Raw genomic sequence first — 115343 nt, 5'->3', positions numbered from 1 at the left:
TTTTAGAACTTTTAGAACGTTATAATGTTGAAACAAAAGGAAAACATACAGTGGTTATAGGCCGTAGTCATATTGTGGGACGTCCTATGAGTATTTTAATGGGGCGTAAAGGGTTTCCGGGAAATTCAACAGTTACATTAACACACAGTCATACTAAAAATATCAACCAGATTACAACGCAGGCAGATATTATCATTACAGCATTAGGTGTTCCTAATTATTTAAAAGCAGAAATGGTGAAAGATGATGTAGTTATTATTGACGTAGGAATCACCCGCGTTCAGGATGAAACTTCTGAGAAAGGATATGTAATTACAGGTGATGTTGATTTTGAAAATGTTTCTAAAAAAGCATCATATATTACACCTGTTCCCGGAGGAGTAGGACCTATGACTATTGCAATGTTGTTAAAAAATACTTTATTGGCAAGAGAACAAAAAAGATGCAGATAGTTCAGTGTAATAAAGAACAGCTGGAAATTGTCCGTGATTTAGCTTATAAAATCTGGCCTGATACTTACGGAGAAATTTTGTCTAAGGAGCAGTTAAGTTACATGCTGGGTAATTTTTATGCAATACCTTCGCTTGAAAAACAATTCAATGACGGACACGTTTTCTTGTTGGTTGAAGAAGAAGGTGATTTTTTAGGATTTGCAGCTTATGAAGTAAATTGTAAAGAAAAAGGAAAAACAAAACTTCACAAAATATATGTTTTGCCTGATACACAAGGAAAAGGAATAGGTAAAATATTATTGAATGAGGTTAAATCCAGAGCTAAAGAAGCAAATAACGACTATTTATTCCTGAATGTCAATAAATATAATAAAGCGCTGTATTTCTACGAAAAGCAAGGCTTTGAGAAAATAGCTGATGAGGTTATAGATATAGGTAACGGATATGTAATGGACGATTACATAATGGGAATAGAAATTTAGATAGAAAACCGGGAATAAAGTTCTCGGTTTTTTTTATTATATGACAATTAATTGTCATATAATTGTAGCTTAAATCTTAATCATTCAAAATGAAAAAAGCATTATTTTTAATTTTATCCTCTCAGTTCTTTTAGGATGTTCGTCAGATTCTGATGATTCTAATTCAGGAACAATTACAATTAAATTCAATGGTGAACCAATAAGTACAAAAGTTACTTCAGTAACATTGAGTTAGATAGATGGTGGTGGCAAAAGATTGGATATTTCAGCAGAAAACAAGTCGAATACTTTTCAGCTGGCTTTTTCTAGTACTGACATGGATGAGGAGTTTAATACTAATGAATATAGCTTTGAAAACTCAGATTTTGACGATAATCAAGCGCTTCTCTTAACTGTATATAAAGTAGGAGGGGATACGTATGATGAGCATTTTCCATCAGCTGTATCTATCTATAAAACTTCTCAGGATGTGAATAATAATACTATTTCGGGTACTTTTACTGCTGTTTTAGATAAAGCAGGTTCTATGCAGGATGAGGTTGAAACTCCAGAACAAATTAATATTACCGAAGGGAAGTTTACAAAATTAAAGTATACTGAATACCACTATTAAAAATAAGAAAGCCCTTAAAATTAAGGGCTTTCTTATTTTTTTTGAACATAATATTACTTCACTGCAATCACCGAAATTTCAATATTTACATTTTTAGGTAAAGTAGCAACCTGAACTGTTTCTCTTGCGGGCGCAGTAGCTTCATTAAAGTATTTTCCGTATACTGCGTTAATCTTTGCAAAATCACCCATGTTCATAATGAAAATAGTAGTTTTAATTACATTTTCAAAAGTCATATCAGCAGCTTCAAGTACTGCTTTTAAATTCTGCATTACCTGTTCTGTTTCCACTTCAATAGTATCTAATACTAATTCTCCATTTGCTGGATTGATGGCTATCTGACCGGAAGTGTATAAAGTATTTCCGCTTAAAACTGCCTGACTGTAAGGTCCAATAGGCGCAGGAGCTTTTTCTGTAAAAATTATTTTTTTCATAATGTTTTTTTATTTCTAAGTATCAAAAGGATTAATCATTAAAAATTAACCATTAGTAATTGTTTTAAAGTCTTCTGTCAGGTAAATTACGTTTATCCCATTTAATATCGCTGAGTACTGAAGAATTAACTCCAATAAAGAAATACCATGAGGCTCTGTCTCCAAAAGGATTCCAGTTAAAATCCATACGCCAGCTTAATAAATCACGCTGGAAACGAAGCTGGGTATAAGTAACCCCTTTTTGTACGAAGTCATATCCGGTTGAAACTCCTGCTTTCCACTTAGGTGTGATGTCAATATTTCCTGAAAGCATTAATGAACTTTGTGATATTTTGTTTTCACGGTTATTATTGGAATAGGTTAATGAATAAGCTAATCGTAAGTCCCATGGAATTTTTAATTTGTAAAAACCTGCAAACGAGTCTTCTTTTTCATCATCATCAAATTGATTTTTACTTCTGTCAGAAAAATCAGTTGTAGTACCAAATAAGTCATCGGCACGTCCGCCATTTCGTAAACCGCGGTTATTTAAATTTTTTTGATCGGGTTTGCCTTCTAATTCCTGACTTGTTAATGAATAATTCAGTGTTAGATTGGCACTGGTCATTCTGAATAAACTACCGCCGTTATTGATGTTGAAAATATCCACCATTTGTCCTCTCGTATTAACCGCATAAGGATTTAAGGTCATACCAAAGTTGATATTTAGTTTTTCTTTAAATAGATTGGTTCCACCGCTTACCCGAACAGGCGACCATTTTAAAGAATCCGCATCAATATTATAACTGGTTGAGATATTTAAATTATTTAGGAGCATGATTTTTTTAGGCTCTGTTTTTGTGGAATCTTTATCCCTTACTTTAGCCTCAAAAACATTATTTACAGATAAATTTAAAATGTTGCTTCTTCTGTCTGCCGGTCCACCGAATATTCCTTTTTCAAATCGGGTATATGTAGCCATTTTACCGCTTCCATCCATGGCATAAGTGTCATAGTACTTTTCAAAGCTTGGTGTATAGGAATAGCCTATGTTAGGACGCATCGTGTGACGGATTGACTGGATTTTTCCGTCCTTTTTGAAATTAAAAGTACCGTAAAGTGTAGTTCCTATGCTGGATGAAAAATCATAGGTTCTATAAGCATCAAAACCTGACTCTTCTATATCTTCAACTTTGTTAAGTGCTGAATTGTACTGTTTTTTTATGGTTTTGAAATACCAGGTTTCCAGATAATTTGAAGATGCCGTAACACTGAAGTACTTTAATACCTTGAAATTTGTACTTAAAGGAATACTGTGCTGCAGTCCATTCTTCATGTCTTTAAACATTTCCGACTTGAAAAATAGTGAGTCAACCGTTTGTATTCTGTTTTCTCCCCTTAAGCTATAAGTAAGATTGAAATTTTTTATGAATCCTTTTTTGGTTCCGTTTTTAGGAGCAAATGGAAAAATCCTGTCAACGCCTACTTGAAGTGTCGGCAGTGTCATATTGATTGCTTCTGTATTTGAATTCTGTGAATGTGAGGCAGTAAGCGACATATTTACCTGCGGAACCGAATTGAAAGTTTTAGAATATGAAACTGACGAATTCAAAGTGTTATTAAGAAAGTTCGCATTGTTAACCTGATTAAACGAACTCTGATAATATTTACTGCTTCCTAAATTTACAGAGGCTGAAAATCTTGAATTAGGTGTTGCTTTGGAGTCAGGTGTATGACTCCATTGTATATTGTAAACATTTGTTTTTCCATATCCCGGCAGACCGCGTTCACCTGTGATTTGGTTTTCATATCTGAAATTTAGATTACCTCTGTATCTGTAACGTTTTGCGTAATTAGACTCTGCTCTCAGGGCATAACTTCCGTTTGTGTAATAATCACCTAATAATGCTAAATCCAGTTTTTCACTGATGGCAAAATAATAACCGCCGTTTTGGAGAAAATATCCTTGTTGGTTGGTTTGTCCAAAAGTAGGGATAATCAATCCGGATGTAGCTTCTTCTGTCATTGGGAAAAAAGCAAATGGTACGCCTATTGGAGTAGGGACTCCGGCAATGACCATATTGGTTAGACCGGCTACAACTTTTTTCTTAGGAACCAGTTTTATTTTTCGTGCTAAAAAATAATATTCAGGATCTTCCAGGTTTTTTGAAGTGGTGAAACGGGCATTTTTTATAAAATAGACCGAATCGTTTTCACGTTTGGTGATTTCTCCTTTAACTTTAAATTCTCCTTGATCTGTTCTTGAGTTCCAGATCAAGGCTTTTTTTGTTTTAAAATTAAATCGGATAGAATCAGGTTCCACCGTGTTATTGCCTTGTTTAAAAAGAGGATACTGCGTGTATTTACCTGTCGAATCTTTTAATCTGCCGGCATAAACTTCGTCTTTATTGTAGTCGATAACAATAACACCGGATTTTAACTCAATATCTTTATATTTAACTTCGGCTTCGTTTTTTAAGATGGTAAGTTTCTTTTTATTGTCAAGTTTTACATAATCTTTTGCCTTATAAAAGATTTTTCCATCCAGTAAGGACTTCTTTTTTTTAACAGTATCTTTTTTAATTGTGTCATTTTCTTTAATAACAGATGAAATGCCAGTTTTTAGGCTATCTTTCTGTTTTACAGACGAAATACGCGTAGTTTTATTGGGTAACTCCTGAGAATGAAGCTCTAAACAACCAAAGGTTAATAAAAAAGGTGCTAAAACGATGTGAAATAAGTTTGTACGCAAAGCTATAAATACTATTTTTGTAAAAATATGGCTTAATTTTTGAAGTCACAAACTTACAGCTATTTTTAAATATAAGTAAGTATTTAATAAAATTATAACCATTTAATTCATTAGAGAATTTTGAAGATGATTAAAAGATTGAATTTAAGACGAGTTTTTATAACTACTGCATTCGCGGTAGCCTCTATAGCATCAGCACAGGTAACTGATAAATTTAAAGTGTGTCTGGATGCCGGTCACGGTGCGCACGATTTTGGTGCGACCTATCACGGTTTTGTTGAAAAACAGATCAACCTTGAAATTGTGTTGAAGCTGGGTAAGATATTGGAACAGGATCCAACTATTGATGTTGTTTATACAAGAAAGACTGATACTTTTATTGAATTAGTGGAGCGGGCTAACATTGCAAACCGTGCTAATGCAAATATTTTTTTATCAGTTCACTGTAATGCAAATAAAAACACGGAGGCATACGGTTCAGAAACTTATGTGATGGGACTTTCGAAAAGTGCTTCAAGTTTGGAAGTGGCTAAAAAAGAGAATGCGGTAATTACTTTAGAAGATAATTATAAGAAAACGTATGCAGGTTATAATCCCAATGCGCCTGAGTCTTTAATCAGTGCGACTTTGGCACAGGAAGAATATTTGGATCAGAGTATTGAATTGGCCAGCCGTATTCAGGATAATTTTGAAGACAGGGTAAACCGTAAAAACAGAGGTGTGCATCAGGCTCCTTTTATGGTACTGCACAAAGCGTTTATGCCTAGAGTGCTTGTTGAAACAGGTTTTATATCAAATTATGCCGAAGGTTCTTATTTAAATTCGGAAGAAGGTCAGACCAATATGGCTAAAAGTATCGCTGATGCAATTTTCAGAATGAAAGCCGAGCATTTTGGTGGCGTTGTGCCGGTTTTGGATATTAAAAAATCTGAAAAACCGGCTCCTAAAGATTCAACAGTAAAACCAAAACAAAATGTAGTTCCTATCAAGGAAGTTCCAAAAGCTACTCCGGTTAAACAAGATACTAAAACAGTCAATAATTCAAGAATAATCTATAAGATTCAGTTAAAAGCAAGCAACTCAAAAATAGATTTACTGCCGTCAAATTTTAATGGTTTGGATAAATTGTCAACCACATTTGAAGGAGGTTACTATAAATACCTGTATGGTGAAACAAATGATTATGATTCATCAAGAGTGTTATTGTCACAGGCTAAAGCAAAAGGTTATGACTCTGCCTTCATCGTTCCGTTTAAGGACGGCGTTAAAATAAGCTTGAACGAAGCAGTAAAATCTAGCAAGTAATTAGTATTTTTGCCTAAAAATTCCATATTTTGAAACTAACACGCGAAATCAAAACAGCAATTTTAGTAATTGCATCTTTATTGTTATTTATCTGGGGATATAGTTTTTTAAAAGGAAGTAATATCCTTAACAATCATAAGAAATTATATGTAGAATATGAAAATGTCGAGGGTTTGGTGACTTCTGCTCCTGTTACAATAAGTGGTAAGATTGTAGGTAAAGTCAATTCTATAAACTTAAATGATAACGGGAAACTCTTGGTTGAAATGCAAATCAATGAAGAAGGATTTCCTATTTCAAAAAGCAGTGTGGCGCAAATTTATGAACCGGGATTTCTTGGTGGAAAACAAATTGCAATTATTCCCAACTATGCTGACAAACAAGTTGCCGTGTCAGGTGATAAGTTAATATCAGATATTAAACAGGGCTTAACGGCAAATCTGGGCAATAAGCTTGAGCCTACGCAGCAAAAGATCAATAGTTTGGTTACTGATGCTGATAAGCTTATGATAAATCTGAATGACGTTTTGGACCAAAAAACAAAAAGCGATTTAAAAACGAGTATAGAACAGCTTAGTAAGACACTTGCAGAATTTAATAAAGCGGGTAAACAAATCAATGGTATTTTAGATACTAATGATAAAAAAATTGAAGCAGTTTTAACTAATGCTGACAAAGCAGTGGCAAGTTTCTCAAAAGTAGCATCTGATTTGGAGAAAGCTAAATTTTCCGAGACTGTTAATAATCTTGAAAGCACTTTGTCCAATGTAAATAAGATGATGGCTGAAATTCAGTCAGGCAAAGGAACAATGGGACTTATAATGAAAGATCCGGCATTGTATAATAATCTGACTAAAACATCAAAAGAACTGGAACTTTTATTGCAGGATCTTCGTTTGCATCCTACCCGTTATGTTAATGTTTCCTTTTTTGGAAAAAAGGAAAAGCCATATAAAGCACCTGCTGAAGAACCTAAGAAATAATTTAAAACCAATCAACCTAGTATAACCATTATGAATTATTTAAGTAGTATAGTTTTTCTAATCGTATTGATAGCCGGCGTTGGTTTTTTTGCAAAAAATGTAAAAAAAATCATCCGCAACATCAAATTAGGAAAAGATGTAGACCGTTTTGACCGTTCTTCTGAACGCTGGAAAAACATGGCTTTGGTAGCTTTAGGGCAAAAGAAAATGTTTACGCGTCCTGTTCCTGCTATTTTGCATTTCGCTTTGTACACCGCTTTTGTGATTACACAAATTGAGTTGCTTGAGATTCTTATCGACGGAGTTTTTGGAACACATCGTTTTTTTAAACCTGCATTAGGAGGTTTTTACACTTTTTTAATCAGTTTTATAGAAATATTATCTGTTTTAGCTTTAGTGGCTACAGTTGCATTCTTATCAAGAAGGAATTTACTGAAACTTCCACGATTAAATAAATCGGAATTATTAGGTTGGCCAATGAAAGATGCTAACTTGATTCTGATTATGGAAATCGTATTGGTTACCTGTATTTTCACTATGAACGGAACTGACGAAGTACTTTACAATATGGGTAAATCCCATTTTGAAGGTCAGGGTTCATTTGGTTTCTCAGTTTCGCAGTATGTGGGTCCGGCTTTGTTTGGCAGTATGAGTGAAGGTACATTAATTATACTTGAAAGAGTAGGATGGTGGGGACATTTTATGATGGTTATGATATTTTTAAATTATTTATACTATTCTAAGCATTTACATATCATTTTAGCTTTCCCTAATACATTTTTTGCCGACTTAAACCCTCTTGGTAAGTTTGATAATTTAGAAAGTGTGACTAAAGAGGTGAAGTTAATGATGGATCCTAATGCAGACCCTTTTGCTGCGCCTGCTCCGGATGCTGATGCAGCTCCAACTAAGTTTGGTGCATCGGATGTCCAGGATTTAAACTGGGCACAGTTATTAAATGCCTACACTTGTACCGAATGTGGCCGTTGTACTTCTTCTTGTCCGGCAAATCAAACGGGTAAAAAGCTTTCTCCACGTAAAATTATGATGGATACCCGTGACCGTCTTGAGGAAGTAGGTAAAAATATTGATACCAATAATGGTGTGTTTGTTGAAGATAGCAAATCATTATTAAACGATTATATCACTCAGGAAGAATTATGGGCATGTACATCATGTAATGCTTGTGTGGAGGAATGTCCGGTAAATATCAGTCCGTTGTCAATTATTATGGATATGCGCCGTTATCTGGTTATGGAACAAAGTGCAGCGCCTCAATCCTTAAATGCGATGATGACGAATATTGAGAATAACAGCGCACCTTGGCAGTACAGCCAGATGGACCGTTTAAACTGGAAAGACGAAAAATAAAATTTGAAATAGACAAAATCAACATATAGAGTTATGTCAGAAAATTTAATAGTGCCTACAATGGCCGAAATGTTGGCTCAAGGAAAACAACCCGAAGTATTATTTTGGGTAGGTTGTTCAGGAAGTTTTGATGATAGAGCTAAAAAAATTACAAAAGCATTCGTTCGTATTTTAAATAAAGCCAATGTTGAATTTGCAGTTCTGGGAACCGAAGAAGGCTGTACCGGAGATCCTGCAAAAAGAGCCGGGAATGAATTTTTGTTTCAAATGCAGGCTTTCATGAACATAGAAGTCTTGAAAGCGTACGAAACAAAAAAAATCGTTACAGCATGTCCGCATTGTTTTAATACATTAAAAAACGAATACCCTGAATTGGGAGGTGCTTTTGAAGTGGTTCATCATACAGAATTTTTAAAGGAATTGTTGGATAAAGGCCGCTTAACTATTGAAGGAGGACAGTTTAAAGGTAAGAAAATTACTTTTCATGATCCTTGTTATTTAGGACGTGCTAATAAAGTGTATGAAGCTCCACGTGATTTGATTAAAAAACTGGATGCAGAATTAGTGGAAATGAAACGTTCCAAAGCAAACGGATTGTGTTGTGGTGCCGGTGGTGCCCAAATGTTTAAAGAACCGGAAAATGGTGATAAGGACATTAATGTGGAACGTACCGAAGATGCGTTGGAAACTAAACCGGATATCATCGCAGCGGGTTGTCCTTTCTGTAATACGATGTTGACAGATGGTACGAAAGCACTGCATCGTGAAGCAGATGTTAAAGTACTGGATATAGCCGAATTAATTGCTAATGCAGAAGATTTGTAATAAATGAAGTTTTATTTTTCTTTATTCTTTTGTTTCCTTTTTGGATTTTCTTATGCCCAGGATTATTTTGATTTGATGGCAAAGGAAACCTGTGAATGTGTACAGGCAAAAAAAATGGATTTTTCTAAAATTCCGTATCAGGAATTGCAGGCAAGCTTGGGAGCATGTATGATTCCAAGCTTTATAAAGTATAAAGACAAACTGGATAAATCTGATCAGGTTGAATTCAGCGATCAGGAAGGTATGCGCAAATTAGGAGAAAAAATAGGCGCAAAAATGCTTACACATTGTCCTGATTTGATGATTAAAATAGGTACTGAATACCTTAAAAACGAAAATGCAGATAGTAAAGAGGAGCCGGATGTTTACAGAGACCAGGATGATAAACCAGTTATTTCAGATGATTTATCATTGGAAGGAACTTTTCTAGAAACAAAAACAGGAGATTTCCTTTCTGTTGTTTTGAAAGAAAAATCGGGTAGAATCCACCAATTGTTATTGCTGAATTTTTTTGATAATGCAGAATTGATAACAAACGGAAAGTTAAAACCCAATCAAAAAATTACTGTAACTTATAATGAACATGAATTTTATGATCCAAAATTAAAGGATTATAAATACTACAAAGTTCTGTATAGCCTAAAAGTTTTATAAAATGTACATACCATTTGAAAATATGCCACTGGACTCCCGAATTTGGATTTACCAGTCCAATAGAAAGTTTAGTGATGACGAAGTAACAGAAATTACAGCATTAACAAAAGATTTTGTTGAGGAATGGTCAGCACACGGAGCTTCTTTGGAAGCTTCTTTTGATATCCGCTACAGCCGTTTTATTATTCTGGCTGTAAATCCGGATGTTCAGGCGGCTTCAGGCTGTTCTATAGATTCCTCCGTGCAGTTCATCCAGCAATTGGAAAAAAAATACGATGTCGATTTATTGGATAAGATGAATGTAACCTTTAAAAACGGAGAATTCATTGCACATAAATCATTGATAGACTTCAAAAAAATGGCCAAAGAAAAAGCTGTTTCCGGAGCTACAATCGTTTTTAATAATTTAGTTAATACAATAGAAGAGCTTAACGATTCTTGGGAAATCCCAGCAGAGGAAAGTTGGCACAGCCGCTTTTTTTAAATCAAATTATTTTTTGATTACAATTTAATTTTTAAAAAGCAATAAAAATAAACACATGAAGTATAATGTTTTAAGGTATTTGTCGGTTATTGTTCTTGCATTGTTTATGGTTGCCTGTGCTGTAAGCAAAAACCGTAAGAAGAAACATTCGACTGTTGCCGATGAAAAACAGAACCCGGAAATTGAAAAATTTGTAGACCCTGAAAAAGCAGGTTTCAATCTTTTAGAAGAAACTTCCACAGAAAAAAAATGGGTTGATAGTGTTTATAATGCATTGTCTTTTGATGAAAAATTAGGTCAGTTGTTCATGGTGGCAGCCTATTCTAACAGGGATACTGTACACGTAAATTCTTTAGATAAACTAATCAAAAATTATAAAATCGGCGGCTTGATATTTTTTCAGGGCGGACCGGTTCGTCAGGCTAAATTGACCAACCGTTTTCAGGCATCATCAAAAGTTCCTTTGTTTGTGGGTAATGATGCTGAATGGGGTTTAAGCATGCGCTTGGATTCTACCTATCGTTATCCTTGGAATATGACTCTTGGTGCTGTACAGGATATGAAACTTATTGAAGAATTGGGTTCACGTATGGGAAAAGAAACCAAACGGATGGGACTTCAGTTTAATTTCGCACCTGTTATCGACATTAATACAAACCCTAATAATCCTATCATTGGTAACCGTTCTTTTGGTGAAAACAAAGAAGAAGTTACTAAAAGAGCTGTTGCTTTAATGAAAGGAATGCAAAATCAGGGAGTTTTTGCAACCGGAAAGCATTTTCCGGGACACGGAGATACTGAAACAGATTCACATCACACCTTACCCATTGTAAATTTCACTAAAGAAAGAATAGACGAAGTTGAACTTTATCCGTATAAGAAAATGTTTAATTTAGGTTTGGCTTCTGTGATGGTGGCGCATTTGAATGTACCCAGCTTAGAAGAGCGTCCTAATTATCCGTCTTCAATTTCTTATAATGTGGTGACCAATGTTTTAAAAAATCAATTAGGGTTTAAAGGACTGATTTTTACGGATGCCTTAAATATGAAGGGAGCCAGCAGTTTTAAAAAACCCGGCGATATTGATTTGGAAGCATTTTTAGCTGGAAATGATATCATGCTTTTTGCTGAAGATGTACCTGCAGCTGTTGCTAAATTTACGCAGGCTTATAATGATACGTTAATTACCAATGAGCGTTTAGAGCATTCGGTAAAAAAAATATTGAGTTATAAATTCAAAGCGGGTTTAAACAAGTATCAGGCTGTTGAAACAACCAATTTGTATAAAGATTTAAATTCCCCGGAAGTTAATGTTTTGCAGTATAAATTGTATGAAAATGCAATAACAGTTTTAAAAAATGATCATAATCTGTTACCTATAAAAGACTTGACTAAGTCTAAAATTGCGTATGTGAAAATTGGTGATGATTCCGGAAGTACTTTTTTAAATTCATTAAAAAAATATACTGAAATTACTGAGCTTGAAGAAAAAAATCTGGATAGTTTATTAGTTGATCTGAAAGATTTCAACAAGGTTATTATTGGCTTTCATAAGTCGGATAGGGCCTGGAAAAAACATGAGTTTACTCAAACGGATCTGACGTGGTTGGAAAAAATATCGGAACAGAATAATGTTATCCTTGACGTTTTTGCTAAACCATATACATTATTGCCGATAAAATCTTTTGATAATATAGAAAGTATCATTGTAAGTTATCAAAACGGCGATATACCTCAGGAGGTATCTGCTGAACTTATTTTTGGTGCCATTGAATCAAAAGGTAAATTACCGGTTTCAATTAATGAGAGTTTTAAAGTAGGAGAAGGTATTCATACTGAAAAAGTCAACCGACTTGGATTTTCTGCTCCTGAAGGTGTGGGTATGAATTCTGAAAAACTGAAAGAGATAGATGCTCTTGTAAAAACAGCTATAGTTGGTAAAATGACACCCGGAGCGCAGGTTTTAGTGGCTAGAAAAGGGAAAATTGTTTATCAGAAATCGTTTGGATATCATACTTATGATCAGGATGTAAAGGTTAAAAACTCGGATATTTATGATGTTGCTTCTTTGTCAAAAATAATTGGTACACTGCCTAACGTGATGCTTGATTATGATCATGGCAAAATCAATCTGGAAACCCGTTTGAGTCAAATGGTACATAAAGCAAGAGGTTCCAATAAAGATTCGATAACTTTTAAAGATTTGCTTTCACATTATGCACGTTTAAAAGCATGGGAACCGTTTTATAAAGCTACAATTGATTCAGTTACTAAAAAACCTTTAAATAAATTTTACAAAAAGACTTATACAAAAGGTTTTACCACTCAAGTAGCTGAAAATTTATTTATAACAAACAGTTATAAAGACTCGATTATCGATAAAATCATCAAGAGTGATTTACTCCCTAAAAAAGAATATAAGTACAGTGATTTTACTTTTATCCTGTTAAAGGAGTATCTGGAAACACATCACCATAAAACATTGGATGTGTTAGCAAATGAAAATTTCTTTTCTAAACTGGGAATGAATAATACGATGTATAATCCTTTGTCTAAGGTGGAAGTTGACAGGATTGCGCCAACAGAGAAAGACAAATATTTCAGACATGATTTGATTCAGGGATATGTTCATGATATGGCTGCAGCTATGCAGGGTGGTGTTGCCGGTCATGCCGGTGTTTTTTCAAATGCAAATGATGTTGCAAAAATGATGCAGATGTATTTGAATAAAGGAAATTACGGAGGAATTCAATTCTTTTCAGAAAAAACGATGGACGATTTTAATACCTGTTATTTCTGTCCGGAAGGTAACCGCAGAGGAGTAGGTTTTGATAAACCGCAGCTTAATGGTGACGGTCCTACTTGTGGATGTGCATCTATTACCAGTTTTGGGCATACAGGTTTTACAGGTACTATGACTTGGGCTGATCCTGAAAAAGAGCTTATCTATGTTTTTTTATCCAATAGAACGTATCCTGACAGTAACGCTTCAAACAAACTTTCCAAAGAAGGAATACGTGAAAAAATCCAGCAGGTTATCTACGATGCAATTATTAATTAATAGTTAATATTTACCAAAATTTACTTACGAATCTTGATGAATTCATTAAATTCGTAATATGAAAATAGCTATCGTTTGTTACCCTACATTTGGTGGTAGTGGTGTTGTCGCAACCGAACTTGGTTTAGAATTAGCACGCCGTGGCCACGAAATTCATTTTATAACGTACCGTCAACCAGTAAGATTGGCTTTGTTAAATCAAAATGTACATTACCATGAGGTAAATGTCCCTGAATATCCATTATTTCACTATCAACCTTACGAATTGGCATTGTCCAGCAAGTTGGTGGATATGGTTAAATTGTACAAAATTGAACTGCTGCATGTACACTATGCCATTCCTCATGCGTATGCAGGTTACATGGCTAAACAGATGCTTAAGGATGAAGGAATTTATCTGCCTATGGTAACTACACTGCATGGTACAGATATTACTTTGGTTGGAAATCATCCTTTTTATAAACCGGCTGTAAACTTCAGTATCAATAAGTCTGATGTGGTTACGTCTGTTTCACAAAGTTTAAAAGAAGATACATTAAAGTATTTTGATGTAAAAAAAGATATTAAGGTAATTCCAAACTTTATTGAAATAAACGAATATACTCCTGAAAATATTCACTGTCAGCGTTCCGTAATGGCGAAACCGGAAGAACGGATTGTAACGCATATCAGTAATTTCAGAAAAGTTAAAAATATTCCGGATGTTATAAAGGTATTTTATAAGATACAGGAAAAAATGCCGGCCAAATTAATGATGGTAGGAGATGGACCTGAAAAGGAAGGCGCTGAAATTTTATGCAGAAAACTGGGAATAGAAGATAAAGTAATCTTTTTTGGGAACAGTAGTGAAATTCATCAGATTTTAAGTTATACCGATTTGTTTTTACTGCCGTCAGAAACAGAAAGTTTTGGTTTGGCCGCATTAGAAGCAATGGCAAATAAAGTTCCTGTTATTTCAAGTAATTCAGGAGGCTTGCCCGAAGTTAACATTCCTGAAGTTTCCGGTTATTTAAGTGATGTAGGCGATGTGGTTGATATGGCAGAAAACGCCTTAAAAATATTAAGTTCAGATTCTGAATTGAATAAATTTAAAAGAAATGCTTTTGAAGTAGCGAAACAATTTACTGTTGAAAAAATTGTGCCTATGTATGAAGCGGTTTACGAAGAAGCTCTTGAAGCAGTCATAAAAAAAACACCTCATTGAGGTGTTTTTTTATAAGTAGTTATTTTAGAAACGGTATCTTGCACTTAAACCAAAATCCGGTCCAAAATTTCCATCATTAATATCATCATAATCATCACTGAAGTAGATTTCAGGTCTGAAATCAAGTGATAACTGTAATGGGAAATCAAAGTTGTATTCAATACCTATATCACCTGCTAATACAAGAAATGATCCTGAGTCACTAACATCATTAACATTGTCGTTGTATCTCCATACGCCTACACCGGCACCAGGTCCTGCATACCATTTAAAACCATTGTCGATATCCCATACCCATTGATAAATACCTACTAATTTGGCTGCATTAAAATGATTGTTGTACCTTCCATTGTTAATATTTCTCCATCCTAAATCTGCCTCCAGGCGATTTGTTTTAGACAACCATCTTTGGTAAGAAACTTCAGCACCAAATCCATCGTTGTCTCCTAAACGAAGACCTATAGCATTTTTTTCCTGCGCCTGAGAATTAAAAGCTAATCCTAAAAGCATAAAAGCTGTTGCAAATAATTTTTTCATAAAATTTTTAATGTTTAGATATCATTAACGTGAATAAAAATAAGAATATTACTTATTCATAAAACTTTTTTCAATAATTTTTTTAACTTATTTATACACAAATGTATATTAATAAATATTTTTCTGATTTATATTATTCCGGTGTGTTGTTATATAATTTGAATGTTCTTTTACAAAACATTAGTTATATTTGCTTCAAACTACTTATATGGCAGGGAATACTTTTGGGAACATTTTTAAAATTACCACTTTTGGCGAGTCACATGGTGAGGCTTTAGGAGGAATAATAGATGGTTGCCCGCCTGGAATTGATTTGGATATTGAAGCTGTTCAAATTGAAATGCAAAGAAGAAAACCGGGACAATCTACTATAGTTACGCAACGTAAAGAAGAGGATGAAGTACAGTTTTTATCCGGTATATTTGAAGGTAAAACTACCGGTACATCGATTGGTTTTATTATTCCAAATACGAATCAAAAATCAGATGATTACTCTCATATAAAGGACACATATCGTCCCAGCCACGCTGATTACGTTTATGAAAAGAAATATGGTATACGTGATTATCGTGGCGGTGGAAGAAGTTCTGCCCGTGAAACTGCGAGCAGGGTTGTAGCCGGAGCTGTAGCAAAGCAGGTAATTCCGGATATTAAAATCAATGCTTTTGTTTCTGCAGTTGGAGAAATTTCTATTGATAAACCTTATCAGGATTTGGATTTTTCTAAAATTGAATCCAATCCTGTCCGTTGTCCTGATGAAGCTGTTGCCGCCAAAATGGAAAATCACATCAAGGAAATAAAAAAACAGGGAGATACAGTAGGCGGTATAGTTACGTGTGTCATTCAAAATGTGCCTGTTGGTCTTGGAGAACCTGTTTTTGATAAACTGCATGCCGAGTTAGGCAAAGCAATGCTTTCTATAAATGCAGTGCATGGTTTTGAGTACGGTAGTGGTTTTGACAGTGCAAAAATGAAAGGAAGTGATCATAATGATTCTTTTAATCCGGATGGTACTACCAAGACAAATTTATCCGGAGGTATACAAGGTGGAATAAGCAACGGTATGGATATTTATTTCAGAGTGGCTTTTAAACCGGTAGCTACTTTACTGCAAAAACAGGAAGTCCTGACAAATAAAGGCGAGATAATTGAACAGCAAGGGAAAGGACGCCATGATCCTTGTGTTGTTCCCCGTGCCGTACCAATCGTCGAGGCTATGGCGGCACTTGTAATGGCCGATTATTTTTTATTAAATAAAATTTATCAATCTAAATAATGGAAATCACAAATACACCAACAGAAAAGAAGTCATTTTTTTCAAATTTAACAGTCCAAATTTTAATTGCAATGATCCTGGGAGGTATTCTGGGGATTTTTGTGCATAATAATTACAGCACAGATACAGCTAAAGAATTCAGCGGGTATATAAAAATGCTTGCTACTATATTCATCCGTTTGGTACAGATGATTATTTCCCCTCTGGTTTTTACAACATTAGTAGTAGGTATTGCTAAACTTGGAGATATTAAGACAGTGGGAAGAATTGGAGGTAAAGCATTAGGTTGGTTTTTAACAGCTTCTTTAATCTCTCTTTTGATAGGGATGTTTTGGGTAAACATATTGCAGCCCGGAACCGGATTGAATTTAAGTGATGTAGATGTTTCTGCGGCATCAGAAGTTACTGAGAAAACTCAAAATTTCTCCGCTCAAAACTTTGTAGAACATATTATACCAAAAAGTATAGTGGAAGCTATGGCAGTAAATGAAATACTGCAGATTGTAGTTTTCTCTATTTTCTTCGGTTTGGCTGCCGCTTCATTGGGTGACTATACAAAGCCTGTAGTAAGTGCATTGGATAAAACATCTCATATTATACTTAAAATGGTTAATTATGTTATGAAATTTGCACCACTTGGTGTTTTTGGAGCGATTGCAGGTGTTTTTGCTATCAGAGACTTAGGTGATTTACTGTTAACATATGCAAAGTATTTTGGTTCATTCTTTATAGGTATATCTTCGCTTTGGATTGCTTTGTTGTTAATAGGTTATTTATTCCTTAAAGGAAGAATGACAACTTTATTGAAACACATAGTATCACCATTAGTTATTGCATTCGGTACAACAAGTAGTGAAGCAGTATTTCCAAAATTAACAGAAGAATTGGAAAGATTTGGTGTTAAAGATAAAATTGTATCATTTATGTTGCCTTTGGGTTATTCGTTTAACCTTGATGGTAGTATGATGTACATGACATTTGCAAGTATTTTTATTGCCCAGGCTTATGGAGTTCCTTTGGATTTAGGTACACAAATGACAATGTTGCTGGTATTGATGCTGACAAGTAAAGGTATCGCCGGAGTCCCAAGAGCCAGTTTAGTTGTAGTTGCCGCAACCTGTGGTATGTTTGATATACCAGTTGAAGGAATTGCGTTAATATTACCTATTGATCACTTTTGCGATATGTTCAGAAGTGCTACAAACGTATTAGGAAATGCATTGGCTACTTCAGTAGTAGGAAAATGGGAAAAAGAATAAAGAACAATGAGTATAAAACTAAAAGAGTCCTGAAATATTTCAGGACTCTTTTTATTTTTTATTAGGAATTACTTCGCTTGTACTGGCTACCATACCTTTAATTTTTAGAGAGGTAAAACCACCTTCAGCATTCACGGCATTGCTTTCTACCATTATGCTTTTTCGTATCGGGCCGGGATTCATGTTGTATTTTACTTCAATCTTGCCGGTCTTTCCAGGTAATACAGGATCTTTTGAAAATGATGGGATTGTACATCCACAGGTAGATTGTACATTCTTGATAATCAAAGGAGCATCACCAGTGTTGGTAAATTCAAAAAAACGGATACCATTGTCAGTTCCTTTGGTTACAGTTCCATAGTCAATCGTATTGTCCGGAGCCTTGAACTCAATTTTCGGGCCTGTCTGAGCACTCAGATTAAGTCCAAAAAGGATAACTGCTATTAGTGTTAATAAATTTCTCATTTGTTTAAATGTTTTTTAGTGAAATTACTTTCATATTGTAAACATACAAAAAAATATTCTCTTTTTATATTTATGCAGTTTACTTACTTTTGCAAATAAAATACAAAAAGTGTACCAAAATAAATTTTACATATTTCTTCAGGAGCGAGTCTGTCTTTAGATTCAGTTGTCCCTATTCCCGCTGTCGGTATATCTCGTTTTAAGAACGATACTGCCTCGGGACTATACAGCAATCCATAGCACTTTTGTAAACTTTTAGAATACAAACATTCTAAATTCTAAACTCTAAAATCTAATTTGAAATGATACCAGCACAGTTTGATCCAAAATCTGTAGAAAAGAAATGGTATGACTATTGGATGGAAAACAAATATTTCCGTTCAACGCCAGACCACCGTAAACCATATACAATTACTATTCCGCCACCCAACGTAACAGGAGTGCTGCACATGGGGCACATGTTAAACAATACCATTCAGGATGTATTAATCCGTCGTGCACGTTTAAAAGGATTCAACGCTTGTTGGGTTCCGGGAACAGATCATGCATCGATTGCTACTGAGGCAAAAGTTGTTGCTAAATTGAAACAAGAAGGCATCAATAAAAACGATTTATCCCGTGAAGAGTTCCTAAAACATGCTTGGGAATGGACTGATAAATATGGAGGAACAATCCTTGAGCAATTAAAGCAATTAGGATGTTCTTGCGATTGGGACAGAACCAAATTTACTATGGATCCTGACATGTCAGCATCTGTTATTAAATCGTTTGTTGATTTATACAACAAAGGGATGATTTACCGTGGTTACCGAATGGTAAACTGGGATCCTGAAGCAAAAACCACATTATCTGACGAAGAAGTTATTTACGAAGAGCGTCAAGGGAAATTATATCATTTAAAATATCAAATTGAAGGAACTAATGAGTTTGTAACAATTGCAACAACTCGCCCTGAAACTATTTTAGGTGATACTGCTATTTGTATTCATCCTGAAGATGAACGTTATTTTCACTTAAAAGGGAAAAAAGCTATTGTTCCTATTTGTAACCGTATAATTCCAATCATTTTTGATGAATATGTTGATATGGAATTTGGTACAGGATGTTTAAAAGTAACTCCGGCACACGATGTTAATGATAAAACATTAGGAGAAAAACACAATCTTGAAATCATAGATATTTTCAATGAAAATGCAACATTAAATTCTTTTGGATTACATTATGAAGGAAAAGACCGTTTTGTAGTTCGTGAGGAAATTTCAAAAGAATTAGAAACCATTGGTGCATTAGCCAAAGTTGAAAATCATATCAATAACGTTGGTACTTCAGAAAGAACAAAAGCGGTTATCGAACCCCGTTTGTCTGATCAATGGTTCCTTAAAATGGAAGATTTGGTTAAACCGGCAATCAAAGCAGTTTTAGAATCTGATGAGATTAAATTATATCCTTCTCGTTTTAATAATACTTACGCACATTGGTTAAATAACATCCGTGACTGGAATATCTCCCGTCAGTTGTGGTGGGGACAACAAATTCCGGCGTATTATTACGGTGACGGAAAAGAAGATTTTGTAGTTGCTGAAAACATAGAAGATGCTTTAATTTTAGCGAAAGAAAGAACTTCAAATCCTAATCTTCAAACTTCAGACTTAAAACAGGATGCTGATGCTTTAGATACTTGGTTTTCTTCATGGTTATGGCCAATTGCTGTTTTTGGTGGAATGATGGATCCGGAAAACGAAGATTTCAAATATTATTATCCTACTAACGATTTAGTTACCGGACCGGATATTTTATTCTTCTGGGTAGCGCGTATGATTATTGCGGGTTATGAATATACCGGGGAAAAACCATTTTCAAATGTATATTTAACCGGATTGGTACGTGACAAGCAAGGACGAAAAATGTCTAAATCATTAGGAAATTCTCCTGATCCTTTAGATTTGATTGAAAAATTTGGTGCCGATGGAGTTCGTTGCGGATTATTGTTAAGTGCTTCGGCAGGAAATGATATCTTGTTTGATGAGGAACTATGTAACCAAGGTAAGGCATTTGCCAACAAAATTTGGAACGCTTTCCGTTTAATTAAAGGATGGGAAGTTGCTGATATTGCACAACCGGAATCATCTAAAGTAGCGATAGAATGGTATGAAGCTAAATTGCAAAAAGCATTGGCAGAGATTGAAGATAATTTCGAAAAGTACCGTATTTCAGATGCTTTGATGGCTATCTATAAATTAGTTTGGACTGATTTCTGTTCTTGGTTCCTGGAAATGATCAAACCAGGTTACCAACAACCAATTGACAGAACAACTTTCAATAAAGCTATTGAAATGTTAGAAGCTAATTTGAAATTGTTACATCCGTTTATGCCATTCTTGACAGAGGAAATCTGGCAGTACATTGCTGACAGAACTCCGGAACAGGCTTTAATCGTTGCTGAATGGCCAAAAATTGCTACAGCTAATGAAAAATTAATTGCTGATTTCGATTTTGCTGCGGAAGTAATTTCAGGAATTAGAACTATCAGAAAAGATAAAAACATTTCGTTCAAAGATACTATCGAGCTTAAGATTGTAAATAATGAAAATGCTTCGACATATTTTGATAGTGTAATTACTAAATTAGGCAATGTATCTTCTTTAGAATATGTTTCAGAAAAAGTAAGTGGTGCTTTATCTTACCGTGTAAAATCTAATGAATATTTCATTCCTGTAGGAGGAAATATTGATATAGATGCAGAAATAACTAAGCTAACAGAAGAGTTAAACTATACAAAAGGGTTTTTGAAATCAGTTCAAGGGAAGCTTTCTAATGAAAAATTCGTTAGTGGTGCACCAGAACAGGTTATTGCTAACGAACGCAAAAAAGAAGCCGATGCTTTGGCTAAAATTGCTACTTTAGAGCAAAGTTTAGTAAGCTTACAATAATATTCTTTTAAAAGATAGAAATTATAAATCCCGTCTCGTTCTTGAAAACGAGATGGGATTTTTTTATTCAGCCGTTACAGGATCAATGATCATAGAAACCTTGCTGACAGAGTTAGCTGGAAAACCACCTCTTTTAGCGTGTTCACGAACCATTTCTTCATTAGGAGCATTGTATACGCAGTAAATTTTATTATCGGTTACGTAACTATGAACCCACTGGATTTGTGGTCCTAATTCACTTAATACACCGCATGAAGTTTGCGAGATAGCTTTAAGTTGTTCACTTGTTAAATTCCCGGCACCAGGAATTTCTCTTTCAATAACATATTTAGGCATGATAAAAAACTTTAGTTTCCTACTCGTATGGCTTTTCGGTTTTGCCCCGTTTTTTTACATGGTTTCTGGATTCCATAAAACTAAATATTGATATATGTTTTTAGGGAATATGTGTTTGAAAAGCAAAACATAAAATTACGAAAAATCATAATAAATAGTTGTGTTTTTTAACATATAAATCATATAAGAAACATAAGCTTAAATGTTCTCATATGTCTTATATGGTTATATAAAATCACTTTAACAAATTCAACATATAAGTCATAAGAAACATAAGCTTACATGTGTTTATATGTATCATATTGTTGTATAAAATCATTTAAATCAATTCAATACATAAGTCATGTGATTCAAACATAAATGTCCTTATATGTCTTATATGTTAAAAAACACAACTATTTAACCAATTTTTACACTGGTCATACTCAAAGACCCAGCTAACAAATGATTATTAAAAAGTGACAATTCTTCATTTTTGTTTTGTAATCCTAAAATATATAGTAATGGTAAATAATGATCGGGTGTAGGGATAGCTAACTGCAACACTTTACTTTGTTTTTCATAATTGATAAGCGGGTTGTAATCGCCATCTGACAAATGTTTATTAACCATTTCGAATGCTTCATGCGCCCAGTCATAGCCATAATCGACTTTATTCATATTATGAAAATCGACTAATCGTAAATTGTGAACAATATTTCCGCTTCCAATAATTAGGATACCACGCTCACGTAATTTTTGCAATTTTTGAGCCAATTCATAATGATATGGAGCCGGTTTTGTATAATCAATACTCAATTGAATCACTGGTATATCTGCATTTGGATATAAATGTTTAATAACACTCCAGGCACCGTGATCCAATCCCCAATTGTGGTCTAAATCTACAGTTGTTGGAGCAAGTAAACTTTGAGTCACTTCTGCTAGTTCAGGGCTTCCAGGTGCGTTGTACTGTACTTCGTATAAAGCTTTAGGGAATCCTCCAAAATCATGAATAGTTGGCGGAAAATTCATCGCTGTAGCTTTGGTACCATTAGTATACCAATGTGCTGAAATGCACAAAATAGCATTGGGCTTTTGAATCGTTTTGGCAATGTTTCGAAAGCCTTGCACAAACTGGTTTTCTTCAATAGCGTTCATCGGACTTCCATGACCAAGAAATAAAACAGGCATTTTTTCAGTACGTGGAAATAGGTCTGCGATGTTATCTAAATTATTTAAAGTCATACGTTTTATTACGGGAAGGTTTTGTATAAAGTTACCATTCCGGTTATTAAAATTAACAATAAAACGCTAGTTTGAAACTGTTTTTCCGTTAATAAATTCACAATTCTTTTACCAATAAAAGTACCGGTAAAACTTACAATCAGCAAAATAGGAATCAAATAAAGGTCATCTTTGTGAACAAAACCATTTAAAGAATACACCACACTTCGGCTGGCATCAATACCCAAATCGATTAGTGCAGATGTGGCAATAAATACATTGGTTTTTAATCCGTAAGAAGCCAAAACCACTCCTCGTATTGCACCGCCGGTGCCTAAAAGCCCTGCTACAAATCCTGAAAAACTTCCCCCTAAAACGGCATTTAATGTAGTGGGAGCTAATCGTTTGTTTCTAAAAATTAATAATAGAATACTTAAAACAATGAGAAAGATGGCCAGTAAAAACTCCAATAGTTTAGAGGAAATGCATTTGCTTAAAAAAGCACCAAGAATCACAAAAAGGATAGAGGCAATTCCCATGTTTATGACCAATTTTTTATCAAAACCTTCTCTAAAAAAATATATTTTAGATGCATTACTCGATAAATGATAAATTGCCGTAACTCCTAAAACCGAATGAAAATCCAGAAAATAGCCCGCAATAGGAACAAAAAGCATCGAAGAACCAAAACCTCCCACAGTACCCACAATTTCAGAAATTAAGGCTAGAAGAATAAAATAAATCAATAATTCTGTACTCATGTGGAAATGTGTTGATTTACTATAAAAATAATGAATTAACTGACAAATGTCACGTTATTTCATAAGTTATTCCGTAATTTTATGTCAGAATGTGAATTTCTTTTTCATGAAAAAAATACTTTTAGCATCGCTTTTACTACTATTTTCTTGTTCTAAAAACGAAACTGAGGAAATCCAACCTAAAAAAGGAATCGTTACCGAAAGTGTATATGCTTCTGGTGTCATAAAAGCTGATAATCAATACACTGTTTTTGCGACTGTGAGTGGTATTTTGCAGAAGATAAATGCTACTGTAGGGCAAACTATCTCAAAAGGACAAGTCTTATTTCAAATTGAAAGTGAAAAGGCCAATTTAGCTACCGAAAATGCCCGTTTGAATTATGAAATGAGTCAGCAAAGCGGTCGGTTTATTCAGGATAAAATAGCTGAAGCTGAATTGCGTGTGCAAAGCACCAAAGATAAACTGGCTCTTGATGAATCTGTCTATAAAAGAAGTAAAAACGTAAAAGAATATAATGCAATTTCGGAAGTTGACTTTGAAAAAGTAGAATTAGCCTATAAAAATTCCAAATCAAACTATACATCAGCTCTAAAACAATTGTCGCAGTTAAAAGCACAACTTCAAAATGAGCAAAGCAGAAGCAACATCAATTTAAAAATCAACCAAAAATCGCAAAGTGATTTTACGGTAAAGAGTGCTTTTTCGGGTGAATTGTATGATGTTTTGGTAAAAGAAGGTACTTTGATTTCACCTCAGACACCTTTGGCTATTATTGGTAAAAAGAATAATTATTTATTGGAACTTGATGTAGATGAAAACGATATGGCCCGTGTAACTGTTGGTCAAAAAATAATGGTCACAATGGACAGCTATAAAGGTCAGGTTTTTGAAGCTACTGTAGATAAAATTTATCCAATTATGGATGTTCGTTCACGTACCTTTAAAATAGAGGCACATTTTGTAAAAACGCCTCCTAAATTATATCCAAATTTAACTGCCGAAGCCAATATCATTATTAATGTTAGAAATAATGTATTGACTATTCCGCGTAATTATTTGATTGATGAGGAATATGTGTTGGTTAATGAAGATGAAAAACGAAAAATTAAAATAGGTTTGTGTGACTATCAAAACGTAGAAGTTTTAGAAGGTTTATCAGTAGAAGAGACCATTTATTTGCCCAAATAATGAATTTTAAATTAATCTTTTCCATCGCTTTGCATTTAATGCGCTCCCGATTAAAACAAACGGTAATCGCTGGAGTAGGAGTGACTTTTGGAATAGCCATGTTTATTACTTTGGTAAGTTTTATGTACGGAATGAACGATTTGCTGGACGGATTAATCATCAATCGAACGCCGCATGTCCGATTATATAATGAAATAAAACCTTCAGAAAATCAGCCTATAAATTTGGCAGAAGAACATAAAAACGATGTAAATTTCATCAACTCCATCAAACCTAAAGACAGAGGAAAATCGATTTATAATGCCAAAGCAATTATTCAGAGTTTAAAGCAAGATAATAGGGTTTTTGATGTTGCACCAAAGATAACCACACCTGTTTTTTTTAATTCCGGAACTATCGAAATTTCAGGGATAGCCAATGGTATTGATGTTTTAATCGAGGAAAAACTATTCAAACTAAATGACTACATGGTGGAAGGTAAAATAGAAGATCTTCGCCAAAATAATAGTATTGTGATAGGGAAGGGCCTATCTGATAAAATGCTTTTAAAATCGGGAGATATCATTAAAATTACAACGCCAAGAGGGAATCTGGCTTCTATGAAGATTGTTGGGATTATCCAAATTGGTATTGCGGAAATTGACGATATAACAAGTTATACCTCGTTAACCATGGCTCAAAAATTGTTGGGAGCTCCTAAAAATTATATCACTGATATACAGATAAAAATACATGATTTGAATTTAGCACCAGCTTTAACAAAAGAGTATAAAAATAAGTACAATGTTGATGCGATAGATTTTCAAACCACCAATTCACAATTTGAAACAGGAACTACCATCAGGGCTATAATTTCGTATGCGGTAGGGATTGTTTTGCTTATTGTAGCCGGATTTGGAATCTACAATATCCTTAATATGATGATTTTCGAAAAAATGGACAGTATTGCCATTTTGAAAGCCACAGGTTTTTCCGGCAGTGATGTGAAATGGATTTTTATGATATTATCAATGGTAATTGGTGTTTGCGGAGGTGTATTAGGACTCGTTTTCGGCTATTTTTTTTCGAATATTATAGATGTGATTCCGTTTAATACCGCGGCGCTTCCTACCGTAAAAACGTTTCCGGTAAATTATAATCCTGCGTTTTATGTGATAGGAATCACTTTTGCCATAATTACCACTTTTATTGCGGGTTTGTTTCCTGCTTTAAAAGCAAGTAAAGTTGACCCAGTTGAAATTATTAGAGGAAAGTAATGAGCAATATTGTTTTAGAAACCCAAAAACTAACCAAGTATTTTGATGATCCTGTCCGCATACAGGTACTCAAAGAAATTGACCTTAAAGTAGAACACGGAGAATTTGTCTCTATTGTAGGGAAATCGGGTTGTGGGAAATCAACTTTACTGTATTTGCTTTCCACTATGGATACCGATTATGAAGGGCAGATTTTCATGGATGAACAGCTTATCACCGGTAAAACCGATAAGGAATTGGCCCAAATACGTAATGAGAACATAGGTTTTGTGTTTCAGTTTCATTATTTGCTTAACGAGTTCAATGTATTGCGTAATGTGATGCTTCCCGGTCTTAAATTGGCGAAGCTTTCTGAAGAAGAAATAGAGTACAATGCCATGGAATACCTTCGCACATTGGATATGCAGGAACATGCTTTGAAAATGCCCAATCAGTTGAGCGGCGGACAAAAACAGCGGGTAGCCATCGCCCGGGCACTTATAAACAAACCATTGATTATAATGGGTGATGAACCAACTGGTAATCTTGATAAGAAAAACAGCGATATTGTTTTTGATATTTTTAACCAACTCACCAAGGAATACAACCAAACGCTGCTAATTGTAACTCATGATGCAGACTTTGCCAATAGAACCCACCGAATTGTTACTATGGAAGATGGTAGAATAGTGAGTTGATTTTTCATCCCCGACATTTTTTTTATAAACCTGTCAGGTATGAAAACGAAATCCAGCCTATAAAAACACACTCACTTCAATAACCTGATCTTTTTCCAGCTTGCATTTGGTTCTAATGGCAGCTTTTAAGGGTAGGAGATAGGTGTTTTGTTTCGTATCAAACCAAATGGCGGTTTTCCATTCCTGGTTTTGAATTTGAGCCGTAGCTTTTAACCGTCCCCAGCCTTCTTCCTGCCATTTTAGGTTTTCCCTTATTTCTTTTGAAATGTCTTGTGGTAACGATACAAAATACCAGCCATTAGGTCCATCGTATTGCCAAATTGTTGCGGAGAAGGAATATTTGATAAGGTTGGGCATTTTTTTACAAATTGTTAAAATTGATTTTATTCATACCCGCCGTTTAGTACAATTCCTACCTTTATGCTGTCATTCTCATGCCACTTTATCCAACCAATTTTTTTGGAATCTTCATTAAAACCTTCAATAAGTCTTGCCCAGTCACCTGTAACAGAATCTATCCGGGCATATTCTCTATCTGTACTTATTTTCCTTCCGTTGGGTGAATGATAAATTTTGGCAGTATCAATGCTGATTTCATAAGCACGTTTTAGAATTTGCGGCCAGGTTTCGTAATAAAACCAATTACTGATTTTTGAATCAACAAAATTAGGCTCAAAGAAGTTGGGATTACTATTGGTGTTTTTCCGGAGGTCATTTTTAAAATCGACTTTTATATAACTGGTTTCCAAAGTAGATTCATCTATTACGACAATAAAACCGTTCTTAGTTGCTTTAACAACTCTGAAAACCAACTCAGGAGCAAACCGGATTAATCCCATCCTCAAATTGTTTTCCGCTTCAGAATCAGAGTCACCTTGAAACAAAATATAAGGCTTGAGTTTACTGCCGAGCTGACCAGTTTTGAATTCACATGTTCCTTTGTATAATCCGAAAGCTGTTTCTGAAAATTTTAAAGTATCATAGGGTATCGAATCAGTTTCGGTTTTAAAAAACTTAATTGGTTCCGATAAATTAAAATGAATTAATCCTATTCCTGTTTTACTGCTGCTTTTGGGTAATGTTACATCAAATGTTTTTTCTTTTATGAAATTGCATGAAACAAATAGTCCATGAGAAATCAGATAGAATAGAAATTTTTTAAAATAAGAAAACATCTTTGACTAAAATTTAGTCAGCCAGATAAATAATAAAACTCCCCATTGAACACCTAAAGTAATCCAAATAATGGTCTTATCAGGTTCTGAAATGTCCTTTAGCGTTTCTATGGTTTTTAGTTTAAGGATATCATGAAAATTCTGTCCTTCTTTATTGAAGTCTACATCGTCCATTTTTACTTTTTTCATACCAAAAACGATAATTCTTTTCAGCCATTTGTTTTCGGTTTTGTCTTTTTTTATGTTTTCAATGAGCTTTAATTTGTTCATAGAATAATCAGCAGCACTTTTTATGGTATTGGACTGATTTGCTTTGAATTTATTAAATAACTTATCAAGTACAGGATTAAGTAAGGTGTCTGATTTGTCAACTATGATTCTGTTTGCCAGTTTTGTCAGGACATATTTGTTTCCCAATGCAAAAAAAAGAAACGGACTGCCTAATATAACGATATACCAAAGGATTGAACCTATTGGTCTGGCTCCAAATGTCATCACAAGAAATGGTATAGCACTTACATGACCTGAATTTCCTGCATTAATGTTTTTAGTAAGAATGATAAAACCTATAATTCCTATTGTAACTGTGGATGCAGTAGTCAGAATGTTTATTTTGAGGAAACTTATTATTCCGGATAGTGATAATTTCGAGAAGTACTTTATATTTTCAGTCATATTTTATAGTTTGCGATAAAACCAGTTTTTCCAAAACTACAAAAAGTAAGTGAAATCTTTCAAAAATTATTTAATAATTACTTCAAAATGTTCTAATAGGCCTTTTACATTTTCATTAGAAAAAATGGCTTTCTTGATTTTGTTTTTTACAGGATGGATGGAGAAATTGTGACTGCTGTAGAAATCGGCTTTGGTTAAATCAGTATCAGAGAAAACAGTTAAACGTAAGTTACAGTTGTCAAATAAAGCTTCGGTAAGATCACTTTCCATAAAATCGACCGAAACCATACTGCAATTGGTAAACTGCATTCTTTTGAGTTTCAGCTTATAAAACATAGCGTAATCCAGAAGGCAGTTGGTAAAGTGAAATTCGTAAATTTTTTGATCGGTCATCGCAAAATTCACGCTGGTAAAGTTGCTATCGTTAAATTGCACGCCCCTTAGTCCTACATGACCAATTTTTGCTTCTTTAAAGTTACAGTGGTTAAAAGTACAATCTACAAAAATAGCACCTGTAAAATTACATTGGGTAAAATCACAATGGTTGAAAACACAGTTTTCAAATTCTTTTTGTGTGATTTCGTATTGTGTATAGGTAATGTGATTGAATTCTTTATCGTAGATGAAATCGGCGGTCATGTTTACTGTTTTGTGAGCAAATATACTTATTCTTGATGGGCTATGGTTTTTAATTTTTCAAGATTTATAGGCTTACTTATAAAACCTTTAACACAAATGAATTCTTTTGCTTTTTCTTTGTCTTCATGAGCTATTGAAGAGGTGGCAATATATACTTTGCTGTCTTTATGGAGACTGCTTCTTAATCTGCAAAATTCAGCAAGAAATTCCCATCCATCCATTTCAGGCATTTCAAGATCTAAAAGGATTATTTCAGGGAAATCCTGTGTGGTTTCAAAATATTCAAAAGCTTCATTGCCATTTGAAAATTCTTTGGTTTGACAAAACAGATTGGTTTTGTTAATTAGTTTTTTGGTGACAAGCTTGTAAACAGGATCGTCATCAATTATATATATTTTCTTTTGCAGCATTGTTGAAATAAATTTTAAAAGTTGTTCCTTGTTGTAAAGTACTTTCTACTTCGATTTTCCCTTTCATCGCATCAATTTGGTTTTTGGAAATAAACAAACCTATTCCTCTGGATTCAGGATTAGTGGTAAATGTTTTATATAGTCCAAAAAGCTTTTTATGATTCTTTTTTAAATCAATTCCTATTCCGTTATCTTTAATTTCAAGGACTTGGTGGTTATTTTCTGTATAAAAGTTTAAAAAGATTTCAGGTTTTCTGTCAGGATGCCTGTAACGGATAGCGTTAGATAATAAATTAAGCAAAACACTTTCCAGGTAAGCCGGATTAAAATGTACTAAAGCACTTCCGGCAACATTATTATGGATTACTGCATCATTTTTTATGATCTGGTTACGAAGTACTTCCTGAGTTTTTTCAATGTATTTGTTGAGACTTAAATTTTCAATAACAGGATTTATATCAGTTTGTATGGAAACCACTTCGTTTAAGTTATCCATAGTTTGGTTCAGATTGTCTGAAACCGATTTTAATAGACTTATAAGCTCTTTTTGTTCTTCTTCATCTTCACTAATTTCAATCAGATTGATAAGCGATTCAATGTTACTCGTGTGTGAGCGAAGGTTGTGGGAAACAATATGTGAAAAATTAAGCAGACGCTTGTTTTGTTCTGTAACGAGTTTAAGAGAATTGTTTAAGTCGATTTCAAACTGTTTTGATTTTGTAATATCAATTAAAATTCCTCGGAATCTGACTTTATTATCTTCAGTATAGTAAATGCTGACAAGGTCCCTTACCCAGACTATATTTCCGTTTTTGCTGATTATCCTGTATTCCTGATCAAACGGGATTTGTTCTCTGGCCGATTTAATACTGAATTCGATAACCCATTCCCGGTCTTCCGGATGAATTATTTTTCTCCAAAAATAATCGTCGGCAATCCATTCTTCAGGTGTATAGCCCAAAATTGATTTAGATTTTCTACTTATGAATGTGATACCTGGTTCTTCTGAATTACCTTCCCAGACAATACCATCAATACTGTCTATTAAATCTTTTATATTCTGTTTTGACTCCAATAATTCTCTTTGGACTTCCTTACGGACAGAAATATCTTCAATAATGGCAATATGATGAGTAGGTTCTTCATTTTTATCCCACAAAGGAGAAACTGTTATTGAAACCCAAATGGTTTGTCCGTTTTTATGGAAATACCTTTTTTCCATAGAGAACTGTTTTATTTCGCCTTTGCGCAGTTTATTCATGTTGTTTAAATCCTCCTGAAGGTCATCAGGGTGAGTCAGCATCATGAAATTCATCTGTTTGAGTTCTTTGGTTGTATATCCTAATAACTGACAGATTTTTTCATTGGCATCAATACATTGTCCTGTAACAGTGTCGGTATGAATGATACCCAGACCGGCATTTTCAAATATTGATTTAAACAGGAATTCACTTTTAATAAGTTTTTGCTTTTGGATTTCTACCAGTTTGTGTAATTCAGAAGGTCTTTTGAGAAGTGTTAAAACAAATAAACCGCATAAAGCGCTTAGTAAACTCCCAATAATTGAAATAGGCAGTAATTCTGCAATGTAGCTGTTTTTTGTTGAAATTATATATAGTTTCCAGTCACCTTCAGGTATATCAACAGTTCTGTAGAATTTATCTGAAAAATCAGATTTGTTATTCAGAAAAAAATCGGTCTTATTGGTTATTGGATTTATTTTACTGAGCTGGAAATAATAATTGCCTTTTTTGAATTCATTAAGACCTATTGATTTAATGAAAGTGTTGAATTTGATAATAACTGCAGAAAATCCCCAGAATTTACCTTTTTTGAAAACAGGCAGTCTGCCTACAACACCTAAGCCTCCCTGTTTTAATTCTACAGGACCTGAAAAATAAATTGTTTTGGATTCAATTGCTTTTAAAGCCGCTTTCCGGTGTAACGGACTGTTGAGAATATCAAAACCTATAGCCGATTTGTTTTCTTCAATAGGATAAGTCATTTTAATTATACCATTGGGAACTAACTGGATTGCATCTATATTATCATAAGTCTTTATGAGTCTTTCGGCATTTTTCTCAAAATTTTTTGGCTGACCGGAATCATCAATAGATAGAGCAATCGTAATAACTGCCGCATAATTGTTTTTTAGGTTCTGTTCAATATTCTTTTTTACAACAGCAAGAATATTGTCCATTTCGTTTCTGTCATTTTCTTTTTTTATTTGGTATTTAAAGAAAACAACTAATGATAGAAGTGATAACAGCGAACAAAAAACTATCCATCCTGAAGTTTTAGGGCGGGATAAAAACCAGTTTATGATTTGTGATATTTTATTTTCAGGATTCAATCAGCACATTTTAGGTTTGTAAATATAGCTAAAAATCAGAGATATAAAAGCTGTTCTGCCGGAACTGATAAAAAAGCGGATAAAAATAAAAAAGCTCACCGTTTGGTGAGCTTTAGTGACCTCGACAGGATTCAAACCTGTAACCTTCTGAGCCGTAATCAGATGCGCTATTCAGTTGCGCCACGAGGCCGATTTGTTTTGCTAAACAGTGAATAACTCCTTGTTAGCGGGTGCAAATATAGAAACAAATGTGTAACTTGCAAAGGAAATTTTATAAAAAAATCAAATTTAATGGACTTTAAACAGTACTTTCGTGATATTCAGGACTTTCCGAAAGAAGGAATTTTATTTAAAGATATCACTCCTTTGCTTTTAGATGCAGAGGCAAGAGAAAAAATGCTTGAACATTTAGTTTCAGAACTAAAAAATAAACAAATTGATAAGGTAGTAGGGGTGGAATCAAGAGGTTTTTTCTTTGGTATTTTATTGGCTCAAAAACTAAATGTAGGTTTTATACCTGTCAGAAAGCCTAAAAAATTACCTTATAAAACCATTTCTGCCAGTTATGAACTGGAATATGGTCAGGATACTTTGGAAATGCATATTGATGCTATTCAAAAGGGAGATAGAATTTTGATTCACGACGATGTTTTGGCTACCGGCGGTACTGCAAAAGCCGTTTGTGAGTTGGTTGAAAAACTAGGCGGTGAAATTGTACAGTGCAATTTCCTTATGGAATTATCTTTTTTAAACGGGAAAGAAAAAATTGCCCAGCATCCTATTTTTTCAGCAATTACTTATTAGATAAAGCTCTTGTGGTTACATAGTAGCGGTAGGCTAAAATTGCCAGTTGCCATTTTTTTGCTTTTGCCGGATCCAATTGCTGTTTTGTGAAGCTTGGTAAAATTGCTTTGTTGATTTTTGCTAAAACTGTATACATCAGGATTTTTTTTGGTACAAATATAAGAACCTATCTGTTATTATATACAAAGAAAGGAATCTCATAATCTATTGTTGTGAGATTCCTTTCTTTTGTTGTAAAAGTTACTGAAGAATTAAGCTTTTTTAGTCTTGCTTTCTGATTTAGCACGCATCATTTCTTCACGGGCCTTCATCATTTCATCACGTGCTTTCAGCATTTCTTCTTTTGCTTTCATCATTTCCTCACGTGCTTTTTTCATATCGGCATCACTGTTTTCCTTGTCATCCCATCGAAAATCAAAATTAAAATCCTCTGGTTTTACTTTTTCCATTTCAATTTTCATTTTTTCCATTTCAGGATGCATTTTTTCCATTCTTTCGCGCATTTTTTCAATTTGAATGCGTGATTTTTCAATTGCTTCTCTGGTTACTTTTTCAACATCACCCGGGTTGAATTTGAAAACCTGGTCGTCATTGAATTTGAATACCATCGGACCGTTCTCATCCATTTTAAATTCTAACCTGCCATCAAAATCTTCCGCCATTTTTTTGTACTCCTCAGAGTCAGCATCTAATTTCTTACCATTGATGATTATCTCCGGTTTTGCGTCATTCTTTTTGTTGATAATAATGCTCTTGTTGAAGCTTTTCATTTTTGGAGCTTTAGGTGCATCAGGAGGATGAATGCCTTCAACTTCAGGAGCATCAGCTATTTCGGGTAAATTGGGTATAACTATTTTTTCTATATCGGCAACAGCATCTTCATCATCTCCTAAAAATGAGAAGCCAAAATCTTTTTCATCGTTTGTGTCATTTATATGTTTTCCTTGAGCTATTCGTGAATCGTTTGGACGTACACCAAATCCGATTTTGTCTTTAGCTTTATGAAAATAGATTGGTTTAATAGGTTCGTCACCTTGAATGTGGGTCATTCCTTTTTTTCCGTTGGCATCTTTAAATTCGATTTTAATACCTGTAATTTCTCCATTACTGTTTCTTTTGACTTTTGAGAATTTTAAAGTAACTCCAAATTCTTTCAACCTATCAGCGTCGTCTTTAAATTCTTCTTCAGTAGCATTTTTATTCCAGACTAATTCAGCTACTTTGGAATTATGTCTTTTTTCCTGTGCGATTGTTTTTACTTGGAAAAGCAGCATAAAAATTGCCAAAGCCGGCAAAACCAAAGCATACTTCCAAGAGTTTCTTTTTTGGGATTGGTTTTTGTTTAACATAACGATTCGATTTTTGATTAAAGATTGATAAAAATGATTGGTAATGGCTAAGCAGTTTTGATGCGTAACCACTTTTAAAAGTGCTTTTTGATACACTTTTTTGTCTTCAAATTGCTTACTGGCTTTGCTGTCAGCGATGTATTCTAAATTTTGGATCATGGCTTTTTTGTACAGCCACATAAATGGATTGAACCAAAAAACAATACAAAATAGTCGTGCCAGTAGAACATCTATGGAATGTCTTTCCTGACTATGCACTTTTTCGTGCAGCAGGATGCTTTGCAGTTCATCATTTGTATAGTAGTTTGAATTAAAAACAATAAAATTGAAAAATGAAAACGGAGTAATGTCTTCATTTATGTCAACCAACGCAAACTGATCACGACGGATAATCTCCTTTTTGTGTAAAAGTTTAAATAGTGAAAAAATGTTTCCTATAATCTTAAAAAAAAGTATACCAACAATTAATGCATATATACTCACTGCAATTAAAAACCAGTTTATAGATGCTTCTTGTGCTACTGTTGTCAAGGGTATGTTAGAAAGAGCTACTAATTGTTCAGGTGTAAATTCAGGTTGTGGAACAACAATGAATTTTTTGATAAAGAATAGAGGAAGCGTTGCAGAAGTTGCTAATCCTAACAATAAAAACCATCTGTTTGAAGTAAAGAAAGTTTCTTTACGAAGCAAAAAATGATATGCCAGAAAGTAAACTATAATAAGTAAGCTGGCTTTAGCAAAATATAGTAGTATAGCTTCCATTTTACTTTTTATTTTCTATTATTTCCAGTATTTCACGAAGTTCATCTGCTGAGATTTTTTGTTCTTCAGCAAAAAAAGAAACCAAATTTTTATAAGAACTATTAAAATAGTTTTCAATAGCATTTTTCATGAAGCGCTTTCTATAGTCTTCTATAGTAACAACAGGATAGTACTGGTGTGTATTGCCAAAGGCATTATGTCCCACATAGCCTTTATCTTCTAAATTTCTGATAATTGTTGATAAGGTGTTATAGTGTGGGGTTTCTTCGGTTATTTCGGCCATAACTTCTTTTACGAAAGCTTTTTTAAGCTTCCATAAAATCTGCATGATTTCTTCTTCTTTATTGGTTAACTTTTGCATAGTCAATAGTTTGAGTCGTTCTTTTCTTGTTGAAACAAACTTATAACTATATTTTTAGTTACACAACTGTTTTTGTAGTTATTTAACTATTTTTTAAGTTAATTTTAAGAAAATTAATTGCTTATGGAGTGCGGATAATTTGTTCTTTTTTTACCAGTTTGTAAGTCCATATGCCTAATAAAGAACCAATTACTCCTAAAGTACCCATGAATAACCAATTGGATTGATAACCTCCCAAATAAGAAATAAATTTTACTTTTTCTTCTGCATCTAAAATACCCATGCCTATTTTAGCACTCAATATATGTGATAAGCTATAACTCATCGTAAAGATTGCCATATAACGCCCTTCGTGTCCTTTTGGCGCTCGGCTCATAGCAAATGAGTTCGAGAAAGGGAAAGCAAACATTTCACCGAATGTCATAAATAACATCATGATAATTAAAATGCCGGCCCATTGATTGAAAAGCAGCAGATATAAACTTATAGCCATGCAAACAGCGCCTAAAGTAACTAACTTGACTTTGTTGAATTGCTTTCTTTCAACAAAACTTACGATGGGCATTTCTAAAGCAAAAATCAGTAAACCGTTCATCATCATTAATAAACCGGTCTGAAATTCTGTTAAATCAAATTGCTCTTTATGATAAAGAGGAAGGGTAGTAAATAATTGAAAGAATAATATTCCTGTAATACTGCAGCACGCCAGAAAAATCCAAAACGTTTTGTCTTTGAATACCGAATGTGTTAAAATTTCGCCGGGATGTTCTTTGTCCTGATATTTTGAATGTTTCTTTTCCTTTACAAAATACCAAAAGATCAATATCGCTAAAATACATGTCGCTCCGTCAACCCAGAATAACCCTTTATATCCAATGTTCATAATAATTAATCCTCCCATGGCCGGACCTGCGGCAAATCCCAGATTGATAGCTAAGCGGACTAATGTCAGTGCGCGGGTTCTGTTTTCTTTTTTTGCATAAGCACCTAAAGACACAAACATAGCCGGACGAAACATGTCTGCTACGCACATGATAAGAAATATACTTATACATAACCCAATGAAACTGGTGATAAACTGAAGGATGAAAAAGGAAATTCCGCTGGTAAATAAACTGAAAATCATTATTTTGTAAAAGCCTATCTTGTCTGATAGTTTTCCTCCCAGCCATGATCCAACCATAGAGCCTACCCCAAAAGAGAATAAAACCCAGCCTACCTGGTCGTAGTCAAAATGCAGGTCTTCTTTTAAGTATTTTGACAAAAAGGGGAGTACCATTGTTCCGGCTCTGTTGATGAAAGTCATCAGTGTTAGAATCCAAATTTCCCGTGAAAATCCTTTGAAATTGTTAAAGTATCTGATTAAGGCTTGTTTTAACATATATTTGCAGTTAGCTCAAAGGTATAAAAAACTAAAATGAAGTTAATACTTGTTACGATGAATTTAAGATTTTTTAAAACATTACTTTTTTTAATTGCTTTTTCCAATGTGGGTTGGTCTCAGGATAAAAGTGAGTTATTGAAAACAGCCATTGAATCCCAGGAAAAATTAAATAAAGAATTTGCTGATAGTACTTCGTCTCCTTTAACAAAAGAGGATTTAGCGCATTTTAAGCAACTGGATTTTTATCCTGTTTCTGAGAGTTATATTGTGGAAGCCAAATTTGAAAAAATTAGAAAGGGCAGAGTCTTTGAGATGAAAACTTCAACGGACCGCTTACCAAAATATAAAATGTACGGATTGCTTCGTTTTAAATTGGAAGGTAAAGAATTACAGCTTTATGTATATCAGAATCTTGAATTAATGAAACGAAAAGGATTTGAAGATTATCTGTTTTTACCTTTTACCGATTATACTAATGGTGTTGAAACGTACGGTGCCGGAAGATATTTGGACATGCATATACCTAAGGACAAAAAAGTAATCATAGATTTTAACAAAGCCTATAATCCTTATTGTGCTTACAATAAAAAATTCTCTTGTCCCATAGTTCCTGAAGAAAATGATTTGAAGCTTGAAATCAAAGCGGGAGTTAAGAAATTTCATGATTGATGAAATATAATTTACATACTCATAATTTTAAAAATCTTGAAGGTGTTGTTGAAGTGGTTAACCAATATCCTTTAGAATTTAATGCAGAAATACCGCTGTATTCCATTGGAATCCATCCGTGGCATATTAAAACCGAAAGCGTAGAAATAGAACTTTCAATAATTAAAGAAAAACTTCAAAGTAAAGAGTGTTTGGCACTAGGTGAATGTGGTTTGGATAAAAGAATTGAAATTCCGCTGGATATTCAGGTTGATGTTTTTAAATCTCAATTAGAACTTGCAAAAGAATATAAAAAACCTATAATTTTGCACTGCGTTTCAGCATATCAGGAAGTTATAGCTATTAAAAAAGAAATGTCTATTGAAACACCTATGATTATTCATGGTTTTTCTAAAAATTTTCAAGTAGCCAAATCGCTTTTAGATAAAGGATTTTATTTATCATTTGGAAAATATTTGTTGCGGAATCCTGAATTGGCTTCAGTTTTTGAAAACATTCCTGATGATAGATTTTTTTTAGAGACTGATACGATTGAAGAAACTATTTTTGATGTGTATCAAAAGGCTTCGCAAATTAAAAATATTGATATAGAACGTCAGGTGGAAAAAAATTTCAATGCTGTTTTTTACCCTGATATTAAGTAAACTTGAAAAGAAAAGAAAATGGCAATTTGGCAGGAAAGAGCAGAATTATTGTTTAAACCGGAAGGTTTGGAAAAATTAAGAAATTCAAATGTATTGGTAGTTGGTATGGGAGGAGTAGGATCCTTTGCGGCCGAATTCATAGCCAGAGCAGGGGTTGGAAAAATGACAATTGTTGATGGCGATGTTGTTGATATTACAAACATCAACCGTCAGCTTCCGGCTTTACATTCAACAGTTGGGTTGCCAAAAGTGCAGTTGATGGCCGCCCGCATTAAAGATATTAATCCGGAAATTGAATTGACGGTTGTAGAAGAGTTTTTATCACCTGAAAGAGCTTACGAATTAGTCACAGAAGATTATGATTATGTAATGGACTGTATTGATAGTATTACGCCAAAACTGAATTTGATTATTGCTGCTAAGAAGAAAAAAATAAAAATTATCAGCAACATGGGTGCCGGTGGTAAGTTTGAAGCTGGAAAAGTATGTATAAAAGACATAAGTAAAACCGATTACTGTCCGTTAGCAAAACAAGTCCGCAAAAGACTTAAGGCAGAAGGTATTTCAGGTGGCGTAAAAGTAGTTTACTCTCATGAACGTCCTGACTATTCAAGCGTTAAGATGACAGACGGTTCCAACTTTAAGAAATCGTTTTACGGCACTAACAGTTGGATGCCGGCATTATTTGGTTTGCATGCAGCTGAAAAGGTAGTAAGGGATTTATTGAAAAAACAAAGTGTATAAAAAAACCGGGATTTTTAAATCCCGGTTTTTATTTTATCAGTATTTTTATTTTTTCTTATCTGCGTTTAGAATATCCTTTATAATCGCTTTTGTGATAGAATCCTGATTTAATTTCTTCTCTTTTTTTACAGGAGCAACTTCTTTTTTAATTGGTCTTACCGGTAAATATATTTCTGTGACCCAGTTTGAAGCTGATTTGTCAGTAAGCGGGTTTTTGGAAATTACTTCAAGATATTTGTATTTATCACTAACTTCTAATTTGTATTTAGGTAATTCTTTGTATAAATCCTGAAGTGCTTTGTTTAAGTGGATGTAATTTCCTTTCACAGTTGCTTTTAATGTGCTTGAAGGGTTAATCTGCCCTGTAATGATATCGCTGTCTGTAGTGGTGTATATTTTCTTTTCGAGCGGTATTGCAATAGAGTATTTGAACTTGTTCGCACTACTGTCCTGAACATGATAAATTAAAAACGGACTTCCGTTTGAAGGTGTTCCGGTAGACGATAGTATTTTTTGAAGTTTAGGAAGAAAATGCTTTATCATCATAGGAATTTGTTCTTTAGTTGAAACCAAAGGACGCTGGATGTAAAAAACAGTATCTCTTTTTATAAAACCATCAATTTTTATGTCAAAGCTGTTTATTTCTCTGGTCAGAGTTTTGTTTACAGCAGACAAACCTTCTTCGAAGCGGTCTTCAAAATCATTTTTTTTGCCTCTGCCGATAATGCTTAAAAATTTATCCTGAAAACTCAAATCACCTTCAGTAGACCATATCGCCAATGTTTTTTTATTCAGAGTATCTCTAAGTTCTAATTTTAACTGATTTTCAATATCGTTTAAAATAATTTGCTGTGTGATAGATTCATTTTCTGTTTTTTCACTTGACAGGATACTGAATTTTTCACCGGCCCAAGGATTTATGGAGTCCCAGTTTTTGGTGTCGGTAACATACTTGTAAACTATATCTCTGGATACATCGATGACTTTTTTGTGCTTAATAGCATATTTCCCATCTTTTGTAGCAACAAAAACTGAAATTGTACCTGCAAGCAGCAGTATCAATAAAAATAAATATTTAGCAATTTTCATGGTTAGGGCGATAAAAAACTTGCGTAAATGTAATAAAAAATGTTAAAATCACTGTTTTATACTTTTGCTTTTAATAAAGATTTGATTACAAACAACAATCCTATGAATATAAAAAAAGCGATTAAGATCCATAAACTTCCCTTGTAATACTGTTTGTGCAATTTGATATCCTTTCTGTAAGAAAAAATCATAACAGCAACAAACGCAATAAAGAATAAAACGGCAAATAAAAGCTGACCTTCGCTAAACATAATTTTTTTCTGTAAAAATAAGTAATTGTCAATTGATATTGCTACTTTGCACAGCAAATAAATTGACTGAAAATGCAAAAACAACTTAATTCAGTAAAAGAATTTCATACTGCTTTTGGGCTGGGTGTTAAAGAAAATCCGACAGGTGATCTTGGCCAAAGCAAAAACATCCTCCGTTTTAATCTGATGAAAGAGGAAAATGAGGAATATCTTGAAGCTGTTCAGAATAATGATATAATTGAAATCGCTGATGCCTTAGGAGATATGCTGTATATTTTGTGCGGTACAATTCTGGAACATGGACTGCAGTATAAAATTGAAGAGGTTTTCGACGAAATCCAGCGAAGTAATATGAGTAAACTGGGAGAAGATGGAAAACCTATTTATCGCGAAGACGGAAAAGTAATGAAAGGTCCCAATTATTTTAAGCCAAGTTTTGAAGAAATACTCAGATAGTAGTCAGTATTCAGTCGCAGTAGTCAGACAAAGTTTCTGATAACTGCGACTGTAAAACTGTAAACTATATTTTAACCGTCCACCCAAAAGTGTCATCAGCTAATTTATATTGTATATTAGTCAGTTTTTCTTTTAAATCAGCAGCGTATGACTTCTCCAATTTAGGTAATTCAAAATATTCATCTTTGTATTGAAAACCTGCAATAGGACTAACAACTGCTGCAGTACCTGCTCCAAAAATCTCTTTTAAACTGCCGTCTTTAGCTGCCTGTACAAGTTCGTCAACTAATACAGGACGAATTTCAATATTTATATTTTCGCGTTTTGCCAAATCAATTAGACTTTTACGTGTCACACCGTCAAGAATTCTGTCGCTTGTAGGGGCGGTGTATAAAGTATCGTTAATTCTAAAGAATACATTCATTGTACCACACTCTTCAAGTTTAGTGTGTGTGGCGTCGTCAGTCCATATAATTTGCTGGAAACCGGCATTGTGTGCCAATTGTGTCGGGTAAAACTGTCCTGAATAATTCCCGGCTGCTTTTGCGGCACCAATACCACCATTAGCAGCACGGCTGTAATAGTCAGCAATTAAAACTTTTACTTCACCTGAATAATAAGCTCTTGCCGGAGACATTATAACACAAAATCGGTATTGTGTGGAAGGTTGTGCAATAACACCACTGCCTATTGCAATCATGAATGGACGCAGATACAATGTGTTTCCTTTCCCTTTTTTAACCCAAGCCTCATCTAACTTGATTAACTCTTTTAAACCGTCAATAAAAACAGATTCAGGAAGTTCAGGCATACACATACGAACCGCTGATTTGTTCATACGTAAATAATTTTCTTCAGGACGGAATATCCATACTGAGTCATCTTCCGTTTTATAAGCCTTCATTCCTTCAAAAATTGCTTGTCCATAATGAAAGACTTTTGCAGAAGGATCCAATACAAAAGGTTCGTATGGTTTAATTACGGGTTTTTCCCAGGCTCCGTTGCGGTAATCACAAACCAGCATGTGGTCTGTAAATACACTCCCGAAAGTCAATTTTTCAAAATCAACCTGATCAATTTTTGAAGTTGCGGCTTTGATAATTTCAATGTCGCTAGTTGTGTTTAAGCTCATTACCTAATTATTTTTTGCTAAATTAATAAAAAAACAAGCTTTATGTTAAAAAGTATTCTTTTTTTGAGTGTTCTGTTTTTATTTTTTTACATAATTAAAAAAATGGAATTGATAGATAAAATACTTTTAATTATTTAATAAAATGCTTGATAAATATTTATAAACTGAACTATTTCTTGCTAGATTTGTGAAAAAAAGCATTAATTATGAAAAAGTATGGCATTATTTTAGTCGCAGGATTGATTTTTATTGGCTGCAAAAAGGAGGCTAAAGAAGATAATTTGAAAAACTATGCCGTTTTTGGTGATACAATTTCCAATGAAAATGTGATGTCGGCGAGTGAAATGGCCGGGAAATATGAAAATCTTAAGGAAGGAGATACTTTAAAAGTAAAATTCGAATCAAAAATAAATTCTGTCTGCAAAGTAAAAGGATGTTGGATGAATCTTGAACTAGGCGACGGTAAAGAGATTTTTGTCAAGTTTAAAGATTATGCTTTCTTTGTGCCGAAAAATGCTAACGGAAGCGAAGCTATTGTGAGTGGCAAAGCTTTTGTTAGCGAGGAAACTGTAGCTGAGCAGAAACATTATGCTCAGGATGCCGGCGCTTCAGAAGAGGAAATTGAAAAGATAGTTTCACCTAAGAGGAAACTGTCATTTCTGGCAGATGGTGTTTTAATAAAGAAATAATGAAAAAGTATATTTTGCTTCTGTTCTCTATTTTGCTTTTTTCCTGTTCAAATAAGAATGAGGAAAAACAGAAAATGGATAATGGTAAAAAATTTGAAATGTATCAATTGTCGGAAATGGCAATTTTGATGGAGCAGATGTATGTGAATAATTTTCAGTTAAAAAGCAGAATTGTCAACGGAGCTTATTTAGGTAAATTTCCTGAACGTTTTCTGGATATCCACACGGCTGTAATGACTAAAAAACAGGAAAACGACAAGTTTTTTAAAGACAATGCCAAAATTTACATAGCTGAACATCAAAAAATATATACTGATCCCGAAAATGCCAAAGTCCATTTTAATAACAGCATTGATATTTGTGTCAAATGCCATCAGGAAAAATGTACCGGTCCTATACAGCGGATAAAAAAACTATACATTAAATAATTGGAACGAAAAATAATTACTACCCTTGATGGATCCACTACGATACAATTAGTAGATTGGGATGAATGCTATCATTCAAAAATGGGAGCTATACAGGAAGCCTATCACGTTTTTATTCAAAACGGATTGGATTTTTTTGACAAAAAGCCAGTTTCTATTCTTGAAATAGGTTTTGGTACCGGTTTAAATGCTTTTATAACCTGTTTGGAAGCGCAAAAGAGAAATCAAATGATTCAATATTCCGGAGTTGAAGCTTATCCAGTTTCGTTGGATGAAGCTTTGGCAATGAATTATCCAAGTCAATTGGATGCAGTAAACGGAGAAGAAATTTTTAAGCAATTGCATCTTGTGGATTGGGAAACTGAGAACAGTATCGGGGATAACTTTAGATTAATAAAGAGGAAGCAGTTTTTTAATGATATAGACGATGTAGGAAGGTTTGATTTAATTTATTTTGATGCTTTTGGTTTTCAGGTACAACCTGAACTTTGGTCGGTTGAAATATTTCAAAAAATGTACAACGCTCTAAAAGGCAGTGGTGTTTTAGTGACTTATGCCGCCAGAGGTGTTGTAAAACGTAATTTGAAGGAAGTTGGTTTTGAGGTAAAAAAAGTGCCCGGACCCCCTGGAAAAAGGGAGATGATGATTGGTTTTAAGAATTTTTTAAGGAATTTTTAAGAATTATCCTATAATCAGTTTTGTGATTTTTCGTTATCTTTGATATATAATTCCAGTAACTGTTTAACTATGTCAAAACGAACTATTGACTTTACCAAGTCAATTTTAGAAAGGGTAAGTTTCGATGCAATATTATTCGCAAAGGAGCTTCAAAAAGCGGTAAAGGGTTTGTTGCCGTATGAATTGGAAGAGTTGACCAAGTGGTTTTTCGATTTTACACAAGGTAAACCAGAACTTAGAAAATGCGCAATTTATCTGAATGTATAAAAAAGAAGGGAGGCTGAAAAGTCTCCCTTCTTTTTTGTGTTAAGATTAGTTTTGTAAGGTTTTTAATATTTTATATGCTTAAAAATGTATTTTGTCGATTTTATTTGCGTTTTATCGATTTTTTGAATTACTTTTATACTGAGTCTTTAATCAAGTGTTTCACATTAAATTGTATCTCTTATGCCTCGAATGATTTACGATTACACCAAAAATGTACTTGAAAAAGTAAGCTTTGACATTAAACTTTTTGCAAAGGAGTTGAAAAAAGCTGTTAGAAATTTACTTCCTTATGAACTAGAGCATCTAAAAAAATGGTTGCTTTATTTCACAAGTGAAAAGCCAGAATTAAAAGAATGCATTAACATTGTTGATGTCTAAACCCGGAACAAAACGTAATTTAACTGGAGCTATTTTTTAGCTCCTTTTATTTTTTATGTAATGGGCTGATAATTTCAATATTTTGAAAGGCAATAGCACCACGTACAACCCCGGAGATAACATTTCTTAAGGCTTCAATGATATGGATCTTTAATTCATTTTTAGGAAAGATTAAACTTACCTCACGCGATGGTTTTGGATCAATAAAATGGCGCAGCTTTGTTTTTTCATTTTCGTGTAATTCCAAAGTATGCAAATAAGGCAGCAGTGTTACTCCCAGTCCTTCATTTGCCAGTCTGATCAAAGTTTCAAAACTGCCGCTTTCGATTTGAAATTTAGTTTCTTTCGATTGATTTTTAGTCTTGCACAAATTCAATATTCCGTCTCTGAAGCAATGACCGTCCTGCAGAAGTAAAATTTCATCAACATTCAAATCATCTATTTCCAACTCTTTTTTGTCAAATTTAGAATGTCCTTCCGGTACATATACCATAAAAGGTTCATAATACAGTACGATTTCCTTAATCTTATCTTCTTCAAGTGGGGTAGCGGCTATAGCGGCATCCAAATGACCATTTTTAAGTTTTGTGATAATTTCAGCTGTATTTAACTCTTCAATTATCAGTTTAACCTTTGGATATTTTTTAATGAAATTATTTAAGAACATAGGTAGTAAGGTAGGCATTACCGTTGGTATAATCCCTAATCTGAATTCACCTCCTATAAAACCTTTCTGCTGATCAACAATGTCCTGGATTCTATCTGCTTCATTAACGATGTTTTTAGCCTGAGCTACAATTTTCTGACCCACTTCCGTAAGTTGGATTGGTTTTTTGCTTCGGTCAAAAATGATGATGTCCAGTTCTTCTTCCACTTTTTGAATCTGCATGCTTAATGTAGGTTGTGTAACAAAGCATTTTTCAGCGGCAAGGGTGAAGTTTTTGTGTTCGGCCACAGCCAAAACATATTGCAGTTGCGTAATAGTCATTATATAGTAAATTTTGATACAAATATAATTAACTATAATTTTAATTGATTATAAATCTTTGTTTAAATTTTCGTTAAAAGCCGAAGGCAGCAATTGCGGTATAAATTTTATCAGGATGGGTAATAACAAACTTCCACCCGGTACAAGAAAAATGGTTAAAGAAGGAATGGTTTTACAGATGTCAAGGATTTGATTTCTGACTTTTTTCTTTTCTTCAGGGGTTAGTTTTTCTGAAGCCGATTTACGCAAAAGCGACATTAATTCTTTGCTTTGTGAAATTTCCAACAACAATCTGGTTTTATTGCGCTGAATAAGGGTTTGTACGTTTGAAGTGGTTTGATCGTAGAAATGCTTAACCGGATTTGAATAATTAAAATAAGGAATTGATGCTTTGTTTTCAGTCAAAAACTCATACATATCAGTTATGCTTCTTTCTGCAAAATCTGTACTGACATCCAGTTGATTGGCCAGCTCTAAAAGGAATTTTTTTTCTGAAGCTTCAATTTTTTCATCATTCCATAATGCCATATTGGCTATATCAATCAGGTAAAACCGTTCGAAATCGTCTTTTAAATATGAAAAATCAATATTGGTCAGCGATGTTTCTCTTGTTGATTTTTCATACTTGGAATAGCGTACAGATGATTCGAACAGTTTTTGAAGCAATTCATCATACTTTGATTTAGTTTCTTTGGTATTCAATGCAATAGAAACGACACTTACAATGATTTCTTCGGTTTTTTTCAGATATTTTTTAGGAAAACTTCCATTTTGAATAAAATGCTTAAAAGCCAGAACATCTATGAAAAGCAAGGCATTTGTAAGGATATGTGAAAAATTCTTGCTGATGATATTGTCATTTGTTTTTATCCTGTTGGCTATAATTTTTTCCAACTTGCTTTCAGGTGAATCTGTTGGTAAAAAGATGTCTAAAAGTCCGGAATTTTTAGGATGCAATTCTTTGTAAAAAGCAACACAATCGGTTATAAAATCTTTTTGACTGTTGTTTTTTCTAACAATCTGATAGATTCCAAACAATGAGTTAAGCAAGGCAATTTTTGAAAATTCTTCGGTAGTGAGACCTTTGGTTTCAATAGGAATGCTGGTTATAAAATGTGTGGTATAACCAACTAAAAAACCGGTTTTTCGGGTTGCTGTGTAAAAACCTTCCAAGTCATATAGATTGAATTGTTCCTGTGAACTTTGCTCAAAGAAAAATTTATCTACCCAACCATGTGCCGAAGGATTTATCATACAGCAAATTAATACAAAAAAAGATACTCTAACAAATATATTCTAATGTAACCTGGCTAACATTTCTACAGGTTTAAACTAAGTAAATTTGTTTTATAAATGTTTAAATTATGAACAAGTATTTGTTAATCTTATTAGCCTTATTCACTTTGTCGTGTGAAAAGGAAGGCGAATTGACTCGTGAAAATAACAACGTTTCGATTCCTGAAGGAGCTATCTTAAAATATACAGGAAGTTTTGTTCCTACTTCAGGTATTACTGCTGCTGGAGTGGTAAAAGTGTATTTGGATAACGGAGTATATAAACTAGAGATTGAAGATGCCAATGTATCCTCTGGTCCTGATCTAAAAGTTTATTTGTCAAAATCGGATACGCCAACGCAATATGTTAATCTTGGAAATTTTGCCGGAAACGGTACTAGTACTTATGCAATTCCGGCGGAAACCATTGTACCGGATTATTCGTATGTCCTAATACATTGTCAGCAATACAATCATTTATTTGCTGTGGCTAAACTTAATTCAAACTAGTAATAAAAATGGATATGCAAAAGAATCTTAAAATTACATTTTTTACTTTGGTGTTATTTGGTTTTCAACAAATTTCGGCGCAAGGCTGTAGTGATGCCGGATTTTGCTCAGTGGGTAATACATTCAAAACGACCAATACTCAATTAAAGAATCAAATTGAAGTAGGAGGTGTGTATGGATTAGGAGAGGAAGACGTTACCGTTTTCAGCCCGTATGTGATTTATACGCGTTCCTTTTCTGAAAAGTTTGCCTTGAATGGAAAATTCACAGGCAATGTAGCGAATGGAAGTTTTGGCACACGAAGTAATGTTGGAGATATTTTTGTAACTGGAAATTATAAATTCAACCCTAATGCAAGTAATTTAAAGTGGTCGGGAATTTTAGGAATTAAAATTCCTTTAACGGCGGGTAATGATAAAATCAATACTATTTCCCTCCCTATGCCGTATCAATCCAGTTTGGGAACTTTTGATATTATTGGAGGACTTGAAGCCAGTGTGAAAAAATGGAACTTTAACGTTGTGGCTCAAATTCCTTTAAATGACAATAAAAACTCCTATTTAACAGCTTTATCACCTACAGATGCATTTGATTCCACCAATTTGTTTCATCGCCAACCCGATGTTTTATTTAGATCTACATACACTGTATTATTGGCAAGTGAAAAGCTGACATTAAAACCTAATGTGTTATTTATATACCATTTAGGGAATGATTCGTATGTGAATCAGTTTGGTAACAGCGTTACCATCGATAATTCAGAAGGATTAACCATTAATGGTAATTTAATTGCTAATTATAAAATTGGTGAGAATAGCAGTATTGAAACTTCATTGGCTGCTCCTTTTGTGGTTCGCGAGGTGAGACCTGATGGTCTGACAAGATCTTTTACTGTAGGTTTGTCATTTAAGCAAAGTTTGTAGTGTTATTTTGAGAGATTGCTCAAAATCGTAATCTTGTCATTTCATTACGTTGCACAAAGTCGGGAGACTTTGCATAGCAGGGTTGCTATTTTGGTTCGGTCAGTGTTTTAAACAATTGCCCTAAATTCATATTCAATTTCGTCATCTTGTAAATCTGCAATTTTAATAAAATTAAGTCTCATAAGAAGCTTTATTGCCTTGTTGTTTTGTTTAGTTGTTACAGCCCAGACACGTTTTAGTCCGATGTTATTTATTCCAAAGTCTATCGCTAATTGCAAAGCAGCAGTCATAAACCCTTGTCCCTTATATTGAGGTAATAAAACACAACCAAGTTCACCTTCTCCTTTGTCAAGTCCCCGATAATAGCCACAAGTCCCTACAATTTTATTCGTTAATTTGTCTACAATGCCCCAATGAATTGAATTACCGTCAAAATAATCCTTATTGATTTTCGCATGCATTTCTGTCGCCTGTGGCAATGTTGTTGCCTGAATAGAATCATAAAATGAAATTTCAATAAGGTCTTTAATGTCCGAAGTCTGAATTTGTCGTAAGGAGATTTTGTCGCCAGTGATGCTTGGGAAAATATCGTATGGTGGTAGTTTCATTATGTCTGTTGTTTCATCTGTTAATGCTTGCCGCTAACGGGACGTCGCTTGCCTAAGTTCCGAAAAAAATGTGAGAGATTTAAAATTTATTTTAAAGGTCGTTAAAATTTGGTTAAGCGACGACCCGCTGCGCAAAGTCTCCTGACTTTGAGCTTATCAACTAATCTGTTTATGACATTCTGTTTTGTTGTCACACAAAGTCGGGGACTTTGCGTAGTAGTGGCGCAGCGAAGTTGCAGCGGACGTTGATTTTTACTTTTACGATGGTTTTTTCTTTATTCATAAACTTATGTTAATTGAATTCCGGTTGTTAAGTAGGTTACATTTTTGCACCAAAACCAAGGGTAACTTAGTACTATAAAATTAAAAACTATGAAAACTCTACTTTTTAAAATGAGCTATTTGCTGGTTTTGTTGTTTACAGTTTATAGTACAACTGCACAAAACACTCCAAAAAAGCATAAATATTATTCGCATACAGATACGAATAGATTGCATTTGTCAGACGCAGAATGGAAAGCCATTCTACCCGAGGATTTGTATTTGGTTTCCAGAAAAGCAAACACAGAAGCTTCATTTACGGGTAAATACTGGAATTACACAGGCAAAGGAACCTACTATTGTGCCGCTTGCGGAAATACGTTATTTCGTTCGGATGCTAAGTTTGCCAGTATGTGCGGTTGGCCTAGCTTTTTTGAACAGGTAAACAAAAAAAGTATCATATTTAAAAGTGATAAATCCTACGGAATGGATAGGATAGAGGCTTTATGCGGACGTTGTGGGGGTCATTTAGGTCATTTGTTTGATGACGGACCTGAACCTACCGGAAAACGGTATTGTATGAATTCTATTGCTTTAGATTTTGAACCTGATATGAAACTAAAAAAGAAATAAGATGAAAAAGTTATTGTACTTAATGACGTTACTTCCAGTGTTAGTCTCTGCACAACAAGCAAAATCAAAAATGGAAACAATTACTCTGGGAGGAGGTTGTTTTTGGTGTATCGAAGCTGTTTTTGATAACCTTGACGGCGTAATATCTGCCGAATCCGGTTATTCAGGTGGAAGTATTCAAAATCCTAGTTATGAAGAAGTTTCTACAGGAAAAACTGGTTTTGCCGAAGTGGTTCAGATAAAATATGACCCAAGTAAAACGAACTTGGATGAAATTTTTAAAGTGTTCTTTACCGTTCACGACCCCACACAATTGAATAGACAAGGTGCCGATGTAGGTTCGCAATACCGTTCTGTAATTTTTTATGCCAATGCACAGCAAAAGAAAACCGCTCAGGAAATTATCCAGCAATTGAATAATGCTAAGGCATATAAAACTAAAATCGTGACGACGCTTGAACCTTTTAAAGGTTTTACCAAAGCCGAAACCTATCATCAAAATTATTATGAAAATAATAAGTCTAAAAGTTATTGCCAGTATGTGATCCAACCCAAATTAGAAAAATTTGAAAAGGTGTTTAAGGATCGATTAAAAAAGAAAAAGTAGGTTATTATTGATTCGTATTAAAAAACAACCTCTTTTAAATGGTTTTAAGAGAGGTTGTTTTATTAAATGAATTTTTGTTGACTGAAAGACTCGATCGTTTTACAAAGGCGATAGACTTTATGTAGTAGGTAGCGAACTTGGGAACTAATTATTTTCTATCAAAGATGAAATTTCTTGCGAAATGTAAATTTAAAATTCGCAATCTTGCCAAACGCCTGTTAGCTACCGTTATTCTTCATTATTTTTATATACTTTTTTATAAATAGTGTCAGTTCGTCTTGATAATCTTTTGGAATTGTTGCGGTGTTATGAGCTATTGCATTTCTAATTTTTGCTAAAGAATTTAAATGCGCTAATACTTCGTCACAGTCCTTTGAAATTGAAAAAATTTGTGGATATTGTTTAATAATTTTTCCATAGTCATCCCACATACAGTAGAAAAGAATGCTATCTCCTCTGTCTTGAAGCATTTCTGAAAGGTTTGTCTCTTTTTTGATTAAGGTCGCCTTTGTTAAGTCAACTGTCTGGATTAATATTTTTTCCCAGTCAGTGCCAAGTATGCTGGAAAGTCGTGTGTTTAAAAACTTTCGAATACTGTTTTCCAAATGATAAAGTAAGAAATAGAGTTTGGAAAAGAACTCTGCATTTTTTTTAATTTTAGAATTTAGAAATGGAATATCAGATGGCTTCCAGTCCAAACTGTCTTGGTTTACAGAAAAATTGATGAAGTCAGTTTCTTTTTCTTTTACTTTTGATTTTAGTTCGGTTTCATATGTACTTAGAAAATGAAATCCTTCTTTCGTTTTGATAAATTTTACTTTCTTCTTTTTTGTTTTTGCTTTGTTTGAATTGTCGTTCAAATATTGAGAAACATTTGAATAAGGTAAAATGCGTAATATTTCAAATGCTTTTTCAATTTGAGTTGGAGTAAAAAAGTCTTGTTTTTTTTTATCAATAAAGAAATGTCCTAAAAAATCAATCTGTTCTGATGCTTTAAGCTTGTCAAAGTTCTCTACTGTTTGTATATAATCTTTTAGTTCTTCTAGCATTTTTATTAATTAGTTTCATTTGATGGTTTATTTTTTTTCGCTCTCTTGACTTCCTTGGATGTCGAGTTGCCCGATAAAACTTCTTTAGCATACTCAACACCTTCAGTTTTTAAAATAAACTCATCTTTGTTAATGTCTTTTATCCAATCCTTTTTTATGCAAGCATTGAAGTTGTTAGACAAGTTCATTTTATTGCTATTAGTGTATCTATTACATTCTTTGTAGGCTTCAACAACGTCTTCCTTTTTGAAAGTCTCGTTACCATATTTTGATGCAAAAAAAGCGTAGGATAAAATCCATTCTGGTTCATTTTTTGGGTAATTCTTAATTACTAATTGCTTTAGTGTAGGATAATCTATTGTTTCAGCGTCAACAATATGGGTTGTTTGATAATTCCCTTCTGTAATTTGAGCTTTAGTTGCTTGATGATTAGGTTGCATTACTGTATAGCTAACAGGATTTGTCCCAATACCAAACCTTTCAATTAAGTATTTAATTACTCTCATTTTAGCATCTTCATCAAGATCTTTGATTAACTCCGTGCATTTAGCAATTGCTTCAATTTCTTTATCAAACATATTCTTCTATTTATTTTAGTTGTTAATTTATGATTTTGTTTTTTGCTACGGTTCACGATAATGACATCTAACGACCCGCCGGCTTTAAAAAGTTGAAAATTTTTTGTTCCTGAACCATCCCATTAGGCACTAAACCTTAATTTCATAAAACTGCAGTTACCTCTAGTTTAGTTGATGAATTTTATAGCTTCTTTGTATTTCGTATCGGATGCTAAATTGTGTAATGAGTTTTTTGGAAAATCAATAATAGCATCAAGTACACGATTTATATAGACATCTTTGGTTTTTGTTTTAAAGAATCTTGAAAGGTTTCTAAGTCGATTGTCTGGTTTTGTAGACCTAAAATCACTCACAAATTCTGGGTCTTTGAAGAAGTGTAAAAAATCCTTGATTTCTGTAATTCCAAAATTTTCTATATATTTTTTATAAAAAGGAAGCGCATTTTCATCCACACCATCACGGTAACCTAAACCATTTCCTATGTAACATATAGATATCACTTTTACAAATAATTTGCGAACAGTATCTGGAACTCCAGTAGTTGGAATTGATGTGTCAATTGATTTTGCATGAGCAAACTCATTATAGAAATTATTCCATTCAAAATGCACAGTTTTTAAGTTTTGTAATTTCTCTAAAAGTTCAGCAGCTAAACTGTCTTCATCTTTATATTGTAAGCCATTTACGGTTTCTAAGAAATTTTGGATACCATCTTTTCTTTCTACATCTCCATTTTTTCTATATAAACCATATTTTGAGCCTATTCGGAGTTTAGTATCCTCAGTAAGTGCATCCCAAATTCGTCGAGCTAATCGGTCAATATTTTTCTTTACAAAAGCCTCAGTTTTATTGTCAATATAGATACCAACTATTGATAAGATAAAATCATCAATTCTTTCTTGAGGCTGTTTTCTTAAGTCATCAGCAATAACATTAAAATCTTCTTTTGGAATCTCTTTAGTTCTAAGATTGTCGAACAGTTGTTGTATTTGAATAACTGAATGGTCAGGTTTGGCGACTATTGCATGTCGTAGACATGATTCCAAAAGACTTAACATTTCAATTCCTGAAATGTAATTTTCGTTAGGATGCGCGGCACTTGCATGATTTCGAAGATAGTTGACATGCTCAAGCCTTTTATGATTTATATCATTGACTAAACCAATTCTACGACAAATATCAAGTAAATCATGATCGCCAATTGCTGCCAAATCATCAGCAGACGCTAAATTTTTATATTTAGTATTTATGGTTTTGGCGACACTTAAAAAGTATTGAAGATCAAAATTAACAGCTAGTCTTCTAAGAGCTTTGACGGTTTCATCCCAAAGAAAATTTAAGGCTCCATCAAATAATCCCACGGAAATAGCAACTGTAAATTTTGATAAATAAACTGACTTGGATCTTTCTTCAAGAGGTAAAATCTCAATAGTGCTTTCTAATGCAAATATAACTTTTCTCCTTTCTTCGATTGGAGATAGAAGATTTTCTATTGGTAAACCGATATGTGTTAATAGATTTGCTAATGGTTCATTGAAGGCTGCAATAGATGTTTCAATCTGTTGAGGAGTTGTTTGTGTTGGAATTAAGATTATTTTTCCTTCTTCAAAGTTATTTTCTTCCATGTGTGTTAGTTTAGATTGCAGGTAACTCTCAAATACACGCAATACATATTTTGAATATTTTAGTATCGTTTATTTGTGTTACTAAGATAAAAAAGTATTTGTAAGAAAATTATGGTTTTCCGTAGAGAAGCGTAATATTTTTAGTTTAGGGTCAGAACTTTTAAAATACTTGTGATATTTTTTTAGTGATAATTTAAATTATCACAATTTTTTTATCACAGCCTCGTGATAATTTTTTTCAAAATAGGGAAAAATAATCACAGGAGTCCCGCTACGCAAAGTCTTCTGACTTTGAGCACCAAATTATCGCTTTTAAGCCTTTATGTTTTGTCGTTATACAAAGTCGGGAGACTTTGCCAGCTGGGTGCAAATTAATTTAACTGGTTATTTTAATTATTCTCATTTTGCGAAAAGTATTTCTGTATAAAAACATCTTCTTGCACTTGTTCGGTGTATTTTTCTACCCATTCTTTGTAATAATATTCGGTATAGAGAATATTGTTTTTTAGTGTATATTTTGCGAATGGTTTTCCGATTTCGGGGAAATGTTTCAACCCAAAGGTTTTGTCTGTTCCATTATCGAATTTACAATCCATATTTCTTGCCCAAATCATTTCAAATTCGGTGTCGCTAATTTTCTTCACAGGATAGAAATACACGCATTGTCCGTGATACTCATAGGCCAATGTAGTTTCGCTGATATTGAGTGAAACTATTCCGCCATACCATTTTTTGCCGTAAATCTTTACTTTTTCAGGTTTAGTTTCTTCCCGATTAACGAATTTGATTTCTACTATTTTCCAAATACCGTGCTCCTTTTCTAAAAATACGGTCGATAGAGGACTTTCATTTCCTCCTCCGTTATTGTATGTTTCATAAATGTCGAGTGAAGACTGATTGCTATTGATTTTTCTGATGTTTTCTGCAGAAAAACCTTCAGGATGTTCCTGACTTTTCAACCAATTATAATAGTAGAAGTCAATACAATATTCGTCGTATTCGTAAGCGTCGGCTTCTTCATACTCTGTGTAGTTTATGGTAGAAATAAATTCAGAACAAACGTGCGTCCGTTCTTTTTCTTTATTGATGAACTTTTCTGAAATTGTTCCCAGTTTTCGCAATTCTTTGAAATAAGAAAGTGTATCGAGCTTACATTTTCCGTTTTTGTCTTTTATGACATCGATGTTAGGAAATTCGTTTTTAAAATACCAATCATAAAACGATTTTCCGTTTCGTTCTATGATAGCCAATTCTTCTTCGGTTTTATTTTCTGTTGTGATTTCTGTTGGTATTTCAGTTGTTTTCTTTTCCGTTTTGTTTTCGCAGGATTGGAAAATAAAAGATGTTGCTAAAAATAGTGTTAGGATTTTCTTCATTTGCATAATGATGGAAAGGAGGTTTCAAGTTTCTTGCGCAATTTTTTCGTTTTTAAATTTACCGTTTTATTTCTCGGCAACTAAAAGTTTCCGGACTTTGAGTTGCCAACTATTCTGTTTACGCCTTTCTGTTTTATCGTTACACAAAGTCAAGAGACTTTGCGTAGCTGAGTTAATTGAAAAACTGCCGTTAAGTTTTGCACTTCAGCCCGCCTGACGCAAAACCCTTGTTGGCGGTTCGGTGTTTTTTTAATTAGTTATTTAGTAAAATGGCTCAGTTTGGTTAAATATTTTGAGTTTTTCAATTTCAAAAATCATAAGAAACTAACCTCCTCATTTGCACTCTATTTCTGATATAACATAAAAATCTTGTAATATTTTTGTTTTCCATTGTCCATTGTCTTTGAATTGAGATAAGTAACCACCCCACACTTTTTTTGGGTTATTCATAATTTGCTCAATCATTGCATTAATGTGTGGGAAAGTAATTTGCTCTACAGCCTTATTAACAGGCAACCATTTTATATCTTCTATTCCTTTCGGTTTTTTCAATTCCTTATCTTTAGTTTTAGCGGTATAAATATTTCGTATCGAAGTTGATAATTCTCCATTTATATCTCTTTTTAGAAAGAAAACACCTTTCAATTCTGGTATTTCTATTTTAAGTTCATATGTAGATGCTATGCTATCCAGACCCTGTCTTATTGTTTGTTCGGTTTGGTAAAATCCAGGTGTTACCCACATATCTGCATTTTCAATTTTCACAACTAATAACTCATTTTCTGAATTTAAAATCAAGAGTCTGTTAAAGACTGAAATTTCCTTTTCAACTTGTCCAAAAGAATTTATGCTAGCTAATAACATAAAAATTACTAAAGTGAAATATTTAAACATGCATATTCTTATCATAATTTTAAGTTTTATAAATTATCATTTGTTGCATTAAGTTATTGAATTCTCCCGATTCTGGCACACTGACCGCCAACTATCAAATATACGCTATACGTATTTTGAATATTTTTGTTTATTTGAANTACGCTATACGTATTTTGAATATTTTTGTTTATTTGAATACTAAGATAAAAAAGTATTTGTAAGAAAATTATGATTTTCTGTAAAGAGGCAAAATATTTTTAGTTTAGGGTTCAAACTTTTAAAAAATAATGAAAAGCTGTCTATAATCAGTTGTGATATTTTTTTCGTGATAATTTAAATTATCACAAATTTTTTATCACAGCCTTGTGATAATTTTTTTTTATTGAGAAAAAATATCACGGAGTCATGTTGTAGTATGTGTAGTAGAAGAGGGTAACTATTTTAAATCTTTTCCACTTTTGTCAGTCTGTTTTTAATCAAAACGAAAACCTGCCATACTGCTAAGCCTATAAAAATGAAAGGAATATATTTTTGAAACGAAAACTGGGTATAGCTTACCTTTTTGTGTAACGCTATAATGAGGGAGAGCATACCCGATGGCGCGGATTTATAATCCGTGCTCACAATATGCTTCAAAACAAATCTATCTAAATAATCTATTAATTATTTTCCTAATGTTTGTAAAAAACAAAACCACAACTTTTTGGAATTGTGGTTAATATTCTTTGTATGCACGGATTAAACTCGAGCGAAGCGAACAGACGAAGTAAATCAGCGCTATCTGGTTATGTGCTGCTTTTCTCTGTTGATATACTTGAAAAAATAGGTTCAAACCCACTTTTAGCAGATAGTTGTTTCACAATTCTATCCTGCTAAAAAAGAAACAATTGAAATATTATATCGTATATCTAAAATAGCGCCACTCACTCCATGGGAGATTTAATCCGGAAACATTTGCTTTTATACGCCATCTGCCACGTTGGGCACCTACAAAAATGTGGTTGAAACTTGTGCCTGTTATGCCGGACTGCACCAGCCAGTGTTCGCCGGTCTGTGCAGCCCATTGCCCTGAATTTCTGGCTCCAAAAGCGTCTATTTCGATAGTGTAAGTAGCTCCGCTAACTGGCACTGCAGCCCATGTAAATGTTGTATTTCGAGGAAAATGGTTGAAAACGGCTTCGTTTGATGGGCCTATGAGTACGGGAGTGGCCCCATTCCACCAATTGATGGTTGGATCGCCAAGCAAGCTCATACCATAAAACCATCTGCGTTCGCCAAGGTCGTGGTCCGGACCGAGTGCTATCCACCAGTCTTTGTAGGCTTCGCCAACTACTTTACCAGAGGCCATGGGGGTATAAAAGTTTTCGAAATACAGCATACTACCGGTTTTTGTGCTACCCACTGCTGCTAGCCCACGGCATTGTTCGCCTCCAGGATTGTCGAAAATATACCAACCACCCATATAATTATCCGTAGTAAAACGGGTATTGCTACAGGCATAAAGATTATAGAAAAAACCTTTTGGCGGACGTGTATCTCGCAGGTAAGTATTGGAAACCCAGTCACTGCCTCCAGATTTCTTGAACGAGTGACCGTTGGGAGAAGAGTGGGCGCCAATTGTTACCCAGCCTCTCGTACTATTTATCTCTGTTTTGTACCTGTCGCCGGTGGTTTGTGCTGGATCGGTGATAGTTTCTATACCTGCTGATGGCAGAAATGAATCCATAGCACAATCGCCAAAGTGTTCCCAATCATCGTCAATCAGGCTTAGGCCATTACGTGAGCAGCCCGATAATCCTAATCTAAATTGGTGATTACGGTTAAAAAACTCGATGATTTGTTGGGTATTGTTACCGCCTTCGGTGGGTGTCCATACACGTGATACCCAGATTTCTGGCTGTACAGTCCCTGTATTAGTACTGAATTTCCCATCGCCGTCGGGGTCGGTCCAGTTACCATTTAGATCCATGTAATACAGGTCGCAAGGAAACTCTGATGAGCTGTCGTCAAAATCATCGGACATTTCAAACCATGCCACGGGTACACTGCCTACCATTACTGCTCCTTTAAGCCCGATGATACTCTTCAAATGATTTTTTAAACCCGATGGGCTTGCGCCGTTTACAGTGTAAACTAGGCCGAAGTAACCATCATGTGCTAAATCGATTACATATTGGTTTATGGAAGCCCTTACGGCATCATAAATTCCAGAGTTTACTATTATTGCCACTTTGCCCTTTGTATAATGCAAGCTGGAATAATTTTGAAGATAGGCTTCATCCGAATTAAACGTTGGTCTGCTTCTGCCCCAAATGGTAAGAATTTTGAAGATATTTGAGTCAATTTTTAACCGATATTGGTTAAATGATTCGAGTTTGTAATTCTTGTTTTTGTCAAGCAGTTCAAGGTTGCGTATGTTGTCATACTTGATTTTGAATTTCCTTAACTGGATGATTTTACTTAAGTTTAGCTTACTAAACTTGGTTGGTTGTTTTGCCATGTTTTTTATGTTTTGTTTCCTATTCGTTTGGTTTTTCGGTATCACCCCTGTTAAAAATATCCGAATAGGTCACGTCCGTTTTTTAAAGTGGGTTCTAGTCTCCACTTTTTGTTTGCTTATTTTCACATCGGGCGGTCAGCCCTTTTTTGACCGATTTCGTTTTTAAATTTGTACATAACTTGTTTATATGTATTACTCACTAATACATATACCTCTAATTTTGACTAGATGTCTATGAAGTAGTTGATTATCACTAAGATAAGAAAAATATTACAAATAAATACAGTATTTGTTTTAGTTTTATTCTAGAATTATTACAGTTCAACAACTCTTTAAATTGGACAATGACTTTAGTTTTTTTATTATTTGGTGTAAATCATTTGTGATATTTTTTTTAGTAATGAGAAAAATAATCACAAGAGGATAAGTGTAGAAAGTGTTGGAAAATTATGTTAAGCCTGTTCTGGACGTATGATTTTATTTTTAATCAAAACTGCAATTTGCCACATGGCCAAGCCTATAAAAATAAAAGAGATGTATTTTTGAAACGAAAACTGGGTATAGCTTACCGTTTTGTGTAACACTATAATGAGGGAGAGCATTCCTGTAAAAGTGCCTATAACAGCGCCAAAAGTGTACCATAGTAATCCGTTTTGTTGTGGTGTTATATACTTTTCATTGAGCATGTAAACATTCCAACTGAGCCAAAAGGGGACTTGGGCAAAATTCAAACTGCTTAATACCATTCCAGTGAGAAATGGATAGTGTATGAATTGGATCAAGTTAAAACTTTGGTGGGCAGGTTCGTGTGCGGCGGTTGGTTTTGCTAAATAGGCGAGAAGTACTAAAAAAATGATACTAAATAAGGAGATTTTGGTTTTAAGCTCGGGTTGCAAAGCAATTTTTGAAACTCCTTTTGCTGTAAAATAAATCACTGCACTTTCTATGAGTACCACACCCAGTAAGAAGAATAGCGTAGGGGGTATATTTCCCTTTTCGTAATACTGCAAACCTATCACGTTCAAATACCCCAGCGGTATAGAACCCACAAAACTAATGGCAAAACCTACGACACTATTTTTAAGATAGGGTATCATTTAGTAGTCTTTTTTCTTTCTTCTTTTCTCTTTATTCTAAATCTGCGTTATCAAATTATAATGTTCCTGATGTTTGCGGTATTCCTGCATTCCTTCTTTATGGTTGAGGTAAGGAACGCCTTTAGCATGGTTTTGTTGGCTTATTTGGAACATATAAGTAATATGTCGGGCAATTTCTTTCCAGGCAAAAAAGATAGAATGGTTGGGATCATATATATGTGTAGGTTCACTGGCCGAACCGTTTAATTCTACAATCGAGAAATTTTTACCATTTTCCAACTCTTCCCAAGTATTGTACATTAAATCCATTCGGCCATAATAAAAACCGTCAATTTGCTGACACATGGCATCGATAGTTTCCGTTAGTTTTGCACTTATTTTATCACTGGCATCTATGAACTTTGTTCCTCTGCAATGGTTACCATACGGGACCAAATTGAGTTGTTCTCCATTGGGTAAAACAGTATGTATTTTTTCTTTTAATTCGTTTTGAAGTACTTCCAATTGAAATTCGTATCTGGGATCTTGTTTGATTAATTCTTCCAGAGTACTTTTTCCATCACCCGTAACAATCATAAATTCTTTGGCTACGATGCCGGTGACTCTTCCTTTTTGTTCATTAGGAAATCGGACATAAAAAATGCCAACTTCGTTAGGATAGGGAATTAAATCTTGGATTAAATAATCAAAATTGACTTGGTTATGGTAGGTTTGAAGTTCCTCTAACGTATTGATTTTTTTTACGGCAGAACCTCTTAAACCAATATCCGGCTTCACAATGAAAGGAAATTCAAATTCAGAAATTTCTAAGGTTTCTTTGTGTCGTACCAATCTGGTTTTAGGGTAAAACTCCTGTGGAATCAGATCGTAAATTTCTTTTTTGCTTTCATTAAAAAAACCACCATTTTTTATCGTTGGATTTACAGCATTGAAAAAGAAAAGTGAACGAGACTTTACCGCATAATAGGCCCAAAGAAAATAAATAGGAATATAGACTACCTGAAAAGGCCAGTATTCCCAATTTGTCAGTTTATGTAGAAAAAGTCTCATTACAGTATTAAAAAAGTGTTTTCATACGTTTGATTGGCAACCAAATCTTTATGGGTAAAAATCATTTTGTTCTGATTAATAATGGTTTGGGTAATACTTTGGGTAATCAAGATATTATTTCGGTTAATGATTAATCCGTTTTCTTTATCGTCATCATTGGTATATTCGTGAAAATGTGCCATGTCTTCTGCCGAAATTTCGCTTTTATTTTGCGTAAAGGCTTTAAATAATAATTCTCGTTCCATTCTAATATCCGCTGAATATAGGGTAGAGGACGACCAAATGAACCTGCCTTGATTGTCTAGTTTTTGGGTATCTCTTAGTGTACCGTCCCAACGTAATTGATAGAGCTGTTTGTTTATAAAGACCACCAGGGTAAAAGGTTCAATATCAGTAAGATCAATAGTAAACCATTTGTCCAGGCAATCACAACTGTCAAATATTTCGAGAAGGATTAAGCCACGGCTTTTTCGGTAGTTTTCTTTACGGATATGTTTTTCGGCGGCACCATTTAGCAAAACCATTATATTCCCTTTATCATCTAAGACATACCAGGTTCCGCCGGCTTTTGAATCCTTTGGGAAAAACATTTTTTTATGTTCCCCCATGTAGGTTTTGGGAACCAAAGCTTTAGGCCGGGCAATTTTTTCATCCCGATTTGAGGTGATAATGACCGATTGATTGCTAAAAACGTAACTTACTGTACACATGCTTTACGGAATTCTATTGTAGATGGCGCTATACCAAATGTTTCTGAATAATTGACATAATTAAAGTCTAACAAAGCTACTTTTATAAGTGCCTGATGGTGAATGCAGTGTTCTAAATTGTAGAGTACTTCTCTAAAATAATTGGTTTCTATGCAAGTTGGAATTCCAGAAATGCAATGTTCCATCACCAGCTTTTTATCTTCTTTTTCTATTTTGTTAAGAATGTCATCAATAGCAAGTATGGCTTGTGTTCTTACGGTTTGAATGGTGTTGTCGCGTACCCTTTTGTCATAATTAATAATGCCGGTTTCATACCCTTTTAATATCGTTTGATATAATTCTATAATATGCCTTGTATGTTCTCCTACAGTGGCATTACTTAGAGCTGGAATGGAACAGATAAAATGATGGTCGGTTAACTGGCTAATAACATCTTTTAGCTCTGAGAGGGTGTTCGAAATTGAGGCAAAATTCATTTTCGGGTTGGTTTAAATAGGTTAATATGTTTTATAAAATCATTTTTATATCGAAATACTAAATAACCACTTATAACAAAACAAACACAGGCTAATAGAAATAGTGTTCCTCCATCATTCATGATTTCAATACCCAGAACAAATAAATGCGATAGTAACGCTACAGTCATTGTTCCAAAAATTACAATAGCTGCATAGAATTTTGTTCGTTTGAAAAATAATAAAAAAGAGGCAATTAATTCTATAATTCCCGAAGAAATTCTTCCAACAGGTTCTGCATTTAATTTTGTGAAGATATAAACCGATTCCGGGCTTGCTGTAAATTTGAAAAACAGTGTTTGAAGCAAAATAATTGCCAGCACAATTTTTACTACCAGTTGTAAATTTATCTTTTTCATTAGTTTATAATTTTTTTCCAGTTAGTGTCTGCTTTTGCTTTTAGACCTTTTTCATCTTTATTCCATGATTTTAAGGTATTATTGAAAAAGGCGTTGTAGAAAAGGTAGAGTTTGCCGTCAATGATTTTAAAAGTTTCGGGATTGATTTCTACTTTATCGCCCGAACTCCCCATAGCGTAGGCACACCATCCCCCATACTGAGGTTCGTATTTTTGAGGTGATTTTTGAAATTCATCTTTATTTTCTTTTGATGCAAAATGATAGGTAATGCCATCGAAAACATAACTTAAATCTTTTTTACCTTTTATGGCTTTGTTAGCCTTAAAATAAGCAACAGGGTCGTAGCCTTGAATGGCTAATGTAGATTCAATATTGTATTGTTTAGTTCGCTTTGCAGTATTTTGACCAAAGCTGATTATGCTGAACAAGATTAAGATTGTAAAAAAAAGATTTTTCATGTGGTTGTTTTTTAAATTATAATGTAAAGTTAACCTGGCTGAAAAATGTATTTTGTAAGGTAGTTTACAAAAGCTTAAAGTTTATCGCAAAAGTTCAATATTTGGGATATTAATTTCTTTCCGTGTATATTGTATAATTCCTTCTTCTTCTAATTCAATAATCAATTTTGTGGCTGTAGGTCTTGAGGTACAAATTATCTGCGCAATGTCAGCTTGGGTTAGATAGTTTTCCAAGGAGATTACGTTGCCATCTTTATTGCCTTCTCTTTCGGACCAGTCGAGCAAAAATGTTTTAAGACGGGTTTTAGCGTCTTTAGACATTAAATTGGAATAATTATTTTTGATTCGTTTAAGTTTTAATCCCACGAACTTCATATAACTTAATGCTAAATTAGGATGCTTGAGCATTAAATTTTCAAAATCCGACAATAGAAAACTGCAGATTGAAACTTCATCTGTCAATGCTACAGCTAACTCATTGGAAGTTTTATCCGGTTCTAATTCTAGTTCGCCAAAAAGATCTCCTTTTTGGATAATATCTTTTATGGTTTCATTCCCTTCTTCATCAATGGATACGATTTTTATATTTCCCCTTTTTAATAAAAATACACGAGGTGTCTCAGAATCTGAAAAGTAGATGATTTCCCCTTTTTTTGCTTTTTTAAAACCAATAATCATGCACAACTGTTTCAATTGTGACATACTTAAGGTTCTGAATAATTTGTGGTCTCTTAAATACCAGTATTTTAGTTCATCATACATTTCGAAAAGCAATTCATTTTAAATAAAAGTAGAAAAAAGGTTTGTATAATAAATCAGATTAATATTTTTTTTATTAGATGAGGTTGACAAAATGTTAAAAATAGCATCGTTATGAAATAAGATGTCCTAAAAGTTAGACTCAAACGGTAACTTTTAGGACATACTCAAAAAATGATATTTTCAGATTTTATGAAATTACCCGGGCAATCTCTGTGTTTACACGAATGTTATTTTCAGCATCAAGACCCGGTGTTTCACCATAGGTGTTGAATTCAAGATTTACTCCTGGCTGGAAAATCAAACAATGTGTTGAACCTCCAAAATGGAACATGCCTAATTGGTCTCCTTTTTTTACTTTATCACCTGTTTTTACTGTGATTTCACAACTGGAAACTTCGGCCATACCTACAGGCATCACACACATTAAGCCTATTGCAGGATTATCGGCTTGAATAAAGATTAATGCTCTGGTCGCTACAGCAGTTAAGAAGGCTTGTGAATTATTAGGTGCAGATGCATCAGGACCGTCAGGATTAAAGAAACCTTGTCCTAAATTTTCAAGATAATACGTACCATTTACCACATAGGCTTTAACGATAGTACCGTTTACAGGACTATGCCAACGGTGAAAGCTTAATGCGCTAAGAAAAGCTTGATACACCGTTCCTCCTTTGAATTGAGGAGTGAATTCATCAAAATTCAGCATGTTTTCCAATGAGTAAGGTTGGCCTTTCAACCAAAACTGATCAGATAATGCCACATTTTTTACAATTTGCAGCGGAGCCGATTCACAAGCGTTTGTTATGATAGCATCATTATCAGGTTCTGTTATTGGGCGCACCTGAGATTTAAAGGTTCTGGTAAAAAAGTCATCCCAGCTTTGGTAACCATAATACACATCCGAAGGATCACAGTTAAAGATATCTGCAAACGTTGCATCAGGAGAAATTGGATTGGGTTCCGTTCCTAAAGCTGATACAGCAACCTGAACCATTTCCTGCTGCGCAGTTTCGCTTAACCAGGCAATTACATCTTCTGAAGGGTAATTTTCAATTAATACATATCTTGAATCTTCGGTCACTAAGAATTTAGCCCAATAGGTTAATATTTTTTTAAGTTGCTGATTTACTAAGGCATTTGAAAAAACATCATAGCCAAAAGTGGTCGCCATAGGCCATGCCAGCAAAGCATTAATAGGAAAACCAATCATGCCGGCAGGAGATTGACTGCCAGGTACTCCTGTTTGATACGCTTCAGGAGCGGTGTACATGATTGCATTTAACAGTTGAATAAAATCTTCAAAAGTAGTAGGCTCTGCTTCCCAAATCAGAGGTGTTCTTTTTTTTAAATAATGTGCTTCGGCAAACATTCCCTGCATATTGGCATACAAAACAGGATCTGAATAGACCATTTGTTGAAAATCGGCAATTTCAGGGATTAATGGTTGTGGATTTTCGGCCACTGTTTTTTTTAGTTTTTTGATCCAAAACTCTACCGCCTGCGGATCTTTTGGTAACCAATGACCAAGACTTTGATTCTTGGAGTAGTTAATTCCCAATGTGTCAGTTTTATACATAGTTAGTTTGTTTTAGGTGTCATTTTAATTTTAACACCGATTGATTTGTACTAATTTACGTATTAATTTTTATTTTACTGGCAGCGCAAATTAATTAAATTGTAAATTTTAAATGGTTTTACTTAAATATGTATGCTAAACAGAAGTGTGTTTTTGACTGAATTTTTTATCGTTGTTTGATGTTTTTCTCACACAAATCAATGATCACTTCAATACGTGTTTTTCTGGTTTCTTCACGTTTTGCCTGATTAAGCCAATACAGATAGCTTTTGCGGTAGGAAGGGCTGAAATTATGATAGTTTTTTAAAGCAACGCTATTATTGTCAAATGCCTGCTGCAGATCTTCCGGAAGTTCATGGTTTTCGACAGCATCTAAAGAATTCCAGGAGCCATTTTGCTTGGCAATCTCAATTTTCCGTAAACCGCTTTCGTGCATTAAATTTTCGGCAATGAGTTTTTCGATATACGTTTTGTTGAGTTTACTCCAAACACTTTTTTCTTTTCGTGGTCCGAAAGTCTGTTTTCTTCTTTCTTTATCAATTTTTCTAACGGTTGAATCAATCCAGCCATAACATAACGCTACCTGTACCGCTTCTTCCCAGCGCATGCTTTCATTTTCAGAATCCACACGGTAAAAAATTAATTCTACGCCATTGAAAATTAAATGATTGTCATGCAACCATGCACGCCATTCCTGGGCATTTTTGAAGTAGAGGAGGGGTTTGGTCATTATAATTAAAATTTTTTTAACAAGTTTAACTAATTTTCGGATGTGATATTTCTTTCATAAATTTATGTTTTAATTAAATTATATGCCAATGAAAACTAAATTATTAGACAAAATTTTGAAAGTAGAAAAATTTCTTGAAAGCCTTAATGAAACTTCTTTATATCAAACTAGATTTGAGACTTATGGTATTAGTAGTAATCATAATTATTATAAAAATGAGATTAAATCATTTTATAATCGTCCCAATTGTAGTAGTAGCCCATTCGAAATTATTGGACAATTTAAAGGAATCCCATTTAGTAGATTTACTATGAATAGGAGTTATAAAGATTCTGTTATTAAGGTTTATGAGCAAGAGTTTTATGAAGCTTTACTTTATGCCGAAGAAGATAATACCATAAGTATTCACAAAGGTATCAATGAAATTATTTTCTATTTTTTATTGGATAAGTTAAGATGTGAAGTGGAAAAATTTTTAGATTTAATTCAAGGAAATGATTTTAGAATTGAATTTTCAAAATATAATTTCAATATTGAAAATAATATTATTGAGTTTGATAAAAGTAAGAATGACGATGTCATAAAATTTTTAACATCTAGAGGTATAAGTACTCAATTAATTGAATTTTTTAGAGAGAAAAATAATTTGATAGTTATGGAAAAAATGAACAGTGGAAAAAAATCATATATACAGTTATTCACTATAAAAAGTTGTATGAATACACTTAAAACATTTAATTTTCAAAACTTTGAATTAAAATGATTTACAATTTTAAAATTTCTAAAGAAAATTAATTTTTAGTAGCAAGTTATTTTACACCTGACAGGTTTTTAAAACCTGTCAGGTGTAAAAAAAAAATTATTTAATTATTCCGGCACAAGCAACTCTTCCTCCGGCATTTCCTGTTGGTTGCGTCGTGAAATCATCAGCGCCTTTATGTACGATTAAACCTTTGCCGGTTATATCTTTTGTTTCATCACCACAACCAATACACCATTCGTCAGTAGAGAATGTAATCGTTCCATTACCCTTTTCATCGGCGGTGAAATTTCCAATATCTCCTTTGTGATATTCTCCCTGGCCCCATTTTCCGTGCTTCTTGAAGGTAGGGTTCCAGTGTCCGCCTGCACTTGATGCATCAGCTGCAGAACAATCGGCTTTTTCATGAATATGGATTGCGTGTTCACCTGGAGTTAATCCTTGGATATTAGCTTCAAAAGTAACAACTCCGCCTTTTTCAGTGAATGTAGCGGAACCGGAAACTTGTGTGTCGCTTTTAGGTTGAAGCATTACTACAATTTCGTTTTTGCCTCCGGAAGTTGTTTTACAGGCAAATATGGTTGCAATTGAAAGTATTGAGATGATTGTTAATTTTTTCATTCTGTAAGTTTTTATTGGTATAAATTTAATAAAAAAAAGCCACAGCAGAATTAAACTGCTGTGACCTTTTTGACCAAACTAATTAAAATTTAAATTTTAGAAGCAATAAGTATTTTCTGCAACCAATTTAGATGCAATTGTTTCTCTTAAAGCAACAACATTAGGCATATTTACATATTTAGTAAAACGGCGTAATCCCATTAACATCATGCGTTGTTCGTCACCTTCAGCAAATGAGGCAATACCTTCTTTTCCTTTTTGTGTGATGATATCCACCGCATTGTATAAGTATAACTGAGCCATTGCGATTTGTTCTTTTACGTTTTCAGCACCTTTAGCTTTTGCTAATTTTTCTGTACGTAAAATTCCTGATTCAGCCATATAGATTTCGATTAACATATCAGAAGCCGCCATTAATAACTGTTGGTGTGCCTCTAAGTCCGGGCCGTATTTTTGTACTGCCGCACCGGCAACCATTAAGAATGATTTTTTTAATTTACCGATTAATTCTTTCTCTTCAGCAAATAATTCTGAGTAATCAGGAGTGTCAAAATCAGGAATTCCCATTAATTCTTCAGCAACTTTCATTGCAGGACCCAGTAAATCAACGTGTCCTTTCATTGCTTTTTTCACTAACATACCTACAGAAAGCATACGGTTGATTTCGTTTGTTCCTTCATAGATACGAGCAATACGGGCATCTCTCCATGCTGATTCCATCGGAGTGTCTTCAGAGAATCCCATACCACCAAAGATCTGGATTCCTTCGTCAGCACAGTTTTGAATATCTTCAGATACAGCAACTTTCAAGATTGAACATTCGATAGCGAATTCTTCCACTCCTTTTAATTCAGCTTCCTGATGTGTTGAACCTTCAGCTTCACGTGCAGTAATTCTGTCCTCGATGCTTTTTGCAGCACGGTAAGATGCTGATTCTCCAACATAGGCATTTGCTGCCATTGTTGCTAATTTAGAACGGATAGCGCCAAAGTTTGCAATAGGTGTATTAAATTGTAAACGCTCGTTAGCATATTTAACAGCACCTGAAATTGTTCTTCTTTGTGCATCCAGACAAGCTGCTGCCAGTTTGATACGTCCTACGTTCAATGCATTCATTGCAATTTTGAAACCTTCACCACGTCCTGCAAGCATGTTTTCTGCAGGAACAACTGTATCGTTGAAAAATACCTGACGTGTTGAACTTGCACGGATACCTAATTTATGTTCTTCCTCACCTAAAGTGATACCGTTAGTGTTTGCGGGGTCATACTCAACGATGAATCCAGTGATGTTTTTATCGTTTTCGATTCTTGCGAATACAATCATCAGATTACAGAAACCTGCATTTGAAATCCACATTTTCTGACCGTTGATTTTGTATGTTTTTCCATCAGCCGAAAGTTCAGCTTTTGTTTTACCTGAATTAGCATCTGAACCAGCTCCCGGCTCTGTCAGACAGTAAGCACCAAACCACTCTCCCGAAGCTAATTTTGGAACATATTTAAGTTTTTGTTCTTCCGTTCCATATAATGTAATCGGCATTGTACCAATACCTGTATGTGCTCCGAAAGCAGTTGAGAATGATCCTGTAGCACCTGAAATGTAATCACATGTTAGCATTGTAGAAACGAATCCCATTCCTAATCCGCCGTAAGCCTCTGGAACAGCTACTCCTAAAAATCCTAATTCACCGGCTTTACGCATCACTTCTTCAGTATAAGCGTAATCCTTTTTCTCAAATTTGTCTTTGTGTGCCCACAATTCTTTGTCTACGAATTCTTTTACAGAATCACGCATCATAATCTGCTCTTCCGAAAAATCTTCCGGAGTGAAAATATTTTCACATTTAGTTTCTTTAACAAGGAATTGACCTCCTCTTGTAATATCTTCCATAGTTTTTATTTTTTAAGAAAATAGAGAATAGAATAAAGAAAAGAGACTATTTTAATCCGTTTTGAAACGACATTGTCATTCTTTGAAATTCTTCTATTTTAGATTCTAATTGGTTAAAAATTGTTTCGTTTATATTTTTTCTATTTTTTGCAACAATTAATTGAGTTATTAATTCGAAAGAAGAACCTAGAGAAATATCAATGAAATGGCTGAAAGATTTATCTGTCCTTGCAGAACCTTCAGCAATATTACATGGAATAGATACTGAACATCTACTTATTTGTGAGCTTAAATCAAATCTTTCATGCTTTGGGAATTCTAAAAGTATATCAGACACATCATTAGCGATTTCAATACCAATTTGCCAAATTTTGAGATTTTTATAATTATGACGTAAACTCATAAGTCTATTCTCTATTTTCTTTATTCTTTATTCTATAATAATTCAAAAATCCCCGCAGTTCCCTGACCGGTTCCCACACACATGGTTACCATTCCGTATTTGTTGCCACGGCGTTTCATTTCGTCGAATAACTGAACTGATAATTTAGCTCCTGTACATCCCAGTGGGTGTCCTAATGCAATAGCTCCACCATTCACGTTGATGATTTCAGGATTTAAGTCTAATTCTCTGATTACTGCCAAAGATTGAGCAGCAAACGCTTCATTCAACTCGAATAATTCGATATCAGAAATTTTTAAACCTGCCTGTTGAACTGCTTTTGGAATCGCTTTCACAGGACCTATACCCATAATTCTTGGTTCTACACCCGCAGAAGCAAAGTTTACTAAACGAGCGATAGGCTCAAGGTTTAATTCTTTTACCATTTCTTCGCTCATAATCAGTACGAAAGCAGCACCGTCACTCATTTGTGATGAGTTACCGGCAGTTACTGAACCGTCAGCCGCGAAAACAGGCTTCAAGCCCGCTAAAGCTTCAACAGAAGTTCCTGCTCTTGGTCCTTCGTCTTTGGTTACAGTATATGATTTGGTTTCTTTTTTCCCTGCTTCGTTAATGAAAGTATGTTCTACAGTGATAGGAGCAATCTGAGCATCAAATTTTCCTTCAGCCTGAGCTTTTAAGGCTTTCATGTGTGACTGGTAAGCAAATTCATCCTGATCAGCACGGGAAACATTGAATTGTTTTGCAACAGCTTCAGCCGTTAATCCCATTCCCCAGTAATAATCTTCATGACCGGCAGCAGCAGCTTTATAATCCGGAGTGGGTTTGTATCCACCCATTGGAATATAACTCATGCTTTCCGCACCTCCGGCAATAATACAATGTGCCATTCCTGATTGGATTTTGGCTGTTGCCATACCAATAGTTTCCAATCCTGATGCACAATAACGGTTTACAGTTACACCCGGAACATCGTCTACTTTTAATCCCATCAATGAAATTAAACGGCCTACGTTTAATCCTTGCTCAGCTTCCGGCATGGCATTTCCTACCATTACGTCGTCAATTCTTGTTTTGTCAAAACCCGGTAATTGCGCCATCAAATACTCGATGGTTTCAGCGGCTAATTCGTCAGGTCTTTTGAAACGGAACAATCCTTTAGGTGCTTTACCAACGGCTGTTCTATATCCTTTTACTATATATGCTGTTTTCATGTTTTTATTTTTTAAGAGCATAGAAAATAGAATAGAGAAAATAGACTTTTGAAATTGTCGGATACGCTCTATATTCTTTTCTCTATATTCTGTTATCTAGTTTCTCAACGGTTTTCCTTTAGTTAACATAAATTGGATACGCTCCAATGTTTTTCTTTCGGTACAAAGTGATAAGAAAGCTTCTCTTTCTAAATCCAATAAGTATTGTTCCGTTACCAATGTTGGTTCAGACAAATCACCTCCAGCCATTACATAGGCTAATTTGTTAGCGATTTTCTGATCGTGTTCAGAGATATATTGTCCGGCAACCATTTGGTCAGTTCCTACTAAGAACATACCCAATGCCTGTTTTCCTAAAACTTTAATGTCTTTGCGTTTCGCCGGTTGTGTGTATCCAGCTTCAGCCATTAATAAAGCATGTTTTTTGGCTTCGGCAATCTGACGGTCTTTGTTTACAACAACAACGTCTTTTCCTTTTTGTAAGATTCCTAAATCGAATGCCTCATAAGCCGAAGTTGCTACTTTAGCCATACCGATTGTTAAGAAATATTCCTGTAAAACATTCAATTCAACGTCGTTTTTACGGAAAGTATCAGCAGCTCTTAAAGCCATTTCTTTAGATCCACCACCACCAGGGATAACTCCAACACCGAATTCTACTAATCCAATATAGGTTTCTGCAGCGGCAACTACTTTATCAGCATGCATTGATAGCTCACAACCACCGCCTAAAGTCATTCCGTGAGGAGCAACTACTACTGGAATAGAAGAGTAACGGGCACGCATCATAGTGTCCTGGAACATTTTGATAGCCATGTTTAATTCATCATACTCCTGCTCAACAGCCATCATGAAAATCATACCGATGTTGGCACCAACCGAGAAATTAGTTCCTTGGTTACCAATTACCAATCCGTTGTATTCTTTTTCAGCTAAATCGTATGCTTTGTTTAAACCTTGGATTACACCACCGCCAATAGTATTCATTTTTGAGTGGAATTCTAAATTCAGGATTCCGTCACCAAGGTGATGTATAGTTGCATCAGCATTACCCCAAACTTTTTTGCTTTCGCGGATATTGTTTAAGATGATAAATGCATCCTGACCCGGAACTTTTGCTTGTGATTTTGAAGCAATATTGTAGAAATGTGTAGCACCTTCTTTTACTGTGTAAAAAGATGTATTTCCAGATGCAATCATATCATTAACCCAAGCAGCAGGTTCGTAACCTTCCGCTTTCATTAATTCGATACCTTTTTGAACACCAATGGCATCCCAGATTTCGAAAGGACCGTTTTCCCATCCGAAACCGGCTTTCATGGCATCGTCAATTTTGTAAAATTCGTCAGTAATTTCAGGAACTCTGTTGGATACGTAAGCAAACATTGAAGAAAAAGATTTTCTGTAGAATTCTCCTGCTTTGTCTGTTCCTTTTACTAAAACTTTAAATCTATCGATAGGTTTTTCGATAGTTTTTGTCATTTCCAGCGTTGCAAATGACGCTCTTTTATTTGGACGATATTCTAACGTATTTAAATCTAATGATAAAATATCTTTTCCTTCTTTTTTATAGAAACCTTGTCCGGTTTTGCTTCCTAACCATTTGTTTTCCATCATTTTGTTGATGAAATCAGGAAGTTTGAACAATTCGTGTGCTTCGTCGTTCGGACAGTTTTCGTAAATACCGTTGGCAACGTGTACCAAAGTGTCTAATCCAACCACATCAACAGTACGGAAAGTGGCAGATTTTGGACGGCCAATAACTGGTCCGGTTAATTTATCAACCTCCTCAATAGTTAATCCCATATCTTTTACCAAGTGGAATAAACTTTGAATTCCGAAGATTCCGATGCGGTTCCCGATGAATGCCGGTGTATCTTTTGCAACAACCGAAGTTTTTCCTAAGAATTGTTCTCCGTAGTTATTTAAGAAATCCAATACTTCAGAAGAAGTTTGCGGACCTGGAATAATTTCAAATAATTTCAAATAACGGGCAGGGTTGAAGAAATGCGTGCCACAGAAATGTTTTTGGAAATCTTCGCTTCTGCCTTCGCTCATAAATTTGATTGGAATACCAGAAGTGTTTGAAGTAATTAAAGTGCCCGGTCTTCTATGTTGGTCGATTTGTTCGAATACTTGTTTTTTAATGTCAAGACGTTCTACAACAACTTCGATAATCCAGTCTACATCTTTGATTTTTGCAATATCATCAGTTAGATTTCCTGTGCTGATACGATTTGCAAATTTCTGATCGTAAATAGGAGAGGGCTTCGATTTTAAAGCGTTAGCTAAACTGTCGTTAACAATTCGGTTTCTTACCACTTTACTATCAAGTGTCAGACCTTTTTTCTGTTCAGCTTCGTTTAGTTCACGAGGTACAATATCAAGTAGTAAAACTTCTACTCCGATGTTTGCAAAATGGCAGGCAATACCTGAACCCATAATTCCTGAACCAACAACAGCAACTTTTTTAATTACTCTTTTCATTTTTTGTTTTATTCTGGTTGATTGAATATGTTTTTATCTTGAATTAATTCGTTTATTACTTCGGCAACTTCCACAAAATGAATCAATTTTTCCTCGGGAATATGCTGCTTTACAGTTTCATTAAATTTTAAAACTGTTTGTTTGGAAAGCTCACGCTTTAGTTTTCCTTCTTCGGTTAAGTAAATTAAAACACCACGTCCGTCATTAGGGTTTGGTTTTCTGATAATTAAACCTTTTTCTTCTAATGTTTTAAGGGTTCTGGTTAAGCTTGTAGCCTCCATTCCCATACGGCTGCTGATTTTTGTAGAAGGGGTTCCTTCTTCGCGGTCTATACTTAAAAGGGCAAAACCAATAGCCATAGAGCCTTCGTATTTTGAAGCTTCTTCATTATACATACGGGCAACTGCCTGCCATGTAGAACGAAGTATATAATCTATAGTTTTATCTTTCATATTTAATTTTGGAAAATCAAATATAATAAAAAATAGTATGCATGCATAATAAATTAATAATTTTTTTATGCGTGCATATAAAAAAAATAAAAAACCCTTACAGAAAAAGGGTTTGAGAGATTAAAATTTATTTTCGTTTACGTCATTTAGGAATTTTATGACTCCCAGGATGTATGTTTTTTGATCATCGTATTGTGAAAGATGGCTTCCATTTGGACAAAAAAGAAATCTTCCGTTTTGTACTTCTTTTGACATCCATTCCATATGTTTGGGATCCATGGTGTCATGTTTAGAGCCAATTACTAATGTGGGTACGGAAATACTTTTTAATTTATCTCTGACATCCCAATTTTTTAAGGTTGCATTTCCCGTAATTCCAAATTCACTCGGTCCCTGCATAAAAATATAAACATTAGGGTTAAGATGTTTGAAACATCTGTTGACAGCTTCCGGCCATTTATTTAGTGGTTTTCTTAAAATATGCTCTGTATAATAATATTTGAAAAGCAGTTCCTGATATTTTGGATTGTGATAATCTTTGTTTTTTTCGAAAGTTTTGATCTGCTCAAAAACGTCTTTGGGCAGTTTTGGTCCTAAAACTTCTTCGGCATACTTATTATATAAAGGAGCGCTGGACATCATATTGGAAATAATCAACCCTTTTAAATTGTTCTGATGTTTGAAAGCATATTCCATGGCAAGGATTCCGCCCCAGGATTGTCCCAATAAATAGAAGTTGTCTTTGTTTAAACCTAATGCTTTGCGGACTTGTTCGACTTCATCTACGAAACGATCGTTTGTCCAAAGCCGGTTATCATCTGGCTGATCACTGTAATAGGATCCTAATTGGTCGTAATAAATGTATTCGATGCCTTCTTTAGGGAAATAGCCGTCAAAACATTCGTATAATTCGTGAGTAACCCCGGGACCACCATGAAGCAGGAGTACTTTAATTTTGGGATTGTTTCCGATGCGTTTTGTCCACACTTTAAATTCGCCGGCAGGAGTTTTAATAGGAATCATTCTGATTCCTCCCGTATATTGATCTTCCGGATTTGAATAATCGAAGTAATTTAAATGAGAAACTTCCTCTTTGTTTTTACAATTAAAGAAAGTTACCATAATTAGTGAAAAACAAAGAAGAAGTTTAAGTTTCATAACAATTAAATTTAGTTATATATCTTTTCGTAAAGTCCTTTGTATTTTTCTAATACTACTTTACGTTTTAATTTTAACGTAGGAGTAAGATGGCCACCGTCTATCGTCCATAAATCAGGTGTTAGTTCAAAACGTTTGATTTTTTCCCAGTTACCGAATTTAGTATTATAAGTATCTATTTCCTGTTGGATTCTATTGATAACTTCAGGGTTCGAAATAATTTCTTCATTTGTGCCTCCAATATTTATTTTATGGATTTGTGCCCATTCTTTTACAAAATCAAATGAAGGTTGAATAATAGCAGCTGGCATTTTTTGTCCATCTCCAATTACCATGATTTGTTCTATAAAACGAGATTGTTTGAATGTGTTTTCAAGAATTTGAGGTGCGATATATTTACCACCAGATGTTTTGAACATCTCTTTTTTACGGTCTGTAATTCTTAAGAAACCATCCTTGTCAAATTCACCAATATCACCTGTATGGAAGTACCCATCTTTAATAACATCTGCAGTTTGTTGCTCGTCTTTATAATAGCCCATCATTACATTTGGTCCTTTACAAAGAATCTCTCCGTCTTCGGCAATTTTAACTTCAACGTTTTTAATTAGTTTTCCAACTGTACCTATTCTAAATAAGCCATTACGCATATCATTAACAGAGATTACAGGAGAAGTTTCGGTTAAACCGTAACCTTCCATAACAGGCATTCCTGCGGCTGCGAATACTCTTGTTAAGCGGGTTTGTAAAGCGGCACTTCCCGAAACCATTAATTTAACGTTTCCACCAAGTGCTTCCTGCCATTTGCTGAATATTAATTTACGTGCAATTTTTAATTGGAATTCATATAAAAAACCATTTTTGCCATAAGGCTCATATTTTAAACCTAAATCGATAGCCCAGAAAAATAGTTTTTTCTTGATACCGGTTAATTCGGTTCCTTTCGCATAAATCTTATCATATACTTTCTCAAGTAGTCGGGGGACAACTGAAAATACATCAGGTTTAACTTCTTTGAAGTTATCCGAAATTTTATCAATGGATTCGCCAAAATAAATCGATATCGAATAGTATTGATAAATGTATAGAATCATTCTTTCGAAAATATGGCAAACTGGCAAGAAACTCATTGCTCTTGCCTGACCTTCTTCAATTGGAATTCTGTCAGAACTGTCAATAACGTTTGATACAATATTGTTGTGAGACAGCATAACTCCCTTTGGTTTTCCTGTTGTTCCGGAAGTATAGATGATTGTAGCTAAATCGGTTGGTTTTACATTGCTTTTTCTTTCTTCAACAAAGTTTTGTGTTGAATTGTCTTTTCCTATGGCTAATAAATCTTTCCAGTTATTTTCTCCAGAAATTTCATCAAAAGTGTAAACTCCTGCAAGCGATGGCACATTAGCCTTGATTTCGTTTAATTTTCTTAAAACTTCAACATCTGATACAAAGCAGTATTTTGATTCTGAATGATTTAATATGTATTCGTAATCTTTTTCAGAAATAGTAGGGTAAATTGGTACTGTCTGGGCTCCGGTTTGTAAAGCCCCGATATCCATGATATTCCATTCTGTTCTGTTGGTAGATGAAATGATGGCTATTTTATCATTTTTTTGAACTCCAATTGCTATTAAAGCTCTGGAAATTGCATTTGCTTTATCAATATATTCCTGTGTGGATGTTTTAACCCATTCACCGTTATATTTAGTTACAAGAGCATCAGGCAAATTGTTTTTTTCCAGCTGATAGTATGGGAAGTCGAATAATCGGGTAATTTTGGTCATTATGTAATATAGGTATAGTTAATAGTGCAAATAAAAGAAATTTAACGTAAATATATGGAAATGTTTATTTTTTAAAATCAATTGATAGAGAATTTACACAAAAACGTGTTCCTGTTTTAGTTGGACCGTCATCAAAAACATGTCCTAAATGACCACCGCATTTTGCGCACAGGATTTCTGTTCGCACCATACCATGACTTGTATCTTTTTTATATTCAACCTTTCCGGGCAATGTTTTATCAAAAGAAGGCCAGCCACAATGAGACTCAAATTTTGAATCGGAAGAGAAGAGAGGTTCACCGCAGCCACCACATACATATGTTCCTTTTTCAAAATGCAGATTATATTCTCCTGTATTAGGATATTCCGTTCCTTTTTCTCTTAGAATTCTATATTTATCTTCACCCAATTGCGCTTTCCACTCAGCGTCTGATTTTACAATTTTGTATTCCACTTTATTTGTTTTAATAGATTTTTTTTCCTGTCCTATACATGATTGAAAGAACAGAATAGTAATTAGAACCAAATATTTTAATAAACTACTCATTAATGAAATGTAAAGCCTTATTAATTACTGTGTCATCTCCTAAAATTTTTCGATGCCCTAATTTCTGTGTTTCGAAAAATTCTCCTTTTTCCAAGTGTTTGTGAATGTTAATACCACATTCTACGGGCACTTCATAGTCATTTATGTCATGTATCACTAATGTTGGAATTTTGACGCTTTTTGCGGCGTGATGTGCTGCGTAATTTTCCATTGGTTCACCAAATTTTTTCTCAAAAAGGGCTTTCATTTTTTCAGCCACTATAGGTTTGAGTCTCATTTTTTTTACAAATTCATGCAAAATATCTATTATTTTGTCACCGCTTCCTATTATTACCAGTTTTTTTACAGCAAGCCCCCTTTTTACTGAATTTAATAAAGCCATGCCTCCAAGAGAATGACCTATTGCATAATCAAATGGACCGTATAATTTTTCCAATTCAAGATTCGCTGCAATAAATTCCGGCATTAAAGTGGTTTTTGTATCTGATTTTCCATGTGCCGGTGCATCATAACTTATTGTTGAATATCCTTTTTTCAGCAATTCATCAGCAAACTTAACCAACTGTGTTCCTCTGCCTGACCAACCATGAACCAGCAGCACTTTTTTGGGGCTGTCTCCGTAATGATAAACGACTACTTTTTTATTTATTTTAGGTATATAGACCAACTCTTTTTTTGAGTCTTCAGCCATATGCCATTCTCTTTTCGGAGTTTTATGTTTTATTGGGGTAGTGAAAATTGCAGCTCCAAATTTTGTTGCCCAATCTGTTGATATAAACTGTAATGTTTTTGCTAAATAAATTATAGGTTTAGGTACTTCGATACCCTGTTGTTTCTTTTTTTTCAAAATAAATTTTTTTGATATGCAATTTAATGCTTTTTTATCGTTTGGTATAAATTTTGAGTCTTAAAATAATGATAAATTTTGAAAAATCAGTGTAAGAAAAAGTAATCAAAAAGTATTATTTTTACAATCCAAAAGTAAACAGACAAATTATGAAAAAAAGTGTTATTATATCGGGTTTAGGAGTTCTGGCTTTAGCATTTGCCTGTGCAAAAAACCCTTTTACAGGAAAAAGTACAATGGCTCTTGTTCCTGACAGCCAGATTTTCCCTATGGCTTTTCAGCAATACAGTCAGTTTTTAACTGAAAATAAAGTAATAAAAGGAACAGCTGATGCCAAAAGAGTAGAATCAGTAGGAATGAAAATTAAAACCGCAGCTGAAAAATGGCTTAATGCCAATGGTAATCCAACATATTTGAAAGATTATGCATGGGAGTACAATCTGGTTGACAGTAAAGAAGTGAATGCCTGGTGTATGCCTGGCGGAAAAATAGTGGTGTATACAGGAATTTTACCTATAACCAAGGATGAGGCAGGTATGGCGGCAGTTATGGGACACGAAGTGGCTCATGCACTGGCAAATCACGGACAGCAACGTATGAGTGCAGGATTATTGCAGCAGGCAGGTGCAGTGGGTGTTGCAGTGGCTACAGGTAATAAATCACAGCAGCAGCAGCAGGAATTTATGCAGTATTATGGATTGGCTACTCAATTGGGAGGAATGCTTCCTTTCAGCCGTGCCCACGAATCAGAGGCTGACCAAATTGGTTTGTTGCTGATGGCAATTGCCGGGTATAATCCTGAAAATGCCGTTTATGTTTGGGAACGGATGTCTGCTTTGGCAGGAGGACAGGCACCACCTGAATTTTTGAGTACCCACCCAAGTAATGAAACCCGTATTGCTAATTTGAAAAAGCAAATCCCTCAGGTAAAAACCGAAGCTGCAAAATTTGGTGTTGTATTTAAATAAAAAATAGTACTTTAGAAGCCCCGTAGATTCGGGGCTTTTATTTTTAACGAACTTCAGAAACATATGCAGCCACTTCAAAAAGGTGATAAAAAATTATTAAATGCATGGGCATTTTATGATTGGGCAAATTCAGTTTATACATTAACTATTGTTTCGTCTATTTTTCCCATTTTTTATGATTTAATTTTTAGAAGCCAATTAAAATTTGTTGATATTCTAGGTTATCAATTTAAAAATACGGCAGTTATTTCTTTTGTCACTGCCATCGCTTTTCTGATAGTTGCAGTGATTTCTCCCATCTTGTCAGGTATTGCTGATTATATTGGCAATAAATTGGTGTTTCTTAGATTTTTCTGTTATTTGGGCGGACTGTCATGTATTGGATTGTATTGGTTTACACCTGAGCATTTTTTTATCAGTTATACTATCTATTTGTTTGGACTTATTGGTTATTGGGCAAGTCTAGTATTTTATAATTCTTATTTACCTGATATTGCCTATCCAGAACAGCAGGACAGGGTGAGTGCCCGTGGTTTTTCTATGGGCTATATTGGCAGTACTGTTTTATTGATCATTAACTTGGTTATGGTTATGTCAGTTCCTAAGGAAGCACCTTTGAAGGATCATCTACAAATGATGCGCTACTCATTTGTTATGACCGGTATATGGTGGATTGGATTTAGTCATGTAACCTATTATTATTTGCCAAAAGGAATTTCATTAGGACATAAATTAACAAAAGCTGTTGTATTGGACGGGTATCATGAGTTAAAAAATGTTTGGAAAGATGTTAAGGTGAATATTGTTTTAAAGCGTTACCTTATTAGCTATTTTGTATTTATAATGGCAGTACAGACTTTTATGCTCGTTGCTACTTATTTTGGAGCAGAAGAAATAGCATGGGAAACGGAAAATCAAAAAACTTCAGGATTGATAGTAAGTATTTTACTTATTCAATTAGTAGCTGTTTTAGGTGCTTTTCTTACTTCAAGAGCATCTGAAAAATTTGGAAATATTAAAGTTCTGATCGTTTTAAATATATTTTGGGTGATTTTATGTTTGGTAGCTTATTTTGCTAAAACCCCAACGGAATTTTATTGTATTGGCGGTTTCGTAGGATTAGTAATGGGTGGAACTCAATCGTTAGCCCGATCTACTTATTCCAAGTTTTTACCCGATACGCAAGATACGGCTTCTTATTTCAGTTTTTATGATGTAACTGAAAAAATAGGGATTGTTATTGGAATGTCAATCTATGGTGCAATTGATCAGATTACTGGAAGTATGAGAAATTCGGCTCTTTTTTTAGGAGTCTTTTTTATTATTGGAGCCTTTCTTCTTTTAAGAGTGCCGAGAAAAGATGATTAATGAGGTTATATAATGTATATTTGTTTTGTATTCTAAATTAAAAATAATGAAAACTAAATTAAGATTATTAATCTTTGCTTTTTTTGCATTTTTAACACTGTTTTTAACTTCATGCGGTGGAGAGGATGAAGTGAATAATGGGACTTCTACAGGTAATTATATGCCTTTAGCTGTGAATAACAAATGGAGTTATGTTGATCAATTTGACCAGACAGATGATCTTCTTATTATAAATAAAGAAAATCTTAATAATAAAGTTTATTATCAGGTTGATACAGAAGCTACTTCTACGGAGTTAGGTTATTCAATTAAAATTTGGTTTGCTAAATCGGGAGCAAAATATTTTTCAAGAACTGTTATTGAAATGCCTGCTTATAATGCAACAGTTTCTCCTATGGAGGTTATTATTTTAAGAGATGATCTTAATGTAAATCAAACATGGTCTCAGAATTTTAAACTGACAGTAAAAATAAGTGGTTATGGATCTCAATCCATACCGGTTTCTGTTACTGGTAAAATAATTGAAAAAGATATCAGTGTCAATGTAAAAGGTGTTAATTACAGTAATGTTATTAAATCCTATGTAAAAATCAATGTTGACGGGCAAATTGCAGAAACTAATTACTGGTTCTCTAAAGATATTGGAATTGTTAAAAATGAAACTACCGAAAATGGTTCTACAATAATATCAGAATTGACAAACTATATATTAAATTAGAAGATATTTATTTAAACTAAAATCCCGAAACAATCGTTTCGGGATTTTTTATGGCATAAATCTTGACTTATTACAATGCTGGGAATATTATAAATTTTTTTATTTATTGATTTTCAGTAAGATAAAGGTTTTTGTTGCAGTATCTTTGCAATACTAAACCATTGTGTTTAATGACAAAATGACTTAATTTATATATGTCTCAACAAAAAATACTTACTATTGACAGTTTGTCATTCCAAGAGTTGGATCATGAAGCCGATTTGATTCCGTTATTGACTCCGGAGGATGAAGAAGAAATGAATAAGGAAGAACTTCCTGCAGATTTGCCTATTCTTCCTTTGCGTAATACCGTTTTATTTCCCGGTGTTGTAATTCCTATTACCGCAGGCCGTGATAAATCTATTAAATTGTTAAATGACGCTAATGCATTGGATAAAATAATTGGTGTTGTCTCTCAAAAAGATGAAGAGGATGAAGATCCTACCGAGGAACAAATCAATAAAGTGGGTACTGTTGCCCGTATTCTTCGCATTTTAAAAATGCCTGACGGAAATGTGACAGTTATTCTTCAAGGTAAAAAACGCTTTGAGATTGATAAGGTAACAACAACGGAACCTTATTTAAGAGCTACTATCAAAGAAGTTCCTGAAGTACGGCCAAAAGACAAGGACAAAGAATTTTCGGCTATAATTGAATCAATCAGGGAATTGGCAATTCAAATTATTAAAGAGAGTCCGAATATTCCTACCGAAGCTACTTTTGCTATAAAAAATATCGAAAGTAATCCTTTTTTAATAAACTTCGTTTCTTCAAATATGAATCTGACTGCTCAGGAAAAACAAGAGTTGTTAGAAGTTCATGATTTGAAAGAAAGAGCGCTTCAAACGTTAAAACACATGAATATCGAACTTCAAAAATTAGAATTGAAGAACGACATTCAGTCAAAAGTCCGCTTTGATTTAGATCAGCAGCAACGCGAATATTTTCTGCAGCAACAAATGAAAACCATCCAGGAAGAACTGGGGGGTAATTCTACCGAGCAGGAAATTGAAGAAATGCGTAAAAAGGCCAAAGCCAAAAAATGGGATGCAAAAGTAGGTGAGCATTTTGAAAAAGAAGTGCAGAAACTGCAGCGTACCAATCCAAATTCTCCTGATTTTGGTATCCAGCGAAATTATCTGGAATTGTTTTTAGAATTGCCATGGAATGAATATTCTGTGGATAACTTTGATTTAAAACGTGCCAAAGAAATTCTAGACAGAGACCATTTTGGTCTGGACGATATAAAAAAACGTATCATTGAGCATTTAGCTGTGCTGAAGCTGCGTAATGATATGAAATCACCAATTTTATGTTTTACAGGACCTCCGGGTGTGGGTAAAACGTCAATTGGCCGTTCTATTGCTGAGGCTTTAGGTCGTGAGTATGTACGTATGTCACTGGGAGGTTTACGTGATGAAGCGGAAATCCGTGGTCACCGTAAGACTTATATAGGTGCCATGCCGGGACGTATTTTGCAGAATTTAAAAAAGGCAAAAACATCAAATCCGGTATTCATTCTGGATGAAATAGATAAATTGTCAAGCAGTCATAACGGTGATCCTTCATCAGCATTGCTTGAAGCTTTGGATCCAGAACAAAACAAGGAATTCTATGATAATTTCCTTGAAATGGGATTTGATTTGTCTAAAGTAATGTTTATTGCAACATCAAATAATATTTCTGCAGTACAGCCAGCGCTTCGTGACCGTATGGAAATTATATCGATGACAGGTTACACGGTTGAGGAAAAAGTTGAAATTGCCAGACAGCATTTGGTGTCTAAACAAGTTAAGGAACACGGATTAACTTCCAAGCAGTTTTCAATTGGTAAAAAACAAATTGAAAAAATTGTTGAAGGGTATACCCGTGAATCCGGTGTACGTGGTCTGGAAAAGAAAATAGCACAAGTAGTTCGAAATGCAGCTAAATCAGTTGCTATGGAAGAAGAATACAATGTTAAAATAACAGATGAGGATATTGTAAAAGTTCTTGGTGCGGCTCGTTTAGAACGTGATAAGTATGAAAATAACGAAACAGCCGGCGTAGTCACTGGATTGGCCTGGACAAGTGTAGGAGGTGATATTTTATTTATTGAATCGATTATATCTGAAGGTAAAGGCAGTTTGACTTTTACCGGAAATATGGGGACTGTAATGAAAGAATCCATTACGATTGCCATGGAATATGTTAAGGCAAATGCCAAACGATTGGGAATAAATACAGAAATATTTACAAAATATAATATCCACGTACATATCCCAGAAGGAGCAACACCTAAAGACGGACCTAGCGCAGGTATTGCAATGCTGACATCATTAGTTTCTTTGCTGACACAAAAAAGAGTCAAAAAACATTTGGCCATGACTGGTGAGATCACTTTAAGAGGTAAAGTGTTACCTGTTGGTGGTATCAAAGAAAAGATATTGGCGGCCAAAAGAGCTAAAATTAAAGAAATTATCCTTTGTCAGGAAAACAAGCGTGATATAGATGAAATCAATCAGGATTATCTGGAAGGATTAACGTTTCACTATGTAAATGAAATGAGTGAAGTGCTTGAACTTGCTATAACAAAAGATAAAGCAAAAAACGCTAAAACGTTATAAATGAAAAACGGCTATTTTAAATAGCCGTTTTTTTATTAAAAAATAATATCTTCGCCACAGCGTTAGTATTTTAAATAACGCTTGGGTTAATGCATAAAAAAGTTATCACTTTCTTGCTGTTTCTGGTATCGTTTTCTTCTTTTGCACAAGTAGGAGGCGAGAGTGTTTATCGTTTTTTAAACTTAGTGTCTTCGCCTCGTCAGGCTGCATTAGGAGGTAAAGTAATAACACTTTATGACTATGATGTGAATCAGCCTCTTTTTAATCCTGCTGCAATCAATGAGGAAATGGATGGTCGCTTGGCTATTAACTATGCCAATTATTTAGGGGATGTTAGTTATGGGACAGTATCTTATGCCTATACACATGACAGACATTTGCAGACATTTCATGGAGGATTGACGTATGTGAATTATGGAAAATTTGACGGCAGGGATGAAATGGGAAATCCAACCGGTGATTTTACAGGGAATGAATTAGCGCTATCTTTAGGTTATGCTTATAATGTTCCGTGGACAAAACTGCATATTGGTGCCAATGCAAAATTTATTTCCTCTACTTTGGAGACTTATCAGTCATTTGGAGTCGCGGCAGATATCGGAGCGGTTTATGTAGACGATGAGAATGATATCAACTATGCTTTGACGGTTAGAAATTTTGGTACTCAATTGAGTACTTATAATGGATTAAGAGAAAAAATGCCTTTGGAAATTATTGCGGGTATTTCTCAGGAACTCGATAATGTACCGGTACGCTGGCATCTTACACTGGAAAATCTGCAAAAATGGAAAGTGGCTTTTTCAAATCCTGCCAACGGAGAAACTGATATTGATGGTAACGTTAAAGAAGAAAAAGTAACTTTTTTAGGAAATGCAATGCGTCACGTTATTTTTGGAGCCGAAATATTGCCTAAAAAAGCAATTAACTTCCGGCTAAGTTATAATTTCCGTCGTGCCGCCGAATTAAAGTTGGTTGAACAAAGAACTTTTGCCGGATTTTCAGCAGGTTTTGGTATTCGTTTTAGTAAATTCAGATTTGATTATTCGTATTCAAGATATACTTTGGCTTCAAATACTTCTATATTTGGATTAATGATTAATTTATAGATTTTGAGAAAAATTACCATTGCAATAGACGGATTTTCGTCAACAGGAAAAAGTACTTTAGCTAAGCAGATTGCAAATCAATTAGGCTATGCCTATGTAGATACAGGAGCAATGTACCGTGCGGTAACTTTATTTGCCATGCAGAATGGTTTGGTTGACCAGTTTGACTTTAATAAATCGGAATTGGTTAAAAGACTCCCCGAAATTAATTTACAGTTTGAATTTAACCCTGAATTAGGTTTTGCAGAAATGTATCTGAACGGGACTAATGTTGAAAAACAAATCCGTTCTCTTGAAGTTTCAGGTTTTGTAAGTCAGGTAGCCGAGGTTTCGGAAGTACGTGCAATGCTTGTAAAGCAACAGAAGCAGATGGGAATGGCTAAAGGAGTGGTGATGGATGGCCGTGATATAGGTACAGTTGTTTTTCCTGATGCTGAAGTTAAATTATTCATGTCGGCCAGAGCTGATGTGCGTGCACAACGCCGTTTTGATGAGCTGACAGAAAAAGGGCAGCTGGTTTCTTATGACAGAGTACTTGAAAATGTGTTGCAGCGTGACCATATAGATACTACACGTGAGGATTCTCCTCTTGTAAAAGCTGCTGATGCCATTGAAGTTGATAATTCAGAATTGACCCGTGAGCAGCAATTCGATCAGGTAATGGAAATCATCAAAAATAAGCTTTGAATATATCCTGTAAACTGATTTTTTTAAATTGTAGATAAATTTTCTACCGAAAACGTTTTAACTAATGTTTTTTTTATAGATTTACCGCCCTTTTTAAATCAAACAAAAACCAAAAAAAAATATGAATATTAAATTTAGACTGACCTTAATGAGCTTTCTTCAGTTCTTTGTGTGGGGGGCGTGGTTGATTACTGTTGGAAATTATTGGTTCGGAACAAAACAATGGAGCGGGGCTGAGTTTGGAGCAATTTTTTCAACACTTGGAATTTCTTCGATTATTATGCCTGCAGTGACAGGTATCATAGCAGATAAATGGCTGAATGCAGAAAGATTGTATGGAATTTTACATATTTTAGGTGGTTTATGTATAGCTTATTTACCGCAGGTTGACAATCCGTCAACTTTTTACTGGGTTATTTTTGCAGCGATGATGTGTTATATGCCTACAATTTCTTTGTCTAACTCGGTAGCATATAATATTTTAAAGAATAACAGCTTTGATGTAATTAAGGTATTTCCGCCTATACGTGTATGGGGTACTGTTGGATTTATTGTAGCGATGTGGATTACTAATCTTACCGGGAATAAAGCATCAGCGAATATGTTTTACATTTCTGCTTTTTCTGCGGTAGTTTTAGGATTGTACTCGTTTTCATTGCCTGCCTGTCCGCCGCAAAAACTGATGGATGAAAATGCATCATTGACTGAAAAACTGGGTTTGAATGCATTCAAGCTTTTTGGAACGTATAAAATGGCATTGTTTTTCATTTTCTCAATGTTCTTGGGTGGTGCATTACAATTGACAAACATGTACGGTGATACTTATTTGTCGGAATTTGAAAAAATTCCCCAATATGCAAATTCGTTTGTTGTGAAGTATTCAACTATAATTATGTCTATTTCTCAAATTTCAGAAACTTTGTTCATTTTAGCTATTCCGTTCTTCTTGAAACGTTTTGGGATCAAGCAGGTAATGTTGATTTCTATGTTAGCTTGGGTATTGCGTTTCGGGTTATTTGCATACGGAGATCCTGCGGGTGGTTTGTGGATGATTATTTTATCGTGTATTGTTTACGGAATGGCATTTGACTTTTTCAATATATCAGGTTCTCTTTTTGTGGAGACTACTACAGATTCAAAAATCCGTTCATCTGCTCAGGGTTTGTTTATGATGATGTCTAACGGATTTGGAGCTTTCTTCGGGGGGTTGATCAGCGGGTATGTTATTGATAAATATTTTACATCTGACGGACAAAGAGACTGGCATAGTATCTGGCTTGCTTTTGCGGCTTATGCTTTAGTTATTGCCATTGCATTTGCAGTTTTGTTTAAGCATAAACACAATCCAAAAGATGTTGAGAGTGTGACGCATTAAATTTTATAATTTCTTAAATATAAGAGCCTTTTGGAAACAAGAGGCTTTTTAATTTTTAAATACTATACTATTTTATGAGTATCTTAGTTATGTTTAAGAATTAAATTTTTTAAAATATGGAATTGAAACCTGCCGATATTGTGAGTTCGATTACAAAAGAAGAATTTATAAATAACTATTATAAGACACAGAAGCCGTTACTGATTAAAGGATTTGCCAGACAATGGGAAGCCGGTGAAAAATGGAATTTTGACTATATTAAGGAAAAAGCAGGTGAGCAAATAGTACCGCTTTATGACAGTAAACCGGCTGATGCCAATAAAAGTACCAGTGAACCGGTTGTGAAAATGAAATTCAAAGAGTATATCAATCATATTCAGTCGACTCCTTCTGATTTACGTATTTTCTTTTATATTATTACAGACCGGCTTCCTGAACTGCTGCATAATTTTACATATCCTGATTTGGGAATGAAATTTTTTAAACGTCTGCCGACTCTTTTTTTCGGGGGTAGTGAAGCTAAGGTTTTGATGCATTATGATGTAGATCTTGGGGATTTTATTCATGTGCATTTTGAAGGAAACAAACGCATTTTGCTGTTTGATCAAAAACAGTCTCCTTTTTTATATAAAGTACCGCTTTCAGTGCATACTATTTATGAGGTGGATTATGAAAATCCTGATTATGAAAAATTTCCGGCTTTAAAGTATGCTCAAGGCTATGAAATATTTATGGAACATGGTGATGCGCTTTATATTCCCGGTGCTTTTTGGCATTTTAACCGGTATCTGGATGCCGGTTTTTCATTGTCGCTGCGGGCATTGCCAACTAAGCCTTTACAGTTTGTCAATATGTTGTATCATGTTTTTGTAATGAGGTATACTGATAAATTAATGCGTAAGCTATTGAAGAAAAAATGGGTTGATTTTAAACAGTACTGGGCTTATAAAAGGACGCATAAAAAACTGAAAGCGCATTTATTAAAGCAAACCGCATAAAGATTTTGTCTGTAAATTTCAAACTTTGATCATCCAATAATCTAATAATCTAATAGTCTGACTGTCTAAGAAGTCTGATAATCTAACTATCTGAAACAAACCTTTGGTAATTAAATAATTATTCTTAATTTTGCACACCTTTTGGCGGGTAGGGTTTCCTTAAGGTATTCAATTAATTATATGTAAAACGCTTCTGTTTTTTCTATTGCATAAGAAACCCAAGAAAATCAGAATACAAATTTTTTATCAGACATGTCTGAATTAAACAAAACACAAGAACAATTTTTAGCAGATTTTAACTGGCATAACTATGCAGAAGGTATTGATGCTGTTGACGCTAAAAATTTACAGGAGTTTGAAGATTTAGTAGCAAAAACTTTCATTTCTACAGGTGCTGAAGAAGTAGTAGAAGGTGTTGTTGTTAGAATTACTGAAAGAGATGCTATTGTTGATATCAATGCAAAATCTGAAGGTGTTATTTCTTTAAACGAGTTCCGTTACAATCCTAACTTAAAAGTTGGTGATAAAGTTGAAGTATTAATTGATATCCGTGAGGACAAATCAGGACAATTAGTATTATCACACCGTAAAGCCCGTACAATCAAAGCTTGGGACAGAGTTATCGCTGCTAATGAAACAGGAGAAATTGTTAATGGTTTCGTAAAATGCAGAACTAAAGGTGGTATGATCGTTGACGTATTCGGAATCGAAGCATTCTTACCAGGTTCTCAAATCGATGTTAAGCCTATCCGTGACTACGATCAATATGTAAACAAAATGATGGAATTCAAAGTTGTTAAAATCAACCATGAGTTCAAAAACGTTGTTGTTTCTCATAAAGCGCTTATCGAAGCTGATATCGAAGTACAGAAAAAAGAAATCATTGGTCAATTAGAAAAAGGTCAGGTATTAGAAGGTGTTGTTAAAAACATTACTTCTTACGGTGTATTCATTGACTTAGGAGGTGTTGACGGATTAATCCACATCACTGACTTATCTTGGTCAAGAATCAACCACCCATCTGAAGTATTGGAATTAGATCAAAAATTAAACGTTGTAATCCTTGATTTCGATGATGAGAAAACAAGAATCCAATTAGGTTTAAAACAATTAAACGCTCACCCTTGGGATGCATTGGATGCTAACTTAAAAGTTGGTGACAAAGTTAAAGGTAAAGTAGTTGTTTTAGCTGATTACGGTGCTTTCATCGAAGTTGCTGAAGGAGTAGAAGGTTTAATCCACGTATCTGAAATGTCTTGGTCTACACACTTACGTTCAGCTCAGGATTTCGTGAAAATTGGAGATACAGTTGAGGCGGTTATCTTAACTCTTGACAGAGAAGAAAGAAAAATGTCTTTAGGTATCAAACAAATGTCTCAAGATCCATGGACTGATATTACTGCTAAATACCCGGTAGGTTCTAAACACACTGGTACAGTAAGAAACTTCACTAATTTTGGTATTTTCGTAGAATTAGAAGAAGGTATCGATGGTTTAGTTTACATTTCTGACTTATCTTGGACTAAGAAAATCAAACACCCATCTGAATTTGTTAACGTAGGTGATAAATTAGATGTAGTTGTATTAGAATTAGACGTTGATGCACGTAAATTATCTTTAGGTCACAAGCAAACTACTGCTAACCCTTGGGATAAGCACGAAGATGCTTTCGCTGTAGGAACTATCCACAACGGAACAATTGCTGAAATCGTTGACAAAGGTGCAACTGTAGATTTCGGAGATGATGTAGTTGCTTTCATTCCAACTCGTCACTTAGAAAAAGAAGATGGTAAGAAATTGAAAAAAGGTGATACTGCTGACTTCAAAGTAATTGAGTTCAACAAAGAATTCAAAAGAGTTGTAGCATCGCACACAGCTATCTTCCGTGAAGAAGAAGAAAAAGTAGTTAAAGAAGCTGAATCTAAATCTACATCTTCTACACAAGCTGAGAAATCAACTTTAGGAGATATCGATGCTTTAGCTGAATTAAAAGCTAAAATGGAAAAAGGAGAGAAATAATATTTTCCTCTTGCACTGAGCTAGCCTGTGCTGAGCATAGTCGAAGTAAAGTGTAAATAGTAAAAGCCTCACAAAATGTGAGGCTTTTTTTGTTATTTTTGTGCAATTAATTTTCTAAAAATGAAGAAATTTTACTTTCTATTTGTGGCGTTGAGCCTTTTAATGAATGCTAATGCACAAATAATTAATTTTCCTGATACTGAACTTAATTCCAGATTATTATCTGCAAGTTCATCAAATACCATTTCTAAAGATTTAAATGGGAATTATTTTAAAATTGATGCTAATAATAACGGAGCTATTGAGGTAAGTGAAGCTTTAAATGTATCCTACTTAGATATTAATAGTTATTCTACTTATGATAATAATGGTTTTCCTGTTTATGTTAATCCAATCTATGATTTGAAAGGTTTAGAAGAATTTAAAAATATTGGATACATAGATTGTAGTGGTAATTATTTATCTGTAGTGATAGATTTTAGACAATTTTTAAAACTTAAAACTTTAATTGCAAAGCATTGTGATTTGGTATATGGTGATTTATTAATTGACAATATGAAAAGTCTTGAATATATCGACATTTGGGCTAATAGAATGAATAATATTAATTTAACAGGGTTAACAAATTTAAAAGTCTTAAAATGTTTAGGAAATGAACTTGTTAATCTCGATGTAAGAGCTTTAACTAATTTGGAAGAGATTGATTGTTATTCAAATGCATTAATCTCATTAAGAGTTGATGGATTAATAAAATTGAAAAAACTAATTTGTCATTATAATAATTTATCGTCTATTGATTTGACTGGTTTAGATAATCTTGAAGTCTTAAATATTAGAAATAATAATTTTTCTAACATTTCGATTCTACATCTTAATAAAATTATTGAATTTATTGCCGATAAAAATAATTTTACGTCTATGGATTTACATGGACTTACAACTTTGAAATCAGTTTCGTTAACTGAAAATAGTTTAAATAATATAGATTTAAGCAATACGATTAATTTAGAAAATTTATATTGTCAAAATAATCAGTTAGGTGATATAAACTTAACAGGTTTGTCTAATTTGAAAAATTTAAATGTAGATTATAATAAATTGACAACACTTGATATTAGAGGGTTAAGTTTTTTAAATTCAGTTAATTGTAAATTTAATACAATTTCTAATTTTCTTTCTGATAAGAACAATCAATTTACTTATTTCTATGCAAATGATAATTTAATTGAATATTTAGATTTAAGTACAAATAAAAAGATTTATACCTTGTCTATAGACAACAACAAATTGAAAAATCTAAATTTAAAAAACGGAAAAATTGAAGGGGACTTAGGGTTTGAAAATAATCCAGATCTTCAATTTATTTGTGCAGATGAAGAGCAACTTGAAACGATTAATGGTAAAATTAGCCAATATGGATATTCAAATTGTCACGTTAATTCCTATTGTACTTTCAGACCTGGAGGCGATTTTTATACGGTTAGTGGAGTAAATAGATTTGATGCTGATTCCAATGGTTGTGATTTACAGGATGGATTAATATCGAATGTAAAATACAAAATTACCAAAGGTTCAACTGAAGGATATTTTGTGTCAAACAATTCTGGAAATTATAGAATTGATTTACAGGCAGGGACTTACAATGTAAAACCTGAAATTGAAAACAATAATTATTTTACAATTTCTCCTTCTGAATTAAATTTTAGTTTCAACCAAAACTCCACTCCATTCACTCAAGATTTTTGTATTACTCCTAATGGAATTCATTCAGACGTGGAAATTTTTGTTTTGTCTGCTGATGATGCAAGACCAGGTTTTGATGCAAACTATAAAATAGTTTACAAAAACAAAGGAAACCAAGTTGAGAACGGAAGTGTTAATTTAACTTTTGATGATTCAAAAATGGACTTTGTTTCAGCTAATACAGCTCCAGCTCAATCAACAGGATCTTTGATTTGGAATTATACAAATCTTCAACCTTTTGAAACCAGAATAATTGATGTTGTATTGAATATCAATTCTCCTATGGAAAGTCCAGCAGTGAATGGTGGAGATGTTTTAAGCTATACGGCAATTATAACTTCTTGGAATATTGATGAGTTGCCTAATGATAATTCGTTTATCTTAAATCAAACTGTGGTAAATTCATTTGATCCTAATGATATCACTTGTTTGGAGGGAGCTTCGGTATCAACTTCAAAAGTTGGAGATTATATGCATTACATGATTCGTTTTGAAAATACAGGTTCGGCTAACGCAACTAATATTGTGGTAAAAGATTTGGTTGATATTGCTAAATATGATGTGAATTCCATTATTCCAATCAATGGCAGTCACGATTTTTATACCCGTATCAACGGTGATAAAGTTGAATTTATTTTTGAAAACATTAATCTTCCTTTTGCTGATGCGACAAATGACGGTTACGTTTCTTTTAAAATTAAAACGAAATCAACGTTAGTGGCTGGAGATACGTTTTCTAAAAATGCCAATATTTATTTTGATTATAATTTCCCAATCGTTACAAATACTGCTACAACAACTATTGCAGCGTTGTCTAATCAGGATTTTGAATTCAAAAACTATTTTACATTGTATCCAAATCCAGTTAACAATAGCTTGACTATTGAAACTAAAGATGCTATTGAGGTTAGTTCAATAAATATCTACAATACATTAGGACAAATGGTTTTAGTGGTTCCAAATGCTCAAAATGTAAAAACGGTTGATGTTTCCAGTCTGACTTCAGGAAATTACTTTATCAAAATAAATTCTGATAAAGGAACTTCAAATACGAAGTTTGTCAAAAATTAAAAAGATTAGTAAAATAAAAACAAAAAACCAGTGAAGTATTTTCACTGGTTTTTTGTTTTAAGAGTTAAGCATTATTTTCCGCTTGTCAACAACCCATTGGAGTTTCAATAATTATTAATTTCGTTACAGTTTCCCCTTTGTTTTTGTCTTGTCCTGTTATTCTTAGGAAATAACGGCTTATACTTACCCCGCTTGGATATTCGGTTGGTATTTTTACTTTGTCCAAAAGATTGAACCACTCTTCGCCACACTGTTCTTTAACTTTTTGTTTTAAGTCTTCAATTGAAATTTCGGGGAACTTTTCATAATCCTTCTCTGAATATTTATTACAGATAAATTGCCCTTTTTTGTTTGTTTGCAATGATTTCCAATCTGAGTAAAAATGTTTCCAGTCTGTCAAATCACAATGCGGACCTTCGTTCATAATCGTTACACTTGTTTCATAACACTGTTCAATTTTCAAACCTTCAAGCTGATTGCTCTAAATAGTGATAAGTTGGTTTTCAATTGTCTCTCCAGGCTCAGTATAAATTTCAACTGTGTCTTTTTGAATTTGACTCATTTTCTTTTCCATATCATCAATGATTAAACTATTGATGGAAACAGAAAATTCATTAAATTTTAGGGTAGTTATTGAGTCAGTTTCTTCTTCATCTGTAAATGTCGATGTGCTGTCTGGTTTGTTGGAAATACCTGCTGTTTCAATAATAACACTGTCTTTTTGGATTGTTTCAGGTTTATTTTCTGATGAATTATAGCAAGAACAAAGTGTGGTAATAATCAGGAAGATAATTATATTTCGTAAAGTAGTCATGATATTGGTGTTAACTATTGCATCTGTGAATATGCTATAAAAGCAATTGAAATCAAGGAAAGTAATAGACCTATATAATTTAGTTTAGCCAGTTTTTCTTTGAAGTAAAAAATACCAATTAAACTTCCTAATAAAATCACCCCCATATTCATACCTATAAATACGGTGGAGGGATTTGAAGATAAGACTTGGTGTGCTTTGATGTAAAAATAAATGTTACTAAAATTCAGCAGTCCCATACCGGCTCCCCAATATAAATTTTGAATGGAAACAGTTTCTTTTTGTTGCCGAATTTGCGAAAAAGCTATGGTTGTGGCCACAAAAAAAGCACCAATGAATACTAATAATAAAACTTCTGTAAAGTTGAGTTCACCTATGGTGGCTACTTTTTTAAATAATATGTCTATAAAACCAAAACCCAATAATACCAAAGGAAGAAAATACCAGTTTTTATTTTCTATTTCCTTATTCTGTTTGCGGTAAAAAGTCAAGAAGATGGCAATAAATGCTATCGATAAACCAATATTTTTATAAGTATTGAAATGTTCTTTGGCTATAAAAAATGAAAAGCAGATAGAAATAAAAAGCGACAGTCTTTGTGCAATATCAGTCTTTACAATTCCTGAATATTTGATGGCTTTAGCCTGAAATACAAAAACTACAGGAAGCAGAATAATTAAACTGATTATGATTGTTCCTGTCTGAATACCAAAGTCGGTTTTTAATTCAGGCTTGTAAAAAAGAAGTAGGGCGCTTAATGCAAACACATAGTTCCAGGCTATGATCTGATAAATACTTAAAGCTGATTTTCGGGCAATCTTAAGCAATACGCCCACAAATACACTGCAAATAATGCTGATAAGAATAAAATGCATAATAGGAAATTTATTCAAAAATAAGAAAACCTAACAGAAGAATTCCATTAGGTTTATTGTTATTGTAATTAAAGAAAATACAATCGTTTACTTTTTCTTTGCAATTATTTGAAATGCTTCAGCAGTATGGCCATTCATGGTTTTAACTTCAATATTATTTTCTTCAATAATGTCAAACGAAGCTAACAGTTCTTGGATCCATTCACGGGTATGATGTCTGAATGTAGCTCCTTCAGCCAGTGAAAATGTACCATAATTATTTTCGTCCCCATTGAAATATTCGTACCTGTTCATTTCCTGAGAGTCACTTTGTAAATAATAATCACTGATATAAATTATGCCATCTTTATTCAATTGATTGCTCAACAAACTGATTAAGTTTTTCTGGCCTTCATTACTTGGAATACAAGTTAATACAGCAAATAATATTACTGCATCGAATAAGTTGGGTAGATTGCTTATTTCAGTTGGTGAAGCAATAGCCTGAAGGTTTAAATTATTTTCATTTTTGCCTCTTAATACTAATTCATCAGAAGTGTCGATACCGATTACATTGTTATAACCTTTTTTATTTAACTCTTTTACAATCCGACCATAGCCGCAACCATAGTCTAATATCTTATTTGAAGGAGAAAAATAGTTTTGCAGTAAATCCCAATTCAAAGGATGTGTAAATGTTTTTGTGGAAGCTACTTTGTTCCAATAGTCTTTTTGATTGTCTAAGGCCTGCATTTTTGTTGTCTGTTTAGTGTGTTGTTTTTATTTAGTTGTTTTAAAGGTTTTTATTAATTTTAATTGGATAGTATTTCTTCCAGTTGATCCAGGCAAGCTGAAAATCCTTGTTTGAAACCCATTTCAATCATTTTTTCCATACGTGTCAGGGATTCATTTTTGATGATGATGCTCACTTTTGTTATCCCGTTCTGTTCACTGAAATTCAAATCCCAGTTTGAACCTGGTAGTTCAGGGTTTTCATCTTTGTCTGCAAAAGTATTAAACATTTTGAAATTGGTTCTCGGACTAATTGAAGTATATTTTTGGATTGACCATCTTTCCTGACCATCCGGACTAACCATAGCGTAAAATCTTTTGCCTTCCACTACAAAATTCATGTATTTTGTTTTTGAAACCCATGGCTTTGGCGCCCACCATTGATCCAGGATTTCAGGTTTTGTCCATGCATCCCATACTAATTCTAAAGCAGCATTAAATTCTCTTGTAATGTTTACAGTAAGACTTTCTTTGTTTACTGTAAATTCAAATCCTAAATTATTCATGTTGTTTGTTTTTTAATTGTTCTAAAATAGTGTCTAATTCATTAAATCTTGCTTCCCAAAGTTGTTTGAAAGGAGCAAGCCAATCAGCTATTTCTTTCAGTTTTACCGGATTTAATTCGTAAAAAATTTCTCTCCCATCAGGTCTTGGTTTGACTAATTCACATTCGGTTAATATTTTGATATGTTTTGAAACTGCCTGTCTTGTTGTATTAAAATGTTCAGCCAAGGCATTTGGTGTCATGGCATGCAGTATCAAAAGCGATACGATGGCTCTTCGTGATGGATCGGCTATGGCTTGAAAAGGATCACGTCTCATTATGCAACTATTTGGTTGCAAATATAGATAAAATTATTTAAATATCTAAAGTGTTGATTGTTAATGTTTTTCGGGTGTTATTGCGCAGTGTTATTATTGCTCTATGAAGCAGGTAAATTCTTTATCAAATTTTGTGGGAATAAACTCGGTGATGTCATAATCTGCAATTTGATTTTGATAGAAAGGATCTTGTTTGATGATTTCTTCTAATGTCTCACGATTACTATCACGGACAAGAATTATTCCACCTGTCCTTGGGTTTTTCCGACCTGAAAAAATAAATTTCTTTTCGGAATAATAAGTATCAAGAAATTGAATATGAGCCTCAATAAATTTTTCTACTTGACTTATATCTTTCTTATACGTTAGCGAAACTATGAACATTATATTTTTTTATTATAGATAGTTTTAACTTCTTAAAATTTTCTCCATGGCCTTTCCTTTAGCCAGTTCGTCAATGAGTTTGTCCAAATAACGAATTTGCTGCATCAATTTATCTTCAATTTCTTCCACCTGGTAGCCGCAGATTACTCCTGTAATTTTAGTAACATTTGGGTTGATTTGCGGTGCCTGACCAAAAAAATCTTCAAAGTTTACTTTAGTATCAATGATTTGTTTCAATTCTTCTGTATTGTAACCTGTTAACCAAGAAATAATAGTATCAACTTCTTCTTTAGTTCGGTTTTTTTTCTCCGCCTTTGCGATGTAATGCGGATACACACTTGAAAAAGACATCTTGAAAATACGTTCGTTTTGCATTTTAATTTCCGTTTATATCAAAAATAAATATTTTTTACAAAATTACTACGACTGTCTTCTGGTTTGTGTTGTATGAATTTGAGCTATTTTCAGTTCATAAAGAGCCAATGTAAAAATAACAGCTATTTCAATACTGAAATAACTTATACCCAATAAACTTAATTGCTTAAAAAAGATGAATAAGATACAGAGTGTTACTAAACAATAGAGTATGTTGGCAACTGCAATAATTTTTAAAAACAAAGGCCATTTAGTATTGGAAAAATAATAACTTAGGAATGAATAAACTGAAAAAAGGATAGGTATAGGGACGAGTAATTGAATTATTTCTTTATTAATTCCAAAAAACTGTTCATATTGACCAATTGCCACTAAAAATAAAACGGAACTTAAGGCTCCTAGACTATCAAGCAGTAAAAGTTTTTGTTTCATTCAATATTAGTTTTAAAATTTTACTGCAAGATACACAATGTTTATATAGGGTGTTTTTCTTCTGTTCAAAACAGGAAAATTCCTCATAAATTTTGATGGAGCATGTTTAAATTTGATTTTAATTGATAGCGCAAGCTTAAAATCAAAGAACAGATATAAACTAAAAAAAATTGTATGGAAACATTATTTTTTGGAGCGGCAGGTTGGTGCGGAACAAAATACCCAGGCTGGAGGAATGACTTTCAAGAGCCAAACCCGATACCGTGGAGGCTTTTTGTGGTTTTATCAATAATTGGAGCAATTGTTGGAACAGTGGGAGGTCTGGCATTTAACAACGCAGTAGGAGAAGAGTCATTATTTGCAGGGCAAGAGATGATAGCCTCAGGACTGTTCAGTTTTGCCTCTTCAAATATTATTACGGGTTTCGTTTCAAATATGATTCAAAGAAGTCAGTTGGGTTAATAAAAAAGTCCTTTCGTTAATTTTGAAAGGACCTTTGTGACTTTTATTACAACTTATGTGTCAACAGTCCTTTTGTCTGTTTTTAGATTATTTTTTATTCTTAGAGAGAGTGAATTGTACAGTTGGAAATCAAATAGTTATTTGTGTTCAGTATTTGCTGAAATAATTTTATTTCTTCAATTTATTTTCAATGAATGACAGAAATTCCGCTTGTTGGTCTACAAACAAATAATGTGAACAATTGTCAATGGTATAAAAATTTTTCCTGCCTGTAATCTTTTGTAAATCGGCTAATTGCTTTTTAGAAAAAATATTGTCATCTTTACCATATACGGCAAAAATAGCAATGCCTTTCTTTTTAATTTCATATAATTGAGGCTTTATATTTAAGTTGTTATGATTTTCGTTTTTATAGAATTTTAAAGGGGATTGGTAATTGCGAAAGCTAGTTTTGTAAAATTCACTCTTTTGATATTCCTGCCTTAATACTTCACTTTTACTGGTAGGATAAGGCATTTTGAAATAATTGAGTTCATCTGCAGTTTCATAGCATCGTTTTCTGTATTCCGCAGTGTTTTTTTCTAAAGTTTCAATGTTTAAAATTTGACTTGTTTTAACTGTGTCATTTCTGAACTTCTTTTTTGCCTGTTTTAAAATATGATTATAAGTTTCCTGCTGGGAAAATAATGCCCCGGCTAATACTAATGTACTTACTTTTTCAGGATACTTATTTGTAAATAATGATGCTACAATACCACCGAAACTATGTCCTAAAACTACAGCTTTTTCAATGTTGTAAGTTTTATATATATGTAGTAGATCTTTGAAACTTTCTTCAAATGTCATTGCTGCATTTTCATCTGTTGAGCGTCCTTCTCCACGTCTGTCATACACAATGACGTAAAAACCAGTATCAGCTAATTTTTGAGCAGTTGTCCCTTCAAATAAGTTCGAGTTTCCACTTGGACCTCCATGAATAAAAACGATAGAAGGGTTGTTTTTGTTTCCATAATCTTTTGAATAGAGATGCTGTCCTAAAGTTATCTGATAAAAGAAAACTAAAATTAGTGGTAGTAGTATTTGTTTCATTTTTTGTATTTGCAATGTAGTGGCTGATAGTTGCCAAGGTTTCCATTTTTTTAATGGATTTTCAGAGTTTTTTTGTTTGGTTTTAGTTTGTTGAATTAATTTGTTTCGCTTAATTTTTCTATTGTGTTCACCACTTCATTTATTCCACCCAATTTCTCATTTGGTATAAACATCCCGTTGGCAAGTAAAATAACCGTCAGGCCAGTCTCAGGAAATTTTCTAAATGCTGTTGCAACACCTCCCGAAAATCCGTAGGACAATTTCCCGTTTATTTTGATCAAATCCAATCCGTAGGAAAAATTTCTTTGTACTTTATAATCAAATGGTTTCAGTAATTGTTTCTTTGTGGTTTCTGTTATAAAAGAGCCTTCATCAAACTTTTTATTCCATTCAATAAAATTGTCCAGTGTAAGGTTTAATGCCGATGCTCCGTACATATATTGAGGAAAATTCCAATTGCGTTTTAGAACTGAATTTTCAGTGTTTACATAACCATAACTTAAATTCTTTACTACTTTTAAACTGCTTCCTTCAAATAATACATCGTTTTTTGCTAATGGAAATTGAGTTTCTATTATATAACTGGGAAAGGTTTTGCCAACTGTTTTTTCTACAATACGTTTCAAAAGCCAAAAATTGGTTTGATTATAATCAAACTGATTTCCAGGAATGAATTTTATTGGATCGTTATAAACTTTGTTTTTGGCAATTTCTTCCTGATTTTCAGTTTCGTATGCCACAATATCCGGAAGACCGGAAGAATGTGTCAATAGGTTTTCGATTTTTATATTTTTCCAGCCCCCGGGCAAATCATTTATATGGAGAGAAATGGAATCATCCAATTTTAATTTTTTTTGTTCTATCAGTTGATAAACTGCCAAAACCGAAAAAATTTTTGTTGTTGAAAATAATGGGAACAACGTTTTATCAGTCACCGGAACAGCATTTTCTATATTTGCAGTTCCATAATTCATTTTATGAATTATTTCTCCGTTTTTTATTACGGCCACTGCCAAACCCGGAATTTTATACTGCTTTTGAACCTCTGAGATGTATTCACTTATCTTCGGAATGTCTTTATTTTTCTCTTGTCCGTTACAACTTAAGCAAAATAATATAATTGAAATTACTGATAAGATTTTGAAGTTTTTTGCCATTTATTTGTAATGATAAGCATATTATGAGTGTTAAAAATCACACATTTTAATAACAAAAATAGTGATTAAACTTCGTTAGGGAATAATAAAGCACACATATTTAACAATGTAAATCGCACAAGGTGAATTCAAAATTTCAATATAAAATTTTTGAGTTTCAGTCAAAGAATGCCAAATGATGTTATCCTACCTGTTTTTTTTATTTAAAACAAGACTATTCTTCTGTGTTAATATTTGTTTCTATTTTTTTATTATTCCGACTCCATTCACTCCAGGAACCAACATATAATTTCGGAATTGAAAAACCGGCATACGCTAAAGCAAGTAAGCTGTGACATGCAGTAACGCCTGAGCCACAATGAAATATAATGTTTTCAGGAGCAATATCTTTCAGTTGATCTTTGTATTTTGTCCTTAAAACCTCCGGACTTAAAAACAATCCGTTTGCATCGAGATTTTCTGTAAAAGGAATATTGACCGCACCGGGAATATGACCCGCAATTAAATCGATAGGTTCTGTTTTTCCATCATAACGGTCTTTATCCCTTACATCTACTACCAAATAGTCTGGATTTTGAGTAACCTTTTCAACTTCATTGATGTCAGCAAGCGGTAATTTCCAGTTGGTAACTGGGTAGGGAGTGGTTATATTTTTAAAAGCCTCTTTTTTTGAACTTAAAGGGAAATTATGTTTTTTTGCCTCATTGAGTCCACCGTTTAAAACCTGAACATTGTCATGACCAACAGCCTTGAGCATCCACCAAAACCTAGCTGCAGCATTGGAACCGTTCTTATCGTCATAAATAATGACATGGCTATTTTCAGTAATTCCTAATTCTGACAGTGTTTCAGCAAAGTCTTCAATTGCCGGCAATGGATGACGCCCGCCGATGGAAACATCGTTTTTAATGGCCGCCAATTGAGTATTTAAGTCAACAAAAAATGCTCCTTCAAGATGTTCAGCCTCGTAATTCGTTTTAGCATCCTTACCATTGCTGACATCAAAAATGATTATTTCGGGATTTTTATGGATTGCTGATAGTTTCTGGATGGTTATGATGGGAGAGGTTTGCATGGTTGATAGGTTTTTTCAGTATTATGATGTAATTAGTGATTACTTTGTTTAAACATAAAACTAGTCTCTCTTTTTTTCTTTGAAAATTTCTTCTAAAAGCTCTTTATGTTTAGTGTATTTATAAAGATTTCTTTCTTTTAATATTGAGCCCAATAGCAAATCATTTTTTTCTTTTTCAGATCTGTTTTCCTTGTTTAAGCATAAGAGATGATATAAGAGAGTTTCATAGTATTTATCTAAAAAATAGCTTTTGTAACTCTGCAATCCCTTGTCTCTGATTATATTTATTTCAAAATCATTAAAATAGAAGTCAGTGTATTGATAATAAAGACTTCCGTTGAATTTTGGATATTTTTGGATAGTATAAAAAGCTTTTTGAGTATTGGCAGGCTTCACAACGTTCATATAGCCCCAAATTGTTACCCCGCAAAGATTCATACAGCGTAGAAAAAAGATTCCTTTTTCTGTATCGTCCTTCAGATTAAAATCTTTAATGTTGAAGTCACTATTTGAAAAATCAAATGGCTGGTTTTTATTTCCTACTGCTGTAAATAGCATATCATAATAATTGTCAACTAATTCATAAACTGATATTTCTTTTGTCATTAAACTGTCAATTAATAAATTATTATCAATATGATTTTCTTCTCGAAGATTTAAATTTATCTGTCTGATTATAAAAATTTGCTTTAAAGCATTGTTATCAGGTCTTGAAAGAAATGGTTCAGAAAGTAATTTGTTTTTAGTTGAAATTGTTTGTGTTATGAAATCATTTGTAACTTTTAAATCTTCAGCAACATTTAATTTTAAGTCCTTCAAAATGTTTTTTGTTGGTTCATTTCGAAACATGAAGTCATTGTAAATTTTTGCCAGTTCAATAAATTTTTCATTGTTATTTGTTTGCCCAAATGACATTTGAAACAAAAAGAAGCTTAAAAGGGTTAAAATTGTTTTTTTCATTTGTTAAAGATTACATATTCTTTTTATCCTTGTGTTACAGAGATTTTTTATATTGATTCTTACAAATATACCTAGAAAAATGAGAAAAAACTTAAGTTTTATGAGTTAGAAAATGGTTAGGGTTTCAATCATCAATATTTTTCAGATTGTATTTAACGCTTTTATATTCCAATTCGCCATATGTAAAATCCTCTTCGGGTTTTTGATAAACGAGTTTTGCTTTGCCGGGTAAAAAATAACCGTTTATCATTCGGTAATCTTCTACTGGCGTTGCCCATGGATAATTTTTGTATTGCTTTCCATCGGTTTCAAACCGGTCATTGCTTATAAAATTTAACAATTGCCCTTTTTTGTTGAAATAGAGAACGGCACTAATTTTGATTTTTCCATTTTTATAAATCCCTTTTGCCGTTGTGTCATTTATAACTTTCCAAGTAATTTTTCTGTCAATCAAAGTTGCAGGTGCAATACAACACATATCGTTGAAAAAAGTTACGGTTTCAGCTTGATTTAATTTTATGCCTTTCGCATCAATTATCTTCAGCCAATTCAGAATTTTGACCTCAAAAGTTGCTTTTTCGTTTTGATATAAATGTAGTCCAGTTGCCGGTAGTTTCATTTTTTGGGCTTCCATAAAAAAGCAGCGTGATGGTTTTTGAAAAAAATTATATTGTACAGATTGTAATTCCATGTATTCATCATTGGGTTTGCCACGCATGCGACCAAAAAATTCAGCTTTAAAATTCTTAACTTTTGGTTGCCCAACCGATTTGGTATAATGAAGGTATTTTTGAATAATGGAAGGTAAATGTACAATGTCCGGTTCGGTTAAAATATCAGTTACAAGCTCATTATTGTTTGAGAAATCATTTTTTACTTTGGCAGTAAATTCATTTTTTATCAAATATGAACCAAAATCAACAAAAGAAACTGAAAAAATAATGATGTTGAGCAATGTTCCTAATTTGGCATCTTTCCAAAATATCAAGATGAGAATTTGGGAAATTACTACAGCTATAAATCCAATAAACCAATTGTATTTGAAATTTGCAAAATAGGAACAGCCGTGAGCTAAAAAAAGTATTGTGGCAATAAGCCAGGCAATACCCATCGGTCTAGATATGGAAAGAGTGAAATTCTTTATTTCTTTAAGCTCAAAAGCTTTTATAAATCCTAGTAAATGGATTAATCCGTGAAGAAAGACGATTATTATAAAAGCTGTTTTCATTGTTTATTTCTACTTCTTAATCACCCCATTTTTCAAAAACATTTTTGTTCCATAAGTTTAATGCATAGTCTTTGAAAACTTTTGGACCTTTTTCAAAAACTGTATCAAATATATATTTACCACCTTCAAATGTTTCTTTTCCATTATCATCGACACCTATCTGAACTTTGTTTTCTCCTCGCATAGCATATTTTTGTTTTCCTTCATACATAATGATTTTCATATTGGAAGGACTAACATCTCCATGGCATACAGTTTTGTACATCAACCAAATTTCTGCAATTCCATTTTTGTCCAGATCAGTAACATTAAATGTGTTTTTTACAAATGAAGCACCTATATCTACAGGGCAATCAGTAATATAATCGTACACTTTCCAGGTTTGGACTACTTGATTATTTTTTACTAAAAAATGATAGCCAAATAATTCTGCATCACCGCTTTCATCATATTCGTGTTTAAATTTTTCGTTTCGGTGAATTCCTGTTTCTGTTGTTATTGCAATATTGTCTCCTGATTTATCTTTCCAGCGAACAGCATTTTTTACGAACCCCTCATATTGAAGTGATTTTGGAAATTGTGAAGAATCGATTTCAATTATTTGTAAAGTTTCATTCTTATGTTCATTCGATTCTTCCTTTTCAGAATGTATTAAAAGCTGTTTAGGTTCTTGTTTACAACTAATTAGTGTTACGTATAAGATAGTTGAAATTTGTAATAGTTTTTTCATTCTAAGTTTCTTTTTTAGTCTTGTTGTAATCTAATTGAAGATTGTGTTTGTTGAATAAATTTAGCCTAAAGTTTATAAACAATGAAGTAAAATTGCAAAACGTTGGTTTTCTTCAGAAAAACCAACGTTTTTAATGTAATATAAGCTTTTCAATATGTTTTTTTAATCATCTATTCCTTTGCCATCCAGAATATTTTGATAGTATTTTTCAATTCTGGTCTCTCTGGTTTTGGATTGTTTGGCTTGATTGAAATAGAATAAATACCCTTTTTGTCTTCCAGGTGTCAGAGAATAAAACGCTTTGTTGAGTTCCTGATCTTCTTCTAAAGCTTTTTGAAACTCTTCGGGAACTGGATAGTCTGAAACTGATTTCAAAACAACTTTTTTTCCGTCTTTTTCTAATTTGATAGCTTCCTGCAGGTATTCTTCAATGATTGTTCTTTGAGCAATGATTTGTTCGGCATTAGTAAATCGTAGTTGCCTGCCTGATTGCACATTTTCTGTTTGCTGTATCAAAATTTGATTTGAGTCTTTTAATAACGCTCCTTTGTGGAACAACAACGCACAATATTCTTTAAATCCGTGAATGAGGACAACATTTTTTTCCTGATAAGTATAACAAGGGTGCATCCATTTATAGTCTTCCTCTAATAATGTGCTTTCTAGAATAATTTCTCTCAATAAATTATATTCTTCATTCCATTTTTTGGATCCTTCAAAAAATCTATCTGCTTGAGTGCTCATGATCTTATGATTTTATGAAAGCTAATTTTCGGTCTGCAGGTCTTAAATACCAGGAAAATATTGCTAATCCAGCGATGACCATAGGTACTATTATGTGAAACAATGAATCATTTACGGCTATGTGTGAAATAGAAGCTCCTGTCATTGCAAAAAATATTCCGGCATAAGCCCATTCTTTGATTAAAGGTAGTTTAGGCAAAAGTATTGCAATAATTGCCATTACTTTCCAAAAACCGATTACTGAAATAAAATAAGTTGGGTAGCCTAGTGGTTCAAATCCGGCTACAACTTCTTTTACTTGAAATAGTTGTCCAATGCCCCCAAGCATGCAAAAACATAGTATGCTAGTTATAACCCAATATCCGATATTCTTTTTCTTTTCCATTTTAATTTAGTTTTTGATTGTTAATTTGATTTAGTTTAGTTTTTGATTGTTAAAATGTCTTGTAATTTGTCGTGAGCCATATTTAGGCCTTGTGTAAATGGCAACTTTAATTGTTCTGCACGATGCTTTTCCGACTTATAAATGATTTGTATGGTTAGTTTACTTGTGTCGTTAGTTAGTTTTTCAAAATCCAGGAATTCAAGCTGCACACCTATTGGCATATTTTCCATTTCAAATGTTCTGATGATTTTTTGATCTGGGATAAGTTGATGGATAGTTCCATTTGCTTTGAATACTACATTACCATTATGTGAGGTTTCAAAACGGTAACTCCCGTGATTCTTGTTTTCCATATGAAGTACTTTAGTACCCATCCATTGCCCAACAAGTTCCGGTTCTGTATATGCTTTGTAAAGTAATTTTACCGGTAAATTGAATTCACGGGTTATCACTAATTCCTGTTTGCCTTCTTCGGCAGTAATTTTTGTTTTTTGTTCCATAGGTTTTAGGTTTGTTTATTTATTTGGTTTGTAATTTTGCATTAGAGTCTCTAATTTGTTGAATCTGTCTTCCCACATTTGTCGGAATGGCTCTATAAAGTCGGCTACTTCTTTCATCTTTTCTGGATTTATCTGATAATGAATTTCCCTGCCTTGTTGTTCCTGTTTGAGTAAATCACATTCGGTTAGTATTTGCAAATGCTTTGAAACGGTTGGTCTTGCAGTATCAAAATTTGAAGCAATAGCTCCTGCAGTCATCGTTTGCGTTGTCAACAAAAGAAGGATTGATCTTCTTGTTGGATCTGAAATTGCTTGAAATACATCTCTTCTTAAATTCATCATGTAGTTATTTGACTACAAATATACATGAAGTTATTTAGCTACACAATTTTTTTTGAATTTTTTTTAATTGGTAGGCAGTAAAAAATATTGATAATGAAATGTTTACTATTTGTAAAAGAAGTTTTACCTGAATTAGATGGCTTTCAATTCTTTTAATATTGCTATAGTGATTTCTTTTCTTGCTTTTGAAAAATCAGGATTGCTGTCATTTATATTTTTTGTAATCCGTGTTGCAAAGAAGTATATATTATCATTTGTTTGTAAGTAACCAACATACCAGCCTATGTCGATGCCATTCTTTTTTGTCCAACCTGACTTATCTCTGATTGTGTAATTTTCAGCATTTTCAGAAATCATTATTTCTTTTACTTTATCTAAGGTTGTTTTAGAAAAAGGCAAATCGTTTTTATATAATTTTATTAGAAATTCAATTTGATTTCCTGGGCTAATTCCGAAATTACCATAGTTCCAAAAATCAACTCCCTTTTCAGTGAGTTCGTTATTTCCATACCCACATTTTTTCAGGTATTTTTTATATTTTTTTCGGCCGATTTTTTTTGCCACTTCAACATAAAACCAAATGGTTGAATTTTTATAGGCAGTTTTTAAGTCAGTATCTTTATTCCAACTTTCGATTTTTGTTCCAAAAAAAGTTTTATCCGCACCGTCCCATTTAATGAGTTGGCTTTCATCAGCTACAACTTTATTTTCCAAAGCAATTAAGGAATTGAGTATTTTGAAAGTAGAGGCCGGTAATGTTTCTCTTTCTGTATCCAGACTGTCGGTGTAAAACCATCTTTTATTTTTTAAGTCATAAACCGTAGTGCTTCCTTTTAATGAAAATGAATCAAAGAGCTTTTGAAAATCTGTCTGTCCAAAAGCATTTGTAAAAGTAAATGCCAATAATACTATAAGAATGTTTCTCATTTTGAGTGTTTTTATAACGATTATAACGTCCTGTCGCTTCATGAATGCTTGGTAATCTATTTTCAGACTGTTTCATTCAGACTTAAATCAAAAATACAAAAAGCTCGTCCGATTAAACACCCAAGTCACAATTTCTTAAAACCGCCTTAAGTTTACATTTTCTAAATTTATATATAAAAAGGAAAGAACAAAAGAGAGGAGTAAGGTTATAGATAACCGCAGGAACTATAGACTATGCTGACAGAGTAAAAAACTACTATTAATAGCGTATGAAATAAAATTTAGAAACAGGCTTTTGCCATTGTAAAATCGGGATTGCTATACAATGAAAATCATAGAAGTAAGCTACAGATAACTAATTAAAAAAATTGGTTTTTTATTTGCTTTTAAGCAGAGTTCTTTGTTAGCTGTAGCCTTTTTCATAAGTTTTCTTTTATCGACTCCAATAAAATCAAATTCAAAATAATCTTCAAATTTTGTTATCCCATGTGGCTGTTCGTTTCCAATTCTATCAATTGTATCACCATCAAGTGTTATAGTTTCTGCAAATAAATCATCAACAATTAAGATGCAATTTTCATGAAAGTAAAAAAAAAGGAAAGTCTAAAAGCTTGTCAAAGATGTTTCTTTTTAATTTTCTAGTTTTTAAATCAATAATTCCCCATTGATACACAAACCTGAAAAATAATAGGTTAGTATTTTCGATGTGATAAAAATTAAAATCAGTTATTTCGTCAGTGTCTTTATTAAGGAAAAATTTTGCCGATAATTTTAGATTTAGGCTTTTCCTTAAACTTGAAATCAACATACGAAACTTTTAGTTCTGATGAATTTTCACAAGGAATAATAATATTAAAACTTTCAGATTCTAAATTAGTAATACTATTTCTAATTGTTAATTCCATTTGCGAAAAGTTGAGTCAAGGTTACAGCTAACGTGTTTGTATAAGATTAGTTGCGTGGTTTAATCACCTTATTTAGCAAATACAACAGGATAGAAAATCCGTGAAGATTTTGGTAAGTAGGCTTGCACTAGCAATTAATTTTATACGGTGTTACACACAGTTTTAATAATTCTTTTTAAAACATATAACCTATTCCTAGGTGAAATCCATAGAGTTTAGAAGAGCTTAAATAATTTTCTTTATCAAAGACATTTGTGAACCCCTGATTATATTTAATATTAGAAAAAAGGCTATTATTTAGTTTGTATGAGATACCAAATGCTCCGCCAAATTCAAAATTATTTAGAAGTTTACTTTCATAATCAGAGATATTATCATTAACAAGAAAGTTAAAAGAAGGCCCAATTTCTATCGAGAAGTTTTGCAGCAAGTAAATTTTACTCAGAATGGGAAATTGTAAATAATCCAATGAGTATTTTTGAGATTTTGGTTCGCTACCTAGCATTATTACTTTTGCATTTGTTCCTTGATTAGTGTATAAAATTTCAGGTTGAATTGAAAATTTTTTACTCATTGAAAATTCGATTAAACCACCTAGATAGTATCCAGTTTTTGTATTGTTTTCAGCGAAATAGTCAGAAGTTAAGTTGGTTAAGTTAAAACCTCCTTTAATTCCATAATGAATTTTTTTCTGCGCGTTAACATTTGCAGAACATAAGATAATTAAAGTTAAAAAGATTAAATTTTTCACAAGTCAAAAGTTGATTTAATATTTATATTTAAGATGAATATTTATTGAAAAGGTTGAGTTCAAATTTTGGGTAACGTCTCGCGCTATAATCATTTTGGGACTAAATTAAGATTTATTTTTCGGTTAAACACAATTTTTTCAAGTACAAAACCAACTTTAAATTAAGCCAAATACCCAAATCCCACAAAACATTGTGTTAGCAGTAGGCAAAATTTGTCTACAATTGTTCCTCTAATTTCAAAATTTTTTCTTTAATATCATTTTCCGTTAATTCTGTTTTTGTATTAGATTTTAATAGATTTTCAAGGGCTATAATTTGCGCTTTTATTAATGCTTTTTCAGAATTTATTTTTACATCAGCATCAATTCCTATATGCTCCCAATTAGTATTTGTGATTGAATTTTTTTCTATTGAAACTGGTATAAATAAATGATATTTGTTGCCAATAAAAAATGCTTTTACTGGATTTGCAGCACCATATGTTTTATCTCCAATTATTTTTGCAATTTTATTTTGTTGTAAATTATATGCTAATGCTTCAGCAGCGGAAATAGTCTTGTTATTTACCAGGATATATACGGGTTTGTCTAAATACTTTTTACCGTTCACTTTTTTCGCTGTGTAAGATTTTGTAGTTTTATCATTATATCTTGTATAAACCTCATTTAATTTAATTTTATTTTCAAAAAAGTAACTTAAAAAAAGTTCGACCATTTTGCCATCTCCGCCTTGATTGTTTCTTAAATCAATAATTAATGCATTAGTGTTTGAAACAAAACTCATTGTCGCATCAAGAATTTGTTGAGCTGATTGATTTCCTTCAGGAAATCCAGTATATTCGATATACCCAATATTTCCATCTAATCGTATCACTTTTTCAAAACCATAATTCCATTGTTTATTAATAGCATCATATTTTTTTAGCATTTCCTTTTCATTGACTGTTTTTTTTTCTTCTTCTTGATTTGGACGGTATAATACATTGAAATGTAAATCATTTCCGTTTTTTGTTAAATAGTTGGAAAGCGATTTTGCAAATTCTGCATCAGTAAGATTGTCAAAAGTTTTAAGTGTTATTTCTGATTTTAATTTTTCAGAAAGTTGATTGGCAACATCTTCAAAAATGTAATATTCATTAATTTTATCTGCTATTTCCAATATTTGTTTATTTCGTTCTGTAAAATCTTGTGCATTTGCTTTTGAGTGGAAGCAGATTATAACGCAGATTAATAATAGATTAAATACTTTTTTCATTTTTTTAGATTTTACAATTACTAATTATTTTATTTAAAGTTTTATCGAGTAAATTAATTTCTTCCAATGATAAACCATTTAGTGCCGTTTCTCTATTTAGTATTACAATTGGGTTTATTAATTCTAGAGTTTTTTTTCCTTTTTCGGTTATTTCAAGATTAAATTTCCTTCTATCTTCTTTATGAATAGTTCTATTTATATAATCTTTTTTAACCATTAATTCTATCATTCTCGTGATGGATGCATTGTCTTTAAATATAAGATTTGCCAATTCATTTTGAGAAATTTGGTCATCATGGTTAAGAATTATTAAGACTAGACATTGATCTATTGTAATATCTTTTACAATTTTTGAGATATTCCTCTGTGATACTTTTCTGTACTCCTTAATTGCTTGTTCAATTAAATATAGTACTGTTCCTGTTGGGTTTTTGTTATTCAAATTATTTTTTTGATACAAATATAATTGATATATCAATATAAAATACAAAAAAACTGATTTTTTTGTTTTTAGAGTTTTGCGGATTGCTTTCTGCTAATCCAGTTTGTTTTATAGATGCTTTTTGAGAGTTGTTTAGCAATTTACCAACATGAAGCGCGTCAATACCCGAGGGATAAAAAACGCCAACAAACATACTTCGACAAGCTCAGTACTAGAGTGTTGGTGGTAAGTTTAACTTACAACTTGAAAAAATACCTGCGTTTTGTAGTGAAAAAACCATCCATTACCACCCAAGTTGTATCCTTGAAACAAGGGAAATGCTTTACGTTTATAAAAATCTTTTTTTTATGACCTCAAAAACGCAATTGTAAGACAATCAAATTTTGAAATTGTCACACTAAACTAAAAATAAACCCCCTTTTAAATGGTTTTAAAAGAGGTTTTAGGGTATGCTTTTTTGGAGTTATTTTGAAAAAAGAGGAGTTGTGCTACAGCTACCACTGTTAGCGGTAGGTTTTTTTAGCTTTTATTGATATACGTTCCTTTTTCTCAAGTTTCAGTATTTTCTATTACAAGTCTTCCCATAAAACAGAAAACAATTTTCGTTTTTCCTTTATGCGTATAAATAATTCGGTCTTCAATTTTTGAGATTACCTTTAGCCAACCAATCTCCAATATAATTTCCTTCAGAATATTTCCAATCTTGGTTTTCTATGTAATATGAAGAATTAACGTAAAGCGTTGCTAAAATCAAGATTCCAGCACTTATTGATGATATTTTCAAAACACGTTTTTTCATACTTCTGTTTTTCACGCAAACTTGAGGAAAACTTACCGCTAACTTGTTTATATGCTCAGTTTTTTGCGATTTAGTTGAGCATAGCTAACTGTTTTTGGATAGATATGCTCAACTATTGTTGTGTATTATTTTATTTCTGTTTCGCTACAATTTGTGCAATTTCAACTATGACATCTACTGCTTTTTGCATGCTTTCTACAGGAACGTATTCGTATTTTCCATGGAAGTTGTGTCCCCCTGCAAAAATATTAGGACAAGGTAAGCCCATGTACGATAAACGGGAACCATCTGTTCCGCCACGAATAGGTTTGATGAGTGGTTTGATACCTAAGTTTTTCATCGCTTTTTCGGCAATGTCTACAATATGCATCATGGGTTCGACTTTTTCGCGCATGTTGTAGTATTGGTCTTTTACTTCAATTTCTACAATGTCTTCGCCAAATTGTTTAGCATATTTCGCATTGAATTTATCCGCTATTTTTTGGACTAATTTTTTGCGTTTTTCGAATTTCTTACGATTGTGATCACGAATAATTAATTGTACATTGGTTTCTTCAATACTTCCGTCTAAATGTACTACGTGAAAGAATCCTTGGTAATCTTTAGTACGCTCAGGAACTTCTTTTTTCGGTAATTTGGAAATGTATTTGGTGGCTAAAAGCATTGAATTAATCATTTTTCCTTTAGCATAACCCGGATGTACGCTTTTTCCTTTGAATTTTAATTTAACACCAGCGGCATTAAAGTTTTCGTATTCCAGTTCACCTATCTGACTTCCGTCCATAGTATAAGCCCAGTCACAGCCAAATTTCTCTACATCAAAGAAATCGGCACCACGGCCTATTTCCTCATCAGGAGTAAAACCAACTTTGATTGTTCCGTGTTTAATCTGCGGATTTTTAATCAGGTATTCCATCGCCGTAACGATTTCTGTAATTCCCGCTTTGTCATCAGCACCTAATAAAGTCGTTCCGTCTGTTGTGATTAAAGTCTGTCCTTTGTATAGTAATAAATCTTCAAAGTAGCTTGGTGATAAAACAATGTTTTTTGCTGCATTCAGGATAATGTCACCACCGTCATAATTAGGTACAATCTGAGGTTTTACATTGGCACCTGTAAAATCAGGAGTGGTATCAAAATGCGAAATGAAGCCAATAGTAGGTACTTTTTCTTCAATATTGCTTGGTAAAGTAGCCTGAATATAAGCTTTGTCGTCTATAGTTACATCTTGTAAGCCTATGGCTTTGAGTTCTTCGACTAATTTGTTAGCAAGATCCCATTGTTTTGCAGAGCTGGGAGTGGTGTTTGAATTTGGATCGGCTTCAGTATCTACAGTTACATAACTGATAAAACGGTCTATGATGTGTTGCATAATGTGTATTTTTTAAGAGACACAAATATACAAGCTTATTTGAAATCACAGACTCCAAAAAGCAACTACATCACCCCATTTAAGATAATTTATAAACCAATGAATTTATCCCACTTGTTTAAGAATTTCTCTTTGCGAATGGTTAACATAAGGTTTAAAACGTTCATACCAGTCTTTCCATGCCTCGGCACTCATTTCACGGGCTAAATCGGTTTCAAAATCGGCAAGGGTCTTATAAGGCGACTCAAAAATCAAGCGATAGCCTGGTCCCGTAAAATCGGTAAGGAATTTACCTCCTTCAGGGAGCTTTATCAATCCTTTGGTGATGGCTTCATCTAATAATGCTTTGGCTTCTTTATAACGTCCAAATTGCAAATGAAAAATTTCTCTGACAATGAACATGATCGTAAGGTTTTAATTAAACAAAATGTATCACAAAGGTAATTATAAAACTTTTTTAATTAATTAAAACGTTGAATATCATTTTATTACGGTTGTGTTTTGGATGAGATTTGATATTCGTTGATTTTAATTCTAAATTCTGCGGACTAATCTTTATTTTTGCACAACAACACAACACATTATGTACAAATCACTTATTAGACCCATTCTTTTTGGATTTGATCCAGAGGAAATACATCATTTTTCTTTTTCTTCTATCCGTTTTATTAATAAAATACCAGGAGTTTCGACGTTAATTCGTTCGATGTATCATGTAAATGATCAACGCTTGGAACGTGAAGTTTTTGGCTTAAAATTTAAAAATCCTATTGGTTTAGCTGCTGGTTTTGATAAAGATGCCAAGCTGTATCAAGAATTATCAAATTTTGGTTTTGGTTTTATCGAAATAGGGACCTTAACCCCAAAAGCACAGGAGGGTAATCCTAAAAAACGTTTGTTCCGTTTGTTAGAAGATTCGGCTATTATAAATCGCATGGGGTTCAATAACGGTGGCGTTTTAGAAGCTGTGGAACGTTTAAAAAAGAATAATGGAGTGCTTATTGGTGGAAATATTGGCAAAAATAAAGTGACGCCTAATGAAGAAGCCGTAAAGGATTATGAAATTTGTTTTGAAGCTTTGTATGATTATGTTGATTATTTTGTGGTGAATGTAAGTTCGCCTAATACGCCAGGTTTACGTGAATTACAAGATAAAGAACCATTGACAAAGCTTTTGCTGACTTTGCAAGAGCTAAATGATAAAAAAAGTGTCACCCTGAGCGGAGTCGAAGGGCAAAAACAAAAACCAATTTTATTAAAAATTGCCCCGGATCTGACTGATGACCAACTTTTAGATATTATAGAAATTGTAAAAGATTCTAAAATTGCGGGTGTTATTGCTACGAATACAACTATTTCAAGAGAGGGATTACAATCGGCTAATAAAGTTGAAACAGGAGGATTGTCAGGTAAGCCATTAACAAAACGTTCAACTGAAGTAATTCGTTTTCTTTCTGAAAAGAGTAATAAAGCATTTCCAATTATAGGAGTAGGTGGTATTCATACTGCTGAAGATGCTATCGAAAAGTTGGATGCAGGTGCAAGTTTAGTGCAATTGTATACCGGTTTTATATACGAAGGACCTGCTCTAGTTAAAGCAATTAACAAAAAGATTTTAGAAAAAGCGTAAATAGTTATATTTTTGAACTTATGAACGCCGAAAAAATTAAACTTATCGAATGCCCACGCGATGCAATGCAGGGTATAAAAGATTTTATTCCAACAGATAAAAAAGTACAATACATTCAATCGTTATTGCGTGTAGGCTTTGATACCATTGATTTTGGCAGCTTTGTTTCGGCAAAAGCGATTCCTCAAATGCAGGACACGGCCGAAGTTTTGTCAAAGTTGGATTTGTCTAAAACAGAAAGTAAACTCCTGGCAATAATTGCTAATACACAAGGTGCTGAAAATGCTTCGGTACACCCAGAAATCAATTATTTAGGTTTTCCTTTTTCGATTTCTGAAAATTTTCAAATGCGGAATACGCACAAAACAATTGCAGAATCCTTAATTACGCTTCAGGAAATTTTAAATATTGCAGACAAAAGCAATAAAGAAGTGGTGACATATATTTCTATGGGGTTTGGAAATCCTTACGGTGATCCATGGAATGTTGAAATAGTAGGAGAGTGGGCAGAGAAATTGGCTTCACTGGGTGTTAAAATTTTATCACTTTCTGATACTATCGGCTCTTCAACTCCTGAAGTTATAGAATATTTGTTCTCTAATTTAATTCCAAAATACCCTAACGTTGAGTTTGGGGCGCATCTGCATACTACACCGGACAAATGGCACGAGAAAGTTGATGCCGCTTATAAGGCAGGATGCCGCCGTTTTGATGGGGCAATGCAAGGTTTTGGAGGTTGTCCTATGGCTACAGATAAGCTTACAGGTAATATGCCAACAGAAAAATTACTGTCGTATTTCACTACCCAAAAGGCAGATCATAATTTAAGTGCTATGAGTTTTGAAAGTGCTTATAACGAGGCTTTGAAAATTTTTACGGTGTATCATTAATCTTTTTTTACATTTAAAAGACTGTATTCTGTTTTAGTTTAATGTAGGATTTCTGCTCTTTATTTAGTTTTATTTATAAATAATTGAATATCAAACTCGTGTTTTGTTATTTAAAAATAATCTAAATAAATTTTGAGTTATTTAGAATGAGTCTGTATATTTGCATCAAATTATTTTAATTCAATCTAAATAAAACACTATATGAATTTTAAAAATGCCCTTTTAGCTTCATTGCCTGTTATGGCTATTTTTGTGACTTCTTGTTCAGATGATAACCAACCTGAATTTAATTATACAGTTCCTGAGACCTATACATTTGAAAGAAATGCTGCTACTACTGTAGATTTTGGAGGACAAACCAATAGAATTAAAATGTTGGATGAAATGGGTAATTACATTAAAGATCAGGCAGCTTCTGCTTCTCTTGTGGATGATGCTAAATTGTCAAACATGTATGCTAATGTAAATGCTCCTTTTGCAAATGCTGATTTAAATGCAGCGACTACAAAACAGTTGAAAGATAAGACTGCTGCGTCAAAAGATTTTTTTGGAAATTTTGGTGGTGGCGGTTCTACGGATGAACAAATTAATGTTAGAGCTTTTTTTGAAACACAGTTTGATAATGCAAAAGCAGCAAGTAATGGAGATGCAGCAGCAGCAGGTGTTGCAGGTGTTTATTTAGATGGTTCATCAAAAAGATTGTATGCTGCAAACGGATTGGAGCCACAGCAAATTATGCTTAAAGGACTGATGGGAGCTTGTTTTATGGATCAAATTGTAAATAATTATTTGAGTCTTGCTGTTCTTGATGAAGGAAGTAATAAGAAAAATAATGATGATAAAGTTTTAGATGGTGATAAAAACTACACTAAAATGGAGCATCTTTGGGATGAGGCCTATGGCTATGTTTATGGTGCCGATGTTGCTGGTGCTAGTCCTGTTTATAAATTTTGGAGCAGTTATATTAACCAGGTTGATGCTGATTCTGATTTCGGAACGGTGAAGGAAGATATTAATCTGGCTTTTAGAAAAGGTAGAGCGGCAATTGTAGCTGGTGATTACGTAACCCGAAATGAGCAAATTAAAATTATAAAAAATAAATTAGCTTTAGTGGCTGCGGTAAGAGCGGTTTACTATTTGAAAGAAGGGAAAGCCAAATTGACTGCAGGGGATAATGGTATCAAAGCATTCCATGCTTTATCAGAAGGTTATGGCTTTATTATGAGTTTAAGATATACGAATAAGCCAGGGACTAACAATCCTTTTATATCTAAAGATGATGTTGATGCAATATTGACTGAATTGATGGGTGGAACAAACGGACTTTGGGATTTAGATTACCTGAATAACAATTTAGATGGTTTAGCTTTACAAATAGCAAATAAATTTGGATTTACTGTTGCGCAGGCACAAACTGTAAACTAGATTAATATGATAAAAAGCAGGGAATACTTTCTCTGCTTTTTTGTA

At 33.6% G+C, this 115343-nt stretch carries 120 protein-coding genes and 1 tRNA gene (1 of these 121 cut by a window edge); 46 read left to right on the top strand and 75 right to left on the bottom strand.

Going from position 1 to position 115343, the window contains the following annotated elements; all coding sequences use genetic code 11:
* From EZM65_RS08340 to EZM65_RS08330, 3 genes are all read left to right on the top strand, one after another.
* Positions 1 to 452 carry the 3' portion of a bifunctional 5,10-methylenetetrahydrofolate dehydrogenase/5,10-methenyltetrahydrofolate cyclohydrolase gene (locus EZM65_RS08340; RefSeq protein ID WP_136668093.1) on the top strand. It extends 430 nt beyond the left edge of the window, so the window shows 452 of its 882 coding nt (coding positions 431–882); its start codon lies beyond the left edge, outside the window; the stop codon is at positions 450 to 452.
* A complete protein-coding gene (locus tag EZM65_RS08335; protein WP_136668092.1) occupies positions 443 to 934 on the top strand; it encodes a GNAT family N-acetyltransferase in 492 nt (163 codons plus the stop codon). The genes EZM65_RS08340 and EZM65_RS08335 overlap by 10 nt, the downstream gene beginning before the upstream one ends.
* A gap of 256 nt (positions 935 to 1190) precedes the next feature.
* Positions 1191 to 1547 carry a hypothetical protein gene (locus EZM65_RS08330; RefSeq protein WP_136668091.1) on the top strand — a complete coding sequence of 119 codons (357 nt, stop codon included), beginning with the start codon at positions 1191 to 1193 and terminating at the stop codon, positions 1545 to 1547.
* A 53-nt stretch (positions 1548 to 1600) separates the two neighbouring features.
* Here EZM65_RS08330 and EZM65_RS08325 read toward each other — a convergent pair whose 3' ends face one another.
* Together EZM65_RS08325 and EZM65_RS08320 are read right to left on the bottom strand one after the other, a co-directional pair.
* Positions 1601 to 1981, bottom strand: a complete 381-nt coding sequence (locus EZM65_RS08325; protein ID WP_136668090.1) for a RidA family protein — start codon at positions 1979 to 1981, stop codon at positions 1601 to 1603.
* A 64-nt stretch (positions 1982 to 2045) separates the two neighbouring features.
* Positions 2046 to 4712 (bottom strand): putative LPS assembly protein LptD, encoded by a 2667-nt coding sequence (locus EZM65_RS08320; protein ID WP_371682995.1) that lies wholly within the window; start codon positions 4710 to 4712, stop codon positions 2046 to 2048.
* A 129-nt stretch (positions 4713 to 4841) separates the two neighbouring features.
* Between EZM65_RS08320 and EZM65_RS08315 the strand changes: the two genes are divergently transcribed.
* Genes EZM65_RS08315 through bshA form a run of 8 tightly spaced genes read left to right on the top strand, consistent with a single transcriptional unit; the run spans position 4842 to position 14599 of the window.
* On the top strand, positions 4842 to 6017 hold the full coding sequence (locus EZM65_RS08315) for an N-acetylmuramoyl-L-alanine amidase (RefSeq protein ID WP_371682996.1): 1176 nt from the start codon (positions 4842 to 4844) through the stop codon (positions 6015 to 6017).
* A 29-nt stretch (positions 6018 to 6046) separates the two neighbouring features.
* On the top strand, positions 6047 to 7000 hold the full coding sequence (locus EZM65_RS08310; protein WP_136668088.1) for an MlaD family protein: 954 nt from the start codon (positions 6047 to 6049) through the stop codon (positions 6998 to 7000).
* A 30-nt stretch (positions 7001 to 7030) separates the two neighbouring features.
* Positions 7031 to 8371 carry a (Fe-S)-binding protein gene (locus EZM65_RS08305; protein ID WP_136668087.1) on the top strand — a complete coding sequence of 447 codons (1341 nt, stop codon included), beginning with the start codon at positions 7031 to 7033 and terminating at the stop codon, positions 8369 to 8371.
* A gap of 33 nt (positions 8372 to 8404) precedes the next feature.
* Positions 8405 to 9196 carry a (Fe-S)-binding protein gene (locus EZM65_RS08300; RefSeq protein WP_136668086.1) on the top strand — a complete coding sequence of 264 codons (792 nt, stop codon included), beginning with the start codon at positions 8405 to 8407 and terminating at the stop codon, positions 9194 to 9196.
* A gap of 3 nt (positions 9197 to 9199) precedes the next feature.
* Positions 9200 to 9850: a hypothetical protein gene (locus EZM65_RS08295; RefSeq protein ID WP_136668085.1), complete on the top strand. Its 651-nt coding sequence runs from the start codon at positions 9200 to 9202 to the stop codon at positions 9848 to 9850.
* Position 9851: 1 nt separating this feature from the next.
* A complete protein-coding gene (locus EZM65_RS08290; protein WP_136668084.1) occupies positions 9852 to 10334 on the top strand; it encodes an ABC transporter ATPase in 483 nt (160 codons plus the stop codon).
* Between the two features lie 55 nt (positions 10335 to 10389).
* On the top strand, positions 10390 to 13395 hold the full coding sequence (locus EZM65_RS08285; RefSeq protein WP_136668083.1) for a glycoside hydrolase family 3 N-terminal domain-containing protein: 3006 nt from the start codon (positions 10390 to 10392) through the stop codon (positions 13393 to 13395).
* A gap of 58 nt (positions 13396 to 13453) precedes the next feature.
* On the top strand, positions 13454 to 14599 hold the full coding sequence (gene bshA / locus EZM65_RS08280; RefSeq protein ID WP_136668082.1) for an N-acetyl-alpha-D-glucosaminyl L-malate synthase BshA: 1146 nt from the start codon (positions 13454 to 13456) through the stop codon (positions 14597 to 14599).
* A 24-nt stretch (positions 14600 to 14623) separates the two neighbouring features.
* On the opposite strand, the gene EZM65_RS08275 is transcribed toward bshA, so the two are convergent.
* On the bottom strand, positions 14624 to 15136 hold the full coding sequence (locus EZM65_RS08275; protein ID WP_136668081.1) for a hypothetical protein: 513 nt from the start codon (positions 15134 to 15136) through the stop codon (positions 14624 to 14626).
* Between the two features lie 208 nt (positions 15137 to 15344).
* Between EZM65_RS08275 and aroC the strand changes: the two genes are divergently transcribed.
* Entirely contained in the window at positions 15345 to 16412 is a 1068-nt protein-coding gene (gene aroC / locus EZM65_RS08270; protein ID WP_136668080.1) for a chorismate synthase, read from the top strand.
* Positions 16412 to 17671, top strand: coding sequence for a dicarboxylate/amino acid:cation symporter (locus tag EZM65_RS08265; RefSeq protein ID WP_136668079.1), 1260 nt, complete (start codon positions 16412 to 16414; stop codon positions 17669 to 17671). Before aroC ends, EZM65_RS08265 begins: the two co-directional genes overlap by 1 nt.
* A 51-nt stretch (positions 17672 to 17722) precedes the next feature.
* On the opposite strand, the gene EZM65_RS08260 is transcribed toward EZM65_RS08265, so the two are convergent.
* Positions 17723 to 18136 carry a DUF1573 domain-containing protein gene (locus EZM65_RS08260; RefSeq protein WP_136668078.1) on the bottom strand — a complete coding sequence of 138 codons (414 nt, stop codon included), beginning with the start codon at positions 18134 to 18136 and terminating at the stop codon, positions 17723 to 17725.
* Between the two features lie 302 nt (positions 18137 to 18438).
* On the opposite strand from EZM65_RS08260, the gene EZM65_RS08255 reads away from it, so the two are divergent.
* Complete coding sequence (locus tag EZM65_RS08255; protein WP_169051676.1) at positions 18439 to 21066, top strand: valine--tRNA ligase; 2628 nt, start codon at positions 18439 to 18441, stop codon at positions 21064 to 21066.
* 63 nt (positions 21067 to 21129) lie between these two features.
* On the opposite strand, the gene EZM65_RS08250 is transcribed toward EZM65_RS08255, so the two are convergent.
* The 3 genes from EZM65_RS08250 to EZM65_RS08240 form a co-directional block, all read right to left on the bottom strand.
* Positions 21130 to 21402, bottom strand: a complete 273-nt coding sequence (locus EZM65_RS08250; RefSeq protein ID WP_136668077.1) for a DUF4242 domain-containing protein — start codon at positions 21400 to 21402, stop codon at positions 21130 to 21132.
* Between the two features lie 399 nt (positions 21403 to 21801).
* Complete coding sequence (ygiD, locus tag EZM65_RS08245) at positions 21802 to 22629, bottom strand: 4,5-DOPA dioxygenase extradiol (protein WP_136668076.1); 828 nt, start codon at positions 22627 to 22629, stop codon at positions 21802 to 21804.
* A gap of 8 nt (positions 22630 to 22637) precedes the next feature.
* Positions 22638 to 23369, bottom strand: a complete 732-nt coding sequence (locus EZM65_RS08240) for a sulfite exporter TauE/SafE family protein (RefSeq protein ID WP_136668075.1) — start codon at positions 23367 to 23369, stop codon at positions 22638 to 22640.
* Positions 23370 to 23475: 106 nt separating this feature from the next.
* Here EZM65_RS08240 and EZM65_RS08235 point away from each other — a divergent pair, with 106 nt between their 5' ends.
* From EZM65_RS08235 to EZM65_RS08225, 3 genes are read left to right on the top strand one after another with little or no spacing between them, the layout of a single operon-like run.
* Entirely contained in the window at positions 23476 to 24558 is a 1083-nt protein-coding gene (locus tag EZM65_RS08235; RefSeq protein ID WP_136668074.1) for an efflux RND transporter periplasmic adaptor subunit, read from the top strand.
* Positions 24558 to 25814, top strand: coding sequence for an FtsX-like permease family protein (locus tag EZM65_RS08230; RefSeq protein ID WP_136668073.1), 1257 nt, complete (start codon positions 24558 to 24560; stop codon positions 25812 to 25814). Before EZM65_RS08235 ends, EZM65_RS08230 begins: the two co-directional genes overlap by 1 nt.
* On the top strand, positions 25814 to 26491 hold the full coding sequence (locus tag EZM65_RS08225) for an ABC transporter ATP-binding protein (RefSeq protein ID WP_136668072.1): 678 nt from the start codon (positions 25814 to 25816) through the stop codon (positions 26489 to 26491). Before EZM65_RS08230 ends, EZM65_RS08225 begins: the two co-directional genes overlap by 1 nt.
* Positions 26492 to 26548: 57 nt before the next feature.
* Here EZM65_RS08225 and EZM65_RS08220 read toward each other — a convergent pair whose 3' ends face one another.
* The 7 genes from EZM65_RS08220 to EZM65_RS08190 all read right to left on the bottom strand — a co-directional run bounded on the left by EZM65_RS08220 (position 26549) and on the right by EZM65_RS08190 (position 31933).
* Complete coding sequence (locus tag EZM65_RS08220) at positions 26549 to 26848, bottom strand: DUF1905 domain-containing protein (RefSeq protein ID WP_136668071.1); 300 nt, start codon at positions 26846 to 26848, stop codon at positions 26549 to 26551.
* Positions 26849 to 26874: 26 nt separating this feature from the next.
* Complete coding sequence (locus EZM65_RS08215) at positions 26875 to 27666, bottom strand: hypothetical protein (protein ID WP_136668070.1); 792 nt, start codon at positions 27664 to 27666, stop codon at positions 26875 to 26877.
* Between the two features lie 6 nt (positions 27667 to 27672).
* Positions 27673 to 28341 (bottom strand): hypothetical protein, encoded by a 669-nt coding sequence (locus EZM65_RS08210; RefSeq protein ID WP_136668069.1) that lies wholly within the window; start codon positions 28339 to 28341, stop codon positions 27673 to 27675.
* A 66-nt stretch (positions 28342 to 28407) separates the two neighbouring features.
* Positions 28408 to 28980 (bottom strand): pentapeptide repeat-containing protein, encoded by a 573-nt coding sequence (locus EZM65_RS08205; RefSeq protein ID WP_136668068.1) that lies wholly within the window; start codon positions 28978 to 28980, stop codon positions 28408 to 28410.
* Positions 28981 to 29006: 26 nt separating this feature from the next.
* Entirely contained in the window at positions 29007 to 29390 is a 384-nt protein-coding gene (locus tag EZM65_RS08200) for a response regulator (protein WP_136668067.1), read from the bottom strand.
* The gene (locus EZM65_RS08195; RefSeq protein ID WP_136668066.1) at positions 29362 to 31743 is read right to left on the bottom strand and encodes a PAS domain S-box protein; all 2382 of its coding nucleotides are present in this window, start codon (positions 31741 to 31743) and stop codon (positions 29362 to 29364) included. The genes EZM65_RS08200 and EZM65_RS08195 overlap by 29 nt, the downstream gene beginning before the upstream one ends.
* Before the next feature lie 116 nt (positions 31744 to 31859).
* Positions 31860 to 31933: transfer RNA gene (locus EZM65_RS08190), tRNA-Arg, on the bottom strand.
* A gap of 101 nt (positions 31934 to 32034) precedes the next feature.
* On the opposite strand from EZM65_RS08190, the gene EZM65_RS08185 reads away from it, so the two are divergent.
* Complete coding sequence (locus tag EZM65_RS08185) at positions 32035 to 32547, top strand: adenine phosphoribosyltransferase (protein ID WP_136668065.1); 513 nt, start codon at positions 32035 to 32037, stop codon at positions 32545 to 32547.
* Here EZM65_RS08185 and EZM65_RS08180 read toward each other — a convergent pair.
* From EZM65_RS08180 to EZM65_RS08165, 4 genes are all read right to left on the bottom strand, one after another.
* Positions 32537 to 32683 (bottom strand): SsrA-binding protein, encoded by a 147-nt coding sequence (locus tag EZM65_RS08180; protein WP_136668064.1) that lies wholly within the window; start codon positions 32681 to 32683, stop codon positions 32537 to 32539. The genes EZM65_RS08185 and EZM65_RS08180 overlap by 11 nt on opposite strands.
* 115 nt (positions 32684 to 32798) lie before the next feature.
* Positions 32799 to 34658: a M56 family metallopeptidase gene (locus EZM65_RS08175; protein ID WP_136668063.1), complete on the bottom strand. Its 1860-nt coding sequence runs from the start codon at positions 34656 to 34658 to the stop codon at positions 32799 to 32801.
* A gap of 1 nt (position 34659) precedes the next feature.
* On the bottom strand, positions 34660 to 35019 hold the full coding sequence (locus tag EZM65_RS08170) for a BlaI/MecI/CopY family transcriptional regulator (protein WP_136668062.1): 360 nt from the start codon (positions 35017 to 35019) through the stop codon (positions 34660 to 34662).
* Positions 35020 to 35140: 121 nt separating this feature from the next.
* On the bottom strand, positions 35141 to 36400 hold the full coding sequence (locus tag EZM65_RS08165; RefSeq protein WP_136668061.1) for an MFS transporter: 1260 nt from the start codon (positions 36398 to 36400) through the stop codon (positions 35141 to 35143).
* 36 nt (positions 36401 to 36436) lie between these two features.
* On the opposite strand from EZM65_RS08165, the gene EZM65_RS08160 reads away from it, so the two are divergent.
* The 3 genes from EZM65_RS08160 to EZM65_RS08150 are packed head-to-tail and all read left to right on the top strand — an operon-like array spanning position 36437 to position 38460.
* Positions 36437 to 37072, top strand: a complete 636-nt coding sequence (locus tag EZM65_RS08160; RefSeq protein WP_248574841.1) for a DUF1684 domain-containing protein — start codon at positions 36437 to 36439, stop codon at positions 37070 to 37072.
* Positions 37072 to 37716 (top strand): TatD family hydrolase, encoded by a 645-nt coding sequence (locus EZM65_RS08155; RefSeq protein ID WP_136668060.1) that lies wholly within the window; start codon positions 37072 to 37074, stop codon positions 37714 to 37716. The genes EZM65_RS08160 and EZM65_RS08155 overlap by 1 nt, the downstream gene beginning before the upstream one ends.
* Before the next feature lie 18 nt (positions 37717 to 37734).
* A complete protein-coding gene (locus EZM65_RS08150; RefSeq protein ID WP_136668059.1) occupies positions 37735 to 38460 on the top strand; it encodes a ThiF family adenylyltransferase in 726 nt (241 codons plus the stop codon).
* Between the two features lie 45 nt (positions 38461 to 38505).
* Here EZM65_RS08150 and EZM65_RS08145 read toward each other — a convergent pair whose 3' ends face one another.
* Positions 38506 to 39549: a GyrI-like domain-containing protein gene (locus EZM65_RS08145; protein WP_211196204.1), complete on the bottom strand. Its 1044-nt coding sequence runs from the start codon at positions 39547 to 39549 to the stop codon at positions 38506 to 38508.
* 56 nt (positions 39550 to 39605) lie between these two features.
* On the bottom strand, positions 39606 to 39800 hold the full coding sequence (locus tag EZM65_RS15720) for a hypothetical protein (RefSeq protein WP_136668058.1): 195 nt from the start codon (positions 39798 to 39800) through the stop codon (positions 39606 to 39608).
* A 72-nt stretch (positions 39801 to 39872) separates the two neighbouring features.
* On the opposite strand from EZM65_RS15720, the gene EZM65_RS08135 reads away from it, so the two are divergent.
* Positions 39873 to 40256 (top strand): nucleoside triphosphate pyrophosphohydrolase family protein, encoded by a 384-nt coding sequence (locus EZM65_RS08135; RefSeq protein ID WP_136668057.1) that lies wholly within the window; start codon positions 39873 to 39875, stop codon positions 40254 to 40256.
* Between the two features lie 64 nt (positions 40257 to 40320).
* On the opposite strand, the gene EZM65_RS08130 is transcribed toward EZM65_RS08135, so the two are convergent.
* Complete coding sequence (locus EZM65_RS08130; RefSeq protein WP_136668056.1) at positions 40321 to 41388, bottom strand: branched-chain amino acid aminotransferase; 1068 nt, start codon at positions 41386 to 41388, stop codon at positions 40321 to 40323.
* A 206-nt stretch (positions 41389 to 41594) separates the two neighbouring features.
* Between EZM65_RS08130 and EZM65_RS08125 the strand changes: the two genes are divergently transcribed.
* The 5 genes from EZM65_RS08125 to EZM65_RS08105 all read left to right on the top strand — a co-directional run bounded on the left by EZM65_RS08125 (position 41595) and on the right by EZM65_RS08105 (position 43828).
* Positions 41595 to 42077: a DUF4920 domain-containing protein gene (locus EZM65_RS08125; protein ID WP_136668055.1), complete on the top strand. Its 483-nt coding sequence runs from the start codon at positions 41595 to 41597 to the stop codon at positions 42075 to 42077.
* Positions 42077 to 42505, top strand: coding sequence for a hypothetical protein (locus EZM65_RS08120; protein ID WP_136668054.1), 429 nt, complete (start codon positions 42077 to 42079; stop codon positions 42503 to 42505). Before EZM65_RS08125 ends, EZM65_RS08120 begins: the two co-directional genes overlap by 1 nt.
* On the top strand, positions 42506 to 43183 hold the full coding sequence (mnmD, locus tag EZM65_RS08115) for a tRNA (5-methylaminomethyl-2-thiouridine)(34)-methyltransferase MnmD (protein ID WP_136668053.1): 678 nt from the start codon (positions 42506 to 42508) through the stop codon (positions 43181 to 43183). It abuts the gene before it with no gap.
* A 69-nt stretch (positions 43184 to 43252) separates the two neighbouring features.
* Positions 43253 to 43450 carry a hypothetical protein gene (locus tag EZM65_RS08110; RefSeq protein ID WP_136668052.1) on the top strand — a complete coding sequence of 66 codons (198 nt, stop codon included), beginning with the start codon at positions 43253 to 43255 and terminating at the stop codon, positions 43448 to 43450.
* A 180-nt stretch (positions 43451 to 43630) separates the two neighbouring features.
* Positions 43631 to 43828, top strand: a complete 198-nt coding sequence (locus EZM65_RS08105; RefSeq protein ID WP_136668051.1) for a hypothetical protein — start codon at positions 43631 to 43633, stop codon at positions 43826 to 43828.
* Positions 43829 to 43874: 46 nt separating this feature from the next.
* Here EZM65_RS08105 and EZM65_RS08100 read toward each other — a convergent pair whose 3' ends face one another.
* Together EZM65_RS08100 and EZM65_RS08095 are read right to left on the bottom strand one after the other, a co-directional pair.
* Positions 43875 to 44816, bottom strand: a complete 942-nt coding sequence (locus EZM65_RS08100) for a LysR substrate-binding domain-containing protein (RefSeq protein WP_136668050.1) — start codon at positions 44814 to 44816, stop codon at positions 43875 to 43877.
* Positions 44817 to 44864: 48 nt separating this feature from the next.
* Positions 44865 to 46070: an LETM1-related biofilm-associated protein gene (locus EZM65_RS08095; protein WP_136668049.1), complete on the bottom strand. Its 1206-nt coding sequence runs from the start codon at positions 46068 to 46070 to the stop codon at positions 44865 to 44867.
* 110 nt (positions 46071 to 46180) lie between these two features.
* On the opposite strand from EZM65_RS08095, the gene EZM65_RS08090 reads away from it, so the two are divergent.
* Positions 46181 to 46600 carry a DM13 domain-containing protein gene (locus tag EZM65_RS08090; protein ID WP_136668048.1) on the top strand — a complete coding sequence of 140 codons (420 nt, stop codon included), beginning with the start codon at positions 46181 to 46183 and terminating at the stop codon, positions 46598 to 46600.
* A gap of 14 nt (positions 46601 to 46614) precedes the next feature.
* The gene (locus EZM65_RS08085; protein ID WP_136668047.1) at positions 46615 to 47523 is read left to right on the top strand and encodes a hypothetical protein; all 909 of its coding nucleotides are present in this window, start codon (positions 46615 to 46617) and stop codon (positions 47521 to 47523) included.
* A gap of 107 nt (positions 47524 to 47630) precedes the next feature.
* Here EZM65_RS08085 and EZM65_RS08080 read toward each other — a convergent pair whose 3' ends face one another.
* Positions 47631 to 48131 (bottom strand): GNAT family N-acetyltransferase, encoded by a 501-nt coding sequence (locus EZM65_RS08080; protein ID WP_136668046.1) that lies wholly within the window; start codon positions 48129 to 48131, stop codon positions 47631 to 47633.
* Positions 48132 to 48503: 372 nt separating this feature from the next.
* On the opposite strand from EZM65_RS08080, the gene msrB (EZM65_RS08075) reads away from it, so the two are divergent.
* Both msrB (EZM65_RS08075) and msrA read left to right on the top strand, forming a co-directional pair.
* Positions 48504 to 49025, top strand: a complete 522-nt coding sequence (msrB, locus tag EZM65_RS08075) for a peptide-methionine (R)-S-oxide reductase MsrB (protein WP_136668045.1) — start codon at positions 48504 to 48506, stop codon at positions 49023 to 49025.
* 1 nt (position 49026) lies between these two features.
* The gene (gene msrA / locus EZM65_RS08070; protein ID WP_136668044.1) at positions 49027 to 49632 is read left to right on the top strand and encodes a peptide-methionine (S)-S-oxide reductase MsrA; all 606 of its coding nucleotides are present in this window, start codon (positions 49027 to 49029) and stop codon (positions 49630 to 49632) included.
* A 218-nt stretch (positions 49633 to 49850) separates the two neighbouring features.
* Here the strand turns inward: msrA and EZM65_RS08065 are convergent, their stop codons facing one another.
* The 15 genes from EZM65_RS08065 to EZM65_RS07995 all read right to left on the bottom strand — a co-directional run bounded on the left by EZM65_RS08065 (position 49851) and on the right by EZM65_RS07995 (position 64893).
* Positions 49851 to 50681 (bottom strand): HEPN domain-containing protein, encoded by an 831-nt coding sequence (locus tag EZM65_RS08065; RefSeq protein ID WP_136668043.1) that lies wholly within the window; start codon positions 50679 to 50681, stop codon positions 49851 to 49853.
* 5 nt (positions 50682 to 50686) lie between these two features.
* Positions 50687 to 51259 (bottom strand): hypothetical protein, encoded by a 573-nt coding sequence (locus EZM65_RS08060; RefSeq protein ID WP_136668042.1) that lies wholly within the window; start codon positions 51257 to 51259, stop codon positions 50687 to 50689.
* A gap of 167 nt (positions 51260 to 51426) precedes the next feature.
* Positions 51427 to 52884 carry a hypothetical protein gene (locus EZM65_RS08055; RefSeq protein ID WP_136668041.1) on the bottom strand — a complete coding sequence of 486 codons (1458 nt, stop codon included), beginning with the start codon at positions 52882 to 52884 and terminating at the stop codon, positions 51427 to 51429.
* Between the two features lie 389 nt (positions 52885 to 53273).
* Positions 53274 to 54260, bottom strand: coding sequence for a hypothetical protein (locus tag EZM65_RS08050; RefSeq protein WP_136668040.1), 987 nt, complete (start codon positions 54258 to 54260; stop codon positions 53274 to 53276).
* Positions 54261 to 54593: 333 nt separating this feature from the next.
* Positions 54594 to 55169: an NUDIX hydrolase gene (locus EZM65_RS08045; RefSeq protein WP_136668039.1), complete on the bottom strand. Its 576-nt coding sequence runs from the start codon at positions 55167 to 55169 to the stop codon at positions 54594 to 54596.
* Positions 55170 to 56031: 862 nt separating this feature from the next.
* On the bottom strand, positions 56032 to 57636 hold the full coding sequence (locus tag EZM65_RS08040; protein ID WP_136668038.1) for a C25 family cysteine peptidase: 1605 nt from the start codon (positions 57634 to 57636) through the stop codon (positions 56032 to 56034).
* A 452-nt stretch (positions 57637 to 58088) separates the two neighbouring features.
* A complete protein-coding gene (locus tag EZM65_RS08035; protein ID WP_136668037.1) occupies positions 58089 to 58733 on the bottom strand; it encodes a LysE family transporter in 645 nt (214 codons plus the stop codon).
* 36 nt (positions 58734 to 58769) lie between these two features.
* Positions 58770 to 59783 carry a D-alanine--D-alanine ligase gene (locus tag EZM65_RS08030; RefSeq protein WP_136668036.1) on the bottom strand — a complete coding sequence of 338 codons (1014 nt, stop codon included), beginning with the start codon at positions 59781 to 59783 and terminating at the stop codon, positions 58770 to 58772.
* Positions 59783 to 60493, bottom strand: a complete 711-nt coding sequence (locus EZM65_RS08025; RefSeq protein ID WP_136668035.1) for an NRDE family protein — start codon at positions 60491 to 60493, stop codon at positions 59783 to 59785. Before EZM65_RS08025 ends, EZM65_RS08030 begins: the two co-directional genes overlap by 1 nt.
* Positions 60481 to 60969: a DinB family protein gene (locus EZM65_RS08020; RefSeq protein ID WP_136668034.1), complete on the bottom strand. Its 489-nt coding sequence runs from the start codon at positions 60967 to 60969 to the stop codon at positions 60481 to 60483. Before EZM65_RS08020 ends, EZM65_RS08025 begins: the two co-directional genes overlap by 13 nt.
* On the bottom strand, positions 60966 to 61367 hold the full coding sequence (locus EZM65_RS08015; protein WP_136668033.1) for a DoxX family protein: 402 nt from the start codon (positions 61365 to 61367) through the stop codon (positions 60966 to 60968). The genes EZM65_RS08020 and EZM65_RS08015 overlap by 4 nt, the downstream gene beginning before the upstream one ends.
* Positions 61367 to 61825, bottom strand: coding sequence for a YHS domain-containing (seleno)protein (locus EZM65_RS08010; RefSeq protein ID WP_136668032.1), 459 nt, complete (start codon positions 61823 to 61825; stop codon positions 61367 to 61369). Before EZM65_RS08010 ends, EZM65_RS08015 begins: the two co-directional genes overlap by 1 nt.
* An 81-nt stretch (positions 61826 to 61906) precedes the next feature.
* Positions 61907 to 62587, bottom strand: a complete 681-nt coding sequence (locus tag EZM65_RS08005) for a Crp/Fnr family transcriptional regulator (protein WP_136668031.1) — start codon at positions 62585 to 62587, stop codon at positions 61907 to 61909.
* Positions 62588 to 62774: 187 nt separating this feature from the next.
* Complete coding sequence (locus tag EZM65_RS08000) at positions 62775 to 64163, bottom strand: phosphatidylserine decarboxylase family protein (protein ID WP_136668030.1); 1389 nt, start codon at positions 64161 to 64163, stop codon at positions 62775 to 62777.
* Positions 64164 to 64329: 166 nt separating this feature from the next.
* Positions 64330 to 64893 carry a YdeI family protein gene (locus EZM65_RS07995; RefSeq protein WP_136668029.1) on the bottom strand — a complete coding sequence of 188 codons (564 nt, stop codon included), beginning with the start codon at positions 64891 to 64893 and terminating at the stop codon, positions 64330 to 64332.
* An 88-nt stretch (positions 64894 to 64981) separates the two neighbouring features.
* Here EZM65_RS07995 and EZM65_RS07990 point away from each other — a divergent pair, with 88 nt between their 5' ends.
* Positions 64982 to 65656, top strand: a complete 675-nt coding sequence (locus tag EZM65_RS07990; protein WP_136668028.1) for a hypothetical protein — start codon at positions 64982 to 64984, stop codon at positions 65654 to 65656.
* A 96-nt stretch (positions 65657 to 65752) separates the two neighbouring features.
* Here EZM65_RS07990 and EZM65_RS07985 read toward each other — a convergent pair whose 3' ends face one another.
* From EZM65_RS07985 to EZM65_RS07940, 10 genes are all read right to left on the bottom strand, one after another.
* Positions 65753 to 66274 (bottom strand): superoxide dismutase family protein, encoded by a 522-nt coding sequence (locus tag EZM65_RS07985; protein WP_136668027.1) that lies wholly within the window; start codon positions 66272 to 66274, stop codon positions 65753 to 65755.
* Positions 66275 to 66370: 96 nt separating this feature from the next.
* Positions 66371 to 68167: an acyl-CoA dehydrogenase family protein gene (locus tag EZM65_RS07980; RefSeq protein WP_136668026.1), complete on the bottom strand. Its 1797-nt coding sequence runs from the start codon at positions 68165 to 68167 to the stop codon at positions 66371 to 66373.
* Between the two features lie 46 nt (positions 68168 to 68213).
* Positions 68214 to 68570, bottom strand: coding sequence for a four helix bundle protein (locus EZM65_RS07975; RefSeq protein ID WP_136668025.1), 357 nt, complete (start codon positions 68568 to 68570; stop codon positions 68214 to 68216).
* 32 nt (positions 68571 to 68602) lie between these two features.
* Complete coding sequence (locus EZM65_RS07970; RefSeq protein ID WP_136668024.1) at positions 68603 to 69784, bottom strand: acetyl-CoA C-acyltransferase; 1182 nt, start codon at positions 69782 to 69784, stop codon at positions 68603 to 68605.
* Between the two features lie 96 nt (positions 69785 to 69880).
* On the bottom strand, positions 69881 to 72271 hold the full coding sequence (locus tag EZM65_RS07965; RefSeq protein WP_136668023.1) for a 3-hydroxyacyl-CoA dehydrogenase/enoyl-CoA hydratase family protein: 2391 nt from the start codon (positions 72269 to 72271) through the stop codon (positions 69881 to 69883).
* Positions 72272 to 72279: 8 nt separating this feature from the next.
* The gene (locus EZM65_RS07960) at positions 72280 to 72723 is read right to left on the bottom strand and encodes a MarR family winged helix-turn-helix transcriptional regulator (protein ID WP_136668022.1); all 444 of its coding nucleotides are present in this window, start codon (positions 72721 to 72723) and stop codon (positions 72280 to 72282) included.
* A gap of 120 nt (positions 72724 to 72843) precedes the next feature.
* Positions 72844 to 73881 carry a proline iminopeptidase-family hydrolase gene (locus EZM65_RS07955; protein WP_136668021.1) on the bottom strand — a complete coding sequence of 346 codons (1038 nt, stop codon included), beginning with the start codon at positions 73879 to 73881 and terminating at the stop codon, positions 72844 to 72846.
* A gap of 11 nt (positions 73882 to 73892) precedes the next feature.
* Complete coding sequence (locus EZM65_RS07950) at positions 73893 to 75665, bottom strand: long-chain fatty acid--CoA ligase (protein WP_136668020.1); 1773 nt, start codon at positions 75663 to 75665, stop codon at positions 73893 to 73895.
* Between the two features lie 64 nt (positions 75666 to 75729).
* Positions 75730 to 76212, bottom strand: coding sequence for a peptide-methionine (R)-S-oxide reductase MsrB (gene msrB, locus EZM65_RS07945; protein ID WP_136668019.1), 483 nt, complete (start codon positions 76210 to 76212; stop codon positions 75730 to 75732).
* Entirely contained in the window at positions 76205 to 77059 is an 855-nt protein-coding gene (locus EZM65_RS07940) for an alpha/beta fold hydrolase (RefSeq protein ID WP_169051675.1), read from the bottom strand. The genes msrB (EZM65_RS07945) and EZM65_RS07940 overlap by 8 nt, the downstream gene beginning before the upstream one ends.
* 149 nt (positions 77060 to 77208) lie before the next feature.
* Here EZM65_RS07940 and EZM65_RS07935 point away from each other — a divergent pair, with 149 nt between their 5' ends.
* The 10 genes from EZM65_RS07935 (at position 77209) to EZM65_RS07890 (ending at position 91757) form a co-directional block, all read left to right on the top strand.
* Complete coding sequence (locus tag EZM65_RS07935) at positions 77209 to 78027, top strand: M48 family metallopeptidase (RefSeq protein ID WP_136668018.1); 819 nt, start codon at positions 77209 to 77211, stop codon at positions 78025 to 78027.
* Between the two features lie 63 nt (positions 78028 to 78090).
* Positions 78091 to 79395, top strand: a complete 1305-nt coding sequence (locus EZM65_RS07930) for an MFS transporter (RefSeq protein WP_136668017.1) — start codon at positions 78091 to 78093, stop codon at positions 79393 to 79395.
* Between the two features lie 46 nt (positions 79396 to 79441).
* Complete coding sequence (locus EZM65_RS07925; protein WP_136668016.1) at positions 79442 to 80113, top strand: hypothetical protein; 672 nt, start codon at positions 79442 to 79444, stop codon at positions 80111 to 80113.
* Between the two features lie 194 nt (positions 80114 to 80307).
* The gene (lon, locus tag EZM65_RS07920; RefSeq protein ID WP_136668015.1) at positions 80308 to 82758 is read left to right on the top strand and encodes an endopeptidase La; all 2451 of its coding nucleotides are present in this window, start codon (positions 80308 to 80310) and stop codon (positions 82756 to 82758) included.
* 89 nt (positions 82759 to 82847) lie between these two features.
* Positions 82848 to 83864 carry a type IX secretion system protein PorQ gene (gene porQ / locus EZM65_RS07915; RefSeq protein ID WP_136668014.1) on the top strand — a complete coding sequence of 339 codons (1017 nt, stop codon included), beginning with the start codon at positions 82848 to 82850 and terminating at the stop codon, positions 83862 to 83864.
* Positions 83865 to 83867: 3 nt separating this feature from the next.
* Positions 83868 to 84551, top strand: coding sequence for a (d)CMP kinase (cmk, locus tag EZM65_RS07910; RefSeq protein ID WP_136668013.1), 684 nt, complete (start codon positions 83868 to 83870; stop codon positions 84549 to 84551).
* 121 nt (positions 84552 to 84672) lie between these two features.
* The gene (locus EZM65_RS07905) at positions 84673 to 85926 is read left to right on the top strand and encodes a nucleoside permease (RefSeq protein ID WP_136668012.1); all 1254 of its coding nucleotides are present in this window, start codon (positions 84673 to 84675) and stop codon (positions 85924 to 85926) included.
* A 116-nt stretch (positions 85927 to 86042) separates the two neighbouring features.
* Entirely contained in the window at positions 86043 to 86924 is an 882-nt protein-coding gene (locus tag EZM65_RS07900; protein ID WP_136668011.1) for a cupin-like domain-containing protein, read from the top strand.
* Between the two features lie 252 nt (positions 86925 to 87176).
* On the top strand, positions 87177 to 88943 hold the full coding sequence (gene rpsA / locus EZM65_RS07895) for a 30S ribosomal protein S1 (protein WP_136668010.1): 1767 nt from the start codon (positions 87177 to 87179) through the stop codon (positions 88941 to 88943).
* Positions 88944 to 89063: 120 nt separating this feature from the next.
* Positions 89064 to 91757 (top strand): T9SS type A sorting domain-containing protein, encoded by a 2694-nt coding sequence (locus tag EZM65_RS07890; protein ID WP_136668009.1) that lies wholly within the window; start codon positions 89064 to 89066, stop codon positions 91755 to 91757.
* A gap of 85 nt (positions 91758 to 91842) precedes the next feature.
* On the opposite strand, the gene EZM65_RS15630 is transcribed toward EZM65_RS07890, so the two are convergent.
* From EZM65_RS15630 to EZM65_RS07850, 9 genes are all read right to left on the bottom strand, one after another.
* On the bottom strand, positions 91843 to 92220 hold the full coding sequence (locus tag EZM65_RS15630; protein WP_211196203.1) for a hypothetical protein: 378 nt from the start codon (positions 92218 to 92220) through the stop codon (positions 91843 to 91845).
* Positions 92221 to 92238: 18 nt separating this feature from the next.
* On the bottom strand, positions 92239 to 92571 hold the full coding sequence (locus EZM65_RS15625) for a hypothetical protein (RefSeq protein WP_211196202.1): 333 nt from the start codon (positions 92569 to 92571) through the stop codon (positions 92239 to 92241).
* A 14-nt stretch (positions 92572 to 92585) separates the two neighbouring features.
* Positions 92586 to 93446 carry an EamA family transporter gene (locus EZM65_RS07880; RefSeq protein ID WP_136668008.1) on the bottom strand — a complete coding sequence of 287 codons (861 nt, stop codon included), beginning with the start codon at positions 93444 to 93446 and terminating at the stop codon, positions 92586 to 92588.
* Positions 93447 to 93533: 87 nt separating this feature from the next.
* Positions 93534 to 94178, bottom strand: a complete 645-nt coding sequence (locus EZM65_RS07875) for a bifunctional 2-polyprenyl-6-hydroxyphenol methylase/3-demethylubiquinol 3-O-methyltransferase UbiG (protein WP_136668007.1) — start codon at positions 94176 to 94178, stop codon at positions 93534 to 93536.
* Positions 94179 to 94237: 59 nt separating this feature from the next.
* Positions 94238 to 94723 carry an SRPBCC domain-containing protein gene (locus EZM65_RS07870; protein ID WP_136668006.1) on the bottom strand — a complete coding sequence of 162 codons (486 nt, stop codon included), beginning with the start codon at positions 94721 to 94723 and terminating at the stop codon, positions 94238 to 94240.
* A complete protein-coding gene (locus tag EZM65_RS07865; protein WP_136668005.1) occupies positions 94716 to 95039 on the bottom strand; it encodes a helix-turn-helix transcriptional regulator in 324 nt (107 codons plus the stop codon). Before EZM65_RS07865 ends, EZM65_RS07870 begins: the two co-directional genes overlap by 8 nt.
* 93 nt (positions 95040 to 95132) lie before the next feature.
* Entirely contained in the window at positions 95133 to 95423 is a 291-nt protein-coding gene (locus EZM65_RS07860) for a YciI family protein (protein WP_136668004.1), read from the bottom strand.
* Positions 95424 to 95447: 24 nt separating this feature from the next.
* On the bottom strand, positions 95448 to 95798 hold the full coding sequence (locus tag EZM65_RS07855; protein ID WP_136668003.1) for a DUF2200 domain-containing protein: 351 nt from the start codon (positions 95796 to 95798) through the stop codon (positions 95448 to 95450).
* A gap of 45 nt (positions 95799 to 95843) precedes the next feature.
* Positions 95844 to 96230: a hypothetical protein gene (locus EZM65_RS07850; RefSeq protein ID WP_136668002.1), complete on the bottom strand. Its 387-nt coding sequence runs from the start codon at positions 96228 to 96230 to the stop codon at positions 95844 to 95846.
* A gap of 174 nt (positions 96231 to 96404) precedes the next feature.
* On the opposite strand from EZM65_RS07850, the gene EZM65_RS07845 reads away from it, so the two are divergent.
* Positions 96405 to 96692 carry a hypothetical protein gene (locus EZM65_RS07845; RefSeq protein WP_136668001.1) on the top strand — a complete coding sequence of 96 codons (288 nt, stop codon included), beginning with the start codon at positions 96405 to 96407 and terminating at the stop codon, positions 96690 to 96692.
* A 168-nt stretch (positions 96693 to 96860) separates the two neighbouring features.
* Here EZM65_RS07845 and EZM65_RS07840 read toward each other — a convergent pair whose 3' ends face one another.
* From EZM65_RS07840 to EZM65_RS07760, 17 genes are all read right to left on the bottom strand, one after another.
* Positions 96861 to 97781, bottom strand: a complete 921-nt coding sequence (locus EZM65_RS07840) for an alpha/beta fold hydrolase (protein WP_136668000.1) — start codon at positions 97779 to 97781, stop codon at positions 96861 to 96863.
* Between the two features lie 95 nt (positions 97782 to 97876).
* Positions 97877 to 98938: a serine hydrolase gene (locus tag EZM65_RS07835; RefSeq protein ID WP_136667999.1), complete on the bottom strand. Its 1062-nt coding sequence runs from the start codon at positions 98936 to 98938 to the stop codon at positions 97877 to 97879.
* A gap of 214 nt (positions 98939 to 99152) precedes the next feature.
* Positions 99153 to 100013, bottom strand: a complete 861-nt coding sequence (locus EZM65_RS07830; RefSeq protein ID WP_136667998.1) for a sulfurtransferase — start codon at positions 100011 to 100013, stop codon at positions 99153 to 99155.
* Between the two features lie 60 nt (positions 100014 to 100073).
* Positions 100074 to 100973: a hypothetical protein gene (locus tag EZM65_RS07825; protein ID WP_136667997.1), complete on the bottom strand. Its 900-nt coding sequence runs from the start codon at positions 100971 to 100973 to the stop codon at positions 100074 to 100076.
* A 124-nt stretch (positions 100974 to 101097) separates the two neighbouring features.
* Positions 101098 to 102201, bottom strand: coding sequence for a DUF6544 family protein (locus tag EZM65_RS07820; RefSeq protein WP_136667996.1), 1104 nt, complete (start codon positions 102199 to 102201; stop codon positions 101098 to 101100).
* 16 nt (positions 102202 to 102217) lie between these two features.
* The gene (locus EZM65_RS07815; RefSeq protein WP_136667995.1) at positions 102218 to 102931 is read right to left on the bottom strand and encodes a M949_RS01915 family surface polysaccharide biosynthesis protein; all 714 of its coding nucleotides are present in this window, start codon (positions 102929 to 102931) and stop codon (positions 102218 to 102220) included.
* Positions 102932 to 103093: 162 nt separating this feature from the next.
* The gene (locus EZM65_RS07810) at positions 103094 to 103675 is read right to left on the bottom strand and encodes a YdeI family protein (RefSeq protein ID WP_136667994.1); all 582 of its coding nucleotides are present in this window, start codon (positions 103673 to 103675) and stop codon (positions 103094 to 103096) included.
* A 4-nt stretch (positions 103676 to 103679) separates the two neighbouring features.
* Positions 103680 to 104060: a DoxX family protein gene (locus tag EZM65_RS07805; RefSeq protein WP_136667993.1), complete on the bottom strand. Its 381-nt coding sequence runs from the start codon at positions 104058 to 104060 to the stop codon at positions 103680 to 103682.
* A 35-nt stretch (positions 104061 to 104095) separates the two neighbouring features.
* On the bottom strand, positions 104096 to 104560 hold the full coding sequence (locus tag EZM65_RS07800) for an SRPBCC domain-containing protein (RefSeq protein ID WP_136667992.1): 465 nt from the start codon (positions 104558 to 104560) through the stop codon (positions 104096 to 104098).
* 15 nt (positions 104561 to 104575) lie between these two features.
* Entirely contained in the window at positions 104576 to 104899 is a 324-nt protein-coding gene (locus EZM65_RS07795) for a helix-turn-helix transcriptional regulator (RefSeq protein ID WP_136667991.1), read from the bottom strand.
* Positions 104900 to 105034: 135 nt separating this feature from the next.
* Positions 105035 to 105829 carry a class D beta-lactamase gene (locus EZM65_RS07790; RefSeq protein WP_136667990.1) on the bottom strand — a complete coding sequence of 265 codons (795 nt, stop codon included), beginning with the start codon at positions 105827 to 105829 and terminating at the stop codon, positions 105035 to 105037.
* Positions 105830 to 106909: 1080 nt separating this feature from the next.
* The gene (locus tag EZM65_RS07785) at positions 106910 to 107485 is read right to left on the bottom strand and encodes a porin family protein (RefSeq protein ID WP_136667989.1); all 576 of its coding nucleotides are present in this window, start codon (positions 107483 to 107485) and stop codon (positions 106910 to 106912) included.
* 217 nt (positions 107486 to 107702) lie between these two features.
* The gene (locus EZM65_RS07780) at positions 107703 to 108740 is read right to left on the bottom strand and encodes a S41 family peptidase (protein ID WP_136667988.1); all 1038 of its coding nucleotides are present in this window, start codon (positions 108738 to 108740) and stop codon (positions 107703 to 107705) included.
* Positions 108741 to 108744: 4 nt separating this feature from the next.
* Positions 108745 to 109182, bottom strand: coding sequence for a MarR family winged helix-turn-helix transcriptional regulator (locus EZM65_RS07775; protein ID WP_169051674.1), 438 nt, complete (start codon positions 109180 to 109182; stop codon positions 108745 to 108747).
* Between the two features lie 637 nt (positions 109183 to 109819).
* Positions 109820 to 109981: a hypothetical protein gene (locus tag EZM65_RS15515; RefSeq protein WP_169051673.1), complete on the bottom strand. Its 162-nt coding sequence runs from the start codon at positions 109979 to 109981 to the stop codon at positions 109820 to 109822.
* 130 nt (positions 109982 to 110111) lie between these two features.
* Positions 110112 to 111353: a peptidase T gene (gene pepT, locus EZM65_RS07765; protein ID WP_136667986.1), complete on the bottom strand. Its 1242-nt coding sequence runs from the start codon at positions 111351 to 111353 to the stop codon at positions 110112 to 110114.
* A 105-nt stretch (positions 111354 to 111458) separates the two neighbouring features.
* Positions 111459 to 111755, bottom strand: coding sequence for a hypothetical protein (locus EZM65_RS07760; protein WP_136667985.1), 297 nt, complete (start codon positions 111753 to 111755; stop codon positions 111459 to 111461).
* Positions 111756 to 111936: 181 nt separating this feature from the next.
* Here EZM65_RS07760 and EZM65_RS07755 point away from each other — a divergent pair, with 181 nt between their 5' ends.
* The 3 genes from EZM65_RS07755 to EZM65_RS07745 all read left to right on the top strand — a co-directional run bounded on the left by EZM65_RS07755 (position 111937) and on the right by EZM65_RS07745 (position 115298).
* The gene (locus EZM65_RS07755) at positions 111937 to 112983 is read left to right on the top strand and encodes a quinone-dependent dihydroorotate dehydrogenase (protein WP_136667984.1); all 1047 of its coding nucleotides are present in this window, start codon (positions 111937 to 111939) and stop codon (positions 112981 to 112983) included.
* 20 nt (positions 112984 to 113003) lie between these two features.
* Entirely contained in the window at positions 113004 to 113873 is an 870-nt protein-coding gene (locus EZM65_RS07750; protein WP_136667983.1) for a hydroxymethylglutaryl-CoA lyase, read from the top strand.
* Positions 113874 to 114074: 201 nt separating this feature from the next.
* On the top strand, positions 114075 to 115298 hold the full coding sequence (locus tag EZM65_RS07745; protein ID WP_136667982.1) for a DUF4856 domain-containing protein: 1224 nt from the start codon (positions 114075 to 114077) through the stop codon (positions 115296 to 115298).
* Positions 115299 to 115343: the final 45 nt, after the last annotated feature.

Origin of the sequence: Flavobacterium sp. H122, from assembly GCF_004959765.1 — a bacterium.
GTDB lineage: Bacteria > Bacteroidota > Bacteroidia > Flavobacteriales > Flavobacteriaceae > Flavobacterium.
Note: the sequence above shows the minus strand (reverse complement) of the source record. Positions and strands in the feature narration are given on the sequence as shown.

What these genes read in the sequence shown, in the direction of transcription:
- EZM65_RS08335 (WP_136668092.1), top strand. Translation starts at nt 443, where the DNA reads ATGCAGATAGTTCAGTGTAATAAAGAACAGCTGGAAATTGTCCGTGAT.
- EZM65_RS08325 (WP_136668090.1), bottom strand. Translation starts at nt 1,981, where the DNA reads ATGAAAAAAATAATTTTTACAGAAAAAGCTCCTGCGCCTATTGGACCT.
- EZM65_RS08305 (WP_136668087.1), top strand. Translation starts at nt 7,031, where the DNA reads ATGAATTATTTAAGTAGTATAGTTTTTCTAATCGTATTGATAGCCGGC.
- EZM65_RS08300 (WP_136668086.1), top strand. Translation starts at nt 8,405, where the DNA reads ATGTCAGAAAATTTAATAGTGCCTACAATGGCCGAAATGTTGGCTCAA.
- EZM65_RS08295 (WP_136668085.1), top strand. Translation starts at nt 9,200, where the DNA reads ATGAAGTTTTATTTTTCTTTATTCTTTTGTTTCCTTTTTGGATTTTCT.
- EZM65_RS08290 (WP_136668084.1), top strand. Translation starts at nt 9,852, where the DNA reads ATGTACATACCATTTGAAAATATGCCACTGGACTCCCGAATTTGGATT.
- EZM65_RS08285 (WP_136668083.1), top strand. Translation starts at nt 10,390, where the DNA reads ATGAAGTATAATGTTTTAAGGTATTTGTCGGTTATTGTTCTTGCATTG.
- bshA (WP_136668082.1), top strand. Translation starts at nt 13,454, where the DNA reads ATGAAAATAGCTATCGTTTGTTACCCTACATTTGGTGGTAGTGGTGTT.
- EZM65_RS08275 (WP_136668081.1), bottom strand. Translation starts at nt 15,136, where the DNA reads ATGAAAAAATTATTTGCAACAGCTTTTATGCTTTTAGGATTAGCTTTT.
- aroC (WP_136668080.1), top strand. Translation starts at nt 15,345, where the DNA reads ATGGCAGGGAATACTTTTGGGAACATTTTTAAAATTACCACTTTTGGC.
- EZM65_RS08265 (WP_136668079.1), top strand. Translation starts at nt 16,412, where the DNA reads ATGGAAATCACAAATACACCAACAGAAAAGAAGTCATTTTTTTCAAAT.
- EZM65_RS08260 (WP_136668078.1), bottom strand. Translation starts at nt 18,136, where the DNA reads ATGAGAAATTTATTAACACTAATAGCAGTTATCCTTTTTGGACTTAAT.
- EZM65_RS08255 (WP_169051676.1), top strand. Translation starts at nt 18,439, where the DNA reads ATGATACCAGCACAGTTTGATCCAAAATCTGTAGAAAAGAAATGGTAT.
- EZM65_RS08250 (WP_136668077.1), bottom strand. Translation starts at nt 21,402, where the DNA reads ATGCCTAAATATGTTATTGAAAGAGAAATTCCTGGTGCCGGGAATTTA.
- ygiD (WP_136668076.1), bottom strand. Translation starts at nt 22,629, where the DNA reads ATGACTTTAAATAATTTAGATAACATCGCAGACCTATTTCCACGTACT.
- EZM65_RS08240 (WP_136668075.1), bottom strand. Translation starts at nt 23,369, where the DNA reads ATGAGTACAGAATTATTGATTTATTTTATTCTTCTAGCCTTAATTTCT.
- EZM65_RS08235 (WP_136668074.1), top strand. Translation starts at nt 23,476, where the DNA reads ATGAAAAAAATACTTTTAGCATCGCTTTTACTACTATTTTCTTGTTCT.
- EZM65_RS08230 (WP_136668073.1), top strand. Translation starts at nt 24,558, where the DNA reads ATGAATTTTAAATTAATCTTTTCCATCGCTTTGCATTTAATGCGCTCC.
- EZM65_RS08225 (WP_136668072.1), top strand. Translation starts at nt 25,814, where the DNA reads ATGAGCAATATTGTTTTAGAAACCCAAAAACTAACCAAGTATTTTGAT.
- EZM65_RS08220 (WP_136668071.1), bottom strand. Translation starts at nt 26,848, where the DNA reads ATGCCCAACCTTATCAAATATTCCTTCTCCGCAACAATTTGGCAATAC.
- EZM65_RS08215 (WP_136668070.1), bottom strand. Translation starts at nt 27,666, where the DNA reads ATGTTTTCTTATTTTAAAAAATTTCTATTCTATCTGATTTCTCATGGA.
- EZM65_RS08210 (WP_136668069.1), bottom strand. Translation starts at nt 28,341, where the DNA reads ATGACTGAAAATATAAAGTACTTCTCGAAATTATCACTATCCGGAATA.
- EZM65_RS08205 (WP_136668068.1), bottom strand. Translation starts at nt 28,980, where the DNA reads ATGACCGCCGATTTCATCTACGATAAAGAATTCAATCACATTACCTAT.
- EZM65_RS08200 (WP_136668067.1), bottom strand. Translation starts at nt 29,390, where the DNA reads ATGCTGCAAAAGAAAATATATATAATTGATGACGATCCTGTTTACAAG.
- EZM65_RS08185 (WP_136668065.1), top strand. Translation starts at nt 32,035, where the DNA reads ATGGACTTTAAACAGTACTTTCGTGATATTCAGGACTTTCCGAAAGAA.
- EZM65_RS08180 (WP_136668064.1), bottom strand. Translation starts at nt 32,683, where the DNA reads ATGTATACAGTTTTAGCAAAAATCAACAAAGCAATTTTACCAAGCTTC.
- EZM65_RS08175 (WP_136668063.1), bottom strand. Translation starts at nt 34,658, where the DNA reads ATGGAAGCTATACTACTATATTTTGCTAAAGCCAGCTTACTTATTATA.
- EZM65_RS08170 (WP_136668062.1), bottom strand. Translation starts at nt 35,019, where the DNA reads ATGCAAAAGTTAACCAATAAAGAAGAAGAAATCATGCAGATTTTATGG.
- EZM65_RS08165 (WP_136668061.1), bottom strand. Translation starts at nt 36,400, where the DNA reads ATGTTAAAACAAGCCTTAATCAGATACTTTAACAATTTCAAAGGATTT.
- EZM65_RS08160 (WP_248574841.1), top strand. Translation starts at nt 36,437, where the DNA reads ATGAAGTTAATACTTGTTACGATGAATTTAAGATTTTTTAAAACATTA.
- EZM65_RS08155 (WP_136668060.1), top strand. Translation starts at nt 37,072, where the DNA reads ATGAAATATAATTTACATACTCATAATTTTAAAAATCTTGAAGGTGTT.
- EZM65_RS08150 (WP_136668059.1), top strand. Translation starts at nt 37,735, where the DNA reads ATGGCAATTTGGCAGGAAAGAGCAGAATTATTGTTTAAACCGGAAGGT.
- EZM65_RS08145 (WP_211196204.1), bottom strand. Translation starts at nt 39,549, where the DNA reads ATGAAAATTGCTAAATATTTATTTTTATTGATACTGCTGCTTGCAGGT.
- EZM65_RS15720 (WP_136668058.1), bottom strand. Translation starts at nt 39,800, where the DNA reads ATGTTTAGCGAAGGTCAGCTTTTATTTGCCGTTTTATTCTTTATTGCG.
- EZM65_RS08135 (WP_136668057.1), top strand. Translation starts at nt 39,873, where the DNA reads ATGCAAAAACAACTTAATTCAGTAAAAGAATTTCATACTGCTTTTGGG.
- EZM65_RS08130 (WP_136668056.1), bottom strand. Translation starts at nt 41,388, where the DNA reads ATGAGCTTAAACACAACTAGCGACATTGAAATTATCAAAGCCGCAACT.
- EZM65_RS08125 (WP_136668055.1), top strand. Translation starts at nt 41,595, where the DNA reads ATGAAAAAGTATGGCATTATTTTAGTCGCAGGATTGATTTTTATTGGC.
- EZM65_RS08120 (WP_136668054.1), top strand. Translation starts at nt 42,077, where the DNA reads ATGAAAAAGTATATTTTGCTTCTGTTCTCTATTTTGCTTTTTTCCTGT.
- EZM65_RS08110 (WP_136668052.1), top strand. Translation starts at nt 43,253, where the DNA reads ATGTCAAAACGAACTATTGACTTTACCAAGTCAATTTTAGAAAGGGTA.
- EZM65_RS08105 (WP_136668051.1), top strand. Translation starts at nt 43,631, where the DNA reads ATGCCTCGAATGATTTACGATTACACCAAAAATGTACTTGAAAAAGTA.
- EZM65_RS08100 (WP_136668050.1), bottom strand. Translation starts at nt 44,816, where the DNA reads ATGACTATTACGCAACTGCAATATGTTTTGGCTGTGGCCGAACACAAA.
- EZM65_RS08095 (WP_136668049.1), bottom strand. Translation starts at nt 46,070, where the DNA reads ATGATAAATCCTTCGGCACATGGTTGGGTAGATAAATTTTTCTTTGAG.
- EZM65_RS08090 (WP_136668048.1), top strand. Translation starts at nt 46,181, where the DNA reads ATGAACAAGTATTTGTTAATCTTATTAGCCTTATTCACTTTGTCGTGT.
- EZM65_RS08085 (WP_136668047.1), top strand. Translation starts at nt 46,615, where the DNA reads ATGCAAAAGAATCTTAAAATTACATTTTTTACTTTGGTGTTATTTGGT.
- EZM65_RS08080 (WP_136668046.1), bottom strand. Translation starts at nt 48,131, where the DNA reads ATGAAACTACCACCATACGATATTTTCCCAAGCATCACTGGCGACAAA.
- msrB (WP_136668045.1), top strand. Translation starts at nt 48,504, where the DNA reads ATGAAAACTCTACTTTTTAAAATGAGCTATTTGCTGGTTTTGTTGTTT.
- msrA (WP_136668044.1), top strand. Translation starts at nt 49,027, where the DNA reads ATGAAAAAGTTATTGTACTTAATGACGTTACTTCCAGTGTTAGTCTCT.
- EZM65_RS08065 (WP_136668043.1), bottom strand. Translation starts at nt 50,681, where the DNA reads ATGCTAGAAGAACTAAAAGATTATATACAAACAGTAGAGAACTTTGAC.
- EZM65_RS08060 (WP_136668042.1), bottom strand. Translation starts at nt 51,259, where the DNA reads ATGTTTGATAAAGAAATTGAAGCAATTGCTAAATGCACGGAGTTAATC.
- EZM65_RS08055 (WP_136668041.1), bottom strand. Translation starts at nt 52,884, where the DNA reads ATGGAAGAAAATAACTTTGAAGAAGGAAAAATAATCTTAATTCCAACA.
- EZM65_RS08050 (WP_136668040.1), bottom strand. Translation starts at nt 54,260, where the DNA reads ATGAAGAAAATCCTAACACTATTTTTAGCAACATCTTTTATTTTCCAA.
- EZM65_RS08045 (WP_136668039.1), bottom strand. Translation starts at nt 55,169, where the DNA reads ATGATAAGAATATGCATGTTTAAATATTTCACTTTAGTAATTTTTATG.
- EZM65_RS08040 (WP_136668038.1), bottom strand. Translation starts at nt 57,636, where the DNA reads ATGGCAAAACAACCAACCAAGTTTAGTAAGCTAAACTTAAGTAAAATC.
- EZM65_RS08035 (WP_136668037.1), bottom strand. Translation starts at nt 58,733, where the DNA reads ATGATACCCTATCTTAAAAATAGTGTCGTAGGTTTTGCCATTAGTTTT.
- EZM65_RS08030 (WP_136668036.1), bottom strand. Translation starts at nt 59,783, where the DNA reads ATGAGACTTTTTCTACATAAACTGACAAATTGGGAATACTGGCCTTTT.
- EZM65_RS08025 (WP_136668035.1), bottom strand. Translation starts at nt 60,493, where the DNA reads ATGTGTACAGTAAGTTACGTTTTTAGCAATCAATCGGTCATTATCACC.
- EZM65_RS08020 (WP_136668034.1), bottom strand. Translation starts at nt 60,969, where the DNA reads ATGAATTTTGCCTCAATTTCGAACACCCTCTCAGAGCTAAAAGATGTT.
- EZM65_RS08015 (WP_136668033.1), bottom strand. Translation starts at nt 61,367, where the DNA reads ATGAAAAAGATAAATTTACAACTGGTAGTAAAAATTGTGCTGGCAATT.
- EZM65_RS08010 (WP_136668032.1), bottom strand. Translation starts at nt 61,825, where the DNA reads ATGAAAAATCTTTTTTTTACAATCTTAATCTTGTTCAGCATAATCAGC.
- EZM65_RS08005 (WP_136668031.1), bottom strand. Translation starts at nt 62,587, where the DNA reads ATGTATGATGAACTAAAATACTGGTATTTAAGAGACCACAAATTATTC.
- EZM65_RS08000 (WP_136668030.1), bottom strand. Translation starts at nt 64,163, where the DNA reads ATGTATAAAACTGACACATTGGGAATTAACTACTCCAAGAATCAAAGT.
- EZM65_RS07995 (WP_136668029.1), bottom strand. Translation starts at nt 64,893, where the DNA reads ATGACCAAACCCCTCCTCTACTTCAAAAATGCCCAGGAATGGCGTGCA.
- EZM65_RS07990 (WP_136668028.1), top strand. Translation starts at nt 64,982, where the DNA reads ATGAAAACTAAATTATTAGACAAAATTTTGAAAGTAGAAAAATTTCTT.
- EZM65_RS07985 (WP_136668027.1), bottom strand. Translation starts at nt 66,274, where the DNA reads ATGAAAAAATTAACAATCATCTCAATACTTTCAATTGCAACCATATTT.
- EZM65_RS07980 (WP_136668026.1), bottom strand. Translation starts at nt 68,167, where the DNA reads ATGGAAGATATTACAAGAGGAGGTCAATTCCTTGTTAAAGAAACTAAA.
- EZM65_RS07975 (WP_136668025.1), bottom strand. Translation starts at nt 68,570, where the DNA reads ATGAGTTTACGTCATAATTATAAAAATCTCAAAATTTGGCAAATTGGT.
- EZM65_RS07970 (WP_136668024.1), bottom strand. Translation starts at nt 69,784, where the DNA reads ATGAAAACAGCATATATAGTAAAAGGATATAGAACAGCCGTTGGTAAA.
- EZM65_RS07965 (WP_136668023.1), bottom strand. Translation starts at nt 72,271, where the DNA reads ATGAAAAGAGTAATTAAAAAAGTTGCTGTTGTTGGTTCAGGAATTATG.
- EZM65_RS07960 (WP_136668022.1), bottom strand. Translation starts at nt 72,723, where the DNA reads ATGAAAGATAAAACTATAGATTATATACTTCGTTCTACATGGCAGGCA.
- EZM65_RS07955 (WP_136668021.1), bottom strand. Translation starts at nt 73,881, where the DNA reads ATGAAACTTAAACTTCTTCTTTGTTTTTCACTAATTATGGTAACTTTC.
- EZM65_RS07950 (WP_136668020.1), bottom strand. Translation starts at nt 75,665, where the DNA reads ATGACCAAAATTACCCGATTATTCGACTTCCCATACTATCAGCTGGAA.
- msrB (WP_136668019.1), bottom strand. Translation starts at nt 76,212, where the DNA reads ATGAGTAGTTTATTAAAATATTTGGTTCTAATTACTATTCTGTTCTTT.
- EZM65_RS07935 (WP_136668018.1), top strand. Translation starts at nt 77,209, where the DNA reads ATGAAAAAAAGTGTTATTATATCGGGTTTAGGAGTTCTGGCTTTAGCA.
- EZM65_RS07930 (WP_136668017.1), top strand. Translation starts at nt 78,091, where the DNA reads ATGCAGCCACTTCAAAAAGGTGATAAAAAATTATTAAATGCATGGGCA.
- EZM65_RS07925 (WP_136668016.1), top strand. Translation starts at nt 79,442, where the DNA reads ATGAAAACTAAATTAAGATTATTAATCTTTGCTTTTTTTGCATTTTTA.
- lon (WP_136668015.1), top strand. Translation starts at nt 80,308, where the DNA reads ATGTCTCAACAAAAAATACTTACTATTGACAGTTTGTCATTCCAAGAG.
- porQ (WP_136668014.1), top strand. Translation starts at nt 82,848, where the DNA reads ATGCATAAAAAAGTTATCACTTTCTTGCTGTTTCTGGTATCGTTTTCT.
- EZM65_RS07905 (WP_136668012.1), top strand. Translation starts at nt 84,673, where the DNA reads ATGAATATTAAATTTAGACTGACCTTAATGAGCTTTCTTCAGTTCTTT.
- EZM65_RS07900 (WP_136668011.1), top strand. Translation starts at nt 86,043, where the DNA reads ATGGAATTGAAACCTGCCGATATTGTGAGTTCGATTACAAAAGAAGAA.
- rpsA (WP_136668010.1), top strand. Translation starts at nt 87,177, where the DNA reads ATGTCTGAATTAAACAAAACACAAGAACAATTTTTAGCAGATTTTAAC.
- EZM65_RS07890 (WP_136668009.1), top strand. Translation starts at nt 89,064, where the DNA reads ATGAAGAAATTTTACTTTCTATTTGTGGCGTTGAGCCTTTTAATGAAT.
- EZM65_RS15625 (WP_211196202.1), bottom strand. Translation starts at nt 92,571, where the DNA reads ATGACTACTTTACGAAATATAATTATCTTCCTGATTATTACCACACTT.
- EZM65_RS07880 (WP_136668008.1), bottom strand. Translation starts at nt 93,446, where the DNA reads ATGCATTTTATTCTTATCAGCATTATTTGCAGTGTATTTGTGGGCGTA.
- EZM65_RS07875 (WP_136668007.1), bottom strand. Translation starts at nt 94,178, where the DNA reads ATGCAGGCCTTAGACAATCAAAAAGACTATTGGAACAAAGTAGCTTCC.
- EZM65_RS07870 (WP_136668006.1), bottom strand. Translation starts at nt 94,723, where the DNA reads ATGAATAATTTAGGATTTGAATTTACAGTAAACAAAGAAAGTCTTACT.
- EZM65_RS07865 (WP_136668005.1), bottom strand. Translation starts at nt 95,039, where the DNA reads ATGAGACGTGATCCTTTTCAAGCCATAGCCGATCCATCACGAAGAGCC.
- EZM65_RS07860 (WP_136668004.1), bottom strand. Translation starts at nt 95,423, where the DNA reads ATGTTCATAGTTTCGCTAACGTATAAGAAAGATATAAGTCAAGTAGAA.
- EZM65_RS07855 (WP_136668003.1), bottom strand. Translation starts at nt 95,798, where the DNA reads ATGCAAAACGAACGTATTTTCAAGATGTCTTTTTCAAGTGTGTATCCG.
- EZM65_RS07850 (WP_136668002.1), bottom strand. Translation starts at nt 96,230, where the DNA reads ATGAAACAAAAACTTTTACTGCTTGATAGTCTAGGAGCCTTAAGTTCC.
- EZM65_RS07845 (WP_136668001.1), top strand. Translation starts at nt 96,405, where the DNA reads ATGGAAACATTATTTTTTGGAGCGGCAGGTTGGTGCGGAACAAAATAC.
- EZM65_RS07840 (WP_136668000.1), bottom strand. Translation starts at nt 97,781, where the DNA reads ATGAAACAAATACTACTACCACTAATTTTAGTTTTCTTTTATCAGATA.
- EZM65_RS07835 (WP_136667999.1), bottom strand. Translation starts at nt 98,938, where the DNA reads ATGGCAAAAAACTTCAAAATCTTATCAGTAATTTCAATTATATTATTT.
- EZM65_RS07830 (WP_136667998.1), bottom strand. Translation starts at nt 100,013, where the DNA reads ATGCAAACCTCTCCCATCATAACCATCCAGAAACTATCAGCAATCCAT.
- EZM65_RS07825 (WP_136667997.1), bottom strand. Translation starts at nt 100,973, where the DNA reads ATGAAAAAAACAATTTTAACCCTTTTAAGCTTCTTTTTGTTTCAAATG.
- EZM65_RS07820 (WP_136667996.1), bottom strand. Translation starts at nt 102,201, where the DNA reads ATGAAAACAGCTTTTATAATAATCGTCTTTCTTCACGGATTAATCCAT.
- EZM65_RS07815 (WP_136667995.1), bottom strand. Translation starts at nt 102,931, where the DNA reads ATGAAAAAACTATTACAAATTTCAACTATCTTATACGTAACACTAATT.
- EZM65_RS07810 (WP_136667994.1), bottom strand. Translation starts at nt 103,675, where the DNA reads ATGAGCACTCAAGCAGATAGATTTTTTGAAGGATCCAAAAAATGGAAT.
- EZM65_RS07805 (WP_136667993.1), bottom strand. Translation starts at nt 104,060, where the DNA reads ATGGAAAAGAAAAAGAATATCGGATATTGGGTTATAACTAGCATACTA.
- EZM65_RS07800 (WP_136667992.1), bottom strand. Translation starts at nt 104,560, where the DNA reads ATGGAACAAAAAACAAAAATTACTGCCGAAGAAGGCAAACAGGAATTA.
- EZM65_RS07795 (WP_136667991.1), bottom strand. Translation starts at nt 104,899, where the DNA reads ATGAATTTAAGAAGAGATGTATTTCAAGCAATTTCAGATCCAACAAGA.
- EZM65_RS07790 (WP_136667990.1), bottom strand. Translation starts at nt 105,829, where the DNA reads ATGAGAAACATTCTTATAGTATTATTGGCATTTACTTTTACAAATGCT.
- EZM65_RS07780 (WP_136667988.1), bottom strand. Translation starts at nt 108,740, where the DNA reads ATGAAAAAAGTATTTAATCTATTATTAATCTGCGTTATAATCTGCTTC.
- EZM65_RS15515 (WP_169051673.1), bottom strand. Translation starts at nt 109,981, where the DNA reads ATGAAAAAACGTGTTTTGAAAATATCATCAATAAGTGCTGGAATCTTG.
- pepT (WP_136667986.1), bottom strand. Translation starts at nt 111,353, where the DNA reads ATGCAACACATCATAGACCGTTTTATCAGTTATGTAACTGTAGATACT.
- EZM65_RS07760 (WP_136667985.1), bottom strand. Translation starts at nt 111,755, where the DNA reads ATGTTCATTGTCAGAGAAATTTTTCATTTGCAATTTGGACGTTATAAA.
- EZM65_RS07755 (WP_136667984.1), top strand. Translation starts at nt 111,937, where the DNA reads ATGTACAAATCACTTATTAGACCCATTCTTTTTGGATTTGATCCAGAG.
- EZM65_RS07750 (WP_136667983.1), top strand. Translation starts at nt 113,004, where the DNA reads ATGAACGCCGAAAAAATTAAACTTATCGAATGCCCACGCGATGCAATG.
- EZM65_RS07745 (WP_136667982.1), top strand. Translation starts at nt 114,075, where the DNA reads ATGAATTTTAAAAATGCCCTTTTAGCTTCATTGCCTGTTATGGCTATT.